This window comes from Sphingomonas koreensis, from assembly GCF_002797435.1.
Lineage (GTDB): Bacteria > Pseudomonadota > Alphaproteobacteria > Sphingomonadales > Sphingomonadaceae > Sphingomonas > Sphingomonas koreensis.
This window is the reverse complement of record NZ_PGEN01000001.1, coordinates 1,521,971-1,629,361: the sequence shown is the minus strand read 5'-3', so window position 1 is coordinate 1,629,361 and position 107,391 is coordinate 1,521,971. Positions and strand designations below refer to the sequence as shown.

Genomic DNA, 107,391 nt, shown 5'->3' with positions numbered 1-107,391 from the left:
CCACCGCGCGCTTCCAGTGGCGGCTCAATTGGTCGAAGGGCCATGTCAGCCGCCGGGCGTTGCGCGATGCGGTGGCGATGATCGAGGCGGCTCCTTCCGGGCACCGTATCCTCGTCGCCTGCCATCACCCCCTCGTCGAAACCGGGACGCGCAGCAGTTCGCGCACGCGCGGCGGCGGTGCCGCACTTTCCGCACTCGCAGCGGCCGGGGCCGATGCGGTGCTGACCGGCCATGTCCACGACCCGTTCGACACCTGCCATCCGGGCGCTGCGGGGGAGGTGCGGCTGATCGGCGCGGGGACGCTGTCGGAACGGGTGCGCGAAAGCCCGCCCTCGTTCAACGAAATCCGCATCGGCTCCGCGATCGAGACGATCGCACGCCGCATGGGCGACGTGCCCGACCGGCTCCTCTCGCCGCGCTGACCTCTGCCGGATATCTATCGAACGGCAGGGTCCCGAAGTCGCAGGCCGGTGCCGTCGCGTATGAGACGGCCTCGCGACGGATGACGGGCAGCGGTCAGTCCATCGAGTGCCCTGGCACGGGCCTTGGGTGACAGGCGGGCTAGCGCTTTGCGTTCGCGCAGCGAAAGCGCGTAGACGCGCCAGCCCCGCGTCACCATGCACGTCTCGATGGACGGGCTCGGCAGCGCGGCGCGGGGCAAGGGGGCGGGCTCGATGGGCGGCGTGAGCGCCTTCTGATCGGCTGTGCTCATCGGCGCGGTGACGATGACCCGGCAGCGTTCGAGCTCCGCCGTCCGCATCGCGCTGTTCGCGCCCGGCTGGTTGTAGAAGGCGGCAGGCACGGAATCGCGCCCCGATGCGGCGAGCAACGCAGGTCCCAGAAGCGCGAGGGGAAGAAGCGCTGGCACGGACATCGTTTCCTTCTGCTGTTAGCCGCCGGGAAAACGATGGGGGCAGCTATCGGCCGCCCCATCGCGATGGTTTCAGAATGCCAGCTTCAACCCGGCACGATAGGAGCTGTTGCGGATGTCCGACCGGCCGACGGTCACGTCCGCCGCGACCGAGAAGGTAGCCTTGCCTGCCTTGTAGGCGAAACCGCCGCCCAACTCGCCCCAGTTGCGATCCTGCGAGGCGATCAGGAAGGGCGCGCGGACGGCATTGCCGCCGACGAAGCCGGCATTGAAGTAGCCCGGCCGCTCGACGAAATCATGGACGAAATAGGCCGAACCGAACGGGCGGAACCCATCCGCATTTCCGTCGAACTGAAGGCCGATCCGCCCCTGCGCGCTCCGGATATGATCCTCGTCGAAGAAGAGTGCGGGACCGGTGCCGCGTTCCGGTGTCGGCGTGAGGTCGATCCGGCTCGCGCGAAGCGCGATGCGCGGGCCGAAGCGCAGTGTTTCGCTGCCGGCCCAGTAGTTCGCACCGACTTCGCTCGACAGTGCAAGCGCATTGTCGCGGCTGCGCAGATCGAAGGCCGTGCCGGCGAAGCTGCCGGTACGATGCGTCGACGACTGGTAGACGCCGGCGCTGAATTGTGCGTCGAACGACAGGCCTAGTGTTTCGCCGTAGCGGCCATAGAGCGTGCCCTGGATCAGGTCGCCCTTTGCCGACTGGCCCAGCGACCGTTCGCCTTCGATGCTCGAATAGGACAGGCCGAAGCCCAGCGCCGACTTGTCGTCGATCCGCGTTTCGATGCCCCCGACGATATAGAAGCCGTCGAACGAGTCGCGATCGGCCAGCGGCGTCGTCCCCGGCATCGATGCCCCGGAACCCTTGAGATAGCCGCCGGCAAGATAGATGGCGACATTCTCCGGCAACGCACCCTCGCGGATCGCCGTGGCAGGTGTGTCGGCGACCACTTCGCTCTGGCCCGGCAGGGCAATCGCGTTCGCGGCATATTCCATCGGCTTGCCGATCATCGCGATCGAGCCGCCCTCGAAGGTTTCCGGCGTCAGCATCGACGTGCGTTCGCGGAAGAAGCGGGCCATGTTGTCCGCGGTGACAATGCCGATCGCGCGCCGCGTCGTCTCCGCACGAGGGGCGAGCGCCTCGAGCGCCCCCTGGATCGTGGCGACGCTCTGCAGGTCGAGGGTGTCGTAGATCCCGGCCAGTGCCGGATAGCCCGCACGGTTGCCGTCGAGCAGCCGGGCATAGGCGGTCTGCACCGGCGTCGCCGCGATGACGCTGGCATAGGGGCGGGCCGCGATGCTGGCGGTCACGAGGTTTGTGCCATAGCTGATCTGCGGGTACAGGATCGCACTGAACGCCGTGGCGCTGCCGAAGGTGCCCGTGACCCCGCCGGAAGCGCTGAGCACCGTATAACTGTCGCCAAAGCGCGGGAGCCGGCCGACCGGGCGCAGCGTGATCGTGCCCCCGCCCAGCGTCGCGCTTCCCGCGACGATGCGGTCCGACGTTCCACTGGCGCCGATATCGACGATATACTGGCTGCCCGCCGCCAGCGTCACGTTGCCCGTGGCGGTCAGAGCCCCGATCGCCCCGATGCTGCCCGGCGAGACGATGCCGCCCGATTGCGCGACCAGCGAGGTGAGCGTGCCGTTGCCGCCCAGCGTACCGCCCGAGGCGACGGTCAGCGCCGAACGGGTGAGGCTGCCGTTGACGGTCAGCGTTCCCTGATCCACGCGCGTGGCGCCGCTATAGGTGTTGGCGCCGGCCAGGATCAGTTCGCCTCCGCCTCGTTTGATGATCCCCCCGATATCATCCGGGAATCCCGACCGGACCTCGGCCGAGTAGCGGTCGCGGGCGTCCTGGATGTTGTTCGTCCAGACATCGACCGTGCCCGTCGTGACGTTGACCTCGCGGCTCTGGCGCAGCGCGGTCGGGCCGTTGAGCGCGACATCCATCTGCGGTGCGCCCCAGCCCGAGCGCAGATCGACACCCGGCGTGTCCAGATCCTTCGAGCTGGATACCAGGATATCGGCGATCAGGCCGGTGTTGTAGTCGGGGAAATACTCCATCAGCAACGCCGCGAAGCCGGAGATGTTCGGTGCCGCCATCGATGTGCCGGACAGCGGGCCATAGCCTGGGCCGGTATAGGTGACGAACTGCGGCAGCCGGGCCGCAAGCAGCGCGTCGGCCTGCACCAGCACGGCGGCAGAAAAATCGCGTCCTAGGATCGCGACATTGCCCGGGCTGGTCAGGATATTGGCGAGGGTGCTGGTGTAGCCATCCAGATCGCCGCCGACGAAGCGGCTGCCATAGGCAAGCGTGATCGCCACCGCCTGCTGCGCGGCGTTGGTGCGCTCGGCCGCTTCGTCGAACGGCGTGCCGGCCGCCTGCGCGGCAGCCCGGCGCGAGAGATAGCCATTGAGAACAGTCAGCCAGGCGTTGCTAGCCGCACTCTGCAACTGGGCCACCGTGCCCGCGGAATAGATGGCGGGGTAGGCGGTCCGGTATGTGTCGCGGATCGCCGTGGTGTTGACCGTATAGGTGTTCACGCTTGAGATGATCGAGCTGCCCGGACCGGCGACGCACCAGGTCGCCGTCTGGCCGCACAGGCTCGAACTGGCCGTGGCGGTGCCGTTCGCCTGATAGTTGACGATCGACAGCCAGTTCGACCGCAGGCGAAGGTCGTTGAGCGGCGTCACCGCATCGACGCTGGCATGGACGCCGGAGCCGTTGCCGGCGGAGAACACCACCAGGACGTCATTGGCCAGCACCGGGTCGTAGATGCCGTTCAGATTGCGCCTGAACTGCGCCTGGGCGACCGCCATCGACGCTGTGTAGGGGACCGTCGTCGAAGAACCCCAGCTGTTGTTGATGATCCGGACTTTGCCCGTATTCACCAGATCGACGATGTTCTGCTGCGCGGTCGCGACCGTGGTACCGTCTAGGATCTGATCCTTCCACCACAGGAAGTCGCCGGCCGCGAAGTTCGTGGTCGCGGCCAGGATGTTCGCGCCGAACGCGTTGCCGAACATCCTTCCGTCGGCCAGCCGCGAGCCTGCAGCCGTGCCCGCGACATGGGTGCCGTGGACTTCCCAGGGACGGCGCGGATTGACGCGGCCATCATTGCCATAGGTGGCAGGCACGACGGTATGAAGCCCGGAGACCTTGCCGGCGCTGGCGAACAGCGGGTGTTCGAACAGCACGCCTGAATCGTTGATGCCGATCGTCTGCCCGCGGCCGGTCAGGCCCAACGCATAGGCATGCTCAAGGCCCAGAAAGGCCTTGCTATAATCGACTGCGAACTGGGTGTCGCTGCGCCAGGATGCGATTGCGGCGTTATAGTCGGCCGTGCGCTGGCCATTGGCCATGTAATAGCCGCCGGTCGGCGCAGCGGGGGTCGCCGCGGCGAGCTGAGCGATGGCGGCGTCCGCTGCGGGCGGGGCGCTGGTGCTGGCCGGCTCCGGTGCTTCGCCAAGGCTGGAGATGCGGAACGTCTCGGGCGAACCGTCGACCAGGTCGCTGGCCCTGAATGTCTGCGCCTGAGCGCCGCTTGCGGCAATCGATGCCAGCCCAAGCCCTGCAGCCGAAAGAAAAAGCGAAACGCGAACGCGTCCCCGCTGACGAGCGAAGATCATGACAGCCCCCTATGTTGACCCAGTCGGCCCGGACCGGGTTGGTACGGCGAGGCTATGTCGGCGCGGAATGGCGTCAAGTCTCGCTTGTTACGATTGCACCGGTTTGCGCAGCGATAGATGCGCGCCGGACACACTTTCTGATCAGTCCGGGTAATTTATAACCGGTTCGGGTATCAGCCTGGGCCTGCGCAGGAAAATCCGGCGAGGTTCATCGCAGCCAGCGCACCATTGCCGGAAACGGTGATCGGCCGAATGCCGCTGCCTGACGCGGCTCGGCGCTCATCCCGAAATATTGCAGCATCGGTACCCCGATCCCGGTGCCGCCGTTGCGATAGGATTCCAGATAGTTCCTTCCGCCGCCATGATAGCCGCCGGCGTGGAAGACGTGGATGGGATCGATCTCCAGCGCGATGGCGGCGGCATAGGACCAGGCCATCGCTGCCATCTCTTCGGCTTGGTCGTTGGGGATTCCGGCCTGCACGGCGCGCGTTGCAGGGTCGCTCACCGCAATATGCCCGGCCTCGTGGAGCAGGTCGCCCGGCCATTCCAGCGTGTCGGGATCGAATATCAAGGTGCCGTTGCGCACCGTTGCGCCGGGCAACAGCGATCCGACCGGCACAGGCTCCACCGCAACGGGAATGCCGATCTCTTCCAGAAAGGGAACGATGCGGGCGACGATGGGGTCGGCAAAGGTCATGTGCCCGAACCCTAACCGTTCCGGCGGGATATCGCCCAACGAAAAAGGGCGGCCCCTTGCGGGGCCGCCCTTGATCTGTTCGATCCGGGAAGGATCAGCGCTTCGAGAACTGGAAGCTGCGGCGGGCCTTGGCCTTACCGTACTTCTTGCGCTCGACCGCGCGGCTGTCGCGGGTCAGGAACCCGGCGGCCTTGACCGGTGCGCGCAGCACCGGCTCATACTTGGTCAGCGCCTGAGCGATGCCGTGCTTGACCGCGCCGGCCTGGCCCGAAAGCCCGCCGCCCTTGACGGTGCAGATCACGTCATACTGGCCGTCACGCTCGGCGACGCCGAACGGCTGGTTGATGACGAGACGCAGCGTCGGACGCGCGAAATAGACTTCCTGATCGCGGCCGTTGATCGTGATCTTGCCCGAGCCGGGCTTGATCCACACGCGGGCGACAGCGTCCTTGCGGCGGCCGGTCGCATAGGCGCGGCCATAGGCGTCGAGTTCCTGCTGGCGCAGCGGGGTGGTCGACACGGCAGGGGCGCCGGCCAGATAGGCGTCAGCGCTGGTCGCGGCTTCGGCACCCTCGGGCGCGCCGGCGGCGATCTCGGCGAGATCGGAAAGGGACTGGCGATTGTCGGACATTATGCGCCCACCTTATTCTTGCGGCTCATGGCCGCGATATCCAGGACTGCGGGGTTCTGGGCTTCGTGCGGATGCTCGGCGCCCTTGTAGATGCGCAGGTTGCGCATCTGCTGGCGGCCCAGGGGGCCGCGCGGGATCATGCGCTCGACGGCCTTTTCCAGCACGCGCTCGGGGAAGCGGCCCTCGAGCACCTTGGCGGCGGTGATTTCCTTGATGCCGCCAGCATAGCCGGTGTGCTTGTAGTACACCTTGTCGGCCAGCTTCTTGCCGGTGAAACGGACCTTGTCCGCGTTGATGACGATGACATTGTCACCGCAATCGACGTGCGGGGTGAAGCTCGTCTTGTGCTTGCCGCGCAGCACGTTGGCGATCACCACCGCGGCGCGGCCGACGACCAGACCTTCGGCATCGACGATATGCCACTTCTTCTCCACCTCGGCCGGCTTTACCGACTTGGTGGTCTTCATCAGCGCCTTCATGGGGCCAGACCCTCTTACATCAATGGGTGCATGTTGAAATGCATGACGCCGCCCATCACGGACGGCGCGAACGGCGGCCAAATGACGAAACGGCGCGCGAAAGTCAAGAAAACTGCGGGTTTGTTGACGGGTATTATGATACCTGCGATATGCGGAGCCATTCGATCGATAGAGTGTCGCCCGTTTTTCCGTCTGCGCTGACACTCTGTTCGAACCGCCGTGGCAACCCGGTGGCACGATCGAGCTGCACGCTGGAGCTTTGTACAATGGTCATCTGCTCAAGCTTCGCCATCGACTGGCGCGCGCGCTCGCGGACTGCCGGGTCGGGGTTGTCGAATATGGCCGCGACCTTGGCCATCATGGTCTTCATCGCCGCCCCGTCGATCTGTGCGACGATCACGAACCTGGCCACATCCGGCTGCGTGTCGGCGAGCGTAACCCTGATTCGGCGCTCCACGGAGGCCCCGAACATCGGAACATCGGCCTGTTCGATGCCTTCGACGGTCTCGCCAGCCTCCATGTCATAGCCGCCCCAGCCCAGGACGTTGGAGAGATACTTAACGATCGCCTTGGGGGCGGTCTCGGGGGTGAGCTGGCCGTATAGCGCGTTCACCCCTTCCAGGACTCTGCGTGCATCCGCCTGGGTCAATTTGGGTTGGCCCGCGGCGGCGGTCATCATGAGGGGGACTATCGCCTCGGTGCTTTTCAGGAGGCTCGCCTTGAGCGGCTCCCAGTCGCGTATGCGCGTCGGGTCGCCCTCGTCATCGAGTTCGAGCGTGACCGGCGTGCCGATGAACGGGCGCAGCGAGGGTGCCAGCAGGGGGTGACGCATCTCCGCAGAGAAGGAGGCGGGATCCATCCGCCAATACGCCAGATAGCCGGTGCCGCTGCGCTCGAACCGCACTTCCTCGACCCAGCTCTGCGTCTGGCCGCGCTTGGTGACCGTGACTCGAAACCGTTGCACGGTGTCGACCGGAGGGGCGAACCGCGTTGTGATCCGTTCGGTCTTCGCCACGGGCCGCACGTCCTGCGCGCCGCCGGCCGCAGCCCACAGCGTTCCGAGTACCAGCGCTGCGGCTACCCGTTTCATTGCCCCCCTCCGGCAACAGTGGTTGCTGTGTGTTGCTTCACCCTCGTGCCGGCGATCGGTCACGGTATGTGGATCGTGGTGACCGTCAGCCGCGTGGCCGGCGCTGCGCCGGCGAGCTCGGTGCGCACCGAATCGCGGCTTTCCAGCACGAGGCCGGTGGCAGGATCGACGCGGCGCATGGTTTCCAGCGTCACACGGCCCGTGGCCTGACCCGCGGGGGTGCGCTGCGATACCTCGCCCGCCGCACTGACTGATACGATGAGGTGTCCGTTCTGGCGCCGCACCACCCGAATACCGTCGAGCTGGGCTGTGCCAAAGGCCGATCCGGCGGGAACGCGGATCGAGCGGGGCGGCGATTCCCCTGCCGCCGCAATGTCGGCGGCGATCAGCGGCTCGACCAGCGTTGCGATCGTCGCGCGCTGGCGATCGGGCGGCATCGGGGCAAGTGCCGCAAGGATCGCGCGGATCTGCCCGGCGCGCCTGCGGTCGAGATCGTCGGTACCCGGCGGAGCAAGCGCAGCGATGCCGTCGAGGAACGCCTTCCAGATGGCTTCCTGTTCCTCGATTGCAGAGACGCGGCCTGCCGGGTCGAGGTGCAGCACCACCGTTCGTCCGGCGATCCGCGCGAACCCTGCGCGGAACATCGCCGTGGGATCGTCCTCGCCGGGCGTGGCAGGCGGGCCGGGTTCGATCGTCACTTCGGCACGATAGCCGGTTGCGGTGCGGCGAAAGACGATGCGCCGGGCGTTGGTGAAACGCCGGGTGACGCCCGCATCCGTCCTGCCCGTTTCGGTCACGGCGCTAAGCGGCCGGTCGAGCGGCGGGGCGAAGGTTGCGGCCTGCGCCGCGAGCAGGACGGCCGCGATCAACGCGTCGAGTCGTCGATCCAGCCGGCAACCGCGTCCCCTGCGGCGGCAGGCCATATCTCGATCACGGGCAGATCATAGCCATGCAGCGCCGCGATCTGGTCGGCCAGCTCGCGGGCAAGCTGCGGCGTCGTCTTGAACAGCGCGCGATGCTCGGTCGCAGTCTCGACCTTGCCCTGCCAGCGATAGATGGAGGTGCACGGCCCGAGCAGGTTGACGCAAGCGGCGATCCGTTCCTCGACCATGCGCCGCCCGATCGTCTCCGCCTCCTCCGACGAGGCGAAGGTCGCGTGGACGATAGCGATATCGCTCATCGCCGCCTTCCGATCGAATGGGCGCCCCAGGCCGCAGCGGCGACGACCAGAGCGCCGACCACCTGATGCGTTGCCGCGACATGAAGGTGCACGCTCGTCCATACGGTCGCGATGCCGAGCAGGATCTGCGTGCCGAAGGCGATGTGGATCGCCACCGATGCCTTGCGGTCGCCCGCGGCGCGCGCGCGGCGCGCCAGCACGATCAGCGCTGCCACGGTCACCCATGCCCACCAGCGATGGAACCAGTGGATCATCGCCGGATCGTTGAGCATCGCATCGAGCAACGGGCGTACCGCCAGCACTTCGGACGGGAAGAACTTGCCGTTCATCAGCGGCCATTGGTTGGTGACGAGACCTGCGTTGAGCCCCGCGACGAATGCGCCATAGACCAGCTGGACGAACAGGATCAGCCCCGTCCACACCGCAACCGCGGTCAGGCGCGCCGGACGATAGCCCGGATCGCGGGCCAGCGCGCGCAGGTCGAGCGCGGTCCACACCAAAGCCGCAAGGATGAACAGCGCGAGCAGCAAATGCGCCGCCAGCCGGAAGTGGCTGACATCGGTCCGCTCGGCGAGGCCGGATGTGACCATCCACCAGCCGATCACCCCCTGCAGTCCGCCCAGCACCAACAGGCCGACCAGGCGCGGGCCATAGCCCTGCGGGATCGCACGGCGGATCGCGAACCACAGCAGCGGCAGCGCAAATGCCACACCGATCAGGCGGCCGAGCAGCCGGTGCAGATACTCCCAGAAATAGATGCCCTTGAACGCCTCAAGGCTCATCCCAGCGTTGATCTGCTGATATTCGGGGATGCGCTTGTACTTCTCGAACTCGGCCAGCCACGCCGCGTCGGACAGCGGGGGCAGGGTGCCGGTGACCAGCTTCCATTCGGTGATCGACAGGCCGGATTCGGTCAGGCGGGTAATCCCGCCGACGCCGACCATCACAACGATCAGCACGGCGACAGCGAACAGCCAGTAAGCGATGGCGCGGGGGCGGGCGGTTTGGGCAAAACGGGACACGCTCCGCCGTTTATGTCCTGCGGACCGCAAATGCCAGCCGAACCCTTGAAAAACCGGCCATATGCGGTGGCGGATGTTATGTTGTAACTTTGCTGGCCCGCTTCTATATGCCGCGCATGGCCCATGCGCTTGCCCCCCGATTCTGGGAACAGGTCGATTCGCGGTTCGATCGCTTTGCGATTGGACTGTCGAGCCTGTGTCTGGCGCATTGCGTGGCGAGCACGGTGCTGCTCGCGCTGGCATCGGCGGCGGGGGCATTCCTCCATCCCGCGATCCACGAGATAGGCCTGGTCCTTGCCATCCTGTTCGGACTGGTCGCGCTCGGCCGCGGCATTTGGAAGCACGGTTATATGATGCCGTCCGCGGTCGGCGCCTTTGGCCTCGGCATGATGGCGGGTGCGCTGACCTTGCCGCATGGTGGGCAGGAAATCCTGTGGACCGTGATCGGCGTCGCGATCCTCGCGCTCGGCCACGACCTTAACCGCCGGGCCACCTACTGACGCTTGCTGCAAGGGTCTTGCAGGCCTACATTGCGTCCATGCACGCGCACGATCATCACGAACATCATGGCGCCGATCTCGCACGCGCCGCGCAGGCGACGCTGGAGAAGGCTGGCGAGCAATGGACCGCGATGCGCGCCTCGATCTTCGAGGCGCTGTCGGGCTTCGAGAAGCCGGCCTCAGCCTATGACATTGCCGAGGCTGTGTCGAAGCGTGAGGGGCGCCGCGTTGCCGCCAACAGCGTCTATCGCATCCTGGATCTGTTCGTAACGTCGAACCTTGCCCGCCGGGTCGAAAGTGCCAACGCCTATGTCGCCAATGCGCATCCCGACTGCCTGCATGACTGCATCTTCCTGGTCTGCGATTCGTGCGGCCAGACCACGCATATCGACGATGATACGATCACCAAGACCGTGCGTTCCGCGGCCAAGGGGGCTGGATTCTCGCCCGTTCGCCCGGTGATCGAAGTGCGCGGCAAGTGCGCGGATTGCGACTAGGCTAGGCTCTCACACCCGCCATCGCATGGATCGCGCGCGCCAGCTCCGCGATGGCGTCCTCGCGCGTCACTTCGCCAATGGCTGCAGCATAGGACAGCAATTGCGCAGCCCCCATCATGCTCCACAGCGCGGGGTCGCGGATCTCGCCTGACGGGGCGAAGGGCAGGAACAGCGCGCGGCATTTCTTCAGGAACATCGTGCGGAATGCGCGCATGATCTGCTCCAGTTCGGGCGATCCCTCCAGCGCGGCGACCACTCCGGGGATCTCGCGCCCCTGCGCCAGCACGCAATCGACATAGGCGGCTGCCATCGCCTGCGCTCGGCCCTCGAGCGTCAATGGACTCGCGTCGAGCGCCGCATCCATCAACGCGTCCTGTCGCGCGTCGAAATCCCGGAACAATGCCGCGAGCAGCCCCGCGCGGGTCCCGAAATGATCATAGACCACCGGCTTGGTCACGCCTGCGCGTTCGGCGAGGTGCCCCAGCGTCAAGGCATCGGAGCCTTCGGCGCGGATGATGCTCCAGGCGATCGTCATCAACTGGGCGAGCCGGTTTTCACGCGACATGCGGGTACGGGCGGGGGTTGACATTTAACCTACCATTAGTAACTTACTATAAGTATATAAGCTCAATGCCAATCATGCCATACCCGTTGGAGCCGATGATGCGCAATTTGGTGGTTATTTCCCATCCTGACCCGAACTCGTTCACCCATGCTGTCGCGAGTGCGGTAGCGGATGGCCTTAGCGAGCTGGATGCTGCGGCGTCGGTCGAGCTCGCCGATCTCGCTGCCGAAGGGTTTGACCCGCGCGAAACGGCGCGCGATCTCGCCGTTCACCTCCAGACTGCGACGCCGGCGGACGATGTCCTCACCGAACAGGCGCGGATTGACCGCGCCGACCGGCTGGTGCTCGTCTATCCCGTCTACTGGTGGTCGTTCCCAGCGCTGCTCAAGGGGTGGATCGACCGCGTCTTCACCAATGGCTGGGCCTATGGATCGGGCGGAAATGGTGGGCGCAAACGGCTCGGCCGGCTGGAAGTCGTGCTCGTTGCCGTGGCCGGGGCGGACTCGGGCACCTATGCGCGCCACGGCTATTTCGGCGCGATGCGCACCCAGATCGATCACGGCATCTTCGACTATTGCGGTGCGCGCGTCGTACGGCACGAACTGCTGCTCGAATCGCACGGTACGGATCAGCAGGCCAATCTCGATGCGGCGTTCCGCCTCGGGCGCTCGCTGGCGCAGCGCCGCGCCGCCTGAGATTTCACCGGCTCCGCATTTTTCGTGCACGGCCCCTGCATATTGCTCGTGCAGGGAGCGTCCTGCCCGTCGGGGCGTTGGCAATCGACACCATGAAGGTGCTGGAGTAAGTGCGCTAGATGGCCGACCTTCCCAAGACGCCGTTGCTCGACACCGTCGACACGCCGCACGACCTTCGCAAACTCAAGCCGAATCAGCTGCGTCAGCTGGCAGACGAACTGCGCGCGGAGACGATCAGCGCGGTCGGCACCACTGGCGGGCATCTTGGCTCGGGACTCGGCGTGGTCGAGTTGACCGTCGCGATTCACTATGTCTTCGATACGCCCGACGACCGGCTGGTCTGGGACGTCGGGCACCAATGCTATCCGCACAAGATCCTGACCGGGCGCCGCGACCGCATCCGCACGCTTCGGCAGGGCGGGGGGCTTAGCGGCTTCACCAAGCGCAGCGAGAGCGAGTACGACCCGTTCGGCGCCGCGCACAGCTCGACCTCGATCTCGGCCGCGTTGGGGTTCGCCGTCGCCAACAAGCTGTCGAACCGGCCCGGCCGCGGCATCGCGGTGATCGGCGACGGATCGATGAGCGCGGGCATGGCCTATGAGGCGATGAACAATGCCGAACAGGCGGGCAATCGCCTGATCGTCATCCTCAACGACAACGACATGTCGATCGCGCCGCCCGTCGGCGGCCTCTCGGCCTATCTGGCGCGCGTCGTTTCCTCCTCGGAATATCTCGGCCTGCGCAGCCTAGCGAGCAAGGTGGTGCGGAAGCTGTCGCGCCGGGTTCATAGCGCCGCGTCGAAGACCGAGGAGTTCGCGCGCGGCATGGTCACCGGCGGCACGCTCTTCGAGGAACTGGGCTTCTATTATGTCGGCCCGATCGACGGCCATAATCTCGAGCATCTGATCCCGGTGCTCGAGAATGTCCGCGACGCCAAGGAAGGCCCGGTGCTGGTCCATGTCGTGACCAAGAAGGGCAAGGGCTATGCTCCGGCCGAGGCGGCGGCGGACAAATATCACGGCGTCCAGAAGTTCGACGTCATCACCGGTGCGCAGGCCAAGGCCCCGCCCGGACCGCCCGCCTATCAGAATGTGTTCGGCGAGACGCTGGCGAAGCTCGCCGAGACCGATCCCAGGATCTGCGCGATCACCGCGGCGATGCCCTCGGGCACCGGCGTTGACAAGTTCGCCAAGGCACACCCCGAGCGCGCCTTCGATGTCGGTATCGCCGAACAGCATGCTGTCACTTTCGCCGCGGGGCTTGCCGCGCAGGGGATGCGGCCATTCTGTGCGATCTATTCGACCTTCCTCCAGCGCGCCTATGATCAGGTCGTGCACGACGTCGCGATCCAGAACCTGCCGGTCCGATTCGCGATCGATCGCGCCGGGCTGGTTGGCGCCGATGGCGCGACCCATGCGGGCAGCTTCGACGTTACCTATCTCGCGACGCTGCCGAATTTCGTGGTGATGGCTGCCGCGGACGAGGCCGAACTGGTCCATATGACCCGCACCGCCGCCGAGTATGACGCCGGCCCGATCGCGGTCCGCTATCCGCGCGGCAACGGCGTCGGCGTGCCGCTGCCCGAGCCCGAACTGCTCGAGATCGGCAAGGGCCGCGTGGTGCGCGAGGGCAAGAAGGTCGCGATCCTATCGCTCGGAACCCGCTTGGCGGAAGCCCTCAAGGCCGCCGACATGCTGGAAGCCAAGGGCCTGTCGACCACCGTCGCCGACCTGCGCTTCGCCAAGCCGCTGGACGAGGCGCTGATCCGCCGCCTGCTCACCACGCACGAAGTCGCGGTGACGATCGAGGAGAATGCCGTCGGCGGGCTCGGCGCGCACGTGCTGACGATGGCGAGCGATGCCGGTCTGATCGATAACGGCCTCAAGCTGCGTACCATGCGCTTGCCCGACATCTTCCAGGATCAGGACAAGCCGGAACTCCAGTATGACGAAGCCGGCCTCAACGCGCCGAATATCGTCGATACGGTGCTCAAGGCGCTGCGCTGGAACGAGGCCACGGCTGAGGGCGGCGTGCGGGCCTGAAACCTGAATGACTTTCGGTCCGTCCGCGCCGCAAATCAAAAAGGCCCGGACGGCCTCGCCGTCCGGGCCTTCGCTTGGGATCTCCTGGCGCTCGGATGCCTAGCTCGAACCCAGATAGTGCCGCTGCGCCGCATCGGTCGCATTGACGGCCAGCAGGGTATGCTGCTCCACCCGGCGCGGCCGCGAACGCCGATCGCTCGCGGCATCGAGCACGCGGTCGAGCAACCGCTGTCCCTCCTGCCACCAGCCCAGATCGCTGTCGGCGTTGAGGTGTCCCTGCGCCCCGGCATCGGCGAACACGCTGCCCCAATTGGCGGCAAGGTTGCGCGCATGATCGATATGCACCCACGGGTCGTCGGTGCTCGCGACAAGGATCGAGGGGAAGGGCAGGGGCTTGGCGGGCGAGGGAGCGAAGGCCCGTAGTGCCGGATGCTCGCCGCCATCGACGTCGGCGGGCGCGACGAGCAGCGCGCCGGCGACTGGCCAGCCATAGGGTTGTCCCGCCAGTTCCGCCCACCAGGCGACGGCGAGGCAGCCCAGGCTGTGCGCGACGAGCACCACCGGTGCCTGGGCCTCGCGGATCGCCTGATCGAGCTTGGTCACCCAGCTGTTGCGGTGCGGCGTATTCCACATGCCGAGTTCCACCCGGCGGGTATCGGGACGTGATTCCTCCCAAAGGCTCTGCCAGTGCGAGGGTCCTGAACTGCCCAGACCCGGAACGGTCAGGACGATCGGCGAATTCACGTCATGGGGCGAGAAAATGGACATGCCTGTTTCTCCAGATGACGACTCCATGGCCCGATCTTATTCCTATCTATTAAGTAGGCAATAAACATTGCGTTGAATGGCGCGAAGCGTGCGATGATGTGCGCGACCGGTCCCGGCTTGACCGCCGGACCGCTGCGCGCGATGCGGGGGCATCGGGGGACGGCGGATGCGCAACCGGGGCGTAAGCAATCCAGCGCGCAACATGGCGATTTGCGGCGTGGTCGGCGTCGCGGGGATCGTCGCGGTTGCGGCCGGCGCGCTCGAGATGCGGGCGCTGGGACATGAAACCGGGCGCACCGCGGGGCTGATCGCGCTGGGGCTGTTCTCGGGCATCCTCGGCATCGCCCTCTGCTTCAACTTCTGGCGCGCGGTCCGCATCGTGCACGACATGCGCAGCGGTCGTACCGCGATCGCGCGCTGGACCTTGCCGCCACAGGAGTTCGACCGGTTCCGGGTGATCGATCGCCGCTTCGCTGAACGCGAAGAGGACAACGACTACAAGGTGCCGCGAACGACGCCGCCGGATGGCGTGGACGTGATCTTCTCGGAGGATGGCGTGCTGATCGGCGGCGTCTATTTCGGCCTGGCGACGACCGGGATCGGCCGGTTCGACAATGTCCGCTGGATCGGCTCGGACCCGCCGATGATCGAATTCGGCACGGTGCTGACTACCGCGACCAATCTCAGCGTTGTGCACATCCGCCATATCCACGGCACGCTGCGCGTTCCGGTGGCGGTGTCGGCTTCGCAACAGGGCGATCGTGTCGCACGCCGCTTTCGAGATGTCATTGAACGGCGGGTGATCGTGAAGCCGTATTTCTGGACGGCGCGATTGCGCGCGGGCCTGTGGATCGCGGGCGTCTTCGTGTGCTTCGCAGCAGTCGGCCTCGCGCTGCGCGCGCGCAATCAGGAACTCGCCAACATCCCACTTGTCCTAGCAGTCGCAGGGACGATCATCGCGATAGGCGGGCTGGTGATCGCGTTTCTCGCCTGGGCTCTGCGCAGGCGGCAGCGCGGCGGATAGGGCAAGGCGCCCGGTCCGCCGCGCCGTCCTTCAGGCCGGTTCGAACAGCGTTTCGATCCGGTCGTAGCTCGCAGCCATGCCATGCTCCATGCCCGACGCCAGCATCGCCGTGCGCGTCTCGTTGTCGGGCAGCGTCATGCGCATCGTCATCAGCGTGCCAGCGCCATCGGCCTCGAAGCGCGTTTCGACGCGGTTGTCGGGCGTCGGATCGGGCAGGTGCATCCGCTCGACATGCACGATCCGGCTGAACGGGGTCAGTTCGATATACTCGCCCGTCAGGTGGAAACCGGCGTCGTTGCCATCGCTCCATTCGTAGCGGATCTGGCCGCCCGGCCGCGCATCGTTGATGCAGACGGGCATCGTCCATCCGTCCGGCCCGAGCATCCACTGCTGGATCAGTGCGGGTTCGGTGTGCGCGCGATAGACTTGCTCGGGGGATGCGGCAAAGCGCCGCGTCACCACCACCTGCGTGTCGCCCTCAGTCCGGATATCAAAGCTTCCCATTCGTCTTCTCCTCGTCATCATTCATGGCAGTCAGGACCGCGTCGAGGCGGTCGTAATTCGCGGAAAGCGCCTTGCGCAGCATCGACAACCACTCCTCGATTCCCTCAAGCGCATCGGGGGCCAACCGGCACGGCCGTTTGGTCCCCTCCACGCGCCGCACGATCAGCCCTGCACCTTCGAGCACCTTGAGGTGCCGCGAGATCGCCGGCTGGCTCATCGCAAAGGGCCGGGCGAGATCCATCACCGTCGCTTCGCCCGCCGCCAGCCGCGCCACGATCGCGCGGCGGGTTGGATCGGCAAGCGCCGCGAAGCTGGTGTCGAGATTAATCATAACGTCCTCTCTATATAAAGAATCAGTTATATAATGGGACGCGACTTGTCAAGCTGGCGAACGCGGCCTGCGGATTTCGGTGTGACGACAGTGGGGGATGGGTTGGCGCGCCCGGCAGGATTCGAACCTGCGGCCCCAAGCTTAGAAGGCTCGTGCTCTATCCAACTGAGCTACGGGCGCGCGCTGGCCGTGCGTTAGCGCGGATTATGCGGCCGGGAAACTGCATTGATAGTTTCCATACTTGGAAAGTTTTTGTTGAGCGGGTCGCATCGCTCAGCTAATAGTTTCCTGAATTGGAAACTATATCGAGGCCGGCATGCGCTTTACGCTCTACCTCCACCCACTGGCATCCTTCTGTCACAAGGTGCTGATCGCGCTGTACGAAAACGACGTTCCTTTCGCGCCGGTGACGGTCGATCTCGGCGATCCGGGCGATGCAGCCTTGCATCTCTCGCGCTGGCCGGTCGGCAAGATCCCGGTTCTCCACGACGATGCCGAGCGGCGCATCGTGCCCGAAACCAGCATCATCATCGAATATCTGCAGGATCGCGCGCCCGGCCCGGTGCCGATGCTTCCGGCCGATCCCGATTCCCGGCGCGAGGCGCGGCTGTGGGACCGGTTCTTCGACAATTATGTCGCGGTGCCGGTGCAGAAGATCGTGCTCGACCGGATCCGGCCCGAGGATGGTCGCGATCCCCTCGGCGTTGCGCAAGCGCGCGCGACGCTCGATACCGCCTATGCGATGATCGACGGCCAGCTGTCCGCCCAGCCCTGGGCCGCGGGCGACTCCTTCACCCTTGCCGATTGCGCCGCCGCACCCGCCCTGTTCTTCGCGTCGATCGTCCACCCGATCCCGGAGCCGCATGCATCCGCGCATGCCTATCTCGATCGCCTGCTGGCGCGCCGGTCCTTCGCGCGGTTGCTGGCCGAGGCACAGCCCTGGTTCCACCTCTTCCCCTATCGCGACGCCATGCCCGCGCGCTATCTGAGGCCGTGAGTGATCAGTGGAGGCGGCGATGGAAGTGCAGAAGCTCGACCGCGTGTTCCACGCGCTTGCCGATCCGTTGCGACTGACGATGGTCGAGCAGCTCAGCCGCGGTCCCGCATCGGTGAAGGAACTGGCGGCGCCGCTCGACCTCGCGCTGCCCTCGGCGGTCAAGCATCTCCAGCTCCTCGAACAGACCGGTATCGTCCGCTCGAACAAGGCTGGGCGGGTGCGTACCTATGATCTTAGGCCGGACGGGCTGGCGCCGGTCGCGGATTGGGTGCGGCGGCGCGAGGCGGCGCTGGGCGCAGCGTTCGATTGGCTGGCGCAGGCGATGCGCGATTTTCCGGAGGAGGGGGCATGACCCCGCCCGAACATGCGAAGTTCATCGTCGAACGCCGATTGCCGGGGAGCCCTGCGCACGCCTTCCGTTTCTGGGCGGAGCCCGACCTCAAGCGGATTTGGACGGGCTGCCACGCCGAGTGGGAAGAGCTGGAGAACCGCTTCGCCTTCTCGCCCGGCGCGATCGAAAGCGTGCGCTGGCAGATGCCGGACGGCCAGGAGTTTGCTGTCCGCATCCATTATTTCGAGATCCTGGCCGCGCAGCGCATCGTCTATGCCTATGACATGGCGCTCGGCGGGCGCTGCATCTCCGTCTCGCTGGTGACGGTCGAGTTCGTGCCCGCTGACGGAGAGACGCTGATGCGCTTCACCGAGCAGGCGGCGTTCCTTGACGGCAGCGACTCTGCCGCACGCATTGCCGGCACGCATGAAGGATTCGACCGGCTCGTGCTGTTGATGGCAGAGGCGCACAACGCCTGACGCCGGATTGCGTGAGCGGCGAACCACCCGCATAGTCGCGCCGACGGCGAAGGGGCGGGCGATGAACGACGAGGCGGCACCGGTACGGATCAACGCAGGCCAGGTCGCGGGAGGGCATTTCCGCTATTATGATTTCGTCATGGCGGCGTTCTGCGTTGTCCTCGTGCTCTCCAATGTGGTGGGGGCGGCGAAAGTCGCGACGCTCGGCGGTCTTACTTTCGGTGCCGGCATTCTCTTCTTCCCGCTATCCTATGTCCTCGGCGACGTCCTCACCGAAATCTACGGCTACGCCCGCGCCCGCCGCGTGATCTGGGCCGGGTTCGGCGCGACGGTGTTCGCCGCGATCATGTGCTGGGTTATCGTCATCATGCCGCCGGCGCCCGGCTGGGAAGGGCAGGAGGTGTATGAGGCGGCGTTCGGCCAGGTCTGGCGCATCGTCGGCGCATCGGTGATTGCTTTCTGGGCGGGTGAGTTCGTCAATTCCTACGTCCTCGCGCGGATGAAGATCCTCACCGCGGGCAAGCATCTGTGGAGCCGCACCATCGGCTCGACCGTGTTCGGGCAGGGTGTCGACAGCCTGATCTTCTACCCGCTCGCGTTTCTCGGCGTCTGGACCACGGAGCAGGTGGTCACGGTGATGCTCACCAACTGGGGTCTCAAGGTGCTCTGGGAAGTCGTTCTTACCCCGGTCACCTATGCCGTGGTCGGCTTCCTCAAGCGGCGCGAGGGCGTGGATGTGTTCGACGAAGGCACCGATTTCACCCCCTTCCGTACGCGCGTCTGAATGAAGGACAGCCTGTTCCAGGCGGCCAAATTCTGGCTCGTCGATGCGACCGGCCTCGCCAAGGACGCGCTGCACATCCATGTCGGGCTGATCGTCTTTTTTGCTGCGGCGCTGATTTTCCGCTGGCCGTTGCGCAGCTGGAGGCCCTGGGCCGCGGCGCTCGCTGCGGCGCTGGCCGGGGAGGCGTGGGATTTGTGGGAGTCGCTCAGCGAGGGGCGGCGCATCCTGCTCTGGGCGAACTGGAAGGATGTGTGGAACACGATGCTGTGGCCGAGCGCGATCCTGCTGCTCGCGCGCGGCACGCGACTATTCGGCACAGGACGGCGTTGATAACCAGATAGGTTCTACATGCATATGGCATCGCGGCCGGAATCATGCCGGCTCGTAGCGATTGTTCAACCCGTCGCCTTTCCATGTGTCGCGCCCGGGCGACACCGATCGAACAAGGGTTGCCGCCCTCAGGGGTGACCGGCGGGACTTGCACCCGCTAGCACCGGAGTCACAGACCGGCCGCGCACTGAATTGCGTTCGGCCACACCTGAAGACGGCGGAAAAGCTAGGATTGTCGAGTGATTCGGTCAGGGCGGCAGGATCTGAACCCGCAACCTCCCGCCTCAAAGCGGGCGCTCTGACGCGCTTGAGCTACGCCCTGATCGACGGGCGCAGTCGGTCGACCGTCAATGTCGGTGGTGCGAGGGTCGCGGTCGCGCAAAGAGACTTGCAGAGAACATGGGGCGCATATTGCAGGGTTTGCGCAGCTATTCAAGTGCCTATTTGGTGATTTCTTTACCGGCGGGAAACTTTGACGAATCGCAAAGCGCATTGCGCGCTGCGGGTGCAGCTATCGGGCCACAAGGAGACTCACGATGCAGATGCCCCTTCACGCACAGGCTTTCGCCGACGCCGTTCCCCTCCGCCGCAACCGCGGCGAGCGCGTCTTCGATCTTCACCCCGCGCTTCACATCGCGCTGTTCGGCGGCTTCTTCGCCTATCTCGGCATCATGTGGGCCGCGTTCGGCGAGAAGGGGCTGGCGATCCCGTTCGCGATCTTCGCAATCTTCCTCGCCGCAGCCTTCATCGTTCCCGCCTGGTGGGCACGCGTCGCGCCCGGCGAGGGACGTAAACCCGGCTGGAACGAGTTCTTGGGCGAGGGGATCGTGTGCGAGACCGGCCGGCTCGATGCGGGCGGGGCGATGGTTCAGGTGCTGATCATGCCGGTGATGCTGATCGGCTGGGGCCTGTTCCTCGCTGCGGTGCGTGCGCTGGTCTGAACTCACGGGGAGCAGACCGGTCGCGATATTGGGTTTCGCCTGGTGCAGTTGCGTGCTGGGCTCCCGGCCGTTCCTTGAACCGTCGATCCGTGTCGATTGACATCGTCGCGCGAAACCCGGCGATCGCGGCGGCTTCCTCGATCTCTCGCGCACGCGTTTGTCTGTGACTCTTGGGGCCTTTCGCCCTCAGGACGCTGCCCTGTCGAGCGCGTCACGATCCAGTATCACGATACCGTGGCTGCCTTCGCGCCGGATCGTCCTCTCCTTCTCGAATGCGGTCAACGTGCGGCTGACCGTCTCGATCGTGATGCCCAGCAGCTGCGCCATCTCGCCGCGGGTCAGCGGCAGCTCGAACGCGGTCTCGTCATGGCAGGGCGCGGGGCTGGCAGCGCGTGAGAAGGAGAGGATCAGTGCGGCCACCCGGCCCCTGGCTTGGCGTTTCGAGATCAGGTCGATGAGGGAGCGGCTCTCGTCGAGCTCGCGGCCAAGTTCGCCGAGCAGCCGTGCGGCGAGCGCGGGACGCGCATCGCGCAGTGCCGCGAACTGGCCGCGCGGAAACAGGCAGGCCTCGCTGTCGGTCAGCGCGGTAACGTGCAGCGTGGCGGCTGGCGCGAACATCTGGCCCAGCATTCCCGCCGGATGCACCAGCGCGACGATCCGTTCGGTCCCGTCGCGATCGATGGTGGACATCTTCGCCGCGCCCCGGGTCAGGGTGGCGCAGACCGTGTTGGGATCGCCCGCCGCGATGATCGTCTCGCCGCGAGTATAGCGGCGGTGATGACCGATCCGCGCCAGTTCGGCGCGGTCGTCGGGTGACAGGGCCGAACAGACGGCGCGGTCGGCGACCGGGCAAGTCGCACAGATGATCCCGCCCGCCTGGGCCATCAGGAAACCGCTTCGAGCAGTCCCTCGAACAGGCGCCGGCCGTCGATGCCGCCGTGCGCGGCTTCGATCTTGCGTTCGGGGTGCGGCATCATGCCGAGCACGTTGCCGGCGGCGTTGACGATGCCTGCGATCTGACGCGCGCTGCCGTTGACTTCCTCGCCATAGCGGAAGGCTACGCGGCCTTCGCCCTCGAGCCGGTCTAACGTTTCCTTGTCGGCGAAATAGTTGCCGTCATGATGCGCCACCGGGACCGACAGCGTCTCGCCGGCCGCGTAACGGCTGGTGAAGATCGTCTGGCTGTTGTCGACCGTCAGCGCGACGTCGCGGCACACGAAGTTGAGGCCTTCGTTGCGCATCAGTGCGCCCGGGAGCAGCCCGGTCTCGGTCAGCACTTGAAAGCCGTTGCAGATGCCGATCACCGGCGTGCCGCGTTCGGCTGCAGCAACCACCGCCTTCACCACCGGGGACCGCGCGGCGATCGCGCCGCAACGCAGATAGTCCCCATAGGAGAAGCCGCCGGGCAGCGCGATCAGGCCGAGACCGTCGGGCAGTTCGCTCTCGCCATGCCACACCATGTGCGGCTTGGTGCCGGTGACGCTCTCGATCGCCACCGCGAGGTCGCGGTCGCAGTTGGAGCCCGGGAAGACGATGACCGCCGACTTCATTGGCCGGAGACCTCAGGGCGTTCTACCCGGTAGTTCTCGATCACGGTGTTGGCGAGCAGCTTCTGGCACATCGCGTCGATGTCCGCGTCGCTGGTGCCGTCGGCCACCTCGAGCTCGATCAGCTTGCCGACGCGGGCCTCGCCCACGCCAGAGAAACCGAGCGAGGCAAGCGCATGCTCGATTGCCTTGCCCTGCGGGTCGAGCACGCCGTTCTTGAGGGTGACGACGATGCGCAGCTTCATGGGTTTTGCCTCCGGGGATTTGCCGCGCCCTATGGGCCGGGTAGCCCGCGGGTTCAAGTGCGGTGTTGAGGTTCGCCTGGCGCGCGCCTGGGCAATCGCGTCAACCTTGCGGCTTCACCGCTCGTTTACCCGCGCATGGGACACTCGGCACTGCCGAGTCGCGGCCGCGGGGCCGGGACCGGGACCGGGGGAGTGGGTAGAATGGCGTTTCTTGCGATCGCCCTGTTCGTGGTGCTGATGGCGTTCGGCCGCGATTATTTCGGCTGGACCGACCCCAAGGGTATGACGACGATGGCGCTGATCTGCGCCTTCGTCTTCGGGGTTATCGCCGGGCTGAAAGCCAAGGGATAGCGTGCCGCATGCGGCGGGGCTTACTTGCCCCGGCGCTTGCGGTGGCTTTCGAGGTCGAGCACCGCCGAGTCGGCGCCTTCCGGCATCAGGCCGAGGCGGCGCGCGACTTCCTGATAGGCTTCGACTTCGCCGCCGAGATCGCGGCGGAACCGGTCCTTGTCGAGCTTTTCGCCGCTGACCATGTCCCACAGGCGGCAGCCGTCTGGGCTGATCTCGTCCGCGAGGATGATGCGCGGATAGTCGTTATTGTCGAAGATGCGGCCGAACTCGAGCTTGAAATCGACCAGGCGGATGCCGATTCCGGCGAACAGGCCCGACATGAAGTCGTTCACCCGGATCGCCATGTCGGCCATGTCGTGCAGCTCTTCCTGGCTGGCCCAGCCGAAGCACAGGATATGCTCGTCGGTGACCATCGGGTCGCCCAGCGCATCTTCCTTGAAATAATATTCGACGATGGTGCGAGGCAGCTGTTCGCCTTCGGCGATTCCGAGCTTCTTCGACAGCGATCCGGCGGCGACGTTGCGCACCACCACCTCGATCGGGACGATCTCTACCTGACGGATCAGCTGCTCGCGCATGTTGAGGCGGCGGATGAAGTGAGTCGGGATGCCGATCGCGCCGAGCAGCGTGAAGATGTGCTCGCTGATCCGGTTGTTGAGCACGCCCTTGCCGCTGATCGTGCCCTTCTTCTGGGCGTTGAACGCGGTCGCGTCATCCTTGAAATATTGGATCAGCGTGCCGGGCTCGGGGCCTTCGTAGAGGATCTTGGCCTTGCCCTCGTAGATCTGGCGGCGGCGTGCCATCGTATCTGCGGTCCTTCAGAAACACGGTGCCCCGGCGGCGCTTGGTTCGCGCGGGCGCCGGGGCTTGGAGGGCCGAGCCTATATCGAAACGCGGCTCGGCGTGCAATCAATCGCTGGCCACCGCCGGGGCGACCGTTTCGCCAGCTTTGGCGGGCCGGAACCGCGGACGGATCCAGCGCCAGGCGAGCAGGCCGGCCAGCAACACCAGCAGAGGCGGCCCGAGCACCGCGATCGCGCCGAGCACGAAGGCGAGCGTCGCCTGTGCCGACGCTGCGAGCAGGTCGAGCGAACTGGTGAGCGGCGCGCCGGCGTCGAACCCGCGAACGGCGCGGCCCGAGCGATAATCGAAGACCATCGGGGTGTTGGCCAGCGATTCGCGCTGCTCGCTCGTCGAGGTTTTTCCTGCCTCGATCCGCTGGGCGATCTCGGCGCGCTGCTGCTGCAATTCGGTGCGTTCGCTGGCGGAGAGCCCCGGGCGGGCAAGTTCGCGGTCGATCCGCGTCAGCTCTTCCTGTGCCCGCGCGCGTTCGGCGGCGATCCGGTTGATCTCGGCGCCGGCATCGGTGCCGGTGATCTCGGCATCGACGAGCGTGCCCTCGGCCTTCTGGATCGCGGCGATCCCTTCCTTGCCGAACTGGCGCGCGAGGCTGGGGTCGAGCTTGAATGCCAGCATCGCCACCACCCGGCCCTCGCCGACGAGCTGGTAGCGCAAGCCGGTGATGCGGCACCGGGCGATACCGAGCTTCTCGCACGCCCCGGCATGCTCTTCCTGCGCGGCCGAGATCCGCTCGGCCGGGAGCGAGAAGGCATAGCGATAATTGAAGGCGACGCCCGGCGCCGCGGTGACGGCGACACCCGCCGGGGCCTCAAGGGTTTCGGCGGCGCTGTCCTGCGCTGCAGAAGGTTCGCCTTGCATCTGCGGGGCTGTTTGCTCGGTCGTCGATCCGCGGTTGCTTTCTGGTGCTCGGCCGCACCCGGCAGTTATCAAAGCCAGCACCAGAAGTGTCGAACCCGATGTCCATCGCATGTAGCAAGCTCCCTCCAGTGATGCCGCTCGTCGCTCATAATGAACGACTCGTCGCTGATTGATAGCACATCACATCAGGGGGTATTCGACAATGCCCTTTTTCTGCCACATTTGATTGATGACCAACGCCTATGGATCGCCCGGATTGTCGCGGCGTCCTGGACGCCCTTCGGCTCAGCCGATGCAATAGGTCCGCTTGCGCGCTTCGTCGCTCGCGTCGGGCGGGACCACACGGCCGAGGAGGCGCCGAAGCGTCCGGCCTATCCGCCCGAAACCGCGATCGATCCCGTTGCTCAGTATGTGGTGGTTTTCCGCCCAGAAGCGGTCGGCATATGGTTCGTGCATGGTGTTGTTCCCAATGTTCGAGGATCTGCTCCTGAGCGTTGAAATGGCGAATTCCGTTGCGCAGGACCAACAAAAGGATCGACGTGAACCATCATTAGAAGTTATGGGTCGGCGATGCGCCAGCTTCCGCCCCTTGCTGCCGTCCGTGTTTTCGAGGCCGCGGCGCGGCGCGGCAACTTTACCCGCGCCGCCGAAGAACTGGGGATGACCCAGGCGGCGGTCAGCAATCAGGTGAAATTGCTCGAGGAGCGGCTCGGCATCGCCTTGTTCCGCAAGAACGGCCGCGGCGTGGCGCTGACCTCGGCGGGAGAGCGTATCGCACCCCAGGTGAGCGCTGCGCTGGACGGCCTGTCCGAAGCCTTTGCGACGGCCCGCGCCGAGGATGAGGCGGTGATGACGATCTCGGCGCCGGGCACCTTCTCGACCAACTGGCTGGCGAGGCGTCTGGGCAGCTTTCAGGTGGCCCGGCCCGAGCTGGCGGTGCGTGTGCTCGTGACCGACGCGATCATCGATCTTGCATCGAGCGATGCCGATGTCGCGATCCGGGGCGCGCACGGGCCGTGGCCCGGGCTGGTTTCGCATTTCCTGATGCGCATGCCGTTCACGGTGATGGCGAGCCCCGATTTTCTCGCGGCCCATCCCCCGATCCGCACGCCTGCCGACCTGCTCGGCCTGCCTCGCGTGTCCCCGGACGACAGCTGGTGGGCGCTCTGGTTCGAATCGGTCTTCGGCGATGCGGCGGTAGCGTCGCAACCGGGGGTCGATTTCCAGTCGCAGGTGCATATCGGCAACGCCGCGGTTGCGGGCCATGGCCTGGCGATGCTTTCCCCGCCCATGTGGCTGTCGACGATCGCCGAGGGGCGGCTGGTGCAGGTGCTGCCCGAGATGGTCTATTACAAGAACAGCTTCTGGCTGGTCTATCCTGAGGCCAAGCGCAACCTGCCCAAGATCCGCGCCTTTCGCGACTGGCTGCTCGCCGACGTGCGGGCGTCGCTGGGCGACGACCCCTATGGCGCCCTTGTTCCACCTCCGGCGGACATGTGACGCCCCTCGCAAGGGCGGAATAGCCCTGCTATCGACCCGGGATGTCCACCGACCTTTCCGACCCGTTTGACCAGATCGTCGATGCTCCGTTCGATAGCGCGCTGAGCGAGCGCTACCTCGTCTATGCGATGTCGACGATCACCGCGCGCTCGCTTCCCGATGTGCGCGACGGATTGAAGCCGGTGCACCGCCGCCTGCTCTGGGCGATGCGGCTGCTGCGGCTCGATCCGAGCCAAGGCTACAAGAAGTGCGCGCGCGTCGTCGGCGACGTGATCGGCAAATACCATCCGCATGGCGATCAGTCGGTCTATGATGCGATGGTCCGCCTCGCCCAGACCTTCGCGCTGCGCTATCCGCTGGTCGACGGGCAAGGCAATTTCGGCAATATCGACGGCGATAACGCCGCCGCCTATCGCTACACCGAAGCCCGGCTGACCCAGGTCGCGATCGACCTGATGGACGGGCTCGACGAGGACGCGGTCGAGTTCAAGCCGACCTATAATGGCGAGGAGAACGAGCCCGAGCTGTTCCCGGGGCTGTTCCCCAATCTGCTCGCCAATGGCGCGAGCGGTATTGCGGTGGGGATGGCGACGAGCATCCCGCCGCACAATGCCGCGGAACTGATCGACGCGGCGATTCTGCTGATCGATCAGCCCAGCGCCGAGGACGCGCAGATTCTGGAGCTGGTGAAGGGGCCGGATTTCCCGACCGGCGGCATCGTCGTCGACAGCCCCGCCGCGATCCGCGAATCCTATGTCACCGGCCGGGGCGGTTTCCGCGTCCGCGCCAAATGGGCGCTGGAGGATCAGGGGCGCGGCACCTGGCAGATCGTCGTCACCGAGATCCCCTATGGTATCCAGAAAGGCAAGCTGATCGAACAGATCGCGAGCCTGATCAACGACAAGAAGCTGCCGATTCTGGCTGATGTTCGCGACGAATCCGATGCCGAGATCCGGATCGTGCTCGAACCCCGCGCCCGCACCGTCGATCCCGACACGCTGATCGAGAGCCTGTTCCGCCTCTCCGACCTCGAAACGCGCGTGCCGCTCAACTTGAACGTGCTCGACCATACGCGCACACCGCGGGTGATGAGCCTCAAACAGGCGCTGTCCGCCTGGGTCGATCACCAGTTCATCGTGCTGCGCCGCCGCTCCGAGCATCGCCTGTCCAAGATCGCGGACCGGATGGAGCTGCTCGACGGCTATATCATCGCCTATCTCAACCTCGACCGGGTGATCCAGATCATCCGTACCGAGGACGAGCCAAAGCCGGTGATGATGGCCGAGTTCGAACTGACCGACCGGCAGGCCGAGGCGATCCTGAACATGCGCCTGCGCGCGCTGCGCAAGCTCGAGGAGATGGAGCTGCGCAAGGAGCGCGAGGCGCTGGCCAAGGAACAGGCCGATCTGGAAGCGCTGCTGTCGAGCGACGCGCGCCAGCGCACGCGGATGAAGCGCGACCTCGGCAAGATCCGCGACCGCTATGGCCCCGAGACCGCGCTGGGCGCGCGGAGAACGCTGGTGGCGGAAGCGGCGCCCGCGCGCGAAATCCCGCTCGAGGCGATGATCGAGCGCGAGCCGATCACCGTGATCCTGTCGCAACGCGGCTGGATCCGTGCGATGAAAGGACATGCCGAGCTGGCGAGCGCCGAGACCGCCAAGTTCAAGGAAGGCGACGGTCCGTTCATCGCCTTCCACGCGCAGACCACCGACAAGCTGCTGCTCGCGGCGGAGAATGGCCGCTTCTACACGCTGGCAGCGGATAAATTGCCCGGCGGGCGCGGGTTCGGCGAACCGGTGCGGCTGATGATCGATCTTGATGGCGGCACCGGGATCACCGGGCTGTTCCCGGCGAGCGCGGCCGCGAAACTGCTGGTTGCTGCAAGCGACGGGCGTGGCTTCCTGGTCAAGACCGAGGACGTGATCGCCGAGACGCGCAAGGGCAAGCAGGTGGTGACGCCGCGGACCGGCGCCCATCTGAAGCTGGTCAAGCCGGTGGGACCCGAGGACGACTATGTCGCGGCGATCGGTGACAATCGCAAATTGGTCGTGTTTCCGATCACCGAAGTGGCCGAGCTGGCGCGCGGGCAAGGCGTGCAGCTGCAGCGCTATCGCGACGGCGGGCTCAGTGACGCGGTCACGTTCCGCTTCGCGGATGGGCTAAGCTGGCGGATGGGCGGCGAGCAGGGGCGGATGCGCAGCGAGACCGATCTGGCGCCCTGGCGTGCGGCGCGCGGCGCGGCGGGGCGCATGCCGCCCATGGGCTTTCCGCGCGATAACCGCTTCTGAATCGGACGCTTTCGGGGCCGGGCCTTTAGCGGCTCTTAACCAAATCGCGGTAGCGCTGCACAGTGATGCTGCTGTCCCGCCGAAGCAAGGACAAGTCCACGCGCCCCTCCGGACCGGTCGAGGGTGACGCGACGCGCCTGCTCGGGCCCAGCGGCGCGGCGCAGATCCTCAACATGCTTCCTGTTCCTGCGGCCGTGATCGAATGGAAGAATGGCGAGTTCGCGTTCGAGACGGTCAATCGCCCGTTCCGCCTCGCGGGGCTGGGAACCGTGGCCGATCAGTCGCCGCTGATCCGCCTGCTGGGCGGGCGGATCGCCGCATTCATCGATTCCGAGGCGATCGAGCAGGAGTTCGACTGGGAGCTCGGCGATGCCGTCGATTGCCGCCGTTTCCGCGTCAAGCTTGCCCGGCGCGCGACCAGCAAGGGCAGCGGGCGCTGTCTGGTGACGCTGATCGATCAGACCTCCGAATTGCGGACCGAGCGCAGCCTGCGCCGCGAGATGCTGAGCGACAGCCTCACCGGCCTGCCCAACCGTGCCGGCTTTGCCGAGCGGCTGGAGGAGGAGATCGAGCGCGGCGGGATGAGCGAATTCGCGGTCCTGGTCATCAATCTCGACCGGTTCAGCCGCGTCAACGCGTGCATGGGCGGGCTTTCGGGCGACGAACTGCTGATCTCGGTCGCGCGGCGCGTAAAGGGCGCCCTCCGCGCCCATGATGTGCTGGCGCGGACCGGAGGCGATGAATTTGCGATCCAGCTCGCGCTGGACGAGGGGACGAGCGACGCGTTCCACGTCGCGAAACGCATCCAGAACGCGCTGACGACGCCGTTTCGCCTTTCCGACTTCGAGATCCGCGTCGATTGCTCGATCGGCATCGCGGTAGGCGACGAGACGGTGGCCGACGCGGAAGAGCTGATCCGCCACGCCCAGTTCGCGATGAAGCGCGCCAAGAAGAGCGGACGCACCGAACTCTACCAGACGCTCGCCCTCGACCTGGCCCGCCAGCAGTTCAGCATCGAGACCGAACTGCGCCGCGCGATCGACAATGGCGGGCTTTCACTAAGCTTCCAGCCGATCTGCGACCTGGCCACCGGCCGGTTCGTCTCGTTCGAGGCGCTGGCGCGCTGGACGACCGAGCGCGGGATGGTGGTACCGCCCGGCGACTTCATCCCGGTGGCAGAGGAATCGGGGCTGATCGTTCCGCTCGGCCGCTGGGCGATGCATGAGGCGGCGCGCACCGTCGCGCAATGGGATGCGCTCGCGGGCCGCGATTGCGGGGTCAATGTCGCGGTCAACCTGTCGGCGATCCAGCTTCAGCGCGACCAGATCGCGCCGATGGTCGAAGCGGCGCTTGCCGCCAATGGCGTCGACGGCCGCCGCATCACGCTCGAGCTCACCGAAAGCGCGCTGGTCACCGATCCCGATCATATCGCCCGTACGATGCACGCGCTCAAGGCGCTGGGCACGACGCTGGCGATGGATGATTTCGGCACCGGCTACTCGAACCTCGCCTATCTGCAGAAGCTGCCGATCGACGTGCTCAAGATCGACCGCAGCTTCGTTACCGGCATGCTCGCCGACCGCGACAAGATCGCGATCGTGCGCGCGATCCTGAGCCTTGCCCAGGCATTGGGGATGCGAACCACGGCGGAGGGCGTCGAGACCAACGAGCTTGCCCAGACGCTTGCGGCACTCGGCTGCACCTATGGGCAGGGCTATCTCTACGCGCGCCCGCTGCCGCGCGACGAGGCCTATGCGCTGCTGTCGCGCGACAGCAGTTCGGCGACCACCGAATCGGCGATCTGACCGGTGCGGTCCTCGCCGGGAAATCCCTCGGCAATCCAGATATCCTCGACCCGGCGCAGCGCTCGGGCGACGTCCGGGCCCTTTGACAGGCCGCGTCCGATCAGCGTGCCGCCGCTCAGCGGCAGGCGGGGCGGCGTCCAGCCCGCGACGTCGCGTGCTCCCGCGGCGTCGCCGGCGAGCAGCAGCCGGTCGGCGGCGCGATCAGGTCCGATACGATAGGCGAGCGCCTGCGGCCCTTCGGCGAACTCGGAGCGGATCGCGCTTGCGAGCGCCTGGCGTTCGGCATTGGAGAGCTTGAGACGCGCACCGACCGCCTCGTTCACGGAAGGATCGAGCGGGAGGACCGCCGCGAGGCGGCGGACCGGATCGGGCGCCAGACCAGCCGTCGCTTCGTGTCCGGAGAGCGTGGCGAGCCGTTCGACCCCGGCTGGATCGATCTCGGGTACCACGGGTTTCAGAATGTCGCGTTCGACCATCAGCCGGAGCACGCGGACCGCATCGGGCGCGACGAGCAGCTTGAGCAGTTCGTCGCGAATCCGCTCGCGCGAGAGCGCCATCAGATCGTTGGCGCGGGCGGTGCAGGCTTCGAGCGCGTCCTGATCCGGCGTGTCGCCGAACCGGGCGAGGAACCGGAAGAAGCGCAGAATGCGCAGATGATCCTCGGCGATTCGCTGCAACGGATCGCCGATGAAGCGGATATGCCGTTTCCCGAGATCGGCGAGGCCGCCGAAATAGTCGAAGATCTCGCCTGTCTGCGGATCGGCATAGAGCGCGTTGATCGTGAAATCGCGCCGCGCCGCGTCCTCGCGCCAGTCGTCGGTGAAGGCGACGGTGGCGCGGCGGCCGTCGGTCGAGACGTCGCGGCGCAGCGTCGTCACCTCGACCACCGTCCCGCTGCTCACCGCGGTGATCGTGCCGTGCGCGATGCCGGTGGGGATCGCCTTGATCCCCGCGCCTTCGAGCAGATCGACGACCTGTTCGGGCGCAAGCGGCGTCGCCACGTCGACATCGGTGACCGGCAGGCCGAGCAGCGTGTCGCGCACCGCCCCGCCGACGAAGCGGGCATTGCCGGGGCCAAGCGTCGCGGCGAGCCGGTCGAGGCCGGGCTGGTTTCGCCAGGAGGCGCCGGGAAGGATCATCGCCTCCACCTCAGCCGTCGCGAGAGGTTGACCAGCATCGCCGCGGTCGCGCCCCAGATGCGGTAATCCTGCCACGCGATTTCATAATAATGCCGGTCCCGCCCCTGCCATTCGACGCTGGTTTCGACATGGTTCGCGGGGTCGAGCACGAAGTCCAGCGGAACCTCGAACACCGCGGCGACCTCTGCGGGCTGGGGCGTGAAGGCGAGATCGGGGGCGATCACGCCGACCACCGGCTGCACCTCGAAGCCGGTGATGGTGCGATACGGGTCGGCCTCGCCGATCAGCTCTACCGCGGCCGGAGCGAGGCCGATCTCCTCGCATGCCTCGCGCAATGCCGCGGCCGTCGCATCGGCATCGCCCGGGTCGATCCGGCCGCCTGGAAAGGCGATCTGCCCGGCATGGCGGCGCAGGGAATCGGTGCGCTGGGTGAGGATCACGCCGGGGGAGGGACGGTCGGTGACCGCGACCAGCACTGCGGCCGGGGTCGGCACGCCGTCGCTGTCCGCCGCCACGTCGCGCAGGTCTCCCGACAACAGCACGGGCGCGTGGTCCGCCGCGAGTGCGACGCGGAGGCGTTCGGCCAGCGTCATGCCGGCTCGATCGGGAAGAAGGCGCCGCGGCTCCAGATGCCGGCCGGGTTCGAGCCGTTGTCGAGGGCGAGCGCCGCGATCTCATAATAGACCGTCCTGGCGATCAGCGCCTCGAGCCCCGCCCGGACGTGGAGATAGGGGTGGGGCCCGTCTTCACGCGCTTCGAACCGGATCGCGTGATCGGGGCCGGCCGGGACCAGATCGCCCGTGTTGAGCCGGAAGGCGATCTCGGTATCTGCACCGCTGCCCTCGACCTTCATCTCGACTGCGACGAAGGGTGCGTCCTCGACATCGATGTCGAGCTTCTCGACCGGGGTGACCAGCACATGGCTGCCATCGGGTTCGCGGCGCAGGATGGTGGAGAAGAGCCGCACCATCGCCGTGCGGCCGATCGGCGATCCTTGATGGAACCAGGTACCATCGCGCGCGATGCGCATGTCGCTGTGTCCGCAATGCTGGGGATTCCAGCTGGCGACCGGCGGCAGCTTCTGTTCGTCCGCCAGCCGTGCGATCTCCGCAAGGGAGAGGCTGGCGAGATCGGGTTGGGGCGGCATCGGCATCGCCAAGCCGTTAGGCGCTTTTACGCACGCCGGTAAAGGGTTGGGAGGGTAAAGAGTCAGCGCGGTCCGACGATCCCGGCGCGGTCGGGTGCATGGTCGCGCGCGAGCAGGCGGCGCTGCTCGAACGGGCCGGGGAGGCGCCACTGGCCCGTCGCCTGCGCATCGAACCCGAACTGGGCGTAATATTCGGGGTCGCCGATCAGCATCAGCGGTTCGCCGTCCGCCTGCGCGGCTTCGATCGCCCTCCACATCAACGCGCGCCCGATCCCGATATTCTGACGCAAGGGCGAGACGGCGACCGGGCCGACCATGACCATTGGAACATGGCTCCCGTCATCGGCCGCCAGCGCGACAGGCCAGCACTGGATACTGCCGACCAGTAGGTCGCCTTCGATCGCGGCGAAGCTGAGGCCCGGGATCGCGCGCATGCCCTCGCGCACGCGATAGGCGGTGCGGCCATGCCGATCCGCGCCGAACGCCGCATCGAGCAACAGTTCGATTCCCGGCTCGGGAACATCGGCAAGCGGCACCAGATGGAACAAGCGGCAAACTCCAGCGCGCCCGGGGGTGGACGCCGGGGGCGCGCGCCTTTAGCGCCCATGGATCAAGGACTCAAAGCGATTCCGATCGGAGGTCTGCGATGAAGCTCTATGACGCGCCCTGGGCGCCGAGCCCGCGCCGGGTGCGCATCTTCCTGGCCGAGAAGGGGATCGAGGTGCCGCGCGAGGCGATCGACCTGCGCAGCGGTGAACAGCTGGGCGATGCCTATCTGCTGATCAACCCGCGCGGCGCGGTCCCTGCGCTCGAACTCGACGATGGCGAGGTTCTGTGCGAATCGGCGGCGATCTGCCGCTATTTCGAGGCGCTCCACCCCGAGCCGTCGCTGTTCGGAACCACCGCGATCGAGATCGGCCGGATCGAAAGCTGGACCCGCCGGATCGAGGGCGATGGCTACGCCGCCGTGGTCTATGTGCTGCGCAACACGGTGCCGGCGTTCAAGGATCGCGCGATTCCCGATGCGGGACTTTCGATCGCGCAGATTCCCGAGCTGGCGGAGCGCGGTGCCCAGATGTGGGACGGGTTCACCCGCGCGCTCGACCGCCGGCTGGAGGATCGCGAATGGATCGCTGGCGGCGGCTACAGTTTCGCCGACATCACCGCGCTGGTGACGATCGATTTCGCGCGCGCCGCCAAACTGACGGTGCCGGAACGGCTGGTGCATCTCGGCCGCTGGCATGCGGAGGCGTCCGCGCGGCCGAGCGCGCAGGCTTAGAATTGGGTTCAGCCCAGCCGAATCCAGCTCCGAGCCTGGAGGGTTTCCGCCGCCGCCCGTTCTGCTATGGGCGCGGCTTCCTTCCGGAAGGCATGGTTTCTTGCACGATCTTCTTCAGCTCCAGGTCCGCGACTTCGAGGTTCAGGTGCTCACCGGCATCTACTCCGAGGAGACCCACCTCCCGCAGCCGCTGCGCATCTCGATCACCGTCGATATGGTGCCGCCTGCGCATTTCGCGCCCGACACGCCGCTCAGCGCCTCGAAGAGCTATATCGACCTGAAGCACGCTGCGTCCGCCGCGCTACCGGAAGGTGTGCATTTCACGCTGATCGAGGGCGTTGCCGATCATATCGCCGACACGCTCTTCACCGGCGACGAGCGGATCCGGCGCGTTCAGGTCGAGATCGTCAAGCTGGCCATCGCCGAGGCGGACGAGAAGATCGGCATCACCCTTGTCCGCCACCGGCGCTGACATTCTTGTTCGAGGCGGTACCGGCCCGCTCCCCCACCCGGCCACCCATCAGGATACACTGGCGTGGGTGGCCGGATGGGGAGCGGGCCGGCACTGCAGCGCCGGGAGCGCTCAACAACCCCGCTTCAGCGCCGGGCCTGAACCAGCCATAGTTCGATGCTCTGCCCGGGCGGCGGCAGCGGGTTTTGCGTGTCGGTGATCCACGCAAGCTGACCGCGCTTGTCGAGAATGCGCGCCGAAACCGCATAGGTCCGCCCCGGCTGGATCCGCGCTCGATCATAGCTCACCGCGAAGGAGATCGGCACCTGCTGGCCCGCGGTGGTGATCTGATTCTGGGCAATCGTGACTGATGGTGCGTCCATCAGCGACACATCGCTGATCGTCACGATCACACGCGAATCGGGCGGCAGCGCAATCCGCTCGCGATAGGTCACGGTGCCGGTCAGCATCGTTTCATTGGAATCCGACATCGGGACGCAGGCTGCCAGGCCCGCCAGCAGGGGGATGATCGACAATGCTCGCATGGCGCTTCTCCTCTCCGCCCGCCTCAGCGGCGGCAGGCGCCGAGCTGCTGTAGCACGAATACGTAATCCTCGCGCGCGATAGCGGCGTTGGCCGGTTCCTCATTCTCGGTGCTCGTACGCGGCAGCGCACGCGGGAGGCCGCAGGCGAGGCGATACCAGAGCAACGTGTCGCGCGGCGGCGGCGCAGCCGCGTCGTCGACCACTTCGCCGAGCGCGACCGCCCAGCGCCGCTGTTCGCCCGGGCGGCGCAGGATCGAAAGCGAGATGGGGGCGCCGGTCGCGGTCTGGACGAAGATCTGCGTCTCGCCCTCGCCCGGCAGGGTGCCGGGGACGTGAAAGGCATTGCCGAGCCCGGTGATCGCCGGCGGCGCGTCGGGCGCCACCACTTCCTGCACGACCCGGCGCGTGAGTGCGTCGAGCTCCGGCGACCAGTCGCGCTGCGAATCGAGCGTGGTGAGCTGAACCATCGACGCCTGCCCCGTAACGGGACGCGCGAACAGCAGCACCCGCCTTTTGCTGAGCTTGGGCAGCTTGCCGCGGGCGTCGAGCGGCACATCGACGACATAGCCGACCCGTGTCGGCATCGCCCCTGGCGCGCGAATCAATGCCAGAACATCGGCTTCGACGTAGAAACGGACCCGGCCCGGCGCGACGTTCGCAGCCTCCGGGCCCTTGATTCGCGCCGCGCTACGGATCTGAGCATCAAGCAGAACCGGGGAACCGAGTACCAGATCGGCGACCTCGGCATAGGGGATGGCGACGGTTGCCGGCTGGGCAACGACCTGCGCGGTGGCGGACGTTAACAATTGCGGCGAAGTTGCGGCAATCGCGGCGGAAAGCGAAATGAAACGGGTCCGGAACATGGCGACGAGGGTAGGCGAATGTGATTGCGGCATACAGAAATATTTCTGCCATGGGCGGATTATACGTTTATTGCGTCCGACAAAGCGTTTGCGTCACGCAAATCGCCGCGATAGGACTCGCGCCTCTGCCAGTGGTCATACAACGGCCACGGGTCGAGCCACGCCGATAAAGATGCCAAGGTGCCGGGCAACGGCGCGGCCGAATGAAGGAGTTATGTTGCTGAATGGCCTACGCAGATCGTGATGTAGGAGGCAGCCGTGTCGTTGCGAGCGTGATCGTGGCGATCATTCTGGCGGCATTGGGTTACGTGTTCGTAACCGGCCTCGCTTACAAATTTGTCAAAGAAAAGGTGGAGAAGATGGACGTCTTCGACATCGAAGAGCCGCCGCCTCCGCCTGAGGAAGTGCCGCCTCCGCCTCCGCCGCCGGACACGCCGGTTCCGCCGCCGCCGACCACGGTCGTCGTGCCGCCCTCCGTCGTTCCCGTGCAGAGCCAGGCGCCGCAGATCGCGACGACTACCGTGATCCCGCCCAGCCAGCCGCCCACGCCGCCGGCACCGCCGGCGCCGCCCGCACCGCCGCCACCGCCGCCACCGCCTGCGATCAGCAAGGCCGCGGCCGCCAAGGGCAATCCGGGCAGCTGGGTGACCAACGACGACTATCCGCCGTCCGCGCTGCGCGCCGGCGAACAGGGTTCGGTCGGCATCTCGTTCAACGTGAACGCACAGGGCCGAATCGAGGGGTGCTCGGTCACCTCGTCGTCGGGCTCGTCCGCGCTGGATCAGGCGACCTGCCGCCTGGTCGAACGCCGCGGCCGTTATTCGCCCGCGCTGGACGCGGCCGGAAATCCCACCAATGGCGGACGCAAGTCGCTCCGTTTCCGGTGGCAGATCCAAGAGTAGTTGAACGTGAATCCGGTCCGCCGCCCCGCGCTGACCAACATTCTTGCAAGGGAAAGAACTGAACATGCTGACGACCATTCTCGCCGCCGGAGCCGCTGCCGGAGCCCCGCCGCCCACCAACTTCGACATCCTGCACGCGATGAACGAAGGCGGCGTGATTGCCTGGGGTACCGCCACCATCCTGACGGTCATGCTCTTCTTTTCGCTCTACATCCTGTTCACCAAGGTGTTCGAGCAGCAGAAGATCCTCAACCAGTACAAGCGCGTTCGCGCGACCTTCTGGAACACCGCCAGCCTGCGCGAAGGCGCAGCGAAGCTCGAGAAGGATTCGGCCTATCGCCAGCTGGTCGACGATGCGCTCCTCGCGCAGGACCAGTACAAGGAACTGACCGATCCGATCGAAGCGCATGACTGGCTGCACGGCTCGCTCAAGCGTTCGGAAGACTCGATCAACTCGCAGCTCAACGGCGGCCTCGCGTTCCTCGCGACCGTGGGTTCGACCGCGCCGTTCATCGGTCTGTTCGGTACCGTCGTCGGCATCTTCCGCGCACTGATCAAGATCGGTGCGGCGGGTGACGCGTCGATCGGCACCGTCGCCGGCCCGGTGGGTGAAGCGCTCATCATGACCGCGCTCGGCCTCGTCGTCGCCGTTCCGGCCGTGCTTGCCTACAACTGGCTGCAGCGCCGCAACAAGGCGATCCAGGAGCAGATGAGCGGCTTCGCGAACGACGTGCTCGGCTATCTGGCTTCGGACGGCCGCGTGAAGCCGTCCGCCGGCAAGAAGGCTCCGGCCGCTGCGCCGAAGGCGCCGCCGGTTGCGACCACGACTGCCAAGGCCTGACATCGACTGACGGCCGCGCGGCCAGTGCCGCGCGGCCGCCTTCCGGACCCAGGTCCGGGGACAGGATGCGAAAGATAGGATTGCGCCAATGGCGATGAGTGTAGGCGGAGACTCCGCCGAAGAAAAACCGATGTCGGACATCAACACGACGCCCCTCGTGGACGTCATGCTGGTGCTCCTTATTATCTTCCTGATCGCGATCCCGGTGGCCATCCAGTCGGTCGAGCTGGAGTTGCCCAAGGTGCAGTTCCAGCCGAACGAGACCAAGCCGGAGAACGTGCTGCTCGCGGTGCGCGGTGAAGGCACCAAGTGCGAGGTCTTCTGGAACATGGCGCCGATCAACAGCGCCGATCTGCTCAAGAAGAGCTCGGACAAGCTGAAGGCCGTGGTCGATCGGCTTGGCGACAACATCACGCCCGAGGATATTCCGGAAGTGCATATCCGCGGTGACGTGAATGCGCCTTACCGCTGCATCGGTGGCGTGATCTACACGATGCAGAGCGCAGGTTTCGTCAAGGTCGGGTTCATTTCCCAGCCGACGCCCGGCGTCGCGGCGCAATAAAGTTCAGGAGTAGACATCATGGGAATGAGCGCCGGAGGTCAGGACGATGGCCAGCCGATGATGGAAATGAACACGACGCCGTTGATCGACGTCATGCTCGTGCTCCTCATCATGCTGATCGTCACCATCCCCGCCCAGACGCACGCGGTGAAGGTCGATCTGCCTCAGAACACCAACCCGACAACGCCGCCGCCGGTGGAGCCGCAAAAGAACAAGATCACGATCGACCCGCAGGGCAACATCTTCTGGAACGGAAGCCAGATCGATCTGCTCACGCTGCGCCAGTATCTCGATCAGAGCGTTCAGATGCGCCCCGAGCCGGAACTGCACTTCCAGCCCGATCCGCAGGCGCGGTACGAGGTGGTCGACGAAACGCTCGCGGTGATCAAGCGGTCCGCGGTCACGAAGCTGGGCTTCGTGGGCAACGAGCAGTATCGCAACGACTTCTGATTGCGGGTTTCCGCATCGGACTTCGATCAAGGGGCGGCTTCGGCCGCCCCTTTTTCTTTGTCCGGCGCTGGATTCTAACGCGTGCATCCTCCGCAATCGGGAACCGTCGATTGTAAGTCATAAAAGTGCAACATTCGCACTTGCCGGTTTGAAACATCAATGACACGTTTGTGTCATTGAATTGTAACAAACAGGAGAAGATGTCGTGCGTGTTGCTCTAGCCTCAATTGTCCTTGCCGCGCCGCTGGCGCTGAGTCCGGCGGCGCATGCGCAGGTTCGCGCGGACCCCTATGCCAAGGTGGCGATCCAGGCGGGGGACTATGCGACGGCGGAACGCAAGTTGCTGGCCGAACAGAGGATTTTCCCGGCCAAGCCCGAAGTCCTGCTCAACCTCGCCGCGGTCTATTCGAAGACGGGCCGTCACAGCGAAGCGCGGGCGATCTATGATCGCGTGCTGGTGCTCGATCCGGTTGCGATGGATGTCGCCGACGGGCAGGTCGCGCCGTCGCATCTGGTTGCCAATCGCGGCCTTCGGCTGCTCGACGCCGCGCGTCAGGCGTCGCGCTGAGTGCTTCTCGCGGGCGGACCGGTTCCGCCCGCGCCAGTCACAAGCGGGGCAGGGTGACGCCGCGCTGTCCCATATATTTGCCGGCGCGATCGGCGTAGCTCGTTTCGCACGGCTCGTTCCCCTTCAGGAACAGGAACTGGCACGCGCCCTCGTTCGCGTAGATCTTCGCGGGCAACGGGGTGGTGTTCGAGAATTCCAGTGTCACATGGCCTTCCCATTCGGGTTCGAGCGGTGTGACGTTCACGATGATCCCGCAGCGCGCATAGGTCGATTTGCCGAGGCAGATCACCAGCACGTCGCGCGGGACGCGGAAATACTCGACCGTCCGCGCCAGCGCGAAGCTGTTGGGCGGGATGATGCAGACGTCGGTCTGGCGATCGACGAAGCTGTTGGACGAGAAGTCCTTGGGATCGACCACCGCACTGTCGATATTGGTGAAGATCTTGAACTCGTCGGCGACGCGCGCGTCATAGCCGTAGGAAGACAGACCGTAGCTGATGCACCCCTCGCGCCGCTGCGCCTCGACGAACGGCTCGATCATGCCGTGCTGCGTGGCCTGTTCGCGAATCCAGCGGTCGGAAAGAATGCTCATCGCCAAGCTCTAGGCGAGGCATTGGGCGGGCGGCAAGGTCAACCGCCGATCCCGAGATCCGCGGGCCCGAACGCATGCGGCAGAAGCTCGGACAGGCGGTGCGTCTCATACGCCACGCCCTCGGCGCCGGCGCAATAGATGGTCAGGTCGCGGCCGCCCATCTGCGCGGCTTCGTTGAGCACCTGCCGACAGCGGCCGCAGGGGCGGATCGGCTCGGTGCCATGCGCCACGCCGCCACGCATCATCCCGCCGATGATCCCTACGGCGACGATGTCACGCAATCTGCCCTCGGCATTGGCACGCGCGGCCGCGACCGTCTCCGCGCACAGCGAGAGGCCATAGCTCGCATTCTCGAAATTGGTGCCGGTGACGATGCTGCCATCGGTCATCAACAGCGCGGCGCCCACCGCGAAATTGGAATAGGGCGCATGCGCATGGCGCGCGGCTTCACGGGCGGCAGCGATCAGGGTGCCGGCAATCTCGTCGCTGATCTCGTCATTCATGGTGCCACCACATTCCAGTTCACGGGCCGTTCGACGCCATCGATACGGCGGATCGTGCTGCTCTGCCACATCGCCCAGGGGCGCGCGAAATAGTCCGGAGCGCGGTAGAAGCCCGTGCTCCACAGCGGGCGCGGGATCGCGCTGCCGACCTGATATTGCGCTTCGAACTCCGGCGTGATGCGCAGGATCGCAGGCTTTCCGCTATGCGTTTCCATCGTTGCGGCGAGACGCCGGATTTCGGTCAGGACCACATCGCGTGACGGGCGCGCCGGGCAGCCCTGGTCAAAAGCGAGGTCGATTGCGGCAGGCAGCGCTTCGGGATCGCGCGGTACGGTGGCAACGAAAGCGCCAGCCTGCGCCTCGGCAGGCGCGCAAAGCGAGAAGACATGGATCGCGCCACGACGCAGTCCCATATTCTCGATCTCCGCCCAGTTCCGCGCGAAGCTGGCGTCGCGCCCCGCAGCGCCGACCGTCGCGCGGGCATAGGCGAAATCGACGTCGTTCGCCTTGACGGTCATCCAATCGATCGCGCCGCTCGCCTCCGACACGTCGATGCCCTGGACGGCATAGTCGCTACGCGCCGGCGCCCAGTTCACAGCGTACCGCCAGCCGAACATGCCCGCCGCCGCCAGGATCACGATCATGATCCCGGCCCCAATCAGCCCCCGCCGCAATTTCCGTCTTCCCCCGTTACTCAAGCCTTGATGTGCAGCACGCAGATCAGCGTGAACAGCCGCCGCGCAGTCGCGAAATCGATCTCGATCTTGCCTTCCAGCCGCTCGATCAATGTCCGGGCGGCATCGTCATGGATGCCGCGGCGCGCCATGTCGATCGTCTCGATCTGCGCCGGCGTCGAATGGCGGATCGCCTGGAAATAGCTGTCGCAGATCGCGAAATAGTCGCGGATCGGGCGGCGGAAACGGGCGAGGCCGAGGATCAGCGTTTCCAGCAGTGCGTCGTCGTCGCGCTTGATGTCGAGCTGGAGCCGGCCTTCCTGCACCGACAGGGCGATGCGGTAGGGGCCGGCATAGCCGTTCGGATAGGCGCGCTGCGGGGCAAAGCTGTTCTCTTCGATCAGATCGAAGATCGCGATGCGGCGTTCCTGCTCGATATCGGCCGAGCGCCACAGGATGGTGCGCTCGTCCAGCGTGACATCGATGATCCGCGGGTCGCTCATTTCGTGCCATCTAGGGGCGGCGGGGCATACTCGTCCACATGTTAAACAGCCGCGCGGCGCTTGAGCGGCGGGACGCAGCGGTAGATAAGGCGCGCATGGCCACGCTTGCGACACTTCCAACCGCCCCGGCGGACGCCGCCCCACGACTGCCCCAGAATGTCGAGGCGGAAGCCGCGCTGCTCGGCGCGATGATGATCGACAACCGGCTGGCCGACGACATCGTCGAGGTCATTCAGGACCAGCATTTCTTCGAGCCGGTGCACGGCCGCATCTTCAAGGCGATCAAGACGCTGCGAAAGAACGACATGCTGGCGACGCCGGTGACGCTGAAGCCGCTGTTCGAGAAGGACGAGGGCATGGCGACGCTGGGCGGCCCGGCATATCTGGCCCAGCTCACCGGATCGGGCGCGGGGCTGATCGGCGCGCGGCAGTTCGCGCGGCAGATCTATGACCTGGCGCTGTTGCGCGAGCTGGTGACGGTCGGTCGCAACATGGTCGAGAAGGCGCTCGATACCAGCGAGGACGTCAATCCGCGCGAGCAGATCGACAAGGCCGAGGAGGCGCTGTTCAAGGTCGCGGCGGATGGTGGCACCGCCAACACCGTCAAGACGTTCAACGAGGCGACCAAGATCGCGCTGGAGAATGCCAAGAAGGCGCAGAGCGCGGGCGGCGGCGTGGCCGGCGTCACCACCGGTTTCGATTCGGTCAATGGGCGGATCGGCGGTCTGCACCACTCGGATTTGATCATCCTCGCCGGCCGTCCAGGCATGGGCAAGACGTCGCTCGTGACGAACATCGCCTACAACGCCGCACGGCGGCTGATGGACGACATTCGCCTCGGCATTCCGCCGAAACAGTCGATCGGCGCCAAGGTGGCGTTCTTCAGCCTCGAAATGTCGGCCGACCAGCTGGCGCTGCGCATCCTGTCCGAACAGTCGCGGATCGCGTCCGAGGCTTTGCGCATGGGCAATATCAGCAAGGCCGAGTTCGCGCAGCTTGCGGCGGCGGCGGCGGATCTGGAGCAGCTGCCGCTCTATATCGACGATACCGCCGGCCTGACGATCAGCGCGTTGCACAGCCGTGTCCGCCGGCTGCAGTCCAAGCATGACGGCGAGCTGGGCATGGTGATCGTCGACTATCTCCAGCTGCTGCAGGGATCGGGCAACAACCGCGAAGGCAATCGCGTTCAGGAGATTTCGGAGATCAGCCGCGGCCTCAAGACGCTGGCCAAGGACATCAACGTGCCGGTGGTCGCGCTGTCGCAGCTGAGCCGCGCGGTCGAAAGCCGCGAGGACAAGCGTCCGATGCTGTCCGACCTGCGCGAATCGGGGTCGATCGAGCAGGACGCCGACATGGTCTGGTTCGTGTTCCGCGAGGATTATTACGTCGCGGCGCGCGAGCCCAAGCGGCCGCGCGAAGGCGACGATCCCAAGACGTTCGAGGATCACGCCAAATGGGCGCTGGAGATGGAGCGCGTGTACGGGCTGGCCGAACTGATCATCGCCAAGCAGCGCCACGGCGCGACGGGCAAGGTGCTGCTGCGGTTCGAATCGAGCTTCACGCGGTTCAGCGACTATGTGGGCGATGTCGAGATGCCCTATGGCGAGTGACGGCCGCGCGGGAAGTCCCAAACGTCACGCTATCGCGCACGGGCAGTTGACCGGCTGAGGAACTGGACGGGTTTGGGCAGCGGCTGCCAAACGGGGATCGACGGTTCACGGAGCGGTCAAGATTCCGGCGCCGGGACTGCAGCAGTCGAAATCCGACATTGCAACCGCGCGTCGGCCATTGCGGACTTTCCGGATTTGCCGGACGGCGCCAGCCGAGAGTATCCCGGCGCGCCGTCCGGCCATACCGTGATCAGAAGCGCTGGTGGCGGGCGCCGTCGATCGTGTCGCAGCTGCCCCGGAAGCGATAGCTGGCAAAACCCTGAATATTGATCCGGCCGCTGCGCCGATCGATCGTCACGCGCGGCTTGTTCGGGCCGTTGAGGCGGTAGATGGCGCGAATCTGGCCGCGATCTTGGTAGACATCATACAGATCCCACCAGCCGTCCCGGTTGGTCCCGCCCGAATGGATCGGCGGGATCAGCGAACGCGGCAGGCGGATGCGGCCGCCGCCATCCCAGAGCTGAATCGTTACCGATGCGTCGAATTGCTGCGTGGTCAGCTCGGTGCGATTGCCGAAATCATAGCGGTTGCTGTCCCAGTTCCACTGCCAGCCCCAGCGATTGGCGGCGGCGGGCTTCTGCCCCTCGCCGAAGCAGATCAGGCCGAGTGAGATCGGCCGGCCGCCGGGCCAGCCGCCGGGGCGGTCCGGCCGGCCGGGACGATCATCCCAGTCCGGGCGGTCCGGGCGGCCAGGACGATCGTCCCAACCCGGCCGGTCGGGACGGCCTGGCCGGCCGCCGCCACGACAATCGGGCGCGGGGGCGGTGACGATCGAATCGTAGCGGCCGTTGCGCGTCACGATCGACACGCACTGGCGGCGATCGGCATTCCACCAGTTGGTCCATATACGGTCGCTGCCCGTTTCGGTACGGACCGCGACATAGCCGCGCCGCTGCAACTCGGCCTCAGCCTGTCCGGCGCGGGCATAGACCATGTCGCGCAGGTCGCTGGGAATATCCTGCGCCATCGCCGGGGCCGCGAATATGCATGCTACTGCGGACATCGCGGCGGCGGCGGTGAAAGGGGGGAGGCGGTTCATCGGGAGGCTCCTGTTCCAACGGGACAAATGCTTGAACCTTGTCGAGTCGCGGTTGAGCGACGCATGATCATCCTAGAAATGCCGAGGCAGGGGCGAAAGGTCCGGTAGCAATGAATTTCATGTCAATGCTCAAGTCGCTCGACGAGCTGCTCTATGAGGTGATGTCGTGGCTGATCTTTTATCCCATCACGCTATGGCGCGCGCTGACGCGGCCGCTCGCGATGATGGACTATTCGGATCGCGAGCTGGGTCAGTCCGATGAGCAGCAATATACCGATACGCTGCGTCCGCCGTTGTTCCTGCTGATTTCGCTCTTGCTTGCGCATGGGCTGGAGCTGGTGGTGGTGGGCGACAGCCCGCTGATCGCGAGCAAGCGGGGATTGGCGGCACTCGTGACCGATGACACCAGCCTGTTGCTGATGCGGCTGGTGATCTTCAGCATCTTTCCGCTGATCTTCGCGGCGCGGATGGTTCGGCTCGAGCGCCATGGCCTGACGCGCAACTCGCTGCGCCGTCCCTTCTATGCGCAATGCTATGCCGCCGCGCCGTTCGCGCTGACGATGAGCGTGGCCAGCATCCTGCTCCAGCTGCACCCGCTATGGGCGGGGGTCACCGGACTGGTCGTGGGCGGGGTTGGCTTGAGCGCGTTCGGGCTGGTTCAGGCGCGGTGGTTCGCGCAGCACCTCAAGCGCGGCCTGCTCGCCGGTTTCGGGTTCGCATCGATCGCGATGGTGGAAAGCCTGGTGGTCGTGCTGCTGACGGCACCGCTGTTCACCTGATTGCGGGCCGGACCCGCCTCAAATGACTCTCAGAACATCGGCTGGTCGGGATCGCCGTCCGCGACGGGCGTGTGGATGCCGCATTCGGTCTTGTCCCAGCCGGCCCAGCGGCCCGAGCGGGCGTCCTCGCCCGGCTTGACCTTGCTGGTGCAGGGCGCGCAGCCGATCGACAGATAGCCTTCTGCCACCAGCGGATGGGCCGGCAGGTCGTGCTCGACGAAATAGGCGTCGAGATCGGCCTTGGTCCAGTCGGCGAGCGGGTTGACCTTGAGCTTGCCCGCCGCGTCCACCTCGAACCGGGGCAGCGCGTTGCGCGTGCTGGCCTGGAACGCCTTGCGCCCGGTGATGCTGGCATCGAACCCGGCCATCGCCTTCTCGAGCGGGATCACCTTGCGGATCTCGCAGCAGCCATCGGGATCGTAGGACCAGCGCAGGCCGGTCTCGTCCTTCTTCGCGATCACCTCGGCGTCCGGCGTGACGATGCGCAGGTTGGTCAGGCCGAGGCGTGCGGCGAGCTGGTCGCGATAGGCGAGCGTTTCGGGGAAATGCTTGCCGGTATCGAGGAAGATCACGGGCACCGAGGGATCGATGCTGGCGACGAGGTGGAGGAGAACCGCCGATTCCGCGCCGAACGAGGAGACGATCGCAATATCGCCGGCCATCTGCTCGGCAAGGACGGTGCGCAGCATCTCGACCGTGGGCACGCCGCGGAACAGGTTGTTGAGACGCAGCGCGTCGCGCTCCGTGAACGCCGGAGCGGTATCGATGCGGTCGATCTGGCGAGCCACGCTAGCCATGCCGCCGTTTCCAGACAGGCACGGCGGGGTCAGCCGCGGCCTGGTAGACATGGTCGTAGCGGGCAAGCGACGCGGCGAGCACGGCTTCGTCCACTTCCGCCTCCGGCGCGAAGCTGTCGAAGCCGCAGCGGCGCATCAGCGGAATCTGGTCGACCAGCACGTCGCCCTGCGCGCGCAACTCGCCCGTATAGCCCGCCTCGCGCAGGATGCGTCCCGCGGAATAGCCGCGGCCGTCGCGGAATTTGGGGAAGCTGACCTCGACCAGCGACAGCCGTTCGAGATGCGGCAGCAGCGCGCGTGCGTCGTCGCTCGATTCGAGGCGGACGGCGGTGGCGTTGGACTGGCCGAGGAAGGAGTCGAGCGTCACCGCCGGCTCGTCATGCACCTCGTCGTTGCGGAAGCGCAGAGTCTGATCAGCCATAAATGGCCTCCTTGAACGGGGCCATGCCGATACGGCGATAGGTATCGACGAAGCGTTCGCCAGCTTCGCGCCGGGCGAGATAGACGTCGGTCGCCTTCTCGACCGCGTCGACGATGCCGTCCTCGCTGAAGCCGGGGCCGGTGATCTGGCCGAGCGACACATCTTCTGCACCCGATCCGCCGAGCGAGAGCTGGTAATTCTCGACCCCCTTACGGTCGACGCCGAGGATGCCGATGTGCCCGGCATGGTGATGGCCGCAAGCGTTGATGCAGCCGCTGATCTTGAGCTTGAGTTCACCCAGTTCGCGCTGACGGCCGAGATCGGCGAAGCGGGTCGCGATCTTCTGTGCCACGGGGATCGAGCGGGCATTGGCGAGCGAGCAATAATCGAGGCCGGGGCAGGCGATGATGTCGGTGATGAGGTCGAGGTTCGCCTCGGCCAGGCCCGCTTCGCGCAGCTGCTGCCAGATCGCGTAGAGATCCGCCTTCCTGACATGCGGCAGGACGATGTTTTGGGCATGGGTGACGCGCAGCTCGTCGAAGCTGTGCTTCTCGGCGAGGTCGGCCATCAGGTCGATCTGCGCCGAGCTGGCGTCGCCGGGGATGCCGCCGGTGGGCTTCAGGCTGATGTTGACGATCGCATAGCCCGGCGCCTTGTGTGCGGCGACATTCTGGTCGAGCCAGACCGCGAAGTCGGGGTCGCTGCGGTCGATCTCGTCCGGCAGGCCGGTCTCGAACGCCGGGTCGGCGAAATGCGCGGCGATGCGGTCGAACTCGGCGCGGGGCGGATCGATGCCGAGCTGCTTGACCGCGGCGAACTCGGCCTCGACCTCCTCGCGGTATTTGTCGGCGCCGATCTCATGGACGAGGATCTTGATCCGCGCCTTGTACATATTGTCGCGGCGGCCGTAGCGATTATAGACGCGCAGGCACGCTTCCATATAGCTGACGAAATCGTCGAACGGCACGAAATCCTTGATCAGCGGCGCGATCATCGGGGTGCGGCCCATGCCGCCGCCGACATAGACGGCGACGCCGTGGACGCCGTCCTTCTCGACGATCTGGAGGCCGATATCGTGGAGGCGCATTGCGGCGCGATCCTCGTCCGCGGCGATCACCGCGATCTTGAACTTGCGCGGCAGGTAGCTGAATTCGGGGTGGAAGGTGCTCCACTGGCGCAGCAGCTCGGCCCAGGGGCGCGGATCGGTCAGCTCGTCCGCTGCGGCGCCGGCATATTGGTCCGAACTGATGTTGCGGATGCAGTTGCCGCTGGTCTGGATGGCATGCATCTCGACCGTCGCCAGCTCGGCGAGGATATCGGGCGCATCCTCGAGCTTGATCCAGTTATACTGGATGTTCTGGCGCGTGGTGAAATGGCCGTAATCGCGGTCATATTTGCGCGCGATATGGGCGAGCATCCGCATCTGGCGGCTGTCGAGCGTGCCATAGGGCACCGCGACGCGCAGCATGTATGCGTGAAGCTGGAGATAGAGGCCGTTCATCAACCTGAGCGGCTTGAACTGGTCCTCGGTGATCTGTCCCGCAAGGCGGCGGTTCACCTGATCGCGAAACTCCTCGACGCGGCTGGCGACGATCGAGTGGTCATATTCGTCGTATTTGTACATTTCAGATCACCCAGCTGCCGGCATTGGGATCGGCGGGTTTGAGCGTCAGGTCCGGGCGCACGGTCGGGCCGAGCGCGCGGATGCGGTCCTTGATATGCGCGGGGCGCGGGCCCTCGGGGGTTTCCGTCGCGTCGATGACATAGGGGCCGTTGACGCGGCGCGCGCCTTCCTCGGCATGGGCGATCGCCTCGCCCTGATCCCCGACATCGACGGCGTCCTCGACATGGCGCGACCAGCCCGAGCCGGTCCACCAGGTGACGTCGCCCGTGGGCAGATCGTTTCCGGTGAGGATCTTCATGCGTCGAATCCGTGCATCAGTTCGGCCTTCTTCGCCCAGTTGGCGAGCTTGTCCTGCGCGTCGGAGAGCGCGACCACCTCGCCGACGACGATGATCGCGGGGCTCTGCACCTTCTCGCGCTCGACCATCGGGCCGAGGTCGGCGAGCAGGGTTCGCATCGCGCGGCTGCCGTCGAGCGTGGCGCGTTCGAGCACCGCGACCGGCATGTCGGGGGCGACGCCGTCGCGCATCAGCTTCTCGGCGATGTCGGGGCAGGTCGCGACGCCCATGTAGATGACGAGGGTGCGGCCCTTGCCGGCGAGGCCCGACCAGTCCTGATCGGTCAGCCCCTTGCACTGGCCGGCGACGAAGGTGACCGCGCTCGACCAGTCGCGATGGGTGAGCGGGAGCATCGCCTCGGCCGCGCCGCCGAGCGCGGCGCTGACGCCCGGAATCACCTCGACCGGCAGACCGGCGGCGCGCACCGCCTCGACCTCTTCGCCGCCACGGCCGAAGATGAAGGGGTCGCCGCCCTTGAGGCGGACGACGATCGCGCCGGTTCTCACATGCGCGATGATGAGCGCGTTGATCCCGTCCTGCGGCACGGTGTGCCTGGAGCGGCGCTTGGCGACGGAGATGCGGTGGGCCTGGGGGGCGAGGTCGAGCACGCGCGGATCGACCAGCCCGTCATGGACGAGCACGTCGGCCGCTTTCAGCGCCTCGACGGCGCGCACGGTCAGCAGACCCGGATCGCCCGGACCGGCACCGACCAGAATCACGCGCCCGCGCGCGGAAGGATCGAGCAGGGAAGCCATGGATGGCAGATGGTCCCAGCTGCCGTTTGCGGCAACCGATGGTTGCTTGGGGGACGCCTAGGGAATCTTTGGGGCTAGGCGGCCAGTTCGCGGGCGCGCCGGGTAAGGCGCATCGCTTCGTCGATCAGCTCTCCGGCGAAGGCGAGGTCCTTCTGCCCCACAGCCAAAGTAAGGCAGTTGGCCGCCTCGCGGTGGAGGCGCCGGGCACGGGCGAAACGGGAGGAAGCGTCGGGCAGGAAGGTCACGCCGCGCACAATCCATGTGCGGCACGGGAGTTCCGCGGCTTGTCGCAATCCCGCTTTCCCTTACGCGTCGCGGATGCCGACCCCCATCGAAACACGCGCCTGCTCCGCTTCGGAGGACACCACCGGATAGGCGCAATAGTCGGCCGCGTAGAAAGCGCTTGGGCGGTGATTGCCCGACCAGCCGATCCCGCCAAAGGGCGCCGCGGAGCTGGCACCGTTGGTCGGCCGGTTCCAGTTGACGATGCCGGCGCGGATGTTCGCCCAGAACTGATCGTAGAGCTTGGGATCCTGGCTCACCAGCGATGCGGACAGGCCGTAGCGGGTATTGTTCGCCTCAGCGATCGCCTCTTCGAACGTCCTGGCGCGGATCACCTGGAGGATCGGGCCGAACAGCTCGACATCGGGCTTTTCCTTCGCATCGGTCATGTCGATCATCGCCGGCGTGAGGAAGGGGCGGCCATCGACGGGGCGCTCCATGTGCCGCAACGGCCGGCCGCCCATGAAAGAGAGCTCGAGAAAGCTCTCGGTCAGCAGGTCGGCGGTGTCGTTGTCGATCACCGGCCCCATGAAGGGTGCCGGATCGGCATGCGGCTCGCCGACGATCAGCCGGCCGATGAGCTTGTTCACCTCTTCGAGCAGCGGATCGTAGAGCTTCTCATCGACGATCAGCCGCCGCGCGGCGGTGCAGCGCTGCCCGGCGGAGGTGAAGGCCGACTGGATGACCAGCACCGCAGCCGAATAGATATCCGGCGTCGACCAGACGAGGATCGGGTTGTTGCCGCCCATCTCGAGCGCGAGGATCTTCTCGGGCTTCGCGGCGAAGGCGCGGTTGAGCGCGATGCCCGTGCGCGCCGATCCGGTGAACAGGAGGCCGTCGATCCCGTCATGCCCGGCCAGTGCCTTGCCCTCGTCCGGTCCGCCGATGAGCAGACGGATACAGCCTTCGGGAATGCCCGCCGCGTGATAGCATTCGACGAGGAAGGCGCCGGTTGCGGGGGTCTTTTCCGATGGCTTGAACACCACCGCATTGCCCGCGAGCAGGGCGGGGACGATGTGGCCGTTGGGCAGGTGCGCCGGGAAATTATAGGGACCGAGCACCGCGAGCACGCCGTGCGGCTTGTGCCGCAGCGCGAGGCGGGTGTTCATCGGCGCCTCGATCCGGCGCTGACCGGTACGTTCGGAGAAGGCCGTTACCGATATGTCGACCTTGGCGATCACCGTCTCGACCTCGGTCCGGGCTTCCCAGAGCGGCTTGCCGGTTTCGCGGGCGATCAGGTCGGTGAAGGCTTCGGATTTCTGGCGGACGACATTGGCGAAGCGGCGCAGTGCCTCGATCCGGTAGGTGAGCGGGCGGGCCGCCCAGTCGGCCCAGCTTGCACGGGCCGCGGCGACTTCGGCATCGACATCGCCGATCGGGCGGCGCCAGAGCACCGCGCCCGTCGCAGGTTCGGTCGAAATGATTTCGGATCCCGACATCTGTTCTTTCTTCGGATTGGACCCCAAGGATGCGGTCGCTCTAGCCTGAATTATTCACCGCGGTGGGGGTGAAGGGTTGGCGGGAGTGGCGTAAGCGTTTGCTTTGCAGTAGGAAAATGGGTGTCTAGACCAGTCCTGCAGCGAGGCAAAAAATGCCACAGGCCACACCCGCCGAGAGCGAGGATAACGCGCTTGGATTTTCGTTTCCAGCCATTGGCGGCAAAAAGCTCACAGCCGCGTTCGACGGTGGCCGGCTGACCTCGGATGGCGGTGTGCTGCTGCTGGCGCAGGCCGAGCGCGCGATGGGGATCTGCCGTCGGCTTGCGGCTTGCATTGCCGACCCGCGCGATCCTGCGCGGGTGATCCATCGCCTCGATGACATCCTGCGTGCCCGCACGTTCGCGATCGCCTGCGGCTATGAGGATGCCGATGATCTCGATGCCCTGCGCGACGATCCAGGCTTCCGCCTGGCGCTGGGCAAGTTGCCGGGATCAGGTGCCGGGCTTGCGAGCCAACCGACGATGAGCAGGTGGGAGAATGCACCGACCACGCGTGAGTTGGCCAGGATGATGGGTGCGATGATCGACATCTACTGCGCCAGCTATCCCGCCCCGCCGGCGGCGGTGACGCTGGACATCGATGATACCTGCGATGTCGTCCACGGCTACCAGCAGTTGTCGTTCTGGAATGGTCATCACGGTGAGCGCTGCTTCCTGCCGATCCACGTCTACGACACTGCGACCGGCCGCCCGGTGGCGATGCTGCTGCGGACCGGCAAGACGCCGTCGGGCGCCGAAGCTGCCGGCCACATCCGGCGCCTGGTGCGCCATATCCGCCGGCACTGGCCCGATACCCACATCACCATCCGTGGTGACGGGCACTATGGGCGGCCCGAGGTCATGGCGTTCTGCGAGGCGCACCGCGTCGATTACGTGTTCGGCTTGCCAACCAACGCCGCGCTGCGTGCCGATCCGGTCATCGTCGCGGCCGCCGATGCCTGCGCGGTCAAGCGCGCTCAGCGCCAATACCCCGTCCTGCGCAACTATGCCGAGACCCGCTACGGCGCCAAAAGCTGGAAGTGTCGGCGCCGCGTCGTCGCCCGGATCGAGGCCAGCACGCTGGGTATGGACATCCGCTATGTCGTTACCTCGCTTCAGGACGGATCGGCCGAGCATATCTACGACACGCTCTACTGCGCGCGCGGCCAGGCCGAGAACCTGATCAAGCGCCACAAGTCGCAGCTCGCCAGCGATCGCACTTCGTGCCGCTCAGCCAATGCCAACCAGATGCGCCTCATTCTGCACACCGCCGCCTACTGGCTGATGTGGCGCATCCAGCAGGCCATTCCCAAGGCCACCGCGCTGGCCGCTGCCGAGTTCGCGACCCTGCGCCTGCGGCTGCTCAAGGTCGCTGCCCGCGTCATCGAAAGCGCCTCGCGTATCCGCATTGCCTTCGCTTCAGCCTGCCCGGATGCCAGCGTGTTCAAAGACATCGCCACCAGCTTCCGGCCAACTCCTACATAGCCAGCGCGGCAGCGCCGCCCAGACCCCGAGCCCTCGTCCTTCAACCCTGAAAAGCCCATCGCTCCTGACACGGTGAAAAACACCGCCGATGGCGCTCGCCCAGGTCAAACCGCTATCGGCTGAACACAATCAGAACAGCCCAAAATCCCGGCCTCGTGAATAGGAGAGGCTAGCACCAATTCGAGGGCGGATTCCACCTCAGCGATGCCCGGCCTGGCCGCCTAGTGCGTCACCCATGCGGCGGATCGCCGCGATCTTGGCCCCGAACGGTGCCCAGTCGTCGTCGCGGTCGATCGCGGACCAGATCGCCTCGACTTCGTCGATCAGCATCGAACAGGGCTCGGCATCCGAGAAATAGGGGTGCGTGCGGGCGTGCGGCAGGGGGGCATAGCCGGCAAGCGCCGCGCGGACCTTGTCCCACTCCGGGCCATAGCCTGCGGGCAGCGCACCGGCGAATGCGTCGAAGAAGAAGCGGTCGATCGGCCATCGGGTGGCGATCAGCGCGTCGTCGATCGCATCCTTGAGCGCCCAGTCGCGATCCGCGTCGGGCGCGCCCGGTGCGACGCCGAGATGGCGAAGGAGCGGCGCGGCATAATGGCGGCGATAGAGCGGCTCGAACCGTTCCAGCCGCTCGATCAGCGGCGGGGCTTCGCTGATCAGGCGCAGCGACACGGCGAGCTGGGCGACGTTCCACAGGATCGCATCGGGCTGGCGGCCATAGGCGTAGAGGCCGCTATGGTCGAAATAGGCGGCGGTGAAACCGGGGTCGAACACCGGGGCAAAGCGCCACGGGCCATAGTCGAAACTCTCGCCCATCACGTTGATATTGTCGGTGTTGAGCACGCCATGGACGAAGCCTGCGACCATGTAGCTCGCCGCCAGCGCCGCCGTGCCATCGACCACCAGCTCAAAGAATTGCGCGACCGGATCTTCGCCCGGTTCGACGTTGAACATCTCGGTCAGGCAATAGTCGACCAGCCGGCGCATATTCTCCGCATCGCCGAAATAGGCGAGGCGCTGGAAGGTGCCGATGCGGATATGGCCGAGGCTCATGCGGACCAGCACTGCCGAGCGGGTCGGCGAGGGTTCGTCATTGCGCTGGAGCGCCTCGCCGGTCTCGATCAGCGAGAAGCTGCGCGACGTCCTGACGCCGAGCGCCTCGAGCATCTCGGTCGCCAGCACTTCGCGCACGCCGCCCTTGAGCGTCAGGCGGCCGTCGCCGAAGCGGCTCCATGGCGTCTGGCCCGAGCCCTTGGTGCCGAGCTCGACCAGCGCGCCGTCGCCGCGGCGCATCTGCGCGAAGGTGAATCCGCGACCGTCGCCGAGCTCGGGATTGTAGCTGCGGAACTGATGGCCGTGATAGCGTAGCGCGAGCGGCTGCGGCAGGTTGCCGGGCAGCGGATCGAAGCGGCCGAAATGCGCGAGCCACCGGTCATCGCTCAGGCCGTCCAGCCCGCTTTCGGCCGCGGCGCGATCGTTGCGGAAACGCAAGACCGTCTGCGGGAAGTCCGCTGCCTCCACGACATCGTAGAAGGCGTTGCCCAGTTTGAGGATCGCGGGATCGGCAACATAGCTCGGCGCTTGCGGGAAATCGGCCATGCGGCGATATGGGGCGCGATGGCGACCGCGCGCAACCTTGCTTCCTATACCGACGGCTATTGGTGGTCGGGTGATGGCCTGAGGCTTCATTATCGCGACTATCCCGGGCCGGCGGGCAAGCCGCCCCTGCTGTGCATCCCGGGCCTGACCCGCAACGCACGCGACTATGAAACGCTTGCTGCGCGGCTGGCGGGGGATTGGCGGGTGATCGCGGTCGAGCTGCGCGGACGCGGCGAGAGCGCCTATGCCAAGGACCCGATGAGCTATGTGCCGCTGACCTATCTCCAGGATCTGGAGGCGCTGGTCGGCGAGCTGAAGCTCGACCGGTTCGTCGCGGTGGGCACCTCGCTCGGCGGTATCCTGACGATGCTGATGGCATCGACCCATCCCGAGCGGATCGCGGGCGCGGTACTGGTCGATGTCGGACCGGAGATCGACCCGGCAGGCCTCAGCCGCATCCGCGGCTATGTCGGCAAGGCCAATTGGCACCCGACCTGGATGCACGCGGCACGCGCGCTGGCCGAGGCGAATGGCGAGGTCCATCCCGGCTATGGCATCGAGGACTGGCTGGCGATGGCCAAGCGGCTCTACCGCCTCAACAGCGCGGGCCGTATCGTGCTCGACTATGACATGAAGATCGCCGAGCCGTTCCGCGTGCCGGGGAACGAAGCGGGGCCGGATATGTGGCGGGCCTTTGACGGGCTGAAGGGCAAGCCGCTGCTGGTGGTGCGCGGCGCCAATTCGGACATCCTGTCCGCCGCGACCGCCGAGGCGATGCGCGAACGCGTCAAGGGATGTGACCTGGTGACGGTGCCCGATACCGGCCACGCCCCGACGCTCGACGAACCCGAGGCGGTGGCCGGGGTCGAGCGGCTGCTGGCGCGCGTGGCGTGAGAGAGCGGGGCGCGAACCCCGCTCCCTCCGGGATCAATCGCCGAGCGCGGCGCGGCGCTTGAGTTCGGCCTCGGTCGGCTCGGGCAGCTCGAACGACCCGGTATCGACCCCGCCCGCACGGCGATAGCTGGCGATGACGACGCCGCTGGGCGAGACCTGCGACTCCGCCATCTCGAAGCTGGCGGGAAGCGTGCCGGTCCCGAACAGGCGCTTGCCCTTGCCGAGTGTCACCGGGAAGATGAACAGGCGCAGCTCGTCGACCAGATCGGCGGCCCAGAGCGTCTGGAGCAGGTCGCTCGACCCCTGGGTGAGCAGGTCCGGCCCTTCACTCTGTTTGAGCGTGCGCAGCGCGGCGACGACATCGCCCTGAAGCTGCTCGCTATTCTCCCAGTCGAGCGTGAGCGGCGAACGGCTGGCGACATATTTGGTGATGCGGCGGAACAGCCGGGCGACCCTCGCGTGATCCTCGGCATAGCCCTCCGTGCCCGGTTCGGTCGGGATGTACGGCCAGTGCGCGGCGAAGATGTCGTAGGTCTTGCGGCCGAGCAGCAAATCGACCGGGTGCGCAAACATCGCGTCGATCGCGCGCCAGAGCATGTCGTCCTTGCCCCAGTAATTGGCGGTCCAGCCGCCGAGTGCGAAGCCGCCGGTGGGGTCTTCCTCCGGGCCGCCGGGCGCCTGCATCACTCCATCGAGGCTGACAAAGGCGGTCGCGTTGATCTTGCGCATCATGGGTCTCCTTCGCTGGGCAGCGCGGAAACGCGCTGTCATGTTCCCGACGAGCGAGGCGCAGCGGAATCGACGGCGCCGCAGAATTTTTTCGCAAGGCGCCGGATTGGACGCTAAGCAGCACGCCCCATATGGCTCTCAATATCCTCCACCTCCATTCGAGCTTCGATCCGGGCGGCAAGGAAGCTCGCGCGGTCCGGCTGATGAACGCCTTTGGCGACAGGGCGAAGCACACCATCGTCTCAGGCGTCGAGGGCGCCTATGGCGCGCGTGACGCGATCGCCAGGGGCATCCGCTACGAGATCGCGCAGAACCCGCCGCCGCTGACCGGCAAGCCTTCGGTCGCGCGCTACGAGGCGATCGCCAGGTACATGGCGCGGTTCGATCTGGTGTTGACCTACAATTGGGGGGCGATCGACGGGGTGATGGCGAAGCGGGTCTTCGCCAAGAACATGCCGCCGGTGATCCATCACGAGGACGGGTTCAATGCCGACGAGGCGGCACGGCTCAACCCGATGCGCAACATGTACCGCCGCATCGCGCTGGGCGCCGCGCACGCGCTGGTCGTGCCCTCGCACCTGCTGGAGCGCGTCGCGCGCAAGGCATGGAAGCAGCCGGCCGAACGGCTGCATCGCATCTCCAACGGCATCGACGTCGCCGCCTATGCGCGCAAGCCGGATGCGAGAGCGCTTCCCGGCTTCAAGCGGCTGCCCGGGCATGTCGTGGTCGGCACGGTCGCGGGGCTGCGCGAGGTGAAGGATCTGCCGATGCTGGTCCGCGCGATGGGCGGCATGAAGACCCGCGCGCAGCTGGTGATCGTCGGCGAGGGGCCGGAGCGCGAGGCGATCCAGGACGCAATCGACAATATGGGCCTGGAGAAGACCGTGCTGCTTCCCGGCTTCGTTCCCGATCCGCACCGCTATATGGGGCTGTTCGATATCTTCGCGCTCTCGTCCAAGAGCGAGCAGCAGCCGATCGCGCTGATGGAGGCGATGGCGGCGGGGCTGCCGGTCGCATCGACGCCGGTGGGCGATGTCGCGCAGATGATCGCGCCGGAGAATCTGACGCTGATCTCCGAGGACTGGAATCCGGTGCAGCTGCGCGACCGGATCGAGATCCTCGCCTCGCACCCCGACGTCCGCGCGGCGCTGGGCAAGGCGAACCAGGCGCGCGCCCATGCGTTGTTCGACGAGAAGGCGATGATTGCGGCCTATGCCGCGCTCTATGCGGACGCGGTGAAGCGGCCGGGTGTGCTGGGATAGGGTTCCGGGGCGCGGCTGGGCGCCTACAGGATCATGGCGGCGGGATGGCGGGATCGGGGCGCAGGCTTGATTCCCCTCGCTAAGAGGCCGCATCGCGGCTAAAGTTGCGCGAATTTTTTCGGAGGGTGTCGTTGTTCAAGGGTTTGAAGCCGATCATCTACAATGGTCAGGAAGTCTGGCCTCTGGTGGAGGGCGGCAAGGGGGTTGCGGCGACCAATCATGCTTCGGCGGGGGCCTGGGCAGCGGCGGGCGGAATCGGCACGGTGAGTGCGGTCAACGCCGACAGCTATGACGCCGAAGGCAAGATCATTCCCCAGGTCTACAATGCGCTGACCCGCCGCGAGCGGCACGAGGAGCTGATCGCCTACGCCATCGAAGGCGCGGTGCAGCAGGTCAAGAAAGCGTTCGAGATCGCCGGAGGCAAGGGGGCGATCAACATCAACGTGCTGTGGGAGATGGGCGGCGCGCAGCGGGTGCTGCACGGTGTGCTCGAGCGCACGCGCGGCATGGTCTCCGGCGTCACCTGCGGGGCGGGCATGCCCTACAAGCTGAGCGAGATCGCGGCGTCCTATGGCGTCAGCTATCTGCCGATCGTCAGTTCCGGCCGCGCCTTCCGCGCGCTGTGGAAGCGCGCCTATTCCAAGGCGAGCGAATGGCTGGCGGCGGTGGTCTATGAGGATCCCTGGCTCGCGGGCGGGCATAACGGCCTGTCCAACGCCGAAGACCCGCGCGCGCCGCAGGATCCGTACCCGCGCGTCAAGGAGCTGCGCGCGGTGATGCGCGAGGGCGGGATCAGCGACGATGTGCCGATCGTGATGGCCGGCGGCGTCTGGTATCTGCGCGACTGGAACGACTGGATCGACAATCCCGAGCTCGGCACGATCGCCTTCCAGTTCGGCACGCGTCCGCTGCTGACCCAGGAAAGCCCGATCCCCGAGGGCTGGAAGTCGAAGCTGATGGAGATCGAGGAGGGCGATGTGCTCCTCCACCGTTTCTCGCCGACCGGCTTCTATTCCTCCGCGGTGCGCAATCCGTTCCTGCGCAACCTCGAGGCGCGGTCGGAGCGCCAGATCCCCTATTCGACCGAGGAAGCGGGCGACCACACCTTCCAGCTCGATGCGGGCGTGAAGGGCAAGAATTTCTGGGTGACGCGCAACGATCTGCTGCGCGCGCGCGAGTGGGTGGGCCTGGGCTTCACCAACGCGCTCAAGACACCCGACAACACGCTCGTCTTTGTCGATCAGGAAGAGCAGGGCGTGATCCGCAAGGATCAGAAGGACTGTATGGGCTGCCTCAGCCAGTGCAGCTTCTCGTCCTGGGCGGATACCGAGACCAATTCGACCGGGCGCCTCGCCGATCCGCGCAGCTTCTGCATTCAGAAGACGCTGCAGGATATCGCGCATGGCGGCGATACCGACCAGAATCTGATGTTCGCGGGTCACGCCGCGTACAACTTCAAGCGCGACCCCTTTTACTCGAACGGGTTCGTGCCGACGGTGAAGCAGCTGGTCGACCGCATCCTGACCGGGGACTGACCGCTTGGACACGACCCGCCGTGCGATGCTCGCCGGGATGGCGTGCGGCGCGGCGGGGTTCGTCCTGCCTGCGGCGGCGAGACCGGGCAGCGCCAAGGCGTTGGTCGCCGCGGCACGGCGGCAGGTGGGCGTGACGCTGCATTATGACCCGGCCTATTCGCGCATCCCCTTCCCCAATGGCGACGTGCCGCGGGCGAAGGGCGTGTGCACCGACGTGCTGATCCGTGCCTATCGCGATGCGCTGGCGCTCGATCTGCAGGCGCTGCTCAACGCCGACATGCGCGCGCAGTTCGCGGCCTATCCGCGCAACTGGGGACTCCGCAGCCCCGACCGCAATATCGACCATCGCCGCGTTCCCAACCTTGCCACCTATTTTCGCCGCCGCGGCGCGGCGTTGCCGCTTCCCGCGGCGCCCGACGGCTGGCAGCCGGGCGATATCTTCACCAGCCTGGTCGGGGGACGGTTGCCGCATACCGGCATCGTTTCCGACCGGCGCGGGCCGAACGGCTGGCTGGTGATCCACAATATCGGCGCCGGCGCCCGCGAGGAGGACGCGCTGAGCGCGCATCCGCTGACCGGGCGGTTCCGCTGGGCTATCGCCTGAGACCAGCTTGCCGCTTGCAAAGCGAGACTAGGTTGGATTGGAGCACGCGCAACGCTAGCTCATGGCGGCATGAAGAAGGGACTCATCATCCGCCATGTCCCGTTCGAGGGGATCGCGGGGTTCCGCCAGCCGGTGGAAGACGCGGGCTATCACCTCGACCGGATCGACGTGACCGATCCGGACTTCGCGCGGGTCAATTTCAACACGCCCGATCTGCTGATCCTGATGGGCGGGCCGATGGGCGTGTACGAACGCGACGCCCATCCGTGGATCGATTGCGAGATCGACCGGCTGGCAAGCCGGATTTCGCTGGGCTTGCCGACGTTGGGCGTGTGTCTGGGCGCGCAGATGATCGCGGCGGCGATGGAGGCGACGGTCTATTCGGGGCCGGCCAAGGAGGTCGGGTTCGCGCCGGTCGCGTTGAGCGAAGCCGGGGCGGTCTCGCCGCTACGGCATGTCGAGGGCGTGCCGGTGCTGCACTGGCATGGCGACACCTTCCCGCTTCCGGAGGGGGTTGAGCTGCTGGCCTCGACCGATGCCTATCGGCACCAGGCGTTCCGGCGGGGGCCGGAAGTGCTGGCGCTGCAATTCCATGCCGAGATGGGCGAGGATCCGCGCTTCGAAGAATGGCTGGACGGTTCCGACGACTATGTCGGGCAGGCGGGTCTGACGGTTGACCAGCTGCGCGGCCAGCACGATCGGCATGGGCCGGGCGCGGTGAAGGCCGGACGGGCGATGGTCGCGGAATGGCTTGAGGGGCTTTAGCCGAGCTGCTGCTTGATCGCGGCGTCGGTCTTCCTGCCATAGGGTGGCTTGAGCCCGCCAAGGCCGGCGACGTCGAACCGCGATTGCTTGAACACCGACTTGGCGTGGCTGAAGGTGCGGAAGCCCGGCTCGCCATGATAGGCGCCCATGCCTGACGGGCCGATGCCGCCGAAGGGCAGTTCCTCCATCGAGACGTGGAAAATGGTATCGTCGAGGCTGACCCCGCCCGATATCGTGCGATCGAGCACGCGGCGCCGCTCGGCTTCGTCATTCCCGAAATAATAGAGCGCAAGCGGACGGTCGCGGCGGTTCACTTCGCCGATTGCGCCGTCGATGCTGTCATACTTGCGGACCGGAAGGAGCGGCCCGAAGATTTCCTCCTGCATCACCGTCATGTCGTCGGTCGCGTTGCGGATGATGTGGAGCGGGAGCTTCCGCGCATTCGACGCCGCGAAATCCTCGTTGGCCGGATTGACCGCGATGACCTCGGCGCCTTTGGCGCGGGCGTCATCGATCGCGGCGGTGAGGCGCGCGAAATGGCGGTCGTTGATGATCGTGGTGTAATCGGGGTTCGACAGCAGGGTCGGGTACATCGCGGAGGCGGCGCGGACGAGGCCGTCGACGGCGGCCTGCTCCTGTTCGGCAGCGACCATCAGATAATCGGGAGCGATGCAGATCTGGCCTGCGTTGAGCATCTTGCCCATCGCCACCCGCTCGGTCGCTTGCGCCAGATTGGCCGAGCGGCCGAGGATCGCGGGGGATTTACCGCCCAGCTCGAGCGTCACCGGCGTCAGATTGTCGGCGGCGGCGTGGAGGATGTGGCGACCGATCCCGGTGGCGCCGGTGAAGAGCAGATGGTCGAAGGGGAGCGCGGAAAAGGCTTGCCCGACCTCGGGCCCGCCGCTGACGAAGGCGAGTTCGGCCGGATCGAAATAGCGGGGGCAGAGCTCCTCGAACAGCGCGGCGGTGGCCGGGGTGAATTCGCTGGTCTTGACCATCGCCCGGTTGCCCGCGGCGAACACGCCGGCGAGCGGCGACATGACGAGGTTCACCGGGAAGTTCCACGGCGCGATGATCCCGACCACCCCCTTGGGCTGATATTCGACCCAGGCTCTGGCGCCGAGCAGGCCGAGCGGGAACATCACCGGCTTCTTCTCCCGCCTTGCCCAGCGGGTGACCATCTTCTCGGCGTGCTTGAGCGGTGAAACCGAAGCGACGACATCGGTGATCATCGACTGGCGCGGGCTGCGATGGCCGAAATCCTCGCTCAGCGCATCGCAGAAACGCGCGGCATTGTCCTTGACCATCGCGACGGCGCGGCGGAGGCGATCGCGGCGCAGGTCGATCGGGACGGGCAATTCGGCCATGAACGCGGCGCGCTGGCGATCGAGAATCTCGCGCATCTAAACCCCCGTCGAATAGAGCCATGCCGGAAAGGCGGCGACGGCGAGCAATGTGCCGAGTGGGAGGCGGCTCGTCATCTCCATTTTGCGGCCCGAAATCCGCACGGCCAGCGCCACGGCGAGGCCGATAAGGCTGGCGGCGAGCAGCACGGGGGCGAGCATCGAGGCGCCGAGCCACAGGCCGATGCCGCCGAACATCTTGGGATCGCCCCCGCCCAGCCCCTCGCGTCCGCGGACGTGGCGGTAGGTGAAGGCGACGAGCCAGAGCAGCCCGAAGCCGAACAGCCCGCCAAGCAGGCGGTCGGCCAAGTTGGGCGGAAAGAACAGGCCATCGACGATACCGGCAAGCGCGAGCAGGGCGGTGAGGGCGTTGGGCAGCCAGAAGGCGGCGAGATCGAGCGCGGCGAGCGCCAGCAGCAGCCAGCCGAACACCGCGCCGGCAACACCGTGCCAGCCGGGAGCGACGAGCCCGGCGGCGATGCCGATCAGCATGCCCGCAACCTCCACGCCAGGATGCCCGGGGTGGATCGCAGCGCCACAGGCCCGGCACCGGCCCCGCTGGAGCGCATAGCTGAGCAATGGCACCAGCTCATGCGCGCGCAGCGCCTTGCGGCACGAATCGCATTGCGAGCGGCCGCGCAGCGCGCTGCGCCCTTCGGGCCAGCGCAGCGCGACGGTGGCGATGAAGCTGCCGAAGATCAGGCCGAGCACGCCAAGCGCGGCGGGCCATATCCAGGATTCAATCAAGCGGGTTCTTCCGGATCAGGTAACGATAGACGCCAAAGACGTTGATGCCGAACAGAACAAGGTTTTGCGAGAGCAATGGTTCGTCCCCGCCGATCAATGCGCCGGTGATCCAGGCCAGGCTGGAGACGACGAACAATGCAAAGCCAAGGCCGGTCACGCGCCTGCCATGATCCAGCGCGATCATGAAGGCGGCGACGATTCCGCTGATCGAAGCCGCCCATCTGACAATCTCGACTGGTTCCATGATCGCTTCCTGTTTTGCAATTGCGAGATACCGGGCCTAGATCGCGGCCAACATTCAAACTCGCGGAGAGGCGATCATGTCCACCGATCCTGTCGTCATCATATCCTATGCCCGTACCCCGATGGGGAGCATGCAGGGCGTGCTGTCCGACGCGACGGCTACCGAGCTGGGCGCAGCGGCGGTGGGCGCAGCGGTCGAGCGCGCGGGGCTGAAAGGGGAGGCGGTCGAGCGCATCTATATGGGCTGTGTGCTGCCTGCCGGCCTGGGCCAGGCGCCGGCGCGGCAGGCGGCGCGCAAGGCGGGTCTGCCCGATCACGTCGAGGCCACGACGGTCAACAAGATGTGCGGATCGGGGATGCAGGCCGCGATCATGGGCGCCGAGGCGCTGGCGGCGGGATCGGTCGACCTGCTCGTTGCGGGCGGGCTCGAGAGCATGACCAACGCGCCCTATCTGTCGATGAAGCATCGCAGCGGCGCGCGGATCGGGCATGACCGGCTGTTCGATCATATGTTCCTCGACGGGCTCGAGGATGCCTATGAGCCGGGCCGGGCGATGGGGACGTTCGCCGAGGAGATCGCGACCGAATACCAGTTCACCCGCGAGGCGCAGGACGAATTCGCGATCGCCAGCCTGATGCGCGCGCAGAAGGCGCAGCAGACCGGCGGGTTCGACCGCGAGATCACCCCGGTCGAGATCAAGACGCGCAAGGGCGTGGTGACCGTGGACAAGGACGAACAGCCGGCCAAGGCCGACCCCTCGAAGATCCCGACGCTCAAGCCCGCCTTCGCCAAGGACGGCACGATCACCGCGGCCAACGCTTCGTCGATCTCCGACGGCGCGGCGGCGCTGGTGCTGACGCGCGCATCGGTCGCCGAGCGCCTCGGCCTCGACCCGGTCGCGCGGATCGTGTCGCATGCGGCGCACGCGCATCTGCCCGCGCGCTTCACCACCGCGCCGGTGTTCGCGATGCAAAAGGCGCTCGGCAAGGCGGGCTGGGGCATCGGCGACGTCGATCTGTTCGAGGTGAACGAGGCGTTCGCGGTGGTCGCGATGATCGCGATGCGCGACCTGTCGATCTCGCACGACGTGCTCAACGTCAATGGCGGCGCCTGCGCGCTCGGCCATCCGGTCGGGGCGAGCGGCGCGCGCATTCTCGCCACGCTGCTCGCTGCGCTGCAGAACAGCGGCCAGAAGCGCGGACTGGCTTCGCTGTGCATCGGCGGCGGCGAGGCGACGGCAATGGCGGTCGAGCTGATGCACTGAGGCGATTCGTGGCGTAGCCGGAGCCAGGCGCGCATCGGGGCATGCAGGAAAGTTGTTGGCGAGGTAATCGTGCTGCTGGAAATCGTCACTGCCGGCGCGGCGCACAAAGAGGCGTGGGCCTCGCTGCGCGAAGCGCTGTGGCCCGAAGGCAGCCGCGACGAACACGCAACCGAGATCGTCGAGTTCATTGCCGAGATGGCAGAGGGCCGGGAGCAGATCTGCTTCCTGGCGATTAGCGGCGACGAGGCCGTAGGCTTTGCCGAAGCCGCGATCCGGCATGACTATGTCAATGGCTGCGACACCTCTCCCGTAGCATTTCTGGAGGGCATCTATGTCGCCCCGCCGAGCCGGCGTGCCGGGGTTGCGGGCGCGCTGCTGGCGGCGGTGGAGGCCTGGGGGCGCCATGGCGGCTGCACCGAACTGGGTTCGGACGCCGCGTTGACGAATGTCCAGAGCCACGCCTTTCACCGCGGTCTCGGCTTCGAGGAGACCGAGCGGGTGGTGTATTTCCGCAAGGTGATCGAGCAACAGGACTGATTGCAGGGCGAAGCGATCGAGCCGCTTGCTTCCGGTTCTCCTCCAGATGGATCCCGGCACAAGGCCGGGATGACGGAAGGCGTGGACGACCGCTAACGACCCCATTGCGGACATGCGAAGGCGCCGGCACCCGCCAACCACCGATTCCCGGTTCTTCACAGCGTCATCGTGAGGCCGGTCACCAAGCTCACACCCGATGACGGCTGGCCCCTTAGAGTAACGGTAAATACTTCTCCGGCGAGACAGCCAATGTTGCATCCCTGATCTTCAACGGTCATTCCTGTCGAGCATGGAGATCCGAACTTTCTCGCTCGATCCGGACCTGACCGCTGCCGAAGTGGATGCCGGAACTCCAAATGCGTGGCACTTCCTGCCGTTCGAGGACCGCCGTGGCGAGCTGTTCGCGCTCGACGGGCGGTTCATCCTGGCGATTGGAAGGATCGGCTCGCGAAGCACTAGCGTCGCGATCTTCGACACGGTCGAACGCCGTCGAACCAACATCGAAACCAACGACCGGCTATGGGCCCATAGCCGAGAGAACAACACATTCTCTTGGTGCTATGCGCCGTTCCACCAGTCGGTCTTCATCGTCGAATCATCGCGGAAGCCTGACGGTGTCTACCCGAACCCGTGGCAATATGTGCGCCAGCTGTCGGTCGACGGCCGGGTGAACCGTCAGATTCTGATCGCGCAGGACTTTTCGGCATCCGTGCTTCTGCCCCGTGACGACGGGCGGATCGTCTGTATCGGCCCACGCGCGATCGCCGTGCTCGATCCGGTGAGCGGCGAGGCGCGCGTGAGTGCCATGGACCTGCCCGCCCATCATTACCCTCACCTGGACCAACGCCTTCGATGGTTCAGTCCCGACGGGCGCTGGGGACTGCGTACGCATTCCGCACCGATCATCGGCTCCGCAAAACCGCGAATGGCAAGCCGTTTCCGGCCGCTCCTCTCGCGGATTTTCCCCCTGGCGGATGCGGTACCGGTCGAGCAGGACGCGCATCCCGATCTCGAGGGGAGTACCCCGCGGTTCGGCCGAGCTCTCGATCTGTTCCGGCTTGATCCGATCGCTTTCGAGCGGCGGCTGATCGTCCGCTATGACGAACTGGATGACGCGGCGTTCGCCACGCTCCAACACCTGAGCGACCGGCAGAGCGGAGATGAATGGGATGCGCGCGACGCATGGCTCCGCGGCCTTCCAGAGGACGCGCCGGAGCTACGATGGGCGCGCTGGATGTATGACTGGATCTGCGGGATCGAGTGGGACGATGACGGGCAGGGCTTCACGGTCAAGTGGGCGCAAGGGGTACGCGAAGTCCCGTCACAGGTGTTGGCGGCGCTTACCGTCACGGTCACCGACTTTGCTCAGCGTCACGTCGCGTTCGATGGCGTCACCGGCCCTGTCTCGATGGTTGCGGGGGCACCGAAGCCAGCGAAGCTTATCCCGAGCGAGACGGCTATCAATGCGATCAAGGCACTGGTTCGGCAGCGTTCCCGCCAGATCGTGGATTGCGATGGTTGGACGGGTGCCGACGTCGCGGCAACCCTGCGGGAACTTCGCAGCAGGATCGATGGGCAGGGCCTGGCGGCTCTGGTGTTCGGCGGGCAGCTCCAGCTCCAGTTTCGCGTGGACAAGCGCACTATCGGCGAGAAGAAGTTTTTCGAAACGGTTCGCGACATGGCGGCGGACGATATCGAGATCGTTCTGCCGGAGCTTCGGGCGCTGCTGAAAAGCTACGGCGTCGCCGCACGAACGCTGGGCGAGACCTATTTCGGCTCGATCGCGTCAGGCCCGTCCGACCACAGCCCCGCCGCGCTGTCGGAGACGGCGTTGACACTGGCCATGCTGGATGATCTGGGCTTCGATGCCCTGCGGGGTTGGGTCGTCGCGGTCGATCAGGAGCATGATTATTTCGCGGCCAGCAAGGTCTTCCCAGCGATGGCGCGGCGGACCGGCTTCGCCACCCCCGCCGCGGTGCGCTTTGGCCTCTGGTTCTTCCTCCAGCAGTGGCAGACGGTGAAGTACGAGAAGGCGTGGCTTGGCCTGTTCAAGGCGGCGCAGACGGTCATGACGCCGGTCGCGTTTGCTTCCGCTGCGCTGGAGGAGGCACGAGACGTGAACAGCTTCAGTGACGCCTCGGATCTCGAATCAGGCATCTGCCGCGTTCAGGAGATGCTCGGCCGCACCTTCTGGGACCGCGCCGCAACGGCCGAGCTTGATCGGCTGCTCGCCACAGCCGAACCATCGTCGCAAGGTCACAGAACCTCCTGACGAAAGTAGGCTGGCAGCTTTCCACCCGATAGCTGCCCCGCTTGCAATGTTGGAATTGGTTTGCTTGCATCGATGCGCCGCATCGCGGCCGCTCTTTGATCACGTCGATTCGCCCGGTTGCGTGGCGATCCGGAACCTCCACCGGAGAAAGGCGACGAAGTTGACAGAATGAATCGCGTTCCGCGCAACTTCGTCAACTTCGCGGCAGCTTGCTGCCGGCCCGCGATTTCCGGAGTCCAGCCATCGCGGTTCCGTCGCTAGGGCACTTCCTCGCCCGGCTCGGTGCCCCAGATGCGGTTCTGCTCGACATAACCGCCGCGGCCGCGGACGTCGAACCAGCACCAGCCGCGCTGGCATTTGCTGATGCGGCCGACCACGCCCGGCGCCGCGCGCCAGTTGACGCGGGCGTTGAGGCGGGGACTGTCGCGCAGTTCGACGATCGTGCCGACGACGATGCCGGTACGCTGGGCAGAGAGCAGGCCGACCAGCATCCACCCCTGGGTGCCGTCGGGATCCTCGACCTTGCGCCAGTCATTGTAGATTTCGACCACCTTCACCGGCAGATCGGCACGGCGGTAGAGCCAGCTGGTGGGATAGTTGCGCCCCGGGCCGGTGCGCATGTTCGCCTTGCCCGCGCTGATCGAGGCGTAATAGGGCGGCTTGCGCTGCTGGGCCGAGGCTTGTGCGATGGCGCCGAGGCCGAGCGCCGCCGCCACCAATATCCCGAGCACCGTTCGTAACATTCCAAACCCCCAAGTGATGGGATCCGTTTACTTCGAGGCGTTGCGCCGCATCAACCGTTGACTGAGGCGCGCGCTGGGGCCATCCGGACCGGGATGGTACAAGCGCCCCGACCCGCCCGGCCCCGCGTGGCCGTGACGCGCGAATTGCCCGACGCGATCGCCGCGCGGATGGGTGAGCTGTTCGATACGAGTTTCAACCAGTCGGACGAGGCGATGGACCGCGCGGCGTTGCTGGCGGCGGTCGCGGATTGCGACGTGCTGGTGCCCACCGTGACCGATACGATCGATGCCGACCTCATCGCTGCGGCGGGCGAGCGGCTGAAGCTGATCGCCAACTTCGGATCGGGGGTGAACCATATCGACCTGAAGGCGGCGCGAGCGCGCGGCATCGTCGTCACCAACACGCCCGGCGTCCTGACCGAAGACACCGCCGACATGACGATGGCGCTGATCGTCTCGGTCCCGCGCCGGCTGGCCGAGGGCGAGAAGCTGGTGCGATCGGGCCAGTGGAAGGGCTGGTCGCCGGGCGGGATGCTGGGGCACCGCATCGGCGGGAAGAAACTGGGCATCGTCGGCATGGGCCGGATCGGTCAGGCGGTGGCGCGGCGCGCACGGGCGTTCGGCCTGTCGATCCACTACCACAACCGCCACCGTTTGCCCGAGGTGGTGGAAGCCGAGCTTGGGGCGGCCTGGCATGGCGATCTCGACGCGATGCTGCGCGAGATCGATATCCTGACGATCCACACGCCGCTCAACGAGGAGAGCCGCGACCTGATCGACGCGCGGCGAATCGGGCTGCTCGGGCCGCAAGTCTATCTGATCAATGCCTCGCGCGGCGGGATCGTCGACGAGGAGGCGATGGTCGATGCGCTCGAGGCCGGACGGCTGGCGGGGGCGGGGCTGGACGTGTGGCGGTTCGAGCCGCAGATCGACCCGCGGCTGCTGGCGCTGCCCAATGTCGTGATGACCCCGCATATGGGCAGCGCGACCTATGAGGGCCGGCACGCGACGGGCGAGAAGGTGATCGCCAATATCCGCTTCTGGGCCGATGGCCACCGTCCGCCCGATCAGGTGCTGGAAGGCTGGATGTGACGCCGCTGTTCCACCTTGCCATTCCGGTCGACGATCTGGAGGCGGGGCGGGCCTTTTACGGCGAGCTGCTCGGTTGCCCGCAGGGGCGCGAGGATCCGGGGCACTGGATCGACTTCGATTTTCGCGGGCATCAGCTGGTGCTGCACAAGGGCGAGGGCGCTGGGGTGCGGACGCGCAACGCGGTGGATGGCGATGCGGTGCCGGTGCCGCATTTCGGGCTGGTGCTCGATTGGGACGAGTGGCACGCGCTCGCCGAGCGGCTGCGTGGTGCGGGGACCGAGTTCGTGATTCCGCCGCATATCCGCTTCGCTGGCAAGCCGGGCGAGCAGGCAACGATGTTTTTCCACGATCCGGCGGGCAACGCGCTGGAATTCAAGGCGTTCCGCGATATCGGGCAGCTGTTCGCGACCTAGTCCGCTGTCTCGTCCTTCGCCTCGCGCCGTTTCTTGACCGCGCGCGCGATCAGCAAACCGCCGAGGATGAAGCCGCCGGGCGCGAGCAGCACCGCGGCCGCGATCGCCGCGTTCTTCGCTGCCTTGGACCTGGGTGGCGTTTCGTCAGACAGTGAAGCTCTCGCCACAGCCGCACGCGCCCTTGGCGTTGGGGTTGTTGAAGACGAAGCCCGCGGTGAAATCATCCTCCACCCAGTCCATCGTCGATCCGATCAGGTAGAGCACCGATCCGCCATCGACGAACAAGGTGCCGCCGGGCGTGTCGATGCGCTCGTCCATCGGGTTCGCGGCGGTGACATAGTCGACCGAATAGGCAAGGCCCGAGCAGCCGCGGCGCGGGGTCGAGAGCTTGACGCCGATCGCGCCTTCGGGTGCCCGCGACATCAGGTCGGCGATGCGCGCCTCCGATGCGGGGGTCAGCAGGATCGCGGCGGGGCGGGCGCGGGTCTTCACGTCGGTCATCACAGCATCCCCAGTTCGAGCCGGGCCTCATCGCTCATCTTCTGCGGGTCCCAGGGCGGGTCCCAGACGAGGTTGACCTCGGCATGGCCGACGCCGGGAACGGCGCCGACACGCAGCTCGACCTCACCCGGCATGGATTCGGCGACGGGGCAGTGCGGGGTGGTAAGCGTCATCGTCACCACGGCATGGCCATCGCCCGTGACCTCGACATTGTAGATCAGCCCGAGGTCGTAGATGTTCACCGGAATTTCGGGATCGTAGATTTCCTTGAGCGCATCGATGATCGCGTCATAGGTCGCGCCGCCGGGCTCCCCCGCCGGAAGATCGGCGGGCTTCTGCGAGAGGAAGCCGTCGAGATAGTCGCGCTTGCGCTCGAAGGTTTCGCGTGGCGTGTCCTCGACACGCGCTTTCGGCGGCGGCGTCACGGCTGCCACTTCCTCAACCTCGATCTTGCCTGCCTCGTTCACCCGAAGATCCTCGTCACTCTTTCAATACCCTTGACCAGCGCGTCGATGTCCGCCGCGCCGTTGTAGACGCCGAAGCTGGCTCGGGCCGTGGCCGCCACCCCCAGCACATCCATCAGCGGCTGCGCGCAATGATGGCCCGCGCGGATCGCGACATTGCCCTCGTCCAATATGGTGGCGACGTCGTGGGGATGCACCCCCTGAACCTCGAAACTGACGATGCCGGCGCTGTCGGCCGGGCCATAGACGCGGACGCTGTTGAGACCCGCCAGCGCCTCACGCGCCGCGGTCACCAGCGCGGTTTCGTGCGCATGGATGCGATCGAGGCCGATGTCGTCGACATAGTCGATCGCGGCGTGGAGGCCGATCACGCCGGTGATGTGCGGCGTTCCCGCCTCGAACCGGCCCGGCGGCGGAGCGTAGGTCGTCTTCTCGAACGTTACACGGTCGATCATCGATCCGCCGCCCTGATAGGGGGGCATCGCGTCGAGCAGGTCGTAGCGGCCCCACAGCACCCCGATCCCCGTCGGGCCGTAGAGCTTGTGGCCCGAGAAGACATAGAAGTCGCAATCGAGATCGGCGACGTCGACGGGCAGGCGCGGAACCGCCTGGCAGCCGTCGAGCAGCAGCTTGGCGCCGACGGCGTGCGCAAGCCCGGCGGCGCGCTTGGCGTCGAGCACCGAGCCGAGCACGTTCGAGACATGGGCGAGCGCGACCAGCTTGTGCTGCGGCGTCAGCATCGCCGCCATCGCTTCGAGGTCGATGCGGTGGTCTTCGGTCAACGGGACGACGTCGATCGCGGCGCCGGTGCGCTCGGCAACCATCTGCCATGGCACGATGTTGCTGTGATGCTCGAGCTGGCTCAGCAGGATGCGGTCGCCGGGCTTGAGCACGGTACCCGCCCAGCACTGCGCGACGAGGTTGATACCCTCGGTCGCACCGCGGACGAAGACGATCTCGTTCTCCTGGCCCCCGATGAAGCGGGCAACGCGGCGGCGTGCGGCCTCGAACGCCAGCGTCATGTCGGCCGAGCGCTGATAAACGCCGCGATGCACGGTCGCATAGTCGCGGTCATAGGCGCGGGTGATCGCGTCGATGACCGGGCGAGGCTTCTGCGAGGTCGCGGCGGTATCGAGATAGGCCCAGCCCTGCGGGATTGCGGGGAAATCCGCGAGGACGTCCAGCGGGGCGGTGGTGGTCGTGACGCTCACAGTGCGGCCTCCAGCCATTTCTCGGCGTCGGCAGCGAAGGTATCGCGCACCGTCTCGTCGCCGATCCGGTCGAGGGCGTCGGCGACGAAGGCGCGGGTGAGCAGCGCCTTGGCCTGCGGCTCCGGGATGCCGCGCGACTGCATGTAGAACAAAGCCTTGGCGTCGAGCTCGCCGACCGTGGCGCCATGGGCGCACTTCACGTCATCGGCGAAGATTTCGAGCTCCGGCTTTAAATTGACCGTCGCTGTGCGCTTCAAGAGCAGGCCGCGCAACGATTGTTCGCCGTCGGTCTTCTGCGCGTGGCGGGCGACTTCGGCACGGGCGGCGAGGCTGGCGGTCGAGGCGTCGGCGGCGACCGCGCGCCAGATCTGGCGGCTGGTGCCCTCGATCGCGGCGTGGTGGACCGCGACAGCGGCTTCCTGTTTCTGTTCGCCGCGGGTGAGCAGCGCGCCGCCCATTTCGGCATAGGCGCCGATGCCGTCGAGACGCAGGAAGCCGTCGATGCGGCTGCCGCTGCCGCCGGCACCGAGGAAGGTCGATACGTAGCTGGCAGCTTCGCCGATCTGCGCTTCGTCACGGATGGAGACGAAGCCTTCGTCCTGCAATAGGCGGACGGCGCGCTGGAGGCGGGCGCCCTTGCCAAGCGAGGCGTGGAGGAGCCGGTTGGTCCAGCCGCGGCCGGCATACGTCTCGATCACCGTGGCGACGGCGTCGTCGGCCATGTCGATCCGGGCCGGGACATGGTTCTCGCCGCCGGTGCCGAGATGGACGATCTGGACCGGGTTGGTGGCGGCCGCGGCATCGAGGCGCAGCACCCAGCCTTCGCCCTGGGCAAGCCGGCCGAGCGGGTGATCGCCGGTCATCTCCAGAGCCGTGAGCTGAACCGGGCCGGGACGGCTATGCGCGGGTTCAAACGCGCCGTCGACGAACAGCAGGCGCGGGCCGGCGATGTCGAGGAACAGGGTCGAGGGATCGACCCCGGTCGCCTCGGGCACCGAATCCGCGGCGGCGCGGAGCGTGTCGAGATCGCTCCAGCGCCACGCTTCCTCACGCGGGGAGGGAAGGGTGAGGGTGCTCATCGGTTCAGGCCGCCACCTGCGCGTACCCTTCGCGCTCAAGCTCGAGCGCGAGTTCGGGGCCGCCGGTCTTCACGATGCGGCCGTCGGCGAGGATGTGGACCGCGTCGGGCTTCACATAATCGAGCAGGCGCTGATAGTGGGTGATCAGCAGCACCGCCTTGTCGGGTGCGCGCATGATGCGGTTGATGCCTTCGCCGACGATGCGCAGCGCGTCGATGTCGAGCCCGGAATCGGTCTCGTCCAGCACCGCGAATTTGGGGTTTAGAATGCCCATCTGGACCATTTCGTTGCGCTTCTTCTCGCCGCCCGAAAAGCCGACATTGACCGGGCGCTTGAGCATCTCGGCGTCCATCTCCAGCGCGCCGGCCTGGGCGCGGGCGAGCTTCAGGAACTCGGCACCCGACAGCGGTGCCTCGCCGCGCGCGCGGCGCTGGCTGTTGAGGCTTTCGCGCAGGAATTGGACGTTGGACACGCCGGGGATCTCGACCGGATACTGGAAGCCGAGGAACAGCCCAGCGGCGGCGCGGGCGTGCGGATCGAGGTCGAGCAGATCCTGGCCGTCGAAGCTCACCGAGCCTTCGGTGACTTCATAGCCGGGACGGCCGCCGAGGACATAGCCGAGCGTCGACTTGCCCGCGCCGTTGGGGCCCATGATCGCGTGCACCTCGCCCGCGTTGACGGACAGGCTGAGGCCCTTGAGGATCGGCTTGCCGTCGATTTCGGCGTGGAGGTTTTCGATTACGAGCATGGGTCTTTCCGTTGAATTCGGTTCTGCGGCGATCACCGCGGTTCGTCCGTCTGGCCGCTGCTGAAGGTGATCGCGGGCGGGCCGTTGTCCGCCTTGGGTGGGGGCGGGAGCTTGCTGAGGCGGTTGGGGTCGTCCTCGGTCTCGGTCGAGACCAGCGGGCCGACCGCGGGAATCTTGGGCGGGTCGGGCTTGAGCGTGACGCCGAGGCCGAGCTTGGGTTCCTCGGGCTTCGGCTTAACCTCTACCGCCATCAGCGGGATGCTGCCTTCGCCGCAGAATTGCTGGCCCTTGGTCGAGGTCAGACAATCGGGGAGCGAGGTGCAGGCGCGGGCGTCGACGGTGGCGACGCCGCTCGACTTGAACACGCGGCAATTGATCAGGCGGCCGTCTGCAGCCTTGTCGAAGACGAGCGCGACGCGGCCCGCGGTCGCGGTGACGACCACTTCCTCATATTCCGGCTCGGGCACGGCAGCGCCCTGTTGCGCGACGAGGAGGAGGGCGGCGGCGAGAATCAACCGACGCTGCCCTCAAGGCTGATGCCGAGCAGCTTCTGCGCCTCGACCGCGAACTCCATCGGGAGCTGCTGGAGCACCTCCTTGGCAAAGCCGTTGACGATCAGCGCGACCGCGGCCTCCTGGTCGAGGCCGCGCTGCATCGCGTAGAAGAGCTGGTCCTCGCTGATCTTGCTGGTGGTCGCCTCATGCTCGATCTGCGCGCTGGGGTTGCGCACCTCGATATAGGGCACGGTGTGTGCGCCGCACTGGTCGCCGAGCAGCAGGCTGTCGCACTGGGTGAAGTTGCGGACATTCTCCGCCGTCGGGCCGACGCGGACGAGGCCGCGATAGGTGTTGTCGCTGCGCCCGGCGCTGATGCCCTTGGAGATGATCGTCGAACGGCTGTTCTTGCCGAGATGGATCATCTTGGTGCCGGTATCGGCCTGCTGGCGGTTGTTGGTGACCGCGACCGAATAGAATTCGCCGACGCTGTTCTCCCCCGCGAGCACGCAGGACGGGTATTTCCAGGTGATGGCGCTGCCGGTCTCGACCTGGGTCCAGCTGACCTTGGAATTCTTCCCTTGGCACAGCGCACGTTTGGTCACGAAATTATAGATGCCGCCCTTGCCGTCCTCGTCGCCGGGATACCAGTTCTGGACGGTCGAATATTTGATCTCGGCATCGTCGAGCGCGACGAGTTCCACGACGGCGGCGTGGAGCTGGTTCTCGTCGCGCATCGGGGCGGTGCAGCCTTCGAGGTACGAGACGTAGCTGCCCTTGTCGGCGACGATCAGCGTGCGCTCGAACTGGCCGGTATTTTCGGCATTGATGCGGAAATAGGTCGACAGCTCCATCGGGCAGCGCACGCCCTCCGGGATGTAGACGAAGGTGCCGTCGCTGAAGACCGCGCAGTTGAGCGCCGCGAAGTAATTGTCGTGCATCGGCACGACCTTCCCCAGCCACTTCTTCACCAGATCGGGATATTCGCGGATCGCCTCGCTGATCGAGCGGAAGATGACGCCTGCGGCCTCCAGCTCGGCGCGGAAGGTGGTGGCGACGCTGACGCTGTCGAACACCGCATCGACCGCGACCTTGCGGCTGCCCTCGACGCCGGCGAGGACCTTCTGCTCCTCGATCGGGATGCCGAGCTTCTCATAGACGCGCAGGATCTCGGGATCGACCTCGTCCAGGCTACCGAGCTTGGGCTTGGCCTTGGGCTCGGCGTAATAATAGGCGTCCTGATAGTCGATCGGCGGGATCGACAGCTTCGCCCAGTCAGGCGGGGTCATGGTCAGCCAGTGGCGATACGCCTTGAGCCGCCAGTCGAGCATCCATTCCGGCTCGCCCTTCTTGGCGGAGATGAAGCGGACGGTGTCCTCGGACAGCCCCTTGGGGGCGAACTCCTGCTCGATGTCCGAGCTGAAGCCCCATTCGTACTTCTTGTTGGCGGCGGCGAGCGCCTCGGCATTCTTGGTGGCCATCAGGCGGGTTCCGGCTGGGTCGAGAGGGTGGCGAGGGTGACGCCCGCGAGCGTCGAGCGAACCGCGCCGTTGACCGCGTTCCAGTGCGGCTTCACGCGGCAGCTTTCCTCGATGCAGCAGTCATGGCGGCCCTTGTCCACACAAGCGGTGAGGGTGATCGGGCCTTCGATCGCCTCGACGATATCGACGAGGCTGATCGCGGCAGGCGGACGGGCGAGGCGGAAGCCGCCGCCGGTGCCGCGTGCGGATTCGATGAGGCCGGCGGAGGACAGGCGGCTGACCAGCTTCTGCACCGTCGGCAGGGGCAGGCCGGTCTCGTCGGCGAGCAGCGTCGCGTTGAGCCTGCCACTGACGCCGCAATGGCGCGCGGCGGCGGCGAGCATCACGACGGCATAGTCTGTCTGGGCCGAAAGTCGCATTCTTCCTTCGCAGTTGCGAACGGTTCTCAAATCGGAATGATTCGTTCCGATTGGGCAGATGGGCGCGATGGTGTGCCGCGTCAACCCGGGCGTTGCAGTGAATCGGGCAAGCTCAGGTATCGCTGATCAGCGGATTGACCTGGCCCTGAAGCGCGCTGCGCTGCGAGATGGTGAGTTGGGCGAGCAGCGTGGGCTCTTCCTGAAGCTGGCGCGGCGTGCAGCCGGTGAACTGCTTCATCTCGCGAATGAGGTGCGACTGGTCGTAAAAGCCGCGGTCGAGCAGTTCGTCGAGCGTCGCCTTGCGCTCGGCAAACACCACCGCGGCCTTGAGCGCGCGATATTTGCGGGCGAGGAGCTTGGGCGGGGCGCCATAGAGGGCCTTGCACTTGCGTTCGAGCTGGCGGTCCGAAAGGCCGGTCGCGGCGGCAAGAGCGCTGATCTCGGGCGAGGCGGACGCCGCCAGCCAGTCATCGACCAGGCGGACGAATGCGGCGTCGGGCGAAGCTGCGCGCGCGAGGCTTGCGATCAGCGTCTCCGCGATGGCGACCATCGCCTTGGTATCGGGTGCTTGCGCGAGCCGGGCCCGCGCATCGTCCGTCGCCGGACCGAACAGATCGCGCGCGTCGAACACGCAGTTGAGCATGGTGGAGGCGTCGTTGCCGATCAGCGCGGCCCAGCCGGCCGGTGTGATCCCGCAGCCGAAGACATGGACGGGCCCGGCCACCTTGACGCGCATCGCGCCGCTGGTCGGTCCGATGACATGGACTTGGGGGGCGGGGTGGATGCTGCCGTCGGGCATACGGTATTCGGCGGCGCCGTCCGATATACGGAAACGGAGCTGTGCGTGATCCGCGCGCTCGGTGTCCTCCAGCATCGGGACATCGGCCCGGAAATGGTAGAACAGCGTGACCCATTCGGCAGCACCCGCATCGGGCACCGCATATTCCAGTTGCACCGCCGTCATCGAACGTCCCCAAACGCGGCAGATCTCAGGGTAGGCGCGTTCGTTCGCGGGGGGAAGTGTGGAAAAAATGCCGAAAATGCCCGGCGGGAGGTGACTCCCGCCGAGCTTAGTTTCAGAAGCCCCTGTTGAAGCTCCTCAGGTCGCCTCAATCGTCTAGACTCGGCCGGTCGATTCGGTCTTGGAAGAATTCGACATCACAACAAGGTTTTGCGATGCAATTATTGCAATGCGGTATGATCTCGTGAGCGGCTATGCCCTGCTGCGCCCCGCATTGTTCGCCATCGATGCCGAACGGGCGCATCGGCTGACGATCCGGGCATTGTCGATCGTCGGCGGCACCGGCGCGGTGCCGCGGGTGCGGCCGGTGACGATCGCGGGCCTTGAGTTTCCCAATCCGGTCGGCCTTGCGGCCGGGATGGACAAGGACGGCGAGGCTGTAGCGGGGCTGTTCGGGCTCGGCTTCGGCGCGGTCGAGATCGGATCGCTGACCCCCCGGCCGCAGGCGGGCAATCCCAAGCCGCGGCTGTTCCGGCTGGCGGCGGATCGCGGCGTGGTGAACCGCATGGGGTTCAACAATGGCGGGATCGATGCGGCGCTGGCGCGGGTGGCCGGGCGCAAGCATGCGGGCGTGCTGGGCATCAATGTCGGGGCGAACAAGGACAGCGAGAATCGCGTCGCGGACTATGCGCTCGGCGTAGGGAAAGCCGCTGCGGTTGCGGACTATGTGACGATCAACGTCAGCTCCCCCAACACGCCGGGGCTGCGCGACCTGCAGTCGCGGCCGGCGCTGGACGAGCTGCTGGCGGCATCGAGCGCGGCACGAATGGTGGACGGGCGGCGCGTTCCCCTGTTTCTCAAGGTCGCGCCTGACCTGGATACCCAGGGGCTCGACGATGCGGTGCGCGCCGCGATCGACAACGGGATCGATGCGCTGATCGTCGGCAACACGACGATCTCCCGCCCCGATACGCTGCGCTCGGCACAGGCTGGCGAGACAGGCGGGCTTTCGGGTGCGCCGCTCAAGGCGCTGGCGCGGGCGAAGCTAGTCGAGGCGATTGCGTCGGGCGGCGGACAGCTGCCGGTGATCGCGGCCGGCGGGATCGACTCGCCCGAGGAAGCGCTGCTGCGGCTCGAAGCGGGCGCGGCGCTGGTGCAGATCTACTCGGCCCTGGTCTATGAGGGCCCCGGGCTGGTGCGGCGAATCCTCAAGCGGCTGTGACTCCGTAGCGGCATTGCGCTTGGCAGCGGGGCCGCTAGGCTTGCTTCAGAGACGCGCGGGCACGAACCCGCGCCTGGGGCGTTAAGGGGACAGGATGCGCAAGCTCGAACGGTTCGACAATCTGGTACAGATGTTCTTCGCGCGTGCGCGAGAGAAGGGCGATGCGCCGTTCCTGTGGGCGAAGAGCGGCGGCGAATGGGTGCCGACGAGCTGGGCCGAGGCGGCGGAGCAGGTCGCGAGCCTGGCGGCGGCGCTGAAGAAGCTGGGGCTGAAACCGGGCGATCGGGTGATGCTGGTCAGCGAGAACCGCCCCGAATGGTGCATCAGCGACCTGGCGATCATGGCCGCCGGCGGCGTGACCGTGCCGACCTACACGACCAATACCGAGCGCGATCACCAGCACATCATCGAGAATTCGGGCGCGACGATGACGATCGTGTCCAACGGCAAGCTCGCCAAGACGCTGCTCCCTGCGGTTCTGCACGCCACGGGCAGTCACAGCCATATGGTGATCGGGATCGAGGAGATGCGGATCGGCCAGCCCGGCGCGATCGAATATCACGACTGGAAGACGCTGATCGCCGAGAACCCGGCGGACGTGGCGGCGGCGGCGGCAGAGGCGGACAAGGTCAAGCGTGAGGATCTGGCATGCATCATCTACACCAGCGGCACCGGCGGCTCGCCGCGCGGGGTGATGCAGCATCACGGCGCGATCCTGTGCAATGTCGAGGGCTGTTGCATCGTCATCGCCGAGGATTTCGGCTGGGAGGACGAGGTGTTCCTGTCGTTCCTGCCGCTCTCCCATGCCTATGAGCATACCGGCGGCCAGCATTTCCCGATCGGGCTGGGCGCGCAGATCTACTACTCCGAAGGTCTCGACAAACTCGCCTCCAACATCGAGGAGGTGCGCCCGACGCTGATGGTGGTGGTGCCGCGCCTGTTCGAGGTTCTGCGCACCCGCATCACCAAGCAGGTCGAGAAGCAGGGCAAGTTCGCCAACTATCTGCTCGACCGTGCGGTCTCGATCGGCGGGAAGAAGGCGGCGGGCAACGGATCGATCCTCGATCTGCCGATGAGCCTGTTCCTCAGCCGGACCCTGAAACCCAAGCTTGCCAAGCGCTTTGGCGGCCGGATCAAGGCGATGGTCTCGGGCGGCGCGCCGCTCAATCCCGAGGTGGGCGTGTTCTTCGAGAGCCTCGGCATCACCTTCCTGCAGGGCTATGGCCAGACCGAAGCGGCGCCGGTGATCAGCTGCAACCGGCCCAAGGCCGGCCTCAAGCACGACACGGTCGGCCCGCCGCTGGAAGGCGTCGAGGTGAAGATCGCGGAGGACGGCGAGATCCTGGTGCGCGGCGAGCTGGTGATGCACGGATACTGGCGCAACGAGGCCGAGACGGCGCGCGTCCTCAAGGACGGGTGGCTGCACACCGGCGATATCGGGATGATCGACGAGAAGGGCCGGATCAAGATCACCGACCGCAAGAAGGACATCATCGTCAACGACAAGGGTGACAATGTCGCGCCGCAGAAGGTGGAGGGGATGCTGACGCTTCAGCCCGAGATCATGCAGGCGATGATCGCTGGGGACCGCAAACCGTACATGACCGCGGTGATCGTCCCCGATCCCGAATGGACGCAGGAATGGTGCGCCAAGAACGGGGCCAAATGCGATCTGAAGGCGCTGCTCCAGGATCATGACTATCGCACCGCGGTGGGCGCTGCGGTCGAGCGGGTGAACAAGGACCTGTCGGTGATCGAGCGTATCCGCCGCTTCATCCTGGCCGACGAGCCGTTCAGCATCGAGAACGAGCAGCTGACGCCGAGCCTGAAGATTCGGCGGCATGTGCTGAAGCAGGTCTATGGCGAGCGGCTGGACGCGCTGTACAAGAGCTGAGCGCGGCTTGCGGGTTGCTGGCCGCCGATGAGGGCGGCGATGACCGTTTTACGAAAGACCCAGATCGTGATCGTCGGCGGCGGCGCAGGCGGGCTCGAGCTTGCGCGGCGGCTGGGTGCGCGGTTCGGCCGACGCACCCACGACATCATTCTGGTCGACAAGAACCGTACGCATATCTGGAAGCCGCTGCTCCACGAGGTCGCGGCCGGCTCGCTCGATGCGAATCTGGACGAGGTCGGTTATCGCAGCCACTGCCACCGCTGGGGCTATCGCTTCTTCCTCGGCACGCTGGAGCGCATCGATCCCGCCGCGCGCGAGATCGTCATCGCGCCCCTGCTCGACGAGGATGGCAGCGAGCTGATCGGGCGGCACCGGCTGCGCTACGATTATCTGGTGCTCGCGATGGGATCGGTGGGCAACGACTTTGGCACGCCCGGCGCGCGCGAGCATTGCATTTTCCTTGACGAGCGGCAGCAGGCCGACCGTTTCCGCGACAAGCTGCTCAATCATTGCCTGCGCGTGTCGCGCGCGATGGTCGCCGATCCGGCGAGCGACGCCCATGTCGACGTCGCGATCGTCGGTGGCGGCGCGACCGGGGTCGAGCTGGCGGCCGAGCTGTTCAATGCCGCGGGCGCGCTGAGATACTATGGGCTGGAAGTATTTGACGAGCAGCGGCTGCGCGTGACGCTGATCGAGGCGGGGCCGCGCATCCTACCGGCGCTTCCCGAGCGGCTCGCCGAAGCGGCGCAGCGCGAGCTGGAGGCGCTGGGCGTCACCGTGCTGACGAACACGCCGGTCACCGAGGTGACGGGCGATGCGATGCTGCGCAAATCGGGCGACCGCATCCCGGCCGACCTTCGGGTCTGGGCCGCAGGGGTTAAGACCGCGCCGCTCGCCGATGAGGCGGACGGGCTGGCGCGGGCGGCGAGCGGGCAGTTCATCGTCCGCCCGACGCTGCAGACCGAGACCGACGATCGCATTTTCGCGATCGGCGATTGTGCCTATTGCATCCCGTCCGGTGAGACGCGGCCCGTGCCGCCGCGTGCGCAATCGGCGCACCAGATGGCGTCGGCAGTGTTCCGCAACCTCGTCGCGATCGAGGCGGGGCGGCCGCTACGCCCCTTCGTCTATCGCGACCATGGCTCGCTGGTCTCGCTGAGCCGCTTTTCGACGGTTGGCAGCCTGATGGGCAATCTGATCGGCGGGCGGATGGCGATCGAAGGGCGGCTGGCGCGATTCGTCTACACCTCGCTCTACCGGATGCATTTGATCGCCATCCATGGCTGGCTCAAGGGCTGGGCAATGATCCTGCTGGGCCGGGTGAACCGGATCATCCGGCCCCGGCTCAAGCTTCACTGACGGGCCTAGCGGGCGGCAATTACCGCCCGCCGGCCGCCGTCGCCGCGGCCGGCTTCGTCTCCGGCACCACGACCATCGACCAGTCCTTTTGCGGGGCAAGATACTTCGCCGCCAGCATCTGGAGCTCTTGCGGTGTGGTCGCGCCATAGTCGCGCGCGATCGAGCCGATCGCCGCGAACCGCTTGGGATCGAACGTACCGCCTTCGGTCTGCTGCATCCAGAACGGATTGCCGCTCGACCGGCGCACGACCATCTGCGCCGTCGGCACCAGCGCGCGGCGCAGCTCGTCGGTGTCGATCGGGCGCGCGATCAGGTCTGCGGCGATTTCGCGCGAGACGCGGAAGAACAGATCGGTCTTGTCCGGCGGGATCAGCGTGATCGCCATGATGCGGCCGCCGCCCGGCTGGCCGACCGGCCACTGGCTGATCACGGTGGGCGAGTAGCTCGCACCCTCTGCCGAGCGAATGCGGTCGAGGATGCGATCCCGCATCACCGCGGCGAGGATCTCGAGCTTGCGGCCCTCGGCGATATTGTCCGAGCCGCCGCCGGCCTGCCAGGCGATGACCGCTGCCGCCTGATCGGGCTGGCCGCTATGGGTGAGCTGCACCGGCTTCACGACGTTCTGCGGGAAACGCATCGCGGCCGCGACCGGTGGCGTGGCCTTGCGCGGCTTCATCGCGCCGAAGGTGACGCGGGCCGCCTCGACGGCCTTTTCGACGTCGATGTCGCCGAAGATCTGCACCTCGATCGGACCGCTGGCGAGCAGCGGCGCCCAGAAGGCGCGGAAGTCCTTGGCGTTGAGCGCCTCGATCCCCTTGAGATCGGGCATACCCCAGCGCGGATCATTGTCATGGAGTAGCCGTTCGAGATCGCGGCCGATCACGGCATCGGGCGAGGAAGAGCTGGATGCATAGCCCGAGATCGAGACTGCGCGGGCGCGCGCGACGGGCTTGGGATCCCAGCCGGGCGACTGAAGCTTGGCAGCGATCAGCTTGAGCTGGTCCTCCAGATCCTCCTTGCGGGTCTGGCCGGCGAAGGTGAACGCGTCGTCGCCGATGCCGAAGCTGAGGCCGATCTGACGGTCGCCGGTCAGCTTGTCGAGTTCCTCCTGACCCAGCGTTCCGCCGGGCGCACTGATGCCGCTGGCGACCAGCGCCATGCCACCGGCCCAGGCCGGGGTCTGCCGGCCCGAGGGGATGCCCTGCATGCCACGCCCGAAGCGGACATTGACGTAGACGCGCCCGACCTCACCCGGATTCTGGAAGAGGATCAGATTGACGCCATTGGCGAAGCGCACTGTCTCGATTTTCGGATCGGCGACGGCGATCGTGCGTTCGGCCACCTTGCCCGGAGCGCCGAGCGCAGGAAGCGAGGCGAAGGTGACGTTGCGTGCGGTGCTGCGGGTACCGGCAAGGCCCGAAACATCGGCCTTGAGCACGGCGGCGAGCTTGGCCTGGACATCGGGATCGGCGGTACGGGTGTTGATCACTGCGCGCGTGGCATCGCCCTGAAGGATTCGGCGGGTCGAGGCGAGCACGCGATCGGGGGTGAACATGCGGCCGTCCACCGCGCCCTTGAAGATATTGTAGCTCTCCTGCTCGCTGGTCGTCACCTCGTTGATGTCGACCGCTTCGACGAGATTGTCGGCGCGGCGCGAGCCGGCCATCACCGGCGCGGTGCTGACCGAGTTGCGCATGCCCGAATCGATTTCAGCGACCTCGCGGTCGATCTCGGCCTGGGTAGGGGCGGTTGCCAGCGCGTCGGCGATCACGGCGCGCACTTCCTTGACCGCGCTTTCCCAGTCCTCGCCCAGCGGGAGGACCTGGATCGCGGTGACGTTGGCCGAGCGGACATCGTCGGACAGGTCGGCGCCGGCACCGGCGAAGTTTGCGCCGGCGCGCGCACGGCTCTCAAGCCGGCGGTTGATGATGCGCAGCGCGATGAAGTCGATCATCCGCTCCTGGTTGAACTTCACCGTATCCTGGAACACCGTCCAGGGACGCAGGACCGCGAGCGTCACATAGGGCGGCAGGGTCGGCTCGACCAGCGCCGCGCTGGTGGGCTTTGCGGGGTCGGGCTTGCCGAAATCGGGAGTTACCGGATTGGGGCCGGTCCCTCTCCACGCGGCGAAATGCTTAGCGATCTGGGTTTCGAACAGCGCGGGATCGAGATCGCCGACGATGACGAGCGTGGCACGCTCCGGCCGGTACCAGCGCTGGTGGAAGGCACGGACGCTGTCGGCGGTGGCGCCGTTCAGCGTTTCGACCGTACCGATCACCGGGCGCTCGGCGAAGAGCTGGCCAGCGTAGAACAGCTCGCGCTGCGCATCCTCGAACCGCTGCTGCGGGCGCAGGCGCTCGCGCTGCTCAGCGAGCACGACGGGCCGCTCGAGATTGAGCATCGCGGTGGTGATGTTTGGCGCCGCCATCATGTCGGCGAGGATCATCATCGACTTGTCGAGGCTGGTTTCGTTCGCGTCGGGCAGGTCGAGCTTGTAGGTGGTCGATACCGGCGTGGTGCTGGCGTTGCTGTCCGAGCCGAAAGTGACGCCGAGCCGCTGCCATTCACGCTTCGATTCACCATCGGGCACCTTGGCCGAACCGCGGAAGGAAAGGTGTTCGAGCAGGTGCGCGAACCCCTTTTCCGACTCGCGCTCCATCAGCGAGCCGACGTCCATGCGCAGGCGGATCGAGACCTGGCCCGGTGGTACGCCGTTCTTGCGCACCGCATAGCGCAGTCCGTTGGGCAGGGTGCCGAACCGCCATTCGGGGTCGTGCGGGACGTCGCTGCCCTTGTAGAGCCAGGGCGCCTTGTCGACCGCAACGGGCGCAGCGACGGGTGCGGGCGCCGCGACCTGCGCAATCGCCGGGATAGCGGCTGCGGCGACGAGGAGGGGAAGGGCGAGTTGCTTGACGCGCGGAAACAAAGCCATTGCGCACCAACTTAGCGTGCTTCGCGATGGATCGCCAGCCGGAGCGATTTCGCCGCAATCCGCAACAGGACGCGCCGCTTTGGCGCGGGTTTCGCCACGATTTGGACCCAGATGCTGCCTAGCCCGGTCGCAGGCGCCACCCGGCGAGTCTCCGCCGTGCGGCCGGTGCCGAAGGAGCGAGGTGAACGGTGCGTGAGGGCGTGACGATCGAGCGAGACTGGGCCGCGGGCGCGGTACGTCCGGCCGATCACGGTCTGATCCCGGCCAAACGTCCGTTGCTGATTCGCGTCGGCAAGCGGATGCGCGGCTTCTTCGACCGGATCATCGGTGCATCATCGCTCGTCTCGAACGCGCCCGTCCTCAACGTCCGCGATTTTGGTTGGACGCAGCTGTTGCGCGACAATTGGGAGGCGATCCGCGACGAGGCGCTGGCGACCGCGCTGGCGCGGGAGGATGCGGCACCCTCGCTCGCTCGCATCTCGCCCGATCACCGCGCAATCGCTCCGGTGGACAAGTGGCGGTCCTTCTTTCTGTGGGGCTATGGCTACCGGATCGAGGAGAATCTCGACCGCTGCCCGGTGACGCGATCGGTGGTCGCGCAGATTCCGGAGCTCAACAGCGCCTTCTTCTCGATCCTCGCGCCCGGCACGCACATCCCGGCGCATCGCGGGGTTACCAAGGGTCTGCTGACCTGCCATCTCGGCCTCATTGTCCCGCGCGATGGCGATGTGCGGATGCGCGTCAAGAACCGCATCGTCCGCTGGGCTGAGGGCGAGACGCTGATGTTCGACGACACCTATGACCATGAGGTGTGGAACGACACGGGCGCCACCCGCGTGGTGCTGCTGATCCAGGTGCGGCGCCCGCTACGCCAGCCGGGAAAATGGGTCGCTGACGCGTTTCTCGGCATCGTCCGCCGTTCTGCCTTCGTTCAGGAGGCGCGTGCGAATGTGATGCGGTGGAATCAGGCGATGAAGGCGTTGGACGCCTAGGTTCCGCTAGCGGTGGGGTGGCCGCCCGGTTCCCAAGCCCGGGCGGCCTGCCATCCCACTTAAAATTTGGCGCGGATGCCGACGGTGTAGCGCCGTTCCGACAAGGCATAGCCGTTGAGCGCGACCATTCCCGCGGCGCTGTACTCCGTGGTGGCCGAATCGTCGGGGATCAGGTTCTGCGCCTGGAAGGACAATGCGATCTGCTTGGTCAGGTCGATCCCGAGCTGCGCATCGAGCTGCGAGCGCGGGCCGATGAAGCTCGGGCGGCCTTCGGAAAATTCGAACACCGCTTCGTCGCGGTAGTTATAGGCGACGCGGGCCGAGATCGGTCCCTTCTCGTACAGGCCGACAAGGTTGTAGCTGTTCTTCGATACCGCGACGAGCGGGAAGCCGGCGTTATCCTTCGAGTCCGAATAGGTGTAGTTGGCGATGATGCCCAGCCCGTCGAGCGGCGAGGGAAGGAAGTCGAAGAACTGCTGCACGCCGATTTCGAAGCCCTTGATCTTCGCGCTGGCGAGGTTCTCGGGCCGTGAGAAGGTCAGCACCCGGCCCTGCGGATCGAGATCGGTGTCCACACCGGAGGTGACGAAGCTGGCGATGAAGTCCTGGACGTCCTTGTAGAAAAAGGCGCCCGAGATCAGCGAGCTCTTCCCGGTGTAGTATTCGAAGCTGATGTCCGCCTGGGTCGAGATCGGCGGCTTGAGCCCAGAGTTGCCGCCGGTGACCGACAGGTTGGTTGCATTGAAGAAGGTCGACGGGGCGAGGTCGGCGATCGATGCGCGCTGCATCGTCTGCGAGCCCGAGATGCGGATCAGGAAATCGTTGGTGACGTTGAACGCGATGTTCGCGCTGGGCAGCACGGTGGTGTAGCGGTTCTTGTCGTTGACCAGCGTGCTGACCGAGCCGACATTGGCATAGGAATCGACCGACAGGCGCGTGCCGGCGATACGGACACCGGCATTCGCCTTGTAGGGCATGCCGAGCAACTCACCCTCGCCCGAGATCATCAGATAGCCGGCGATGGTCTTCTCGCTGAAATCGTAGTCGCGCTGCAGATTGGGCAGCAGCGTCGACAGGCCATTGGTGTTGGGGTTGGGCTCGGCTGCCTGCGCGCGGGTGAACACATAGTCGAAGGTCGGTGCGGTGGTAAGGAAACTGCGCGGGAAGTTGCCCGGGATATCGGCAAGGAAGCCACCGGCATCGACCAGCTTCAGATAGGGTTCCAGTTCCGCACGGGTCGGCGTGACCTGGCTGCGGAACGCGTTCGAGCGGGCGTGCAGATCGGTGTAGCGCACGCCCATCGCCAGCGTGACGCCGCTGTCGAATTCGTAGCTGAAATCGAGCTTGCCGGTCCATTCCTCGAGCAGGCCGATCAGGCGATTGCTGCGCACGCCATTGGTTGCTGGGTTGTAGGAGGAATAGACGCCAGGGTTGAAGGTACCGAGCGTCAGCGACGGGACCGTGTTGTTGCGGAAATCGAAACTGCCGGGCACCAGTGCGGTCGCCTGCAGCGTGATGATCTGGATCGTCTGGTCGATCGTGCCCTTGCTGTAATAGCCGTCGGCTTCGATCTTCAGCCCGTCCTTCTCGTACTTGCCGTTGAGACCGAAGAGATAGCTCTTGGTCGGTTCGTTGCGGATCTGACCCGCGGTGGTGACGGTGCCGTTGGCGGTGCCCGCGACCACCGCGCCATTCTCGACCACGCGGTTGGTCACAGGATTGGTGCCGGTCGGCAGGCGGAAGGCGAAGAAGTCCTGATTCCGCCCGGTGGTGAGTTCCGAATAGAGCGCGTCGGCGGTGACGGTGAATTCGGGTGTCACCTCGAACTGCACCGCGCCGTTGAGGCCGAGGCGCGAGCGATCCACCGTGAACTGCTCATACTGGAGCAGCACCGGGGTGGCGTAAACGCCAGCGCCGGTGCCGGTATAGGTGCGGTTGAGGAAGTTGTTGCGCTCGAACGTCTGGGTCATCGACGTGCGCTTTTGATATTCGCCTGCGATCATGATGCCGATGCGATCGTCGGCGAACTTGGTGGTGAAGAAGCCGGTGACCGCAGGCTCGAACTTCTCGCTATTCTCCGAATAGGTCCCCTGCGCGCGGATCGAGAGCGTCGTCTCCTTGAACGACAGCGGCTTGGGGGTGACGAGGTTGACCGTGCCGCCCAGACCGCCTTCGGCCTGGCTGGCGAGCGGCGACTTGCGCACCTCAAGCCGGCCGAACAGACCGGAGGGGACGGAGTCGAGGCCTGACGAGCGGCCGAGCTGGTCGTTCTCCGGTGGCGACAAGCGTGCCGACCAGCCCAGCAGGGTGCGGCCGTCGACCTCGACGCGGACCTGCTGGAGGCCGCGGACCGACACCGACTGACCCTCGCCGAACACGCGGGTGATCTGGACTCCGGTGACGCGCTGGAGGGCTTCGGCGACGTTGGCGTCGGGCAGCTTGCCGACATCCTCTGCGGTGATGACGTCCATCACCTGGGGGGCGTCGCGCTTCACTTGCGCCGCCTGCTGGAGCGAGTTGCGGATGCCGCTGACGACGATCTCCTGTTCCTCGCCCTCGGCGGCGGGCGGTGCGCTTTGCTGCGCAGCAGCCGGAGTCGCGATGGCGAGCGCGGTCGTCAGCGCAGCGGCGGCGACGCCCGATTTCAACAGGCCGTTGGTGTTCATGCTCTTCCTCCCCTGTCGCAAGACTGCCGCGGCAAGGGGCGGTCCGGCGAGTCGTCTGCCCGGCATTGGAAACCGGTGTCATGGTGAGTTGTCCTACAAACCCGGAGGCGTGTCAACAAGATGTCCTACAACATCCCTGCGAAGCCTGGCTTCGCCGGGCAGACGCATGACTCTGCGGCGCGTTAGTGCGCGGCGCCGGTGCTGGCGCGGATCACCAGGTCATAGTCGAGCGTGAGCCGGTCGAGCTTGCGATTATCGGAGAGCAGCAGGTCCGCGGCGGCCCAGGCGAGCTCACGCACCGGCTGGCGCACGGTGGTGAGTGGCGGCCAGACCGCGGCGGCGAGGTCCGAATCGTCGAACCCCGCAATCGAGAGTTCGTCCGGAACGCCGATATCGAGCTCATGTGCGACCGCGAGTGCGCCCGCGGCCATGTCGTCATTGCCGGCGAAGATCGCGGTGGGACGCGCCGCGCCGCCGAGCAGGCGCCGCGCCGCCTCGCGTCCAGAGGGGAAGCTATAGTCGCCTGCGACGATCAGCGCAGGGTCGAAGGCAATGCCGTGCGCGTCGAGCGCGGCACGATACCCTTCGAGACGCTCGACCGAGGAGATGTGCGTTTCGGGCCCGGTGATGAACGCGATGGCGCGGTGGCCGAGATCGATCAGATGGGCGGTCAGGTCGCGTGCAGCAGCGACGTCGTCGATCGTGGTCGATCGGCCCTCGTCGCGGCGGAACCCCGGCTCGATCCGGACATAGGGCAGGCCGCGGCGATCGAGCTCCTCGAGCAGCGCCACCGACTCGGTAACCGGCGGGGAGAGGATCAGGCCGTCGAGATGGGTCTCGTCGATCAGTGCCGCGACTTCCTGCACCAGATCGGCGGACTCGGCGACGACCGGCTGGATCAGCAGCCGGTAGCCCAGCTCATGGCAGCGCTCCTGCGCGCCGGCCTGAAGGTGATAGACATAATAGGGACTGGGATTGTCGTAGAGCAGCGCCACCTGGAACGACTTGCGCCCGGCCAGCGTGCGGGCGGCGAGGCTGGGGCGGAAGTTGAGCTCGGCCACCACCTGTTCGACGCGGCGGCGGGTCTCGTCGCTGACGTTCTTTTCATTGTTCAGCACGCGCGAAACGGTCTTGAACGACACGCCCGCGAGCTTCGAGACTTCCTTGATCGTCGGCCTGCGCGCCATTTGCCTCCCCTGACGGGTTCAAGGCATAGGTGACAGCGTTGGCAACAAGCAAGAGCGATGTGGCGATATGATAGGACAAAGGCGTGCGCTGGCGATCGGATTGGCGTTCGCGGCGGCCTTGCCCGCGGCGGCAAAGGGACCGGACGGGCTGCGGGTGATGAGCTTCAACGTCCGCCTGCCAGTCGCGGCGGACGGGCCGAACCGGTGGGAAGCGCGGCAGGACCTGTTCGTCGAGACGATCCGGCGCGCGGATGCAGACATCATCGGTACGCAGGAACTGTGGAAGATCCAGGCGGATCACCTGATCGCGAAGCTGCCGCGCTACAGCTGGTTCGGGATCGACCGGCGGGGCGGACATGCCGACGAGCATATGGGGGTGTTCTATCGCCGCGACCGGCTGAAGCTGGTCCAACTGGGCAATTTCTGGCTTTCGGACACGCCCGATGTGCCGGGGAGCATCAGCTGGGGGCACCCCTATCCGCGCATGGCGACCTGGGGGCTGTTCGAGACGATCCCCGGGGGCAAGCGCTTCTGGTTCATCAACACGCACTTTCCGTACCGGGCTGAGGACGAGGCGGCGCGCGAGAAGGGCGCGGCGGCGATCGCGGCGTGGATCGCGGCGCGGCCCGATGGCGCGCCGGTCGTGCTCACGGGGGATTTCAACACGGTGCCCGAGTCGCCGGCGCACAGGACGCTGAGTGCCGGTCTGGCCGATGCCTGGAATGCAGCGAAGGTGCGGAGCGGTCCGGCGGAGACGTTCCACGCCTTTACCGGCAAGGCGGATCGGCGGATCGACTGGGTGTTCGCCAGGGGACTGACCGCGGCGAAGGTCGAGACGGTGACGTTCGGGCGGAACGGCCGCTACCCGTCGGACCATTTCCCGGTCGTGGTCGACTATCGCTGGCCCTGAGCCGAGGGGAAGAAGAAGACCCTCCCCAACCCATCCCGCAAGCGGGAGGGCCAAGGAAAGAAACCCCGCCCGGACGTGCCGGGCGGGGCTGCGAGGATCGAGGCGGAGCGGCGGGTCAGCCGCCGCCCGCGAGCGCCGCGAGCAGCAGCAGCGCGACGATATTGGTGATCTTGATCATCGGGTTCACGGCCGGACCCGCGGTGTCCTTGTAGGGATCGCCGACGGTGTCGCCGGTCACCGCGGCCTTGTGCGCCTCGCTGCCCTTGCCGCCATGATTGCCGTCCTCGATATACTTCTTGGCGTTATCCCATGCGCCGCCGCCCGAGGTCATCGAGATGGCCACAAAGAGCCCTGACACGATCACGCCGAGCAGCATCGCGCCGACCGAAGCGAAGGCGTTGGCCTGGCTGTCTACGGTCAGGATCACGAAGTAGAGCAGGATCGGCGAGAGCACCGGCAACAGCGACGGAACGATCATCTCCTTGATCGCGGCGCGGGTGACGATATCGACCGTATGGCCATAGTTGGGACGGCTGGTCCCCTCCATGATGCCCGGATTCTCGCGGAACTGCTTGCGCACATCCTCTACCACCGAGCCGGCGGCGCGGCCGACCGCGGTCATGCCGAAGGCGCCGAAGAGGTAAGGCAGCAATGCGCCGAGCAGCAGGCCGACGATCACGAACGGATTGCTGAGCGAGAAATCGACGACGACATCGGCGAAGTAGCGCTTCAGATCCTCCGTATAGGCCCCGAACAGCACCAGCGCGGCGAGCGCGGCGGAACCGATGGCATAGCCCTTGGTCACCGCCTTGGTGGTGTTGCCGACCGCGTCGAGCGCGTCGGTGCGGGTGCGGACATCATCTGGTAGCCCCGCCATCTCGGCGATGCCGCCCGCATTGTCCGTGACCGGGCCATAGGCGTCGAGCGCGACGACCATGCCGGCGAGCGCGAGCAGCGAGGTGGCGGCGAACGCCACGCCGATGATCCCGGCCAGCTGGAACGAGGCGATCACCGCCACGACGATCACGATCGTGGGCAGCGCGGTCGATTCAAGGCTGATCGCCAGACCCTGGATGACGTTGGTGCCATGGCCGGTTTCCGACGCCTTGGCGATCGAGCGCACCGGGCGATAGTTGGTGCCGGTGTAATATTCGGTGATCCACACCAACAGGCCGGTTACGGCAAGGCCGATCATCATGCACCAGAACAGGTCCATGCCGGTATAGGCGGCATTGCCGATCGGCGCGGCAAGATCGCCGAGCGTATATTGGGTCGCGAACCAGATCGCCGGGACGGCGAGGATCGCGGTGGTCCAGAAGCCCTTGTAGAGCGCCCCCATGATCGACTGGCTGGAGCCGAGGCGGACCATATAGGTGCCGATGATCGAGGTGACGATGCACACGCCGCCGACGATCAGCGGCAGCGCCATGAGGGCGAGCAGCTGTTCCGACGTGCCTGCGACGAGCAGCGCGATCGACACCATGGTGAGGCCGATGGTGACGACATAGGTTTCGAACAGGTCGGCGGCCATGCCGGCGCAGTCGCCGACATTGTCGCCGACGTTATCGGCGATCACCGCGGGGTTGCGGGGATCGTCCTCGGGGATTCCGGCTTCGACCTTGCCCACCAGATCGGCGCCGACGTCTGCAGCCTTGGTGAAGATGCCGCCGCCGAGACGCGCGAAGATCGAGATCAGCGAGGCGCCGAAGGCGAGTGCGGTGAGCGCCTTGATGATCTTCTCGCCATTGGGCGCTTCCCCGGCCGGGCCGACGAGATACCAGAAGAGCAGCGAGATCGAGAGCAGGCCAAGGCCCGCGACGAGCATGCCGGTGATCGCACCCGAACGGAAGGCGAGGGTGAGGCCGCCCTGAAGCGAGCTGCGTGCGGCTTCGGCGGTGCGGACATTGGCGCGGACCGAGATGTGCATGCCGGCAAATCCGGCAATTCCCGAAAGCACCGCACCCAGCACGAAGGCTGCGGTCGAGAGACCGCCGAGGGTGAAGAACAACACAATGGCTACGGCCACGCCGACGACGGCGATGGCGGTGTACTGACGGACGAGATAAGCTTTGGCGCCTTCCTGGATGGCGGCGGCGATATCCTGCATCTTCTGGTCGCCCGCGGGCGCCCGCAGCACCTGCTGCGAAGTTACCAAACCATAGAGCACGGCGAGCATGCCGCACGCGATGGCGATATAGACAATCGTCATCTGGTATCCTTCCCCTGTGATCGCCGCCGCCCGCCCGGTTCTGTGTCCGGTGCGGCCTGCGGCACGGGGGCGGAGCGTAGAGCGGGGCAGGGGGCTGTCAAGCCGCGCTGATTCGGGGCGGCGGGGACCGGCGGGGCGGTTCGCGAAGTTCATGCGAAAGCGGGGATTTCCGGCGGACGCGACCGCGACGCGACGGCTTTGTACGCGGACGCGACACCTGATCGACATCGACGCGACACCAACGCGACACGGGCGCGACGGGTGGGCGACAGATGCGCGACAGGTTAGCGACTGCAATCCGCGGCGCAGTGTATCTGGTTCGGCAGGTGAGGTTGGCGCTCGCTTCCATCGATCAGGATAGATCAGATGAAATCCAACATTTGAAGGGGGGATTAGCCGTGGCTGTAGCCGAGCTTGCCGGGGAGCGGGACGGGCGCGCCGCCCGCGGTGAGCGTGAGCCCATTCCCCGCGCTCGCCGCGCCGATACGGGTAGCGGGGACCGGCGGAACCGCCCCGTCAGGCAGGGTAAAGAGCAGCTCGTAATCGTCGCCGGCGGTCGCGGCTTCGAGTGGATCGAGGCCTGGGATCGCGAGCGGGACGGCGTCGAGATCGATCGTGATCGCCACGTTGCTGGCACCGGCCATGCGGCGGGCGTCGATCAGCAGGCCGTCGGACACGTCCATCATCGCGGTGGCGAGCGCGGCGATGGCTTGTCCTTCGGCGACGCGCGGCTGCGGTCGGAGGTAGCGGGCGAGATCGCGCGGACTGCCGTCCGGGCCGAAGCCTGCGCCGCCGATGGTGCCGGTGACCCAGATCGTGTCGCCGGGGCGGACGCCGGTGCGCAGGGGGACGTTGGGCTGGGCCTGACCGAAGGCTGTGAGGGTGAGGCTCCGCGGGGCGCCCGCCGGCATCGCCACCGTGTCGCCGCCGAGCAGCGGCATGGCGAAGCGGGTGAGCGCTTGGTTCAGCCCGGCGAGGAAGGCGCGGTCCCAGCCGGCGTCGCCCGACAGCGCATAGTTGAGCAGGCATCCGACGGGCACCGCGCCCTTGGCGGCGAGGTCCGACAGGTTCACCGCGGCGAGTTTCCACCCGATCGAATCCGCCGGATCGTGCGGACGGTAGTGGACGCCCGCGACCATCGTGTCGCTGGTGAGGACGAGGCGGCCGGCGGCGACATCGAGCACCGCGGTGTCATCGGCAAGGCCTGCGGCTGCGGGATGCGTGGCGATCGCGCGCAGGCCGGTGAGGAAGGCGAATTCGTCGGGCATGGGATTTGGGTAGGGTAACTCGCACGCACACTCAACCGTCACCCCGGCCCTGTGCCGGGGGGCACCCCGCCGCGTACGATGTGCGCATAGGGGCAGGGCAACGCCGGTTGCACCGTGGATCCCGGCACAAGGCCGGGATGACGGTGGGAGTGAGGGGAGAGGCTGTTCAGACCGCCTTCAGCGCTTCCTCGAAATCGGCGATGAGGTCGTCGGCATCCTCGACGCCGATCGAGATGCGGACGAGGTTGTCGGTGATGCCGAGCGCCTTCTTGCGCGCGTCGGGAACCGAGAGGTGGGTCATCGCGGCTGGGGCGGAGGCGAGCGTCTCGGTGCCGCCCAGGCTGACCGCGAGCTTGGCGATCTTGAGGCTGTCGAGGAAAGCGAACGCCTCCTTCTCGCCGCCCTTCAGGTAGAGCGAGAAGGTCGAGCCGGCGCCGGTGCAGTGGCGGTCGTAAATGTCCCGCTGGCGGCTGCCTTCGGGCAGGAAGCCGAGATAGCCGACGCTTTCGACCTTGGGGTGAGTACGCAGATACTCGCAGACCTTGATGGCATTCTCGCCCGCGCGGCTCATGCGCAACTCGAGGGTCTCGAGGCTGCGGAGCAGCATCCAGGCGGTGTTGGGATCGCAGATCGTGCCGATGGTGTTGCGCATCAGGCGGATGGTGTTGATCAACTCCTTCGACCCGAGCACGCCGCCCGCGACGAGGTCGCTATGGCCGCCGGCGTACTTGGTGAGCGAATAGACGACGAGGTCGGCCCCCTGCTGGAGCGGCTTGGCCCAGAGCGGGCCGAGGAAGGTGTTGTCGATTGCGATCGGCGGCTTGCTGGCGCCGGTGAAGATCGCGTCGCGGCTGGCGGCGACGGCCTCGACATCGACCAGCGCGTTGGTCGGGTTGGCGGGGCTTTCGAGATAGATCAGCGCGACGTTGCCCGAGGCGGCCTTGGAGAGGACCGCATCGATCTCCTCCCGCGTCGCGCCGGCGGGGAAATCGAGCCAGTGGACGCCGAACTTGCCGAGGATGCGGGCGATCAGCGTCTCGGTCGCGGCATAGAGCGGGCCGCTATGGACGATGGTGTCGCCGGGCTTGACCATGGCGAGGAACAGGGTGGCGATGGCGGACATGCCGCTGGAGAAGGCGAGTGCGTCCTCCGCCTCTTCCCAGATGCCGAGGCGATCCTCGAGGATTTCCTGGTTGGGGCCGTTGAAGCGCGAATAGACCAGACCCTCGGCACCGCCCGGGCGCTTGCCGGTGACGCCCTCGAAATGGCGCTTGCCCGCGGCGGCGTTGGGGAAGACGAAGGTCGAGGTGGCGAAGATCGGCGGCTTCAGCGAGCCTTCCGACAGCATCGGATCATAGCCATGGCCCATCATCAGCGTCGCCGGGCTGAGCTGGCGGCCGCCCACGGTCTCCACCGAAGGCTTGGGGCGGCGGCGCGGCGTGGTGCTGGTGAGAGCGGCTTCGTCGGGCTTGACGGGCTTGTCGGTCATATCGGGTGCCTCTCTCGGGTCGTATCAGCTGAAACGTCTTTGCAACCGCACTCGCACCAACGCTTCAACCGGTCAATGAGACCAATGTAATCTGGCGGCCGTAATCGGGCTCTGCGCGATGGGTGGCGCGGCGGAAGCTGTAGAAGCGGTCGGGCTGCGAATAGGTGTCCTCGCCCAGCGCCTCGACCGTGCGAAGGCCGGCGGCGGCGAGGCGGTGGACGACATACGCCTCGAGATCGAACTGGTGATGGCCAGCGCGGCCCGGGGTGAAGAAGCGGTCGTTGGCGGGGTCGAACTCGGCGAAGCGCGTGCGGAAGCCCTCGTCCACCTCATAGCTGGCGCGGGCGATGCACGGGCCGACCGCGGCGACGATGTTCTCGCGCCGGGCGCCGAGCGCTTCCATCGCGGCGATGGTCGAGTCGGTGACGCCGCCGAGCGCGCCCTTCCACCCGGCATGCGCGGCGCCGATCACACCGGCCTGGCGGTCGGCGAAGAGGACGGGGGCGCAATCGGCGGTGAGGATGCCGAGAGTGAGGCCGGGGCGGTTGGTGACGAGCGCGTCGGCGTGGGGGCGGAGCGCGTCGGTCCAGGGTTCGATCACGGTGACGGCGTCGGCGCTATGAACCTGGTAGAGGCCGACCAGCTCGGTGCCCGGCGCGACCGCAGCGATGGCGCGGCGCTGGTTCTCGATCAGCTCGGGCGTCGGCGGGCGGCCGCGGCGGCCCATGTCGAGGCTGGCGGTCTCTCCGGTCGAGACTCCGCCGCGACGGCCGAGAAAGCCGTGCGCGATGCCGTCGAGGGCGCGGGCGCGAACAATTTCGACGGCTTCTTCGACGGGTTCGGTCACAGGTCCAGCTTCATGATGAGGTCGCGGTCGATCTTGTCACCGACGGGAAAGGGATAGTCGCCGATATGGACGAAGCCATATTTCGCATAGAAGCGAATCGCGCGGGCATTCTCCTCGAACACGGTGAGCAGCATCGCGCGGGCGCCGCCGGCGCGGGCGGTGGCGATGCTCCAGTCCATCAGCGCCTGGGCGATGCCCCGGCCGTGCCAGTCATAGTCGATATAGAGCTGGCCGAGCTGGGCCTCGTCCGGACCGGCTTCCTTGAGCCAGGGCGGGACGAGCTTGGCATAGCCGACGATCCGCCCTTCGGCGCGGGCGACCCGCCAGGTCACCGCGGGATCGGCAAGGTGCGCGCGCAGCTTGCCGGTGGGGCCATAGGCCTCGGCCAGATAGGCGTGGAGATCGGCGGGCGTGTAGCCGTGCGCGAAGGTGCGGCGCCACGATTCCTGCGCCATCGCGTCGAGGGCGTCGGCGTCGGCGAGCGTGGGGGTGTCGTAGGTGATCGTCGTCATTCGAATCCTGCCGGGACGGGCCAGCCGGGGGCGGTGAGGGCGATGACCTTGAACAGATCGCCCATCGCCTCGTCGCCCGTCAGGCGGTCGCGCGCGGCGGCGATGTCTTCGGCGCGGTCGGGCGAGGCCTTGGCGAGTGCCTCGGCACGCGGACCGATGCCGAGTGCGCCCAGGAACGCGCCCTGCGTGACCGGGCCGTGCGCGACGAGACCCTCGACACGCGCCGCTTCGATCAGCGTGCCGAAATCGACATGGGCGGTGAGATCGGCCTCGCCCGGATCCTCGAACGGATTGGCATATTGGTGGCCGCGCACCGCCTGTAGCGTGTCGCCGATCGCCGGACCGGCATAGCCATAGTCGATGATGATCGCCGCGCCGCCCTGTGCCAGCAATTTGGCCGCGAGCGCGCGCAGGATCGCGACGCTGGGCGGCGAGGTTTCGAGGATCGAGCCGTCGGGCGCGTCGCGGAACTGTTGCGGGATGATCGGATCGAAGATGGTGTTGCCCACCACGGGGAGGAACAACGTGTCCTGACAGGCGACCAGCCGTTCGCGCCAGCCATCGACCGTCTTGACGAGCTGGCGGATCGGAAGCGCGTCGAAGAACTCGTTGGCGACCACGAGCAGGGGGGCGTCGTCGGGCAGGCCGACGATGCTCATCGTCCATTCGGCGCCGGGAACCTGTTTGGCCTGTTCCGCGCGCAGCGCCGGGCTGTTCTCGACGAAATGGACTGGCGGCCTGAGGCCCGCGCTGCCCATGGCGCGCAGCGCGTCGGCGGCGAGCGTGCCACGGCCCGGGCCAAGCTCGACATAATGCGCCGCGGGGCGCCCGGCGCGGTCCCAGAGATCGGCGAGCGCAAGGCCGACCAGCTCGCCGAACATCTGGCTGATCTCGGGCGCGGTGGTGAAGTCGCCGCGCGCGCCGAGCGGATCGCGGGTGGCGTAATAATGCGTGTTCGCCGCACCCATGAACTGCGAGAGCGGGATCGGCCCGGCCATGGTGATGGCGCGGGCGATCCGTTCGGGGAGCGGGCCGTCTTCGGTCTGCGCGTCGGACATCAGGCGATGCTGGGGCCGCCCGCGAACGGCTCGACCCGCTCACGCCGCTTCTTGGCGGTGGCGATCAGATAGAGGCCGCCGAGGATCATCGGGATGGTCAGCAGCTGGCCCATGTGCAGCCCCGGCGTCGCGAAGATCGTATCGGCGAACTGGCGATCATATTCGCGGAAGAACTCCACGAAATAGCGCGACAGGCCGTAGCCGAGCAGGAAGGTGCCGACGAGCTTGCCGGGCTGATAGCGCGCGTCGGTCTTCCAGAACATGAACCACAGGACCAGGCCGAGCAGCAGGCCTTCGAGGCCCGCTTCGTAGAGCTGGCTGGGGTGGCGCGGGACGAGGCCGCCGGTCCGCTCGAACACGATACCCCAGGGCATATCGGTGGGGCGGCCCCACAGTTCGGCGTTCACGAAGTTGGCGAGACGGCCGAAGAACAGGCCGAAGGGGACGCAGCAGGCGACATAGTCATGGACGCGCAGCCAGTTGAGCTTTTCCTTGCGGCACAGCCACAGGATCGCGACCGTCACGCCGATCACGCCGCCATGGAAGGACATGCCGCCGTCCCACAGCCGGATGAGCTTGAGCGGATCGAGCAGCAATTCGGTCTGGTAGAACATCGCATAGCCGAGCCGGCCGCCGAGGATGATGCCGAGCGTCGCGTAGAACACCATGTCGTCGGCATGGCGCCGCGCCATCGGTGCGCCCGGCTGGGCGATCAGCTTGAGCAGATACCACCAGCCGATCAGGATGCCGGCGATATAGGCGATCGAATACCATTTGAGCTCGAAGAAGCCGATCTTGAGCAGGACCGGGTCGAGACCGAGCTGGCTGAAGTGGATATGATTCGCCGTGTCGAAGACGGGGCCTGCGGCGGCGGCGGCGGCAGTGGACAGGATCAAGTGCGTGGCTCCCGAAGGGTTCGCGGCTGTCCTATCCGTATATCACGGCAAACCCAAGAGGACGGGTCCAGTTTCAGCCGTGCGGACCTGCAAGGCGCGATGTGGGGGTGGTGCGTCCGTACTTCTTCGTTACCCCGGCCTTGTGCCGGGGAACGGTTTGGGAGAGCGGCTCGAGCGAAGCCGGGGTGCCGATTGCCGATCCCCGGAAGCGCGGGTAGAGCGGCTGGGATGGAGCGAACGGGCAAGGGCATTGATCGGCGCACGCTGCTGATCGGCGGCGGTGCTGGGATCGGGCTGGTACTTGCCTGGGCCGTGTGGCCGCGTGCCTATGTTCCGAACCTGTCGGTCCGCGACAAGGAAACCGCGTTCGGCGCCTGGCTCAAGATCGCGGAGAACGGGCAGGTCACGGTCGCGATCCCGCAATGCGAATATGGGCAGGGCGTGTTCACCACCTTGCCGCAGCTGCTGGCCGACCAACTGGGTGCAGACTGGCGGATGGTCGGGGTGGAGCAGGCGCCGCTCAATCCGATCTATGCCAATTCGCTGGCGCTCGACGCCTTGTTCCCGGGCGTATTCCCCGAGCGGCTGAAGCGGATCTGGGCCGAACGCAATCTGGCGATGCTGACCGGCGGATCGACATCGATGCGCAGCTTCGAAACGCCGCTGCGTTCGGCGGGCGCCGGCGCGCGCGCGCTGTTGTGCAAGGCGGCGGCGCGGCGCTGGGGCGTCGACTGGCAGGAATGCGACACCGCCAACGGACATGTCGTGCATGACCAGAAGCGCCTGCGGTTCGGCGAGCTGGCGGCGGAGGCGGCGGGCGAGAAACTGCCGGACGATCTGCCGTTCCGCGAGGGGGAGACCGGGCGTCTGACGGGCACGCCCGCGCCGCGTCTGGATGGCCCGGGCAAGGTCGATGGCAGCGCGAACTTCGCCGCGGATATCCGTCTGCCCGGCATGGTCTTCGCGGCGCTGCGCCAGGGGCCGATCGGGACGGTGAAGCTCGCCGCGATCGACGAGGCTGCCGCAGCGAAGGTGCCGGGCATGCTGCACATCGTGAAGAACGAGCTGTGGGTGGCGACGGTCGCCAACAACTGGTGGGCGGCGAGCCAGGCGCTCGACGCGATCAGCCCGCGCTTCGAGGTTGCCGCAAAGGTCGAGAGCGAGACGATTCAGGCCGCGCTCGATGCGGCGCTGGAAAGCGATGGCGAGCGGATGGCGTCCGCCGGCGATCTGGCACCGGTGTTCAAGGACGCGCGGGTGGTTGCGGCGGAGTATCGCGTCGGGCTGGCGCTGCACGCCGCGATCGAGCCGATCTGCGCGACCGCGGTCTGGGAGGAGGGCCGCGTGCGGCTGTGGCTACCGACCCAGGCTCCCGGCTTCGCGCGCGATGCGGTGGCGAACGTGCTGGGGGTCAGCGCGAGCGACGTGGTGATCCATCCCATGCTGGCAGGCGGATCGTTCGGGCAGAATCTGGAGCATCAGGCGGCGGCGCAGGCAGCGCTGATCGCGCGCGAGGTCAAGAAGCCGGTGCAGCTCATGTGGTCGCGCGGCGAGACGTGCGTGCAGGACCGCTTCCGTCCGCCCGCGGTGGGACGCATGACCGCGCGGCTGGGAGCGAACGGAAGCATCTCCGGCTGGCTCGCCAAGATCGCGGCGCCGAGGACCGGGCACGAGCTGGCGCGGCGACTGACCGGCGGAGGCGGCGCGACCGGCGCCGCGCTGGCGACGGGCGGGATCGGCGATGCCGCGGCAGTCGCAGGCGCGCGCCCGCCCTATCGAATCCCGGCGCTGGCGATCGATCACCACCCGGTGGAGATCGTCGTGCCGACCGGATACTGGCGATCGGGCGCGCATAGCTACACCGCCTTCTTCACCGAGAGTTTCATCGACGAGCTCGCGCATGTCGCGGATATCGAGGCGTTCAGCTTCCGCATCGCGATGCTGGGCGGCGAGCCGCGGCTGGCGCGGTGCCTGTCCACCGTCACCTCGCTGGGCGGGTGGCAGGGCGGGCTGCCGGGCAGCGGGCAGGGGCTGGCGTGCCATGCGTTTGGCGGCAGCTATATCGCGGTGATGGCCGAGGCATCGGTCGGCGGCGACCAGCGCGTGCAGGTCGACCGGCTGATCGCCGCGGTCGATTGCGGGCGGGTGGTCAATCCGAGCGTGGTCGAGCAGCAGATCGAGGGCGGGCTGATCTTCGGCATGGCCGCAGCGCTGGGCGCGACGACCGGGATCACGGCCAACCGGCCCGAGGCACGCAGCTTCCGCGACCTGGAACTGCCGCGGCTGGCCGATTGCCCGCAGATCATGGTCGAGCTGATCGCGAGCGATGCCGATCCTGGCGGAGCGAGCGAGCTGGCGGTGCCGCCGGTCGCGCCGGCGATCGCCAACGCGCTCTATGCCGCGACCGGCGTGCGGCTACGTCAGCTTCCGCTGATTCCGGGTGGCGAATGATTCCGTCTGAACATCCTTCCGTCCCTGCGCCGCGCGTGGGGGTTCTGCTGGTCAATCTCGGCACTCCCGATGCACCGACCCCCTCGGCGGTGCGGCGATATCTGGCCGAGTTTCTGTCCGATCCCCGCGTGGTCGAGATTCCGCAGATCGTCTGGCAGCCGATCCTGCGCGGCATCATCCTGCGCACGCGGCCGAAGAAGTCGGCGCACGCCTATCAGCAGGTCTGGACCGATGAGGGGTCGCCGCTCGCCGCGATCACCGCGCGGCAGGCAAAGGCGTTGCAGGCGGCGTGGCCGGATGTGACGGTCGACTGGGCGATGCGCTACGGCAATCCGGCGATCGGCGACAAGCTCAGGGCGATGAAGCATGCGGGCTGCGAGCGCATCCTGATCGCGCCGCTCTACCCGCAATATTGCGCAGCGACGACCGCGACCGCCAACGACGCGGCGGCGGCTGCGCTGGCGACGATGCGCTGGCAGCCGGCGGTGCGGACGCTGCCGCCCTATCATGACGACCCGGCCTATATTGCTGCGCTCAAGCAATCGGTCGAGGCGCAGCTCGCCGCGCTCGACTTCGAGCCCGAGGCGATCGTCGCGAGCTTTCACGGGATGCCGCAGCGGACGCTCGAGCTCGGCGATCCCTATCACTGCCATTGCATGAAGACTGCGCGGCTGCTGGGCGAGGCGCTGGGGAAGAAGCTGACGATCGCGTTCCAGTCGCGCTTCGGGCGGGCGAAGTGGCTGGAGCCGGCAACCGATACGGTGCTGGCCGGTCTGCCGGGCAAGGGCGTGAAGAAGGTCGCGGTGGTCGCGCCGGGCTTTTCCGCCGACTGCCTCGAGACGCTGGAGGAATTGGCGATCCGCGGGCGCGAGAGTTTCGAGGCGGCGGGGGGCGAGCGCTTCGCCTATCTGTCATGCCTGAACGATAGTGAGCCCGGCATACTCATGTTGCGCAACATTATCGCAAGGGAGCTTGCGGGCTGGGCGGCGCTTGCCTAGCCTCTGGTTCAACCAATCTAGGAGAGGTTCATGGCACGGGTAGCGATCGTAACCGGCGGCACGCGCGGGATCGGCGAGGCGATCAGCGTAGCGCTCAAGGACATGGGGATGACGGTCGCGGCCAACTATGCCGGCAACGACCAGCGCGCCGCGGAGTTCACCGAGCGGACGGGGATCAAGGCGTTCAAATGGGACGTCGCCGACTATGACGCGTGCCAGCAGGGCGTGGCGGATGTCGAGGCGGCGCTGGGGCCGGTCGATGTCGTGGTCAACAATGCCGGCATCACCCGCGACGGCACGATCCTGAAAATGACCTACCAGATGTGGAAGGAGGTCATGGACACCAACCTGGGCGGTTGCTTCAACATGGCCAAGGCGACCTTCCCCGGCATGCGCGAGCGCAAATGGGGACGGATCGTCAACATCGGATCGATCAACGGCCAGGCCGGGCAGTACGGCCAGGTCAACTATGCCGCGGCGAAAAGCGGCATCCACGGCTTCACCAAGGCGCTGGCGCAGGAAGGCGCGCGTGCGGGGGTGACGGTGAACGCGATCGCGCCGGGGTATATCGACACCGACATGGTCGCGGCAGTGCCGGCGGAAGTGCTCGAGAAGATCGTCGCCAAGATCCCGGTCGGGCGGCTGGGCCAGGCGAACGAGATCGCGCGCGGCGTGGCGTTCCTGTGTTCGGAAGAGGGCGGGTTCGTCACCGGATCGACGCTGAGCATCAACGGCGGGCAGCATATGTACTGACGGCGTCAGCGCGGGCTGTGCCGTGCTGAGGATCCAAGGGAATCGCGGCCGCCGGCACCCAGACCTAAAAAAGGCCGGCTTCCGCGAGGAAGCCGGCCTCTTCTGTCTCGTGCCGCGTGGTGCTGTCCGAGCGCGGCACCAGCACCTTAGAAGCGCACGCCGAGGCCGGCGACGGCCTGGTGGCGCGTGACATCGGCTTCGTAGTTCGAATAGCGATACTCGACCTTGCCGAAGAAGTTCTGGCCGAACTTGTGCTCGACGCCGGCGCCGAGACGGATGCCGTCGCCATTCTCGTTGCCAACGGTGCTCTCGATGCGGGCGTTGGTGTAGCCGACCTTGCCGTAGACCGCGGTGTTGCCGAGCACATAGCCGAGACGGCCACCGGCGTAGAGGTCGCGGCTCGCCGAAGCGACGACGGTGTTGCCGACCTTGAGTTCGGCCGAGGATTCGGTGACTTCGCCCTCGATGCCGAACAGCACGTTGCCGCGCTGCAGGTCGTAGCCGAGGTTCACGCCATAGGTGACGCCATCGGGGTTATCCACGCCCGAGGTGTTGAGATCGAGCTTGTCGTAACCGACAACGGCCGAAACATGCGCGCCGTTGAAGGGGGCTGCCTCGTCCTGAGCGAAAGCCGGGGTTGCGGCGGCGGTCAGGGCGGCAAGCGCCAGAGCAATCTTCTTCATGGTATTCTCAATTCCTTTTTACAGTCCCGGGCGCGTGTTCTCCGCGCCTCGGGAGGCGCGCATCTGGGTGGCGAATGTGGCGGAAACAAGCGCTAAGCCGTTCGAAATGAGGGATTGGCGGCAGAGTGTTGCTTAAGTGATACACTTGGTGTCGGTTGCAAGTAAGGCCGGCTCTCGGGCGAGAGCCGGCCTTTCTGTTTCAGCCCGCCAAGGAGTTAGCGGCGGCAATAGCCCGGACGGTCCGACCGGTCGATTTCGCGGCCGGCGATGGCGCCGACGGCACCCCCGAGGATCGTGCCGAGCGTACGATCGCCGCGGCCGGCGATGGCGTTGCCTGCGAGGCCGCCGGCGATCGCGCCGACGATCGTGCCGCCGTCGCCATCGTTGCACTTCTCGCGCGCGCGGTAGCGGTTGTTGTAGTAGCGGCGGTCGCCACGGTCATAGCGGCGATAGTCGCGATAGCCGCGGTCGCGATCATATCCGCGATAGTCGCGGTCGCGATACTCATAGCGGCCCTGCGCGGCGGCAGGTGCGGCGGGGATCAGCGCGGTACCGGTCATCGCCAGCGCGGCGCCGATCAGGGAAAGCTTCTTGAACATGGTCTTCTCCTTGTTCTGCCGTTTCGTGCGATGCGGCCCTGTGCCGCCATCGTTGAACATGGGATTCGCACAACCGGGTTGAGCCTTGTCTGAATGTGCCGGTTATCTCCCGTTCAGCGAACGGCGCTGCATGGCAGCAGGCGTGCGGGTTCGAAGGGAAATGGCCGGTGCGGGAAAGAACCCGAGGGGGGAAGCGCCCGTCCCCGATACGCAACGCGGGGAAACACGGGCAGGGTGCCATCAACGCGCACCGGCTGTTCGGCGGGGGCGCCGCATGCGACGCGACCCGTTGGAAGTGCCTCTAGATGAACGGGATTGAGCGCTGTCTGAACGCGGCCGTTATCTGAGGTTCAGCTTTGCGGCGCAAATCGGGCCGCTATTAGGGCGCGATGCGTATCCTGCTTTCTGTCCTGCTGATCCTGCTGTTCGTGCCGAGCTGGTCGGGGGAACCGCGGCTGGCGCTGTTTCCGCCTACGGCGGAAATGGCGGCGCACCGCGCGGTGATCGATCCGCTTGCCCCCGGGCGGGTGAAGCTGGGGGGGCTGACCTTTCTGGGCGGGGTCTATCTTACCGGACCCGCGCCCGCGTTCGGCGGCTTCTCCGCCATGATGGTCGAGGGCGATCGCTTCACCCTGCTGAGCGATGGCGGCAACATCCTCAGCTTCCGCATGGGCGCCGACTGGCAGGTGCGCGAACCGCGTTTCGCCAACCTGCCCGATGGACCGGGGACAGGTTGGCGGAAGGAAGATCGCGACAGCGAATCGCTGACGCACGATCCCGCGACGGGGCAACTCTGGATCGGATTCGAGCGCGCGAACGAAATCTGGCGCTTTGCGCCGGGTTTTGCACGGGCGGAGGCACGCGTCGCACCGCGGACGATGGCCGGGTGGCCGGTGAATGGCGGCGCCGAATCGCTGGTGCGGTTGCGCGACGGCGGCTTCATCGTGCTGGCCGAGGATCAGGATGTGAAGCGCAACGGCGTGGAACTGACCGACGTCAAGACAGGGCTGTGGTTCGCGGGCGACCCGACTCAGCCGAGGCAGCGCAGCTTCGCGTTCGGCTATCGCCCGCCCAAGGGGTTTCTGCCCACCGATATCGTCGAACTGCCTGACGGGCGGCTGGCGGTGCTCAACCGCAAGGCATCGCTACGCGAGGGGTTCACTGCAGTGCTGGCGCTGATCGATCGCGATGCGGTGCAGCCCGGCCGAATCGTCACCGGACGGGAAGTCGCGCGATTCGCGGCGCCCGTGGTGCATGACAATTTCGAAGCGATCGCGGCGGTGCGCGAGGGTGATTCGACGATCCTGTGGATCGCGTCGGACGACAACCAGCTGTTTCTGCAGCGCTCGCTGCTGCTCAAGTTCAGGCTGGACGTTTGACGGAGGGCGGCACGGGCCCGGCTCCCCGTGGAGATCGTTCGGAGCGAGGGGCGATCGGGCAGCAGGCTGAACCCGAACCCGCATAACGCCGAACGGCCCGCATCCCTTGCAGGAGCGGGCCGGTCGGTACAGCGAACCCGAAAGGGTCAGGCTGCGGCGATTGCCTTCTTGGCGACTTCGCGCTTGAGGCGGCGTGCCTTGAGCGAAAGCTTCTCGTCGCTGGTCTTGAGCAGCCAGTTGTCGAGGCCGCCATTGTGCTCGACCGAGCGCAGGCCGTGCGTCGAGACGCGCAGACGGATCGAGCGCTCAAGCGCTTCGGACATCAGCGTGACGTTCTGCAGATTCGGCAGAAAAGTCCGCTTGGTCTTGTTATTGGCGTGGGAAACGTTGTGACCCACCTGCCGGCCCTTGCCGGTCAGCTCGCAAATGCGCGACATCAGCTTGATCCTAGGTTTATGCCTGTTCCGGTAGCCCCGGAAAGTGGGGCGCAGTACCGGGGCAGAGGCTTTTCGTCAACCTCGTTCCCGGCCCCCGATGCAACTTCGATGATCGATCGCGCGTTATTTCGCAAACGATTCGATTTGAGGAGACCCGAGCCATGCGTGCAATTCTGGCGATACTGGTGCTGGCCGCGGTGGCGGTCGTGGCGATGATCTCGCTCGGCATGCTCAACGTCAACATGCAGCCGGGCAGCCTGCCCAGCGTGAAACTGGAGGGCGGCCAGCCGCCCGCGGTGAAGGCCGATGTCGGTGAAGTCGGCATGGGCTATACCAACAAGACGATCCAGGTGCCGACCGTGGTGATGGAGAACAAGGTGATCCAGGTGCCGGTGGTGGAGGTGGAGAAGGCGAAGCCGGCCGAGCCCGCCGCCAAGGCGCGCTAATCCTTGATAGGGTGCGCCTGCCGGCGCTGCACCACGGCACCGGCGGTTCCGAGCAACGCCCGATTCGCATGGCATAGCCAAGCCGGATCGCGCGGGGCATAGCGGGGCGATGTTTCCGCTGCCCGAACCGATGCGCGCCGCGCTGGATGCCGCCCGTGATGCGGCGAAGGCCGGCGAGGTGCCGGTGGGCGCGGTGGTGATGCGGGGCGAGACGGTGGTCGCGATCGCGGCCAACGCTCCGCGAACCCTGCACGACCCCACCGCGCATGCCGAGCTGCTGGCGATTCGCGCGGCGGCAAAAGCGCTTGGCCGCGAGCGGCTGGAGGATTGCGACCTTTGGGTGACGCTGGAGCCCTGCGCGATGTGCGCGGGGGCGATCAGCCATGCCCGCATCGCGCGCGTCTATTACGGCGCGAGCGACCCCAAGGGCGGCGCGGTCGAGCATGGCCCGCGCTTCTTTGCCCAGCCGACCTGCCATCACCGGCCCGAAGTCTATTCGGGGATCGGTGAGGGCGAGGCGGGGGCGCTGCTCAGGGAGTTCTTCGCGGCGCGCAGGTGAGCTTTCCGGTTCTGCGATGCAGACCGGGTACCGCACCGCCCTCCGCAGCCTTTCCATCGATGCATCGCATCGCCGGAACCTCGGGCCGGTGCGGCCCTCGCAACCTAGCGCCGGTCGCTGTCGCGGACGGGAACGATCTTGATCTCGACGCGGCGATTCTGGGCGCGGCCCTCGACCGTGTCGTTCGAGGCGATCGGCTGGGTCTCGCCATAGCCGAGCGCTTCGAGGCGGGCCGATTCGACGCCGCGCGAGACAAGGTAGCTGGCGACCGAATCGGCGCGGCGTTCGGACAAGGCCTGATTGTAGGCGTCCGATCCGGTCGAATCGGTGTGACCGTACACATCGACATAGGTCTGGTTGTAGCGGTCGAGCACGTCGGCGACCTTGTCGAGGGTCGGGCGGAACTGCGGCTGGATCGACGAGCTGTCGGTCGCGAAGGTGATTCCCGACGGCATCGAGAGGATGAGATCGTCGCCCTGGCGCATCACCTCCACATCGGAGCCGGCGGTGCGCTCGCGGATCTCGCGCTCCTGACGGTCCATATAGCTGCCGATCGCAGCGCCGCCGATCGCACCGATGCCCGCGCCGAGGATCTTCTCGGTCCGGTCGCGCCGCCCGCCGACGATGTCGCCGAGCAGATAGCCGCCGAGCGCGCCGCCGAGCGCGCCGATGCCGGCCTTGGACATCCGCTGTTCGCCGGTCACCGGATCGGTGACGCACGCGCCGGTCAGCGTGAGCGCGGCGATTGCGGGGATAAGGGGCCAGTTACGCATGGGGGTCCTCCAAGTCTGTTCTACGCCAACAAAATCATCCGAAAGCGGCGTTGTTCCGCCTTCGCATCGAGCCGCCAATGCGCGCGCCATTGTGAAACCCACCTGAATATGGCTATGAGGCCGCAGGCCAATGGACCCGCTTCCCCCATTTCCCTGGATCGACGTTGCGATCATCCTGGCGCTGGTCGCGCTGAACGGTGTCTTCGCCATGTCGGAGCTCGCCATCGTCTCGGCGCGCAAGGCGCGGCTGGAGGCGCTGGTGCGCGCGGGCAAGCGCGGCGCGCAGACCGCGATCGACCTTGCCGCCGATCCCGGCAAGTTCCTGTCGACGGTCCAGATCGGCATCACGCTGATCGGCATCATCGCCGGCGCCTATTCGGGCGCGAGCCTGGGCATGCCCACTGCCGCGCGGATCGAGGCGCTGGGCGTCGATCACGAGACCGCCGAGACGATCGGCTTCGCGATCGTCATCGCGCTCACCACCTATGCTTCGCTGATCGTCGGCGAGCTGGTGCCCAAGCAGTTCGCGCTGCGCTCGCCCGAGCCGATCGCGGTGCTGGTGGCGACGCCGATGAAATGGCTGGCGCGACTCACCGCACCCGTCGTCTGGATCCTCGACCGGAGCAGCAGCCTCGTTTTCCGCCTGCTCGGCATGAACCGCGAATCGGAGAATCGCGTCACCGCCGAGGAACTGCACATGCTGGTCGCCGAGGCGACGCATTCGGGCGTGATCGAGGAACATGAGCGCTCGATCATCTCCGGCGTGGTCCGGCTTGCCGACCGCCCGGTGCGCGAGGTGATGACGCCGCGCACCGAGGTGGAATGGATCGACGCCAATCTGGATGAAGCTGCGATCCGCACGCTGCTCGCGCAGACGCCGCACACGCGGCTGCCGGTGGCCGAGGGGTCGGTCGACGCGGTGGTCGGCGTGGTGCAGGCACGCGACGTGGTGACGGCGCTGATCCGCGGCGAACCGCTCGACCTGCGCGCGCTGATGCATTCCGCGCCGGTGCTGCCCGATCAGGTCGATGCGATGGACGCTTTGGGATCGTTGCGCCGCGCAGCGGTGCCGATGGGCTTCGTCCATGACGAATACGGGCATTTCGAAGGGATCGTGACCCCGGCCGACCTGCTCGCCGCGATCGCGGGCGAGTTCGTGTCCGACGCGGACCCGGGCGACAGCCGCTCGATCGTGGTGCGCGATGACGGATCGCTGCTGGTTTCCGGCCAGCTCGCCGCCGACGCGCTGGCCGAGCGGATCGGGATCGAGCTGCCCGAGGACCGCGACTATGCGACCGTCGCCGGGCTCGCGCTCGCGGTGCTCAAGCATTTGCCCAAGGAGGGCGAGAGCTTCTCCGAGCAGGGCTGGCGCTTCGAGATCGTCGACATGGACGGGCACAAGATCGACAAGCTGCTGCTGAGCGAGATCCGGGACTAAGGCCGGGGCTGAATACAAGTCGCAGCTTTTCCTGGCCGGCTGCCTTCCCGACCTAGGGTTCTGGCGGGCGTGTCTCACCTTCCACGATCTCGTTATTCCCCTCCAGCTCGGCGTCGGCCTCTTGCCGCTTGCGGCGCAGATGGCGGCCCCAGATCAGGATGGCGATCGCGCCGAGCGCGCAAAGGCCGATCACCACGAAGTGCGTGGTCGTCACCCAGGCGAACGGATCGCTGGTGAGGGAAATGGATTGCGCGTTGTCGGCCATCGTCCGCCCTGGTTGGGAAAGCGCAAGCCTATCCGATGGTTAAGCCTTGTGAAAGCCCGGTCAGCCCCGCTCGCGCGCCACCTCGCGCCAGCCGATGTCGCGACGGGCGAAGCCGGTGGGAAAGTCGATCGCATCGACCGCGCGATAGGCGGCGGCCTGCGCTTCGGTGACGGTCGC

117 protein-coding genes and 2 tRNA genes (2 of these 119 only partly in view) are annotated in these 107,391 nt (G+C 66.6%); 49 read left to right on the top strand and 70 right to left on the bottom strand.

Features of this window, described 5'->3' with window-relative positions; translation table 11 throughout:
* A protein-coding gene (locus BDW16_RS07670) for a metallophosphoesterase family protein (RefSeq protein WP_066580435.1) crosses the window boundary here: on the top strand, nucleotides 1-422 show its 3' portion. The gene continues 334 nt to the left of window position 1, outside the view; the window shows 422 of its 756 coding nt (coding positions 335-756); its start codon lies off the left edge, out of view; the stop codon is at nucleotides 420-422.
* Nucleotides 423-436: 14 nt separating this feature from the next.
* Here BDW16_RS07670 and BDW16_RS07665 read toward each other — a convergent pair whose 3' ends face one another.
* From BDW16_RS07665 to BDW16_RS07625, 9 genes are all read right to left on the bottom strand, one after another.
* Nucleotides 437-868, bottom strand: a complete 432-nt coding sequence (locus BDW16_RS07665; protein ID WP_125958859.1) for a hypothetical protein — start codon at nucleotides 866-868, stop codon at nucleotides 437-439.
* A 75-nt stretch (nucleotides 869-943) separates the two neighbouring features.
* On the bottom strand, nucleotides 944-4,504 hold the full coding sequence (locus BDW16_RS07660; protein ID WP_066580433.1) for a S8 family serine peptidase: 3,561 nt from the start codon (nucleotides 4,502-4,504) through the stop codon (nucleotides 944-946).
* A 208-nt stretch (nucleotides 4,505-4,712) separates the two neighbouring features.
* Nucleotides 4,713-5,201 (bottom strand): hypothetical protein, encoded by a 489-nt coding sequence (locus BDW16_RS07655; RefSeq protein WP_066580430.1) that lies wholly within the window; start codon nucleotides 5,199-5,201, stop codon nucleotides 4,713-4,715.
* A gap of 94 nt (nucleotides 5,202-5,295) precedes the next feature.
* Complete coding sequence (rpsI, locus tag BDW16_RS07650; protein WP_075151162.1) at nucleotides 5,296-5,832, bottom strand: 30S ribosomal protein S9; 537 nt, start codon at nucleotides 5,830-5,832, stop codon at nucleotides 5,296-5,298.
* Nucleotides 5,832-6,311: a 50S ribosomal protein L13 gene (rplM, locus tag BDW16_RS07645; RefSeq protein WP_066580429.1), complete on the bottom strand. Its 480-nt coding sequence runs from the start codon at nucleotides 6,309-6,311 to the stop codon at nucleotides 5,832-5,834. The genes rpsI and rplM overlap by 1 nt, the downstream gene beginning before the upstream one ends.
* Before the next feature lie 133 nt (nucleotides 6,312-6,444).
* Nucleotides 6,445-7,401, bottom strand: a complete 957-nt coding sequence (locus BDW16_RS07640; protein ID WP_066580427.1) for a hypothetical protein — start codon at nucleotides 7,399-7,401, stop codon at nucleotides 6,445-6,447.
* Between the two features lie 59 nt (nucleotides 7,402-7,460).
* A complete protein-coding gene (locus BDW16_RS07635) occupies nucleotides 7,461-8,270 on the bottom strand; it encodes a hypothetical protein (protein ID WP_066580425.1) in 810 nt (269 codons plus the stop codon).
* The gene (gene cutA, locus BDW16_RS07630) at nucleotides 8,267-8,581 is read right to left on the bottom strand and encodes a divalent-cation tolerance protein CutA (protein ID WP_066580423.1); all 315 of its coding nucleotides are present in this window, start codon (nucleotides 8,579-8,581) and stop codon (nucleotides 8,267-8,269) included. The genes BDW16_RS07635 and cutA overlap by 4 nt, the downstream gene beginning before the upstream one ends.
* Nucleotides 8,578-9,603, bottom strand: a complete 1,026-nt coding sequence (locus tag BDW16_RS07625) for a COX15/CtaA family protein (protein ID WP_255265775.1) — start codon at nucleotides 9,601-9,603, stop codon at nucleotides 8,578-8,580. Before BDW16_RS07625 ends, cutA begins: the two co-directional genes overlap by 4 nt.
* Nucleotides 9,604-9,719: 116 nt before the next feature.
* Here BDW16_RS07625 and BDW16_RS07620 point away from each other — a divergent pair, with 116 nt between their 5' ends.
* Together BDW16_RS07620 and BDW16_RS07615 are read left to right on the top strand one after the other, a co-directional pair.
* Entirely contained in the window at nucleotides 9,720-10,103 is a 384-nt protein-coding gene (locus BDW16_RS07620; protein WP_371836714.1) for a MerC domain-containing protein, read from the top strand.
* A 38-nt stretch (nucleotides 10,104-10,141) separates the two neighbouring features.
* Complete coding sequence (locus BDW16_RS07615) at nucleotides 10,142-10,600, top strand: Fur family transcriptional regulator (RefSeq protein WP_066580419.1); 459 nt, start codon at nucleotides 10,142-10,144, stop codon at nucleotides 10,598-10,600.
* Between the two features lies 1 nt (nucleotide 10,601).
* Here BDW16_RS07615 and BDW16_RS07610 read toward each other — a convergent pair whose 3' ends face one another.
* Nucleotides 10,602-11,165 carry a TetR/AcrR family transcriptional regulator gene (locus BDW16_RS07610; protein WP_206431475.1) on the bottom strand — a complete coding sequence of 188 codons (564 nt, stop codon included), beginning with the start codon at nucleotides 11,163-11,165 and terminating at the stop codon, nucleotides 10,602-10,604.
* Nucleotides 11,166-11,275: 110 nt separating this feature from the next.
* Between BDW16_RS07610 and BDW16_RS07605 the strand changes: the two genes are divergently transcribed.
* Nucleotides 11,276-11,860: an NAD(P)H-dependent oxidoreductase gene (locus BDW16_RS07605; RefSeq protein WP_198585776.1), complete on the top strand. Its 585-nt coding sequence runs from the start codon at nucleotides 11,276-11,278 to the stop codon at nucleotides 11,858-11,860.
* Nucleotides 11,861-11,979: 119 nt separating this feature from the next.
* The gene (dxs, locus tag BDW16_RS07600; RefSeq protein ID WP_066580417.1) at nucleotides 11,980-13,902 is read left to right on the top strand and encodes a 1-deoxy-D-xylulose-5-phosphate synthase; all 1,923 of its coding nucleotides are present in this window, start codon (nucleotides 11,980-11,982) and stop codon (nucleotides 13,900-13,902) included.
* Between the two features lie 99 nt (nucleotides 13,903-14,001).
* On the opposite strand, the gene BDW16_RS07595 is transcribed toward dxs, so the two are convergent.
* Nucleotides 14,002-14,670 (bottom strand): RBBP9/YdeN family alpha/beta hydrolase, encoded by a 669-nt coding sequence (locus BDW16_RS07595; protein ID WP_066580412.1) that lies wholly within the window; start codon nucleotides 14,668-14,670, stop codon nucleotides 14,002-14,004.
* Between the two features lie 202 nt (nucleotides 14,671-14,872).
* Here BDW16_RS07595 and BDW16_RS07590 point away from each other — a divergent pair, with 202 nt between their 5' ends.
* Nucleotides 14,873-15,694: a hypothetical protein gene (locus tag BDW16_RS07590; RefSeq protein ID WP_100362725.1), complete on the top strand. Its 822-nt coding sequence runs from the start codon at nucleotides 14,873-14,875 to the stop codon at nucleotides 15,692-15,694.
* A 30-nt stretch (nucleotides 15,695-15,724) separates the two neighbouring features.
* On the opposite strand, the gene BDW16_RS07585 is transcribed toward BDW16_RS07590, so the two are convergent.
* The 3 genes from BDW16_RS07585 to BDW16_RS07575 form a co-directional block, all read right to left on the bottom strand.
* Nucleotides 15,725-16,198 carry an SRPBCC domain-containing protein gene (locus tag BDW16_RS07585; protein WP_066580408.1) on the bottom strand — a complete coding sequence of 158 codons (474 nt, stop codon included), beginning with the start codon at nucleotides 16,196-16,198 and terminating at the stop codon, nucleotides 15,725-15,727.
* Nucleotides 16,185-16,529: an ArsR/SmtB family transcription factor gene (locus BDW16_RS07580; RefSeq protein WP_066580406.1), complete on the bottom strand. Its 345-nt coding sequence runs from the start codon at nucleotides 16,527-16,529 to the stop codon at nucleotides 16,185-16,187. Before BDW16_RS07580 ends, BDW16_RS07585 begins: the two co-directional genes overlap by 14 nt.
* Nucleotides 16,530-16,632: 103 nt before the next feature.
* Nucleotides 16,633-16,709 (bottom strand) — tRNA-Arg (locus tag BDW16_RS07575).
* 136 nt (nucleotides 16,710-16,845) lie between these two features.
* On the opposite strand from BDW16_RS07575, the gene BDW16_RS07570 reads away from it, so the two are divergent.
* The 5 genes from BDW16_RS07570 (at nucleotide 16,846) to BDW16_RS07550 (ending at nucleotide 19,450) form a co-directional block, all read left to right on the top strand.
* Nucleotides 16,846-17,526 (top strand): glutathione S-transferase family protein, encoded by a 681-nt coding sequence (locus BDW16_RS07570; RefSeq protein WP_066580405.1) that lies wholly within the window; start codon nucleotides 16,846-16,848, stop codon nucleotides 17,524-17,526.
* A 19-nt stretch (nucleotides 17,527-17,545) separates the two neighbouring features.
* Nucleotides 17,546-17,878 (top strand): ArsR/SmtB family transcription factor, encoded by a 333-nt coding sequence (locus BDW16_RS07565; RefSeq protein ID WP_066580403.1) that lies wholly within the window; start codon nucleotides 17,546-17,548, stop codon nucleotides 17,876-17,878.
* Nucleotides 17,875-18,336 (top strand): SRPBCC domain-containing protein, encoded by a 462-nt coding sequence (locus BDW16_RS07560; RefSeq protein ID WP_066580401.1) that lies wholly within the window; start codon nucleotides 17,875-17,877, stop codon nucleotides 18,334-18,336. The genes BDW16_RS07565 and BDW16_RS07560 overlap by 4 nt, the downstream gene beginning before the upstream one ends.
* 61 nt (nucleotides 18,337-18,397) lie before the next feature.
* Nucleotides 18,398-19,120, top strand: a complete 723-nt coding sequence (locus BDW16_RS07555) for a queuosine precursor transporter (RefSeq protein WP_066580398.1) — start codon at nucleotides 18,398-18,400, stop codon at nucleotides 19,118-19,120.
* Entirely contained in the window at nucleotides 19,121-19,450 is a 330-nt protein-coding gene (locus BDW16_RS07550; protein WP_066580396.1) for a hypothetical protein, read from the top strand.
* A gap of 248 nt (nucleotides 19,451-19,698) precedes the next feature.
* Here the strand turns inward: BDW16_RS07550 and BDW16_RS07545 are convergent.
* Nucleotides 19,699-19,772, bottom strand: a tRNA-OTHER gene (locus BDW16_RS07545).
* A gap of 214 nt (nucleotides 19,773-19,986) precedes the next feature.
* Between BDW16_RS07545 and BDW16_RS07540 the strand changes: the two genes are divergently transcribed.
* Nucleotides 19,987-20,391 carry a hypothetical protein gene (locus BDW16_RS07540; protein ID WP_066580394.1) on the top strand — a complete coding sequence of 135 codons (405 nt, stop codon included), beginning with the start codon at nucleotides 19,987-19,989 and terminating at the stop codon, nucleotides 20,389-20,391.
* Nucleotides 20,392-20,577: 186 nt separating this feature from the next.
* Here the strand turns inward: BDW16_RS07540 and BDW16_RS07535 are convergent, their stop codons facing one another.
* The 3 genes from BDW16_RS07535 to purS are packed head-to-tail and all read right to left on the bottom strand — an operon-like array spanning nucleotide 20,578 to nucleotide 22,183.
* Nucleotides 20,578-21,276 (bottom strand): Crp/Fnr family transcriptional regulator, encoded by a 699-nt coding sequence (locus BDW16_RS07535; protein ID WP_066580391.1) that lies wholly within the window; start codon nucleotides 21,274-21,276, stop codon nucleotides 20,578-20,580.
* Complete coding sequence (purQ, locus tag BDW16_RS07530; RefSeq protein WP_066580389.1) at nucleotides 21,276-21,941, bottom strand: phosphoribosylformylglycinamidine synthase subunit PurQ; 666 nt, start codon at nucleotides 21,939-21,941, stop codon at nucleotides 21,276-21,278. Before purQ ends, BDW16_RS07535 begins: the two co-directional genes overlap by 1 nt.
* A complete protein-coding gene (purS, locus tag BDW16_RS07525; protein WP_066580388.1) occupies nucleotides 21,938-22,183 on the bottom strand; it encodes a phosphoribosylformylglycinamidine synthase subunit PurS in 246 nt (81 codons plus the stop codon). The genes purQ and purS overlap by 4 nt, the downstream gene beginning before the upstream one ends.
* Nucleotides 22,184-22,384: 201 nt before the next feature.
* Between purS and BDW16_RS21280 the strand changes: the two genes are divergently transcribed.
* Nucleotides 22,385-22,534: a hypothetical protein gene (locus BDW16_RS21280; RefSeq protein ID WP_157081424.1), complete on the top strand. Its 150-nt coding sequence runs from the start codon at nucleotides 22,385-22,387 to the stop codon at nucleotides 22,532-22,534.
* Between the two features lie 20 nt (nucleotides 22,535-22,554).
* On the opposite strand, the gene purC is transcribed toward BDW16_RS21280, so the two are convergent.
* Complete coding sequence (gene purC, locus BDW16_RS07520; protein WP_066580386.1) at nucleotides 22,555-23,337, bottom strand: phosphoribosylaminoimidazolesuccinocarboxamide synthase; 783 nt, start codon at nucleotides 23,335-23,337, stop codon at nucleotides 22,555-22,557.
* 106 nt (nucleotides 23,338-23,443) lie between these two features.
* Complete coding sequence (locus BDW16_RS07515; RefSeq protein ID WP_066580385.1) at nucleotides 23,444-24,253, bottom strand: hypothetical protein; 810 nt, start codon at nucleotides 24,251-24,253, stop codon at nucleotides 23,444-23,446.
* 150 nt (nucleotides 24,254-24,403) lie between these two features.
* On the opposite strand from BDW16_RS07515, the gene BDW16_RS21075 reads away from it, so the two are divergent.
* The 4 genes from BDW16_RS21075 to BDW16_RS07500 all read left to right on the top strand — a co-directional run bounded on the left by BDW16_RS21075 (nucleotide 24,404) and on the right by BDW16_RS07500 (nucleotide 29,846).
* A complete protein-coding gene (locus BDW16_RS21075; protein WP_125958858.1) occupies nucleotides 24,404-24,751 on the top strand; it encodes a hypothetical protein in 348 nt (115 codons plus the stop codon).
* A 72-nt stretch (nucleotides 24,752-24,823) separates the two neighbouring features.
* The gene (locus tag BDW16_RS07510; protein WP_066580383.1) at nucleotides 24,824-25,753 is read left to right on the top strand and encodes a LysR substrate-binding domain-containing protein; all 930 of its coding nucleotides are present in this window, start codon (nucleotides 24,824-24,826) and stop codon (nucleotides 25,751-25,753) included.
* Nucleotides 25,754-25,794: 41 nt separating this feature from the next.
* Complete coding sequence (gene parC, locus BDW16_RS07505; RefSeq protein WP_066580381.1) at nucleotides 25,795-28,041, top strand: DNA topoisomerase IV subunit A; 2,247 nt, start codon at nucleotides 25,795-25,797, stop codon at nucleotides 28,039-28,041.
* Nucleotides 28,042-28,214: 173 nt separating this feature from the next.
* Nucleotides 28,215-29,846 carry a putative bifunctional diguanylate cyclase/phosphodiesterase gene (locus BDW16_RS07500; protein ID WP_066580487.1) on the top strand — a complete coding sequence of 544 codons (1,632 nt, stop codon included), beginning with the start codon at nucleotides 28,215-28,217 and terminating at the stop codon, nucleotides 29,844-29,846.
* On the opposite strand, the gene BDW16_RS07495 is transcribed toward BDW16_RS07500, so the two are convergent.
* The 4 genes from BDW16_RS07495 to BDW16_RS07480 are packed head-to-tail and all read right to left on the bottom strand — an operon-like array spanning nucleotide 29,792 to nucleotide 32,680.
* A complete protein-coding gene (locus BDW16_RS07495) occupies nucleotides 29,792-30,985 on the bottom strand; it encodes a CCA tRNA nucleotidyltransferase (RefSeq protein ID WP_066580485.1) in 1,194 nt (397 codons plus the stop codon). The two genes, BDW16_RS07500 and BDW16_RS07495, sit on opposite strands and share 55 nt — an antisense overlap.
* Nucleotides 30,982-31,578: a CoA pyrophosphatase gene (locus BDW16_RS07490; protein ID WP_066580379.1), complete on the bottom strand. Its 597-nt coding sequence runs from the start codon at nucleotides 31,576-31,578 to the stop codon at nucleotides 30,982-30,984. The genes BDW16_RS07495 and BDW16_RS07490 overlap by 4 nt, the downstream gene beginning before the upstream one ends.
* Nucleotides 31,575-32,138 (bottom strand): DUF1285 domain-containing protein, encoded by a 564-nt coding sequence (locus BDW16_RS07485; protein ID WP_066580378.1) that lies wholly within the window; start codon nucleotides 32,136-32,138, stop codon nucleotides 31,575-31,577. The genes BDW16_RS07490 and BDW16_RS07485 overlap by 4 nt, the downstream gene beginning before the upstream one ends.
* 56 nt (nucleotides 32,139-32,194) lie before the next feature.
* Nucleotides 32,195-32,680, bottom strand: a complete 486-nt coding sequence (locus BDW16_RS07480) for a GNAT family N-acetyltransferase (protein ID WP_066580376.1) — start codon at nucleotides 32,678-32,680, stop codon at nucleotides 32,195-32,197.
* A gap of 98 nt (nucleotides 32,681-32,778) precedes the next feature.
* On the opposite strand from BDW16_RS07480, the gene BDW16_RS07475 reads away from it, so the two are divergent.
* On the top strand, nucleotides 32,779-33,411 hold the full coding sequence (locus tag BDW16_RS07475; protein WP_066580374.1) for a glutathione S-transferase family protein: 633 nt from the start codon (nucleotides 32,779-32,781) through the stop codon (nucleotides 33,409-33,411).
* Nucleotides 33,412-33,511: 100 nt separating this feature from the next.
* Nucleotides 33,512-33,883, top strand: coding sequence for a dihydroneopterin aldolase (locus BDW16_RS07470; protein ID WP_066580372.1), 372 nt, complete (start codon nucleotides 33,512-33,514; stop codon nucleotides 33,881-33,883).
* Nucleotides 33,884-34,008: 125 nt separating this feature from the next.
* On the opposite strand, the gene BDW16_RS07465 is transcribed toward BDW16_RS07470, so the two are convergent.
* Both BDW16_RS07465 and BDW16_RS07460 read right to left on the bottom strand, forming a co-directional pair.
* The gene (locus BDW16_RS07465; RefSeq protein WP_083954384.1) at nucleotides 34,009-34,407 is read right to left on the bottom strand and encodes a YbaY family lipoprotein; all 399 of its coding nucleotides are present in this window, start codon (nucleotides 34,405-34,407) and stop codon (nucleotides 34,009-34,011) included.
* A 23-nt stretch (nucleotides 34,408-34,430) separates the two neighbouring features.
* Nucleotides 34,431-35,213, bottom strand: a complete 783-nt coding sequence (locus tag BDW16_RS07460) for a hypothetical protein (RefSeq protein ID WP_066580483.1) — start codon at nucleotides 35,211-35,213, stop codon at nucleotides 34,431-34,433.
* Between the two features lie 281 nt (nucleotides 35,214-35,494).
* On the opposite strand from BDW16_RS07460, the gene BDW16_RS07455 reads away from it, so the two are divergent.
* The 5 genes from BDW16_RS07455 to BDW16_RS07435 all read left to right on the top strand — a co-directional run bounded on the left by BDW16_RS07455 (nucleotide 35,495) and on the right by BDW16_RS07435 (nucleotide 38,593).
* On the top strand, nucleotides 35,495-36,172 hold the full coding sequence (locus BDW16_RS07455; RefSeq protein ID WP_066580369.1) for a TonB family protein: 678 nt from the start codon (nucleotides 35,495-35,497) through the stop codon (nucleotides 36,170-36,172).
* A 64-nt stretch (nucleotides 36,173-36,236) separates the two neighbouring features.
* Nucleotides 36,237-37,013, top strand: a complete 777-nt coding sequence (locus BDW16_RS07450; protein WP_066580368.1) for a MotA/TolQ/ExbB proton channel family protein — start codon at nucleotides 36,237-36,239, stop codon at nucleotides 37,011-37,013.
* Nucleotides 37,014-37,101: 88 nt separating this feature from the next.
* On the top strand, nucleotides 37,102-37,575 hold the full coding sequence (locus tag BDW16_RS07445; protein WP_066580366.1) for an ExbD/TolR family protein: 474 nt from the start codon (nucleotides 37,102-37,104) through the stop codon (nucleotides 37,573-37,575).
* 18 nt (nucleotides 37,576-37,593) lie between these two features.
* Nucleotides 37,594-38,025 (top strand): ExbD/TolR family protein, encoded by a 432-nt coding sequence (locus BDW16_RS07440; RefSeq protein ID WP_066580365.1) that lies wholly within the window; start codon nucleotides 37,594-37,596, stop codon nucleotides 38,023-38,025.
* Nucleotides 38,026-38,230: 205 nt separating this feature from the next.
* The gene (locus BDW16_RS07435) at nucleotides 38,231-38,593 is read left to right on the top strand and encodes a tetratricopeptide repeat protein (protein WP_083954383.1); all 363 of its coding nucleotides are present in this window, start codon (nucleotides 38,231-38,233) and stop codon (nucleotides 38,591-38,593) included.
* A gap of 37 nt (nucleotides 38,594-38,630) precedes the next feature.
* On the opposite strand, the gene dcd is transcribed toward BDW16_RS07435, so the two are convergent.
* Genes dcd through BDW16_RS07415 form a run of 4 tightly spaced genes read right to left on the bottom strand, consistent with a single transcriptional unit; the run spans nucleotide 38,631 to nucleotide 40,865 of the window.
* The gene (gene dcd / locus BDW16_RS07430) at nucleotides 38,631-39,185 is read right to left on the bottom strand and encodes a dCTP deaminase (RefSeq protein ID WP_066580364.1); all 555 of its coding nucleotides are present in this window, start codon (nucleotides 39,183-39,185) and stop codon (nucleotides 38,631-38,633) included.
* Nucleotides 39,186-39,223: 38 nt separating this feature from the next.
* On the bottom strand, nucleotides 39,224-39,688 hold the full coding sequence (locus BDW16_RS07425; RefSeq protein ID WP_066580362.1) for a cytidine deaminase: 465 nt from the start codon (nucleotides 39,686-39,688) through the stop codon (nucleotides 39,224-39,226).
* Nucleotides 39,685-40,332 carry a GH25 family lysozyme gene (locus tag BDW16_RS07420; protein WP_066580360.1) on the bottom strand — a complete coding sequence of 216 codons (648 nt, stop codon included), beginning with the start codon at nucleotides 40,330-40,332 and terminating at the stop codon, nucleotides 39,685-39,687. Before BDW16_RS07420 ends, BDW16_RS07425 begins: the two co-directional genes overlap by 4 nt.
* Nucleotides 40,333-40,382: 50 nt before the next feature.
* Nucleotides 40,383-40,865 (bottom strand): UPF0262 family protein, encoded by a 483-nt coding sequence (locus BDW16_RS07415; protein WP_066580358.1) that lies wholly within the window; start codon nucleotides 40,863-40,865, stop codon nucleotides 40,383-40,385.
* A 95-nt stretch (nucleotides 40,866-40,960) separates the two neighbouring features.
* Here BDW16_RS07415 and BDW16_RS07410 point away from each other — a divergent pair, with 95 nt between their 5' ends.
* Nucleotides 40,961-42,475 (top strand): replicative DNA helicase, encoded by a 1,515-nt coding sequence (locus BDW16_RS07410; RefSeq protein WP_066580356.1) that lies wholly within the window; start codon nucleotides 40,961-40,963, stop codon nucleotides 42,473-42,475.
* A 250-nt stretch (nucleotides 42,476-42,725) separates the two neighbouring features.
* Here BDW16_RS07410 and BDW16_RS07405 read toward each other — a convergent pair whose 3' ends face one another.
* Nucleotides 42,726-43,574 carry a hypothetical protein gene (locus BDW16_RS07405; protein ID WP_241230586.1) on the bottom strand — a complete coding sequence of 283 codons (849 nt, stop codon included), beginning with the start codon at nucleotides 43,572-43,574 and terminating at the stop codon, nucleotides 42,726-42,728.
* A 110-nt stretch (nucleotides 43,575-43,684) separates the two neighbouring features.
* Here BDW16_RS07405 and BDW16_RS07400 point away from each other — a divergent pair, with 110 nt between their 5' ends.
* The gene (locus BDW16_RS07400) at nucleotides 43,685-44,353 is read left to right on the top strand and encodes a hypothetical protein (protein ID WP_066580355.1); all 669 of its coding nucleotides are present in this window, start codon (nucleotides 43,685-43,687) and stop codon (nucleotides 44,351-44,353) included.
* Between the two features lie 29 nt (nucleotides 44,354-44,382).
* Here BDW16_RS07400 and BDW16_RS07395 read toward each other — a convergent pair whose 3' ends face one another.
* The 7 genes from BDW16_RS07395 to astD form a co-directional block, all read right to left on the bottom strand.
* Nucleotides 44,383-45,150, bottom strand: coding sequence for a phosphoadenylyl-sulfate reductase (locus BDW16_RS07395; protein WP_066580353.1), 768 nt, complete (start codon nucleotides 45,148-45,150; stop codon nucleotides 44,383-44,385).
* Nucleotides 45,143-45,571: a DUF934 domain-containing protein gene (locus tag BDW16_RS07390; protein ID WP_066580351.1), complete on the bottom strand. Its 429-nt coding sequence runs from the start codon at nucleotides 45,569-45,571 to the stop codon at nucleotides 45,143-45,145. Before BDW16_RS07390 ends, BDW16_RS07395 begins: the two co-directional genes overlap by 8 nt.
* Nucleotides 45,564-47,195: a nitrite/sulfite reductase gene (locus tag BDW16_RS07385; protein WP_066580349.1), complete on the bottom strand. Its 1,632-nt coding sequence runs from the start codon at nucleotides 47,193-47,195 to the stop codon at nucleotides 45,564-45,566. The genes BDW16_RS07390 and BDW16_RS07385 overlap by 8 nt, the downstream gene beginning before the upstream one ends.
* A gap of 1 nt (nucleotide 47,196) precedes the next feature.
* Complete coding sequence (locus BDW16_RS07380) at nucleotides 47,197-47,493, bottom strand: DUF2849 domain-containing protein (RefSeq protein WP_066580347.1); 297 nt, start codon at nucleotides 47,491-47,493, stop codon at nucleotides 47,197-47,199.
* Complete coding sequence (gene cobA, locus BDW16_RS07375; RefSeq protein ID WP_066580344.1) at nucleotides 47,490-48,287, bottom strand: uroporphyrinogen-III C-methyltransferase; 798 nt, start codon at nucleotides 48,285-48,287, stop codon at nucleotides 47,490-47,492. Before cobA ends, BDW16_RS07380 begins: the two co-directional genes overlap by 4 nt.
* 74 nt (nucleotides 48,288-48,361) lie before the next feature.
* Nucleotides 48,362-48,580 (bottom strand): hypothetical protein, encoded by a 219-nt coding sequence (locus BDW16_RS21070; RefSeq protein WP_125958857.1) that lies wholly within the window; start codon nucleotides 48,578-48,580, stop codon nucleotides 48,362-48,364.
* A gap of 12 nt (nucleotides 48,581-48,592) precedes the next feature.
* Nucleotides 48,593-50,008, bottom strand: coding sequence for a succinylglutamate-semialdehyde dehydrogenase (astD, locus tag BDW16_RS07370; RefSeq protein ID WP_066580342.1), 1,416 nt, complete (start codon nucleotides 50,006-50,008; stop codon nucleotides 48,593-48,595).
* Between the two features lie 152 nt (nucleotides 50,009-50,160).
* On the opposite strand from astD, the gene BDW16_RS07365 reads away from it, so the two are divergent.
* Nucleotides 50,161-51,531: an IS1380 family transposase gene (locus tag BDW16_RS07365; protein ID WP_066582092.1), complete on the top strand. Its 1,371-nt coding sequence runs from the start codon at nucleotides 50,161-50,163 to the stop codon at nucleotides 51,529-51,531.
* A 198-nt stretch (nucleotides 51,532-51,729) separates the two neighbouring features.
* On the opposite strand, the gene BDW16_RS07360 is transcribed toward BDW16_RS07365, so the two are convergent.
* A complete protein-coding gene (locus BDW16_RS07360) occupies nucleotides 51,730-53,130 on the bottom strand; it encodes a protein adenylyltransferase SelO family protein (RefSeq protein WP_066580321.1) in 1,401 nt (466 codons plus the stop codon).
* Nucleotides 53,131-53,148: 18 nt separating this feature from the next.
* On the opposite strand from BDW16_RS07360, the gene BDW16_RS07355 reads away from it, so the two are divergent.
* On the top strand, nucleotides 53,149-54,024 hold the full coding sequence (locus BDW16_RS07355) for an alpha/beta fold hydrolase (RefSeq protein ID WP_066580320.1): 876 nt from the start codon (nucleotides 53,149-53,151) through the stop codon (nucleotides 54,022-54,024).
* Between the two features lie 33 nt (nucleotides 54,025-54,057).
* Here BDW16_RS07355 and BDW16_RS07350 read toward each other — a convergent pair whose 3' ends face one another.
* Nucleotides 54,058-54,753, bottom strand: a complete 696-nt coding sequence (locus tag BDW16_RS07350) for a dihydrofolate reductase family protein (protein WP_066580340.1) — start codon at nucleotides 54,751-54,753, stop codon at nucleotides 54,058-54,060.
* A 131-nt stretch (nucleotides 54,754-54,884) separates the two neighbouring features.
* On the opposite strand from BDW16_RS07350, the gene BDW16_RS07345 reads away from it, so the two are divergent.
* From BDW16_RS07345 to BDW16_RS07330, 4 genes are all read left to right on the top strand, one after another.
* Nucleotides 54,885-56,015, top strand: a complete 1,131-nt coding sequence (locus BDW16_RS07345; protein ID WP_066580318.1) for a glycosyltransferase — start codon at nucleotides 54,885-54,887, stop codon at nucleotides 56,013-56,015.
* Nucleotides 56,016-56,146: 131 nt separating this feature from the next.
* Nucleotides 56,147-57,550, top strand: a complete 1,404-nt coding sequence (locus tag BDW16_RS07340) for an NAD(P)H-dependent flavin oxidoreductase (RefSeq protein ID WP_066580316.1) — start codon at nucleotides 56,147-56,149, stop codon at nucleotides 57,548-57,550.
* A gap of 4 nt (nucleotides 57,551-57,554) precedes the next feature.
* Nucleotides 57,555-58,154, top strand: coding sequence for a DUF1287 domain-containing protein (locus tag BDW16_RS07335; protein ID WP_198585775.1), 600 nt, complete (start codon nucleotides 57,555-57,557; stop codon nucleotides 58,152-58,154).
* 69 nt (nucleotides 58,155-58,223) lie between these two features.
* Nucleotides 58,224-58,919, top strand: coding sequence for a glutamine amidotransferase (locus tag BDW16_RS07330; protein ID WP_066580311.1), 696 nt, complete (start codon nucleotides 58,224-58,226; stop codon nucleotides 58,917-58,919).
* Here BDW16_RS07330 and BDW16_RS07325 read toward each other — a convergent pair.
* From BDW16_RS07325 to BDW16_RS07315, 3 genes are read right to left on the bottom strand one after another with little or no spacing between them, the layout of a single operon-like run.
* A complete protein-coding gene (locus BDW16_RS07325; protein WP_066580309.1) occupies nucleotides 58,916-60,322 on the bottom strand; it encodes a coniferyl aldehyde dehydrogenase in 1,407 nt (468 codons plus the stop codon). The genes BDW16_RS07330 and BDW16_RS07325 overlap by 4 nt on opposite strands.
* Nucleotides 60,323-61,066 (bottom strand): prepilin peptidase, encoded by a 744-nt coding sequence (locus tag BDW16_RS07320; RefSeq protein WP_066580335.1) that lies wholly within the window; start codon nucleotides 61,064-61,066, stop codon nucleotides 60,323-60,325.
* Nucleotides 61,062-61,313, bottom strand: coding sequence for a hypothetical protein (locus tag BDW16_RS07315; protein WP_237241281.1), 252 nt, complete (start codon nucleotides 61,311-61,313; stop codon nucleotides 61,062-61,064). The genes BDW16_RS07320 and BDW16_RS07315 overlap by 5 nt, the downstream gene beginning before the upstream one ends.
* 76 nt (nucleotides 61,314-61,389) lie before the next feature.
* Between BDW16_RS07315 and BDW16_RS07310 the strand changes: the two genes are divergently transcribed.
* From BDW16_RS07310 to BDW16_RS07300, 3 genes are all read left to right on the top strand, one after another.
* The gene (locus BDW16_RS07310; protein ID WP_066580308.1) at nucleotides 61,390-62,577 is read left to right on the top strand and encodes an acetyl-CoA C-acyltransferase; all 1,188 of its coding nucleotides are present in this window, start codon (nucleotides 61,390-61,392) and stop codon (nucleotides 62,575-62,577) included.
* A gap of 75 nt (nucleotides 62,578-62,652) precedes the next feature.
* Nucleotides 62,653-63,114, top strand: coding sequence for an aminoglycoside 6'-N-acetyltransferase (aac(6'), locus tag BDW16_RS07305; RefSeq protein ID WP_083954380.1), 462 nt, complete (start codon nucleotides 62,653-62,655; stop codon nucleotides 63,112-63,114).
* A 289-nt stretch (nucleotides 63,115-63,403) separates the two neighbouring features.
* A complete protein-coding gene (locus tag BDW16_RS07300; protein ID WP_066580303.1) occupies nucleotides 63,404-65,386 on the top strand; it encodes a hypothetical protein in 1,983 nt (660 codons plus the stop codon).
* A 257-nt stretch (nucleotides 65,387-65,643) separates the two neighbouring features.
* Here the strand turns inward: BDW16_RS07300 and BDW16_RS07295 are convergent, their stop codons facing one another.
* Complete coding sequence (locus tag BDW16_RS07295; RefSeq protein WP_066580300.1) at nucleotides 65,644-66,129, bottom strand: SH3 domain-containing protein; 486 nt, start codon at nucleotides 66,127-66,129, stop codon at nucleotides 65,644-65,646.
* Between the two features lie 93 nt (nucleotides 66,130-66,222).
* Here BDW16_RS07295 and BDW16_RS07290 point away from each other — a divergent pair, with 93 nt between their 5' ends.
* Together BDW16_RS07290 and BDW16_RS07285 are read left to right on the top strand one after the other, a co-directional pair.
* Complete coding sequence (locus BDW16_RS07290) at nucleotides 66,223-67,221, top strand: 2-hydroxyacid dehydrogenase (protein WP_066580298.1); 999 nt, start codon at nucleotides 66,223-66,225, stop codon at nucleotides 67,219-67,221.
* On the top strand, nucleotides 67,218-67,634 hold the full coding sequence (locus BDW16_RS07285; protein WP_100362724.1) for a VOC family protein: 417 nt from the start codon (nucleotides 67,218-67,220) through the stop codon (nucleotides 67,632-67,634). Before BDW16_RS07290 ends, BDW16_RS07285 begins: the two co-directional genes overlap by 4 nt.
* Here BDW16_RS07285 and BDW16_RS21275 read toward each other — a convergent pair.
* From BDW16_RS21275 to BDW16_RS07240, 10 genes are all read right to left on the bottom strand, one after another.
* The gene (locus BDW16_RS21275; RefSeq protein WP_157081421.1) at nucleotides 67,631-67,801 is read right to left on the bottom strand and encodes a hypothetical protein; all 171 of its coding nucleotides are present in this window, start codon (nucleotides 67,799-67,801) and stop codon (nucleotides 67,631-67,633) included. The two genes, BDW16_RS07285 and BDW16_RS21275, sit on opposite strands and share 4 nt — an antisense overlap.
* Nucleotides 67,779-68,135, bottom strand: coding sequence for a HesB/IscA family protein (locus BDW16_RS07280; protein ID WP_066580294.1), 357 nt, complete (start codon nucleotides 68,133-68,135; stop codon nucleotides 67,779-67,781). Before BDW16_RS07280 ends, BDW16_RS21275 begins: the two co-directional genes overlap by 23 nt.
* On the bottom strand, nucleotides 68,135-68,602 hold the full coding sequence (locus BDW16_RS07275) for an SUF system Fe-S cluster assembly protein (protein ID WP_066580292.1): 468 nt from the start codon (nucleotides 68,600-68,602) through the stop codon (nucleotides 68,135-68,137). The genes BDW16_RS07280 and BDW16_RS07275 overlap by 1 nt, the downstream gene beginning before the upstream one ends.
* Nucleotides 68,599-69,828 carry a cysteine desulfurase gene (locus tag BDW16_RS07270; RefSeq protein WP_066580289.1) on the bottom strand — a complete coding sequence of 410 codons (1,230 nt, stop codon included), beginning with the start codon at nucleotides 69,826-69,828 and terminating at the stop codon, nucleotides 68,599-68,601. Before BDW16_RS07270 ends, BDW16_RS07275 begins: the two co-directional genes overlap by 4 nt.
* Nucleotides 69,807-70,889 (bottom strand): SufB/SufD family protein, encoded by a 1,083-nt coding sequence (locus BDW16_RS07265; RefSeq protein WP_066580334.1) that lies wholly within the window; start codon nucleotides 70,887-70,889, stop codon nucleotides 69,807-69,809. Before BDW16_RS07265 ends, BDW16_RS07270 begins: the two co-directional genes overlap by 22 nt.
* Before the next feature lie 4 nt (nucleotides 70,890-70,893).
* The gene (gene sufC, locus BDW16_RS07260; RefSeq protein ID WP_066580287.1) at nucleotides 70,894-71,637 is read right to left on the bottom strand and encodes a Fe-S cluster assembly ATPase SufC; all 744 of its coding nucleotides are present in this window, start codon (nucleotides 71,635-71,637) and stop codon (nucleotides 70,894-70,896) included.
* A 32-nt stretch (nucleotides 71,638-71,669) separates the two neighbouring features.
* Nucleotides 71,670-72,152: an energy transducer TonB gene (locus BDW16_RS07255; protein WP_066580285.1), complete on the bottom strand. Its 483-nt coding sequence runs from the start codon at nucleotides 72,150-72,152 to the stop codon at nucleotides 71,670-71,672.
* On the bottom strand, nucleotides 72,149-73,612 hold the full coding sequence (sufB, locus tag BDW16_RS07250) for a Fe-S cluster assembly protein SufB (RefSeq protein ID WP_066580283.1): 1,464 nt from the start codon (nucleotides 73,610-73,612) through the stop codon (nucleotides 72,149-72,151). Before sufB ends, BDW16_RS07255 begins: the two co-directional genes overlap by 4 nt.
* Nucleotides 73,612-74,031, bottom strand: coding sequence for an SUF system Fe-S cluster assembly regulator (locus tag BDW16_RS07245; RefSeq protein WP_066580280.1), 420 nt, complete (start codon nucleotides 74,029-74,031; stop codon nucleotides 73,612-73,614). Before BDW16_RS07245 ends, sufB begins: the two co-directional genes overlap by 1 nt.
* 112 nt (nucleotides 74,032-74,143) lie before the next feature.
* Nucleotides 74,144-74,995 carry a helix-turn-helix domain-containing protein gene (locus BDW16_RS07240; protein ID WP_066580279.1) on the bottom strand — a complete coding sequence of 284 codons (852 nt, stop codon included), beginning with the start codon at nucleotides 74,993-74,995 and terminating at the stop codon, nucleotides 74,144-74,146.
* A 226-nt stretch (nucleotides 74,996-75,221) separates the two neighbouring features.
* Between BDW16_RS07240 and BDW16_RS07235 the strand changes: the two genes are divergently transcribed.
* The 3 genes from BDW16_RS07235 to BDW16_RS07225 all read left to right on the top strand — a co-directional run bounded on the left by BDW16_RS07235 (nucleotide 75,222) and on the right by BDW16_RS07225 (nucleotide 79,467).
* Nucleotides 75,222-76,214, top strand: a complete 993-nt coding sequence (locus BDW16_RS07235; RefSeq protein ID WP_066580277.1) for a quinone-dependent dihydroorotate dehydrogenase — start codon at nucleotides 75,222-75,224, stop codon at nucleotides 76,212-76,214.
* 94 nt (nucleotides 76,215-76,308) lie between these two features.
* The gene (locus tag BDW16_RS07230) at nucleotides 76,309-78,108 is read left to right on the top strand and encodes an AMP-dependent synthetase/ligase (RefSeq protein WP_066580275.1); all 1,800 of its coding nucleotides are present in this window, start codon (nucleotides 76,309-76,311) and stop codon (nucleotides 78,106-78,108) included.
* Between the two features lie 39 nt (nucleotides 78,109-78,147).
* Nucleotides 78,148-79,467, top strand: coding sequence for an NAD(P)/FAD-dependent oxidoreductase (locus tag BDW16_RS07225; RefSeq protein ID WP_066580272.1), 1,320 nt, complete (start codon nucleotides 78,148-78,150; stop codon nucleotides 79,465-79,467).
* Between the two features lie 19 nt (nucleotides 79,468-79,486).
* Here the strand turns inward: BDW16_RS07225 and BDW16_RS07220 are convergent, their stop codons facing one another.
* Nucleotides 79,487-82,399, bottom strand: coding sequence for a M16 family metallopeptidase (locus BDW16_RS07220; protein ID WP_066580270.1), 2,913 nt, complete (start codon nucleotides 82,397-82,399; stop codon nucleotides 79,487-79,489).
* A gap of 188 nt (nucleotides 82,400-82,587) precedes the next feature.
* Here BDW16_RS07220 and BDW16_RS07215 point away from each other — a divergent pair, with 188 nt between their 5' ends.
* Entirely contained in the window at nucleotides 82,588-83,391 is an 804-nt protein-coding gene (locus tag BDW16_RS07215; RefSeq protein WP_241230536.1) for an aspartyl/asparaginyl beta-hydroxylase domain-containing protein, read from the top strand.
* A 59-nt stretch (nucleotides 83,392-83,450) separates the two neighbouring features.
* On the opposite strand, the gene BDW16_RS07210 is transcribed toward BDW16_RS07215, so the two are convergent.
* On the bottom strand, nucleotides 83,451-86,057 hold the full coding sequence (locus BDW16_RS07210; RefSeq protein ID WP_066580268.1) for a TonB-dependent receptor: 2,607 nt from the start codon (nucleotides 86,055-86,057) through the stop codon (nucleotides 83,451-83,453).
* Between the two features lie 182 nt (nucleotides 86,058-86,239).
* Entirely contained in the window at nucleotides 86,240-87,244 is a 1,005-nt protein-coding gene (locus tag BDW16_RS07205; protein WP_066580266.1) for a LacI family DNA-binding transcriptional regulator, read from the bottom strand.
* A gap of 67 nt (nucleotides 87,245-87,311) precedes the next feature.
* On the opposite strand from BDW16_RS07205, the gene BDW16_RS07200 reads away from it, so the two are divergent.
* On the top strand, nucleotides 87,312-88,154 hold the full coding sequence (locus tag BDW16_RS07200) for an endonuclease/exonuclease/phosphatase family protein (protein WP_066580265.1): 843 nt from the start codon (nucleotides 87,312-87,314) through the stop codon (nucleotides 88,152-88,154).
* 115 nt (nucleotides 88,155-88,269) lie between these two features.
* Here the strand turns inward: BDW16_RS07200 and BDW16_RS07195 are convergent, their stop codons facing one another.
* The 7 genes from BDW16_RS07195 to lgt all read right to left on the bottom strand — a co-directional run bounded on the left by BDW16_RS07195 (nucleotide 88,270) and on the right by lgt (nucleotide 96,433).
* Nucleotides 88,270-90,363, bottom strand: coding sequence for a sodium-translocating pyrophosphatase (locus BDW16_RS07195; RefSeq protein ID WP_066580263.1), 2,094 nt, complete (start codon nucleotides 90,361-90,363; stop codon nucleotides 88,270-88,272).
* A gap of 392 nt (nucleotides 90,364-90,755) precedes the next feature.
* Nucleotides 90,756-91,631, bottom strand: coding sequence for a thiamine-phosphate kinase (gene thiL, locus BDW16_RS07190; protein ID WP_066580261.1), 876 nt, complete (start codon nucleotides 91,629-91,631; stop codon nucleotides 90,756-90,758).
* Nucleotides 91,632-91,797: 166 nt separating this feature from the next.
* Nucleotides 91,798-93,120 carry a cystathionine gamma-synthase family protein gene (locus BDW16_RS07185; RefSeq protein ID WP_066580259.1) on the bottom strand — a complete coding sequence of 441 codons (1,323 nt, stop codon included), beginning with the start codon at nucleotides 93,118-93,120 and terminating at the stop codon, nucleotides 91,798-91,800.
* 64 nt (nucleotides 93,121-93,184) lie between these two features.
* The gene (gene pgeF, locus BDW16_RS07180) at nucleotides 93,185-93,967 is read right to left on the bottom strand and encodes a peptidoglycan editing factor PgeF (RefSeq protein WP_066580256.1); all 783 of its coding nucleotides are present in this window, start codon (nucleotides 93,965-93,967) and stop codon (nucleotides 93,185-93,187) included.
* Nucleotides 93,964-94,479 (bottom strand): GNAT family N-acetyltransferase, encoded by a 516-nt coding sequence (locus BDW16_RS07175; protein WP_066580253.1) that lies wholly within the window; start codon nucleotides 94,477-94,479, stop codon nucleotides 93,964-93,966. The genes pgeF and BDW16_RS07175 overlap by 4 nt, the downstream gene beginning before the upstream one ends.
* Nucleotides 94,476-95,537, bottom strand: coding sequence for a class I SAM-dependent methyltransferase (locus BDW16_RS07170; RefSeq protein ID WP_066580251.1), 1,062 nt, complete (start codon nucleotides 95,535-95,537; stop codon nucleotides 94,476-94,478). The genes BDW16_RS07175 and BDW16_RS07170 overlap by 4 nt, the downstream gene beginning before the upstream one ends.
* On the bottom strand, nucleotides 95,537-96,433 hold the full coding sequence (lgt, locus tag BDW16_RS07165; RefSeq protein ID WP_066580249.1) for a prolipoprotein diacylglyceryl transferase: 897 nt from the start codon (nucleotides 96,431-96,433) through the stop codon (nucleotides 95,537-95,539). The genes BDW16_RS07170 and lgt overlap by 1 nt, the downstream gene beginning before the upstream one ends.
* A gap of 228 nt (nucleotides 96,434-96,661) precedes the next feature.
* On the opposite strand from lgt, the gene BDW16_RS07160 reads away from it, so the two are divergent.
* The 3 genes from BDW16_RS07160 to phbB are packed head-to-tail and all read left to right on the top strand — an operon-like array spanning nucleotide 96,662 to nucleotide 100,635.
* On the top strand, nucleotides 96,662-98,884 hold the full coding sequence (locus tag BDW16_RS07160; protein WP_066580247.1) for a xanthine dehydrogenase family protein molybdopterin-binding subunit: 2,223 nt from the start codon (nucleotides 96,662-96,664) through the stop codon (nucleotides 98,882-98,884).
* Nucleotides 98,881-99,882, top strand: coding sequence for a ferrochelatase (gene hemH, locus BDW16_RS07155; RefSeq protein WP_066580244.1), 1,002 nt, complete (start codon nucleotides 98,881-98,883; stop codon nucleotides 99,880-99,882). The genes BDW16_RS07160 and hemH overlap by 4 nt, the downstream gene beginning before the upstream one ends.
* A gap of 30 nt (nucleotides 99,883-99,912) precedes the next feature.
* A complete protein-coding gene (phbB, locus tag BDW16_RS07150; RefSeq protein ID WP_066580242.1) occupies nucleotides 99,913-100,635 on the top strand; it encodes an acetoacetyl-CoA reductase in 723 nt (240 codons plus the stop codon).
* 146 nt (nucleotides 100,636-100,781) lie between these two features.
* Here the strand turns inward: phbB and BDW16_RS07145 are convergent, their stop codons facing one another.
* Together BDW16_RS07145 and BDW16_RS07140 are read right to left on the bottom strand one after the other, a co-directional pair.
* The gene (locus tag BDW16_RS07145; protein WP_066580240.1) at nucleotides 100,782-101,318 is read right to left on the bottom strand and encodes an outer membrane protein; all 537 of its coding nucleotides are present in this window, start codon (nucleotides 101,316-101,318) and stop codon (nucleotides 100,782-100,784) included.
* A gap of 215 nt (nucleotides 101,319-101,533) precedes the next feature.
* The gene (locus BDW16_RS07140; protein WP_066580331.1) at nucleotides 101,534-101,917 is read right to left on the bottom strand and encodes a glycine zipper 2TM domain-containing protein; all 384 of its coding nucleotides are present in this window, start codon (nucleotides 101,915-101,917) and stop codon (nucleotides 101,534-101,536) included.
* A 389-nt stretch (nucleotides 101,918-102,306) separates the two neighbouring features.
* Here BDW16_RS07140 and BDW16_RS07135 point away from each other — a divergent pair, with 389 nt between their 5' ends.
* Nucleotides 102,307-103,296 carry an esterase-like activity of phytase family protein gene (locus tag BDW16_RS07135; RefSeq protein ID WP_066580239.1) on the top strand — a complete coding sequence of 330 codons (990 nt, stop codon included), beginning with the start codon at nucleotides 102,307-102,309 and terminating at the stop codon, nucleotides 103,294-103,296.
* A 146-nt stretch (nucleotides 103,297-103,442) separates the two neighbouring features.
* Here the strand turns inward: BDW16_RS07135 and rpmB are convergent, their stop codons facing one another.
* Nucleotides 103,443-103,733 carry a 50S ribosomal protein L28 gene (rpmB, locus tag BDW16_RS07130; protein ID WP_066580237.1) on the bottom strand — a complete coding sequence of 97 codons (291 nt, stop codon included), beginning with the start codon at nucleotides 103,731-103,733 and terminating at the stop codon, nucleotides 103,443-103,445.
* Between the two features lie 161 nt (nucleotides 103,734-103,894).
* On the opposite strand from rpmB, the gene BDW16_RS07125 reads away from it, so the two are divergent.
* Complete coding sequence (locus BDW16_RS07125; protein ID WP_066580235.1) at nucleotides 103,895-104,179, top strand: hypothetical protein; 285 nt, start codon at nucleotides 103,895-103,897, stop codon at nucleotides 104,177-104,179.
* A 130-nt stretch (nucleotides 104,180-104,309) separates the two neighbouring features.
* The gene (locus tag BDW16_RS07120) at nucleotides 104,310-104,738 is read left to right on the top strand and encodes a nucleoside deaminase (protein ID WP_083954378.1); all 429 of its coding nucleotides are present in this window, start codon (nucleotides 104,310-104,312) and stop codon (nucleotides 104,736-104,738) included.
* A gap of 104 nt (nucleotides 104,739-104,842) precedes the next feature.
* Here BDW16_RS07120 and BDW16_RS07115 read toward each other — a convergent pair whose 3' ends face one another.
* Nucleotides 104,843-105,511 carry a YiaD family glycine zipper/OmpA-like lipoprotein gene (locus BDW16_RS07115; RefSeq protein WP_066580232.1) on the bottom strand — a complete coding sequence of 223 codons (669 nt, stop codon included), beginning with the start codon at nucleotides 105,509-105,511 and terminating at the stop codon, nucleotides 104,843-104,845.
* 130 nt (nucleotides 105,512-105,641) lie between these two features.
* Here BDW16_RS07115 and BDW16_RS07110 point away from each other — a divergent pair, with 130 nt between their 5' ends.
* Nucleotides 105,642-106,949: a hemolysin family protein gene (locus BDW16_RS07110; protein ID WP_066580231.1), complete on the top strand. Its 1,308-nt coding sequence runs from the start codon at nucleotides 105,642-105,644 to the stop codon at nucleotides 106,947-106,949.
* Between the two features lie 52 nt (nucleotides 106,950-107,001).
* Here the strand turns inward: BDW16_RS07110 and BDW16_RS07105 are convergent, their stop codons facing one another.
* Nucleotides 107,002-107,214, bottom strand: coding sequence for a hypothetical protein (locus BDW16_RS07105; RefSeq protein ID WP_066580229.1), 213 nt, complete (start codon nucleotides 107,212-107,214; stop codon nucleotides 107,002-107,004).
* Nucleotides 107,215-107,274: 60 nt separating this feature from the next.
* Nucleotides 107,275-107,391, bottom strand: the 3' portion of a protein-coding gene (purD, locus tag BDW16_RS07100) for a phosphoribosylamine--glycine ligase (RefSeq protein WP_066580228.1). It continues 1,152 nt past the right edge of the window; the window shows 117 of its 1,269 coding nt (coding positions 1,153-1,269); the start codon falls outside the window, past its right edge; it ends in the stop codon at nucleotides 107,275-107,277.

What these genes read in the sequence shown, in the direction of transcription:
- BDW16_RS07135 (WP_066580239.1), top strand. Translation starts at nt 102,307, where the DNA reads ATGCGTATCCTGCTTTCTGTCCTGCTGATCCTGCTGTTCGTGCCGAGC.
- BDW16_RS21280 (WP_157081424.1), top strand. Translation starts at nt 22,385, where the DNA reads ATGGCGTTTCTTGCGATCGCCCTGTTCGTGGTGCTGATGGCGTTCGGC.
- rpmB (WP_066580237.1), bottom strand. Translation starts at nt 103,733, where the DNA reads ATGTCGCGCATTTGCGAGCTGACCGGCAAGGGCCGGCAGGTGGGTCAC.
- BDW16_RS07465 (WP_083954384.1), bottom strand. Translation starts at nt 34,407, where the DNA reads ATGCGAGCATTGTCGATCATCCCCCTGCTGGCGGGCCTGGCAGCCTGC.
- BDW16_RS07265 (WP_066580334.1), bottom strand. Translation starts at nt 70,889, where the DNA reads ATGAGCACCCTCACCCTTCCCTCCCCGCGTGAGGAAGCGTGGCGCTGG.
- rplM (WP_066580429.1), bottom strand. Translation starts at nt 6,311, where the DNA reads ATGAAGGCGCTGATGAAGACCACCAAGTCGGTAAAGCCGGCCGAGGTG.
- BDW16_RS07160 (WP_066580247.1), top strand. Translation starts at nt 96,662, where the DNA reads ATGGAGCGAACGGGCAAGGGCATTGATCGGCGCACGCTGCTGATCGGC.
- BDW16_RS07365 (WP_066582092.1), top strand. Translation starts at nt 50,161, where the DNA reads ATGCCACAGGCCACACCCGCCGAGAGCGAGGATAACGCGCTTGGATTT.
- BDW16_RS07230 (WP_066580275.1), top strand. Translation starts at nt 76,309, where the DNA reads ATGCGCAAGCTCGAACGGTTCGACAATCTGGTACAGATGTTCTTCGCG.
- BDW16_RS07290 (WP_066580298.1), top strand. Translation starts at nt 66,223, where the DNA reads ATGGTACAAGCGCCCCGACCCGCCCGGCCCCGCGTGGCCGTGACGCGC.
- thiL (WP_066580261.1), bottom strand. Translation starts at nt 91,631, where the DNA reads ATGCCCGACGAATTCGCCTTCCTCACCGGCCTGCGCGCGATCGCCACG.
- BDW16_RS07590 (WP_100362725.1), top strand. Translation starts at nt 14,873, where the DNA reads ATGGCGATTTGCGGCGTGGTCGGCGTCGCGGGGATCGTCGCGGTTGCG.
- BDW16_RS07300 (WP_066580303.1), top strand. Translation starts at nt 63,404, where the DNA reads ATGGAGATCCGAACTTTCTCGCTCGATCCGGACCTGACCGCTGCCGAA.
- BDW16_RS07395 (WP_066580353.1), bottom strand. Translation starts at nt 45,150, where the DNA reads ATGGCTAGCGTGGCTCGCCAGATCGACCGCATCGATACCGCTCCGGCG.
- BDW16_RS07350 (WP_066580340.1), bottom strand. Translation starts at nt 54,753, where the DNA reads ATGCGCAAGATCAACGCGACCGCCTTTGTCAGCCTCGATGGAGTGATG.
- phbB (WP_066580242.1), top strand. Translation starts at nt 99,913, where the DNA reads ATGGCACGGGTAGCGATCGTAACCGGCGGCACGCGCGGGATCGGCGAG.
- BDW16_RS07425 (WP_066580362.1), bottom strand. Translation starts at nt 39,688, where the DNA reads ATGAATGACGAGATCAGCGACGAGATTGCCGGCACCCTGATCGCTGCC.
- BDW16_RS07125 (WP_066580235.1), top strand. Translation starts at nt 103,895, where the DNA reads ATGCGTGCAATTCTGGCGATACTGGTGCTGGCCGCGGTGGCGGTCGTG.
- BDW16_RS07360 (WP_066580321.1), bottom strand. Translation starts at nt 53,130, where the DNA reads ATGGCCGATTTCCCGCAAGCGCCGAGCTATGTTGCCGATCCCGCGATC.
- BDW16_RS07355 (WP_066580320.1), top strand. Translation starts at nt 53,149, where the DNA reads ATGGCGACCGCGCGCAACCTTGCTTCCTATACCGACGGCTATTGGTGG.
- BDW16_RS07400 (WP_066580355.1), top strand. Translation starts at nt 43,685, where the DNA reads ATGAATTTCATGTCAATGCTCAAGTCGCTCGACGAGCTGCTCTATGAG.
- BDW16_RS07440 (WP_066580365.1), top strand. Translation starts at nt 37,594, where the DNA reads ATGGGAATGAGCGCCGGAGGTCAGGACGATGGCCAGCCGATGATGGAA.
- BDW16_RS07210 (WP_066580268.1), bottom strand. Translation starts at nt 86,057, where the DNA reads ATGAACACCAACGGCCTGTTGAAATCGGGCGTCGCCGCCGCTGCGCTG.
- BDW16_RS07200 (WP_066580265.1), top strand. Translation starts at nt 87,312, where the DNA reads ATGATAGGACAAAGGCGTGCGCTGGCGATCGGATTGGCGTTCGCGGCG.
- cobA (WP_066580344.1), bottom strand. Translation starts at nt 48,287, where the DNA reads ATGGCTTCCCTGCTCGATCCTTCCGCGCGCGGGCGCGTGATTCTGGTC.
- dxs (WP_066580417.1), top strand. Translation starts at nt 11,980, where the DNA reads ATGGCCGACCTTCCCAAGACGCCGTTGCTCGACACCGTCGACACGCCG.
- rpsI (WP_075151162.1), bottom strand. Translation starts at nt 5,832, where the DNA reads ATGTCCGACAATCGCCAGTCCCTTTCCGATCTCGCCGAGATCGCCGCC.
- BDW16_RS07415 (WP_066580358.1), bottom strand. Translation starts at nt 40,865, where the DNA reads ATGAGCGACCCGCGGATCATCGATGTCACGCTGGACGAGCGCACCATC.
- BDW16_RS07565 (WP_066580403.1), top strand. Translation starts at nt 17,546, where the DNA reads ATGGAAGTGCAGAAGCTCGACCGCGTGTTCCACGCGCTTGCCGATCCG.
- BDW16_RS07655 (WP_066580430.1), bottom strand. Translation starts at nt 5,201, where the DNA reads ATGACCTTTGCCGACCCCATCGTCGCCCGCATCGTTCCCTTTCTGGAA.
- astD (WP_066580342.1), bottom strand. Translation starts at nt 50,008, where the DNA reads ATGTCGGGATCCGAAATCATTTCGACCGAACCTGCGACGGGCGCGGTG.
- BDW16_RS07475 (WP_066580374.1), top strand. Translation starts at nt 32,779, where the DNA reads ATGAAGCTCTATGACGCGCCCTGGGCGCCGAGCCCGCGCCGGGTGCGC.
- BDW16_RS07455 (WP_066580369.1), top strand. Translation starts at nt 35,495, where the DNA reads ATGGCCTACGCAGATCGTGATGTAGGAGGCAGCCGTGTCGTTGCGAGC.
- BDW16_RS07410 (WP_066580356.1), top strand. Translation starts at nt 40,961, where the DNA reads ATGGCCACGCTTGCGACACTTCCAACCGCCCCGGCGGACGCCGCCCCA.
- BDW16_RS07660 (WP_066580433.1), bottom strand. Translation starts at nt 4,504, where the DNA reads ATGATCTTCGCTCGTCAGCGGGGACGCGTTCGCGTTTCGCTTTTTCTT.
- BDW16_RS07540 (WP_066580394.1), top strand. Translation starts at nt 19,987, where the DNA reads ATGCAGATGCCCCTTCACGCACAGGCTTTCGCCGACGCCGTTCCCCTC.
- BDW16_RS07560 (WP_066580401.1), top strand. Translation starts at nt 17,875, where the DNA reads ATGACCCCGCCCGAACATGCGAAGTTCATCGTCGAACGCCGATTGCCG.
- BDW16_RS07175 (WP_066580253.1), bottom strand. Translation starts at nt 94,479, where the DNA reads ATGACGACGATCACCTACGACACCCCCACGCTCGCCGACGCCGACGCC.
- parC (WP_066580381.1), top strand. Translation starts at nt 25,795, where the DNA reads ATGTCCACCGACCTTTCCGACCCGTTTGACCAGATCGTCGATGCTCCG.
- BDW16_RS07115 (WP_066580232.1), bottom strand. Translation starts at nt 105,511, where the DNA reads ATGCGTAACTGGCCCCTTATCCCCGCAATCGCCGCGCTCACGCTGACC.
- cutA (WP_066580423.1), bottom strand. Translation starts at nt 8,581, where the DNA reads ATGAGCGATATCGCTATCGTCCACGCGACCTTCGCCTCGTCGGAGGAG.
- BDW16_RS07380 (WP_066580347.1), bottom strand. Translation starts at nt 47,493, where the DNA reads ATGAAGATCCTCACCGGAAACGATCTGCCCACGGGCGACGTCACCTGG.
- BDW16_RS07205 (WP_066580266.1), bottom strand. Translation starts at nt 87,244, where the DNA reads ATGGCGCGCAGGCCGACGATCAAGGAAGTCTCGAAGCTCGCGGGCGTG.
- BDW16_RS07585 (WP_066580408.1), bottom strand. Translation starts at nt 16,198, where the DNA reads ATGGGAAGCTTTGATATCCGGACTGAGGGCGACACGCAGGTGGTGGTG.
- BDW16_RS07515 (WP_066580385.1), bottom strand. Translation starts at nt 24,253, where the DNA reads ATGCAAGGCGAACCTTCTGCAGCGCAGGACAGCGCCGCCGAAACCCTT.
- BDW16_RS07500 (WP_066580487.1), top strand. Translation starts at nt 28,215, where the DNA reads ATGCTTCCTGTTCCTGCGGCCGTGATCGAATGGAAGAATGGCGAGTTC.
- BDW16_RS07550 (WP_066580396.1), top strand. Translation starts at nt 19,121, where the DNA reads ATGAAGGACAGCCTGTTCCAGGCGGCCAAATTCTGGCTCGTCGATGCG.
- BDW16_RS07195 (WP_066580263.1), bottom strand. Translation starts at nt 90,363, where the DNA reads ATGACGATTGTCTATATCGCCATCGCGTGCGGCATGCTCGCCGTGCTC.
- BDW16_RS07385 (WP_066580349.1), bottom strand. Translation starts at nt 47,195, where the DNA reads ATGTACAAATACGACGAATATGACCACTCGATCGTCGCCAGCCGCGTC.
- BDW16_RS07450 (WP_066580368.1), top strand. Translation starts at nt 36,237, where the DNA reads ATGCTGACGACCATTCTCGCCGCCGGAGCCGCTGCCGGAGCCCCGCCG.
- BDW16_RS07240 (WP_066580279.1), bottom strand. Translation starts at nt 74,995, where the DNA reads ATGACGGCGGTGCAACTGGAATATGCGGTGCCCGATGCGGGTGCTGCC.
- sufB (WP_066580283.1), bottom strand. Translation starts at nt 73,612, where the DNA reads ATGGCCACCAAGAATGCCGAGGCGCTCGCCGCCGCCAACAAGAAGTAC.
- purC (WP_066580386.1), bottom strand. Translation starts at nt 23,337, where the DNA reads ATGGCACGCCGCCGCCAGATCTACGAGGGCAAGGCCAAGATCCTCTAC.
- BDW16_RS07225 (WP_066580272.1), top strand. Translation starts at nt 78,148, where the DNA reads ATGACCGTTTTACGAAAGACCCAGATCGTGATCGTCGGCGGCGGCGCA.
- BDW16_RS07185 (WP_066580259.1), bottom strand. Translation starts at nt 93,120, where the DNA reads ATGACCGACAAGCCCGTCAAGCCCGACGAAGCCGCTCTCACCAGCACC.
- BDW16_RS07420 (WP_066580360.1), bottom strand. Translation starts at nt 40,332, where the DNA reads ATGATCGTGATCCTGGCGGCGGCGGGCATGTTCGGCTGGCGGTACGCT.
- BDW16_RS07145 (WP_066580240.1), bottom strand. Translation starts at nt 101,318, where the DNA reads ATGAAGAAGATTGCTCTGGCGCTTGCCGCCCTGACCGCCGCCGCAACC.
- BDW16_RS07615 (WP_066580419.1), top strand. Translation starts at nt 10,142, where the DNA reads ATGCACGCGCACGATCATCACGAACATCATGGCGCCGATCTCGCACGC.
- BDW16_RS07555 (WP_066580398.1), top strand. Translation starts at nt 18,398, where the DNA reads ATGAACGACGAGGCGGCACCGGTACGGATCAACGCAGGCCAGGTCGCG.
- BDW16_RS07280 (WP_066580294.1), bottom strand. Translation starts at nt 68,135, where the DNA reads ATGACCGACGTGAAGACCCGCGCCCGCCCCGCCGCGATCCTGCTGACC.
- BDW16_RS07330 (WP_066580311.1), top strand. Translation starts at nt 58,224, where the DNA reads ATGAAGAAGGGACTCATCATCCGCCATGTCCCGTTCGAGGGGATCGCG.
- BDW16_RS07390 (WP_066580351.1), bottom strand. Translation starts at nt 45,571, where the DNA reads ATGGCTGATCAGACTCTGCGCTTCCGCAACGACGAGGTGCATGACGAG.
- purQ (WP_066580389.1), bottom strand. Translation starts at nt 21,941, where the DNA reads ATGAAGTCGGCGGTCATCGTCTTCCCGGGCTCCAACTGCGACCGCGAC.
- BDW16_RS07120 (WP_083954378.1), top strand. Translation starts at nt 104,310, where the DNA reads ATGCGCGCCGCGCTGGATGCCGCCCGTGATGCGGCGAAGGCCGGCGAG.
- BDW16_RS07270 (WP_066580289.1), bottom strand. Translation starts at nt 69,828, where the DNA reads ATGGCTGGAGGCCGCACTGTGAGCGTCACGACCACCACCGCCCCGCTG.
- BDW16_RS07345 (WP_066580318.1), top strand. Translation starts at nt 54,885, where the DNA reads ATGGCTCTCAATATCCTCCACCTCCATTCGAGCTTCGATCCGGGCGGC.
- BDW16_RS07570 (WP_066580405.1), top strand. Translation starts at nt 16,846, where the DNA reads ATGCGCTTTACGCTCTACCTCCACCCACTGGCATCCTTCTGTCACAAG.
- BDW16_RS07325 (WP_066580309.1), bottom strand. Translation starts at nt 60,322, where the DNA reads ATGCGCGAGATTCTCGATCGCCAGCGCGCCGCGTTCATGGCCGAATTG.
- BDW16_RS07580 (WP_066580406.1), bottom strand. Translation starts at nt 16,529, where the DNA reads ATGATTAATCTCGACACCAGCTTCGCGGCGCTTGCCGATCCAACCCGC.
- BDW16_RS07140 (WP_066580331.1), bottom strand. Translation starts at nt 101,917, where the DNA reads ATGTTCAAGAAGCTTTCCCTGATCGGCGCCGCGCTGGCGATGACCGGT.
- hemH (WP_066580244.1), top strand. Translation starts at nt 98,881, where the DNA reads ATGATTCCGTCTGAACATCCTTCCGTCCCTGCGCCGCGCGTGGGGGTT.
- BDW16_RS07640 (WP_066580427.1), bottom strand. Translation starts at nt 7,401, where the DNA reads ATGAAACGGGTAGCCGCAGCGCTGGTACTCGGAACGCTGTGGGCTGCG.
- BDW16_RS07315 (WP_237241281.1), bottom strand. Translation starts at nt 61,313, where the DNA reads ATGGAACCAGTCGAGATTGTCAGATGGGCGGCTTCGATCAGCGGAATC.
- BDW16_RS07220 (WP_066580270.1), bottom strand. Translation starts at nt 82,399, where the DNA reads ATGGCTTTGTTTCCGCGCGTCAAGCAACTCGCCCTTCCCCTCCTCGTC.
- BDW16_RS07405 (WP_241230586.1), bottom strand. Translation starts at nt 43,574, where the DNA reads ATGAACCGCCTCCCCCCTTTCACCGCCGCCGCCGCGATGTCCGCAGTA.
- purS (WP_066580388.1), bottom strand. Translation starts at nt 22,183, where the DNA reads ATGAAGCTGCGCATCGTCGTCACCCTCAAGAACGGCGTGCTCGACCCG.
- BDW16_RS07235 (WP_066580277.1), top strand. Translation starts at nt 75,222, where the DNA reads ATGCGGTATGATCTCGTGAGCGGCTATGCCCTGCTGCGCCCCGCATTG.
- sufC (WP_066580287.1), bottom strand. Translation starts at nt 71,637, where the DNA reads ATGCTCGTAATCGAAAACCTCCACGCCGAAATCGACGGCAAGCCGATC.
- BDW16_RS07310 (WP_066580308.1), top strand. Translation starts at nt 61,390, where the DNA reads ATGTCCACCGATCCTGTCGTCATCATATCCTATGCCCGTACCCCGATG.
- BDW16_RS07295 (WP_066580300.1), bottom strand. Translation starts at nt 66,129, where the DNA reads ATGTTACGAACGGTGCTCGGGATATTGGTGGCGGCGGCGCTCGGCCTC.
- BDW16_RS21075 (WP_125958858.1), top strand. Translation starts at nt 24,404, where the DNA reads ATGAACGACTCGTCGCTGATTGATAGCACATCACATCAGGGGGTATTC.
- BDW16_RS07110 (WP_066580231.1), top strand. Translation starts at nt 105,642, where the DNA reads ATGGACCCGCTTCCCCCATTTCCCTGGATCGACGTTGCGATCATCCTG.
- BDW16_RS07490 (WP_066580379.1), bottom strand. Translation starts at nt 31,578, where the DNA reads ATGACGCTGGCCGAACGCCTCCGCGTCGCACTCGCGGCGGACCACGCG.
- BDW16_RS07495 (WP_066580485.1), bottom strand. Translation starts at nt 30,985, where the DNA reads ATGATCCTTCCCGGCGCCTCCTGGCGAAACCAGCCCGGCCTCGACCGG.
- BDW16_RS07485 (WP_066580378.1), bottom strand. Translation starts at nt 32,138, where the DNA reads ATGCCGATGCCGCCCCAACCCGATCTCGCCAGCCTCTCCCTTGCGGAG.
- BDW16_RS07105 (WP_066580229.1), bottom strand. Translation starts at nt 107,214, where the DNA reads ATGGCCGACAACGCGCAATCCATTTCCCTCACCAGCGATCCGTTCGCC.
- BDW16_RS07620 (WP_371836714.1), top strand. Translation starts at nt 9,720, where the DNA reads ATGGCCCATGCGCTTGCCCCCCGATTCTGGGAACAGGTCGATTCGCGG.
- dcd (WP_066580364.1), bottom strand. Translation starts at nt 39,185, where the DNA reads ATGAGCATTCTTTCCGACCGCTGGATTCGCGAACAGGCCACGCAGCAC.
- BDW16_RS07445 (WP_066580366.1), top strand. Translation starts at nt 37,102, where the DNA reads ATGGCGATGAGTGTAGGCGGAGACTCCGCCGAAGAAAAACCGATGTCG.
- BDW16_RS07610 (WP_206431475.1), bottom strand. Translation starts at nt 11,165, where the DNA reads ATGTCGCGTGAAAACCGGCTCGCCCAGTTGATGACGATCGCCTGGAGC.
- BDW16_RS07170 (WP_066580251.1), bottom strand. Translation starts at nt 95,537, where the DNA reads ATGTCCGACGCGCAGACCGAAGACGGCCCGCTCCCCGAACGGATCGCC.
- BDW16_RS07510 (WP_066580383.1), top strand. Translation starts at nt 24,824, where the DNA reads ATGCGCCAGCTTCCGCCCCTTGCTGCCGTCCGTGTTTTCGAGGCCGCG.
- BDW16_RS07245 (WP_066580280.1), bottom strand. Translation starts at nt 74,031, where the DNA reads ATGCGACTTTCGGCCCAGACAGACTATGCCGTCGTGATGCTCGCCGCC.
- BDW16_RS07595 (WP_066580412.1), bottom strand. Translation starts at nt 14,670, where the DNA reads ATGTCCATTTTCTCGCCCCATGACGTGAATTCGCCGATCGTCCTGACC.
- BDW16_RS07535 (WP_066580391.1), bottom strand. Translation starts at nt 21,276, where the DNA reads ATGGCCCAGGCGGGCGGGATCATCTGTGCGACTTGCCCGGTCGCCGAC.